Here is a 113,181-nt window from a genome sequence, read left to right as displayed (position 1 = left end):
CGTCAGCCATATCCCCGGTCCTTTCAGCATCCTGGCACTTTCCATGGGCGGTATGGTGGCCCTGGATTGGGCCCAGCAGGCTGCGGATGGTCAGATCCAGAACCTGGTCCTGATCAATACCAGTTCCGGCTTCAGCCCGCCCTGGCAACGCATGCGGCCTGGGGTCTGGCCGCGAATTCTGCGGCTGCTGGCCCGTCAGGAGTTGTTTGACCGGGAGCGGGATATTCTCCGGCTCACGTCTAACCGTGAGGTGCCTCTGTCACTGGCAAAACAGTGGTACAGCATACAACGACAACGCCCCGTCAGTACCCGCAATGCGATCAACCAGTTGGCGGCTGCCGCCCGCTACAAACCCGGTGAAAAGCGTCCTGTGCCAGATGCGCTGATTCTCGCCAGTCGCGGCGATCGCATCGTTCACTGGCGCTGCAGTTCCACGCTGGAGCAGCGCTGGCAATGGACCATGAAACTGCACCCGGATGCTGGCCATGACCTTCCACTGGACGATCCGGAGTGGATTGTCCAGCAGATCCGCAACTGGCTGCCCCGGTAACGCCGGTTGCTTGACGCAACTCTTCTTTCCGGTCAGTCTTCTCGTTTTGAACCGTCAAAGCCGCCATTGATCAGGAACGGAGCCGATAATAATGAAAATCTTCGAAACCAAAACCGCCCCTAACCCCCGCCGCGTGCGCATGTTCATGGCCGAGAAAGGCCTGTTGGACAAGGCCGAATTCATCGAGATTGATCTTCAGAAGGGTGAAAACCTGACACCTGAATTTGTCGCCCGAAATCCGATGAAGAAAGTGCCTGTGATGGAACTGGATGACGGCACCTGTATTGCCGAGACCATGGCAATCTGCCGCTATTTCGAAGAGAGCTACCCGGACACGCCGACCCTGATGGGCGACACCCCGCTTGAAAAAGCCCAGCTTGAGCAGTGGCTCCGGTGGATCGAGCTGTTCTTCTTCATGCCCACTGGCATGTGTTTCCAACACACCACCGGCTACTTCAAGGACCGGATGAACCCGATCAAGGAGTGGGGTGAGGAATGCGGCAAGAGCGTTGAGAAGTTCATGCACTTCCTCGACAAGCAGCTCGAAGGCAAGGAATACATCTGCTGCGACCGCTTTACGGCCGCTGATATCAACGCCTTCACAACAGTGGCATTCGCGCGGGTGGTGGGCATCCGGATCAAACCTGAGCAGGCCAATCTGCAGGCCTGGTACGACCGCATCAAGGAACGCCCCTCTGCCCAGGTCTGAGCCACAGGCCAGTCAGAAACCAGAAGAGAGATCTTAATGACCACAACGGATTCAAGACTCCAGTGCGCGCTGGCGTCTATTGACGCAGCCAATAAGGCCGATCCCAATCAGGAGTCTTTCGACAACGAACGCCTCCCGAAGGAATACGCCTACAGCCTTCATATGACCCGCTGGCTGTTCGAGCTTGAATCCGACCCTTTCGAACGCATGCAGATCGCCTGCCGCGCCCAGCACATTGAGCGGTGGACGATGCCGCGGAAGGACTATCCGGAAGGTCGTAAAGCCTATTACCAGTGGCGTCAGGCCTGTGGCCGTATGCATGGCCGGCGTGCTGCAGAAATCATGGCGGATTGTGGCTACCCGAAGGAGGAGTGCGATCGGGTGGAGACCATCCTGACCAAGCGCGAACTGAGGCAGGATGCCGACACTCAACTGCTGGAGGACGTGGCCTGCATGGTCTTCCTGGAACGATATTTCGCAGATTTCTATGAGGAAAAAGCGGACTACGATCGGGAGAAGTGGCTACGCATAGTGCGCCGGACCTGGGGCAAGATGTCGCCCCGTGGGCACGAGGCGGCACTCAAGCTGGCAGAGGGGATGCCGGCGCACCTTCTGGAACTTTTGCAGGAGGCTTTGGCCGACGCCTAGCATCAAATGCCTGTTGCGAACTTTTGTGCACAGTCCAGCGGGTACGACCTGCCAAAATACGCTGTGAATACCTCCCTGTACGCTCGGCTCCGCCATCCATGGCTCCGCACGATTTTGGCAGGTCGTACCCGCCGAACTGTTTAAACTTGTGAGTTAGCCTTTTGGAAAGAACAGTTCTTGAAGTTTCTGGCCAGGCTCTTCCGCCCGCATAAACGATTCCCCCACAAGGAAACCGTAAATCCCGCGAGCAGTCATCGCTTCTACGTCGCTGCGGGTCATGATGCCACTTTCCGTAATGGTCAGCCGGTCCTGGGAGATCCGCTCATGCAGGTCAAACGTGGTGTCCAGCGAAACATCGAAGGTATGCAGATTGCGGTTGTTGATGCCGACCAGAGGCGTCGTCAGCGTCAACGCATCATCCAGTTCCTCGCCATCGTGCACTTCGACCAACACATCCAGCCCGATCTCATGGGCAATACCTTCCAGCTCTTGCATCTGGTCTTTGGTCAGGCAGGCGGCGATCAGAAGGATGCAGTCGGCGCCAATGGCCCGGCTCTCGTAGACCTGATAGGGCGCGACCATGAAGTCCTTGCGGATCACGGGCAGACTGCAGGCATTGCGGGCGGCGACCAGATAGTCCTCGTCGCCCTGGAAGAAGTCGCGGTCGGTCAGTACCGAAAGACAAGCGGCGCCTCCGTTCTCGTAGCTTTCGGCAATGACCGCTGGCTCGAAGGGGTCTCGCAGAATGCCCTTGCTCGGCGAGGCTTTTTTGATCTCGGCGATAACAGCGGGAGTCTGCTTTTCAATTCGGCTGCGCAGAGCGTTGGCGAAGCCTCTGGCTGCTGGTTGGTCCCCAGCCATGGCTTTCAGGTCGGCAACCGAAACCCTTGGTTTCCGCTCGTCAATTTCTTCCCACTTGCGGTCCACGATCTTGCGAAGAATGGTGGGAGTCTTTTCCAAATGTCGTTCAGTCATTAGCGGCCTGCAAGTAGTTAGCGAGAGCCGGTGGGGCAGGGCTTGCCAAAACTGTCGTCAGCCATGGATGGCTGACGCCAAGCCCTACAGGGACGTATTCACGGGCGTGTTTTGGTAAGCCCTGCCCCACCGGGTCGTCCTGCCGAAATCCGGCAGGCTTGGTCGATCAAAAGCACTGAGAAAAATCAGCCAGCTCCGACATCTTGCCGGCAGCGAGGCCAGAGCCCATGGCGTCGAGGGCCATATCCACACCTTCTTTCGGCGTCTTGGCCAAACCAGCGACATAGATCGCTGCGCCAGCATTGAGGGCAATCAGGTCCCGGGCTTTCTCGGCCATTTCATCGTGGCCACGACCGAAGGCTGCCTTGATCAGCTTTAAGGAATCGTCGGCGGTGTCCACGGTCAGGCCCACCAGAGCCTGGCTCTTGATGCCGAGATCCTCGGGGGTGATGTCGTACTCGGTGACTTCGCCGTTCTTCAGTTCGGCTACATGGGTCGCGCTGGCAAGACTGATTTCGTCCAGGCCGTCTTTGGAGCAAACGACCATGATGTGCTCGGCCCCAAGGCGATGCAGCACCTCCGCCATCGGGCGACACAGCTCCCGGTTGAACACGCCCACCAATTGGCGTTTAACGCCCGCCGGGTTGGTCATCGGGCCCAGGATGTTGAAAATGGTCCGGCAGCCCAGCTCCTTGCGGGGGCCGATGGCATGTTTCATGGCACCGTGGTGGGCCGGAGCGAACATGAAGCCGACACCAATTTCCTCGACGCAGCGGGCCACCTCTTCCGGTTTCATGCTCAGATTGATGCCCAGCTTTTCCAACAGGTCGGCACTGCCGCTCTTTGAGGAAACTGCCCGGTTGCCGTGCTTGGCCACAAAGCCGCCGGCTGCTGCCACCACGAAGGAGGCGGCGGAAGACACGTTGAACAGGTTGGCGCCATCGCCGCCGGTGCCGACGATGTCCACCAGGGGTTCGGCCTTGACCGTAACCTTGGTGGCCAGTTCGCGCATAACCTCGGTGGCGCCGGTGATTTCGTCAATGGTTTCGCTCTTCAGACGCAACCCCATGAGAAAAGCGCCGATCTGGGCGTCTGTGGCCTCGCCGTTCATGACGATACGCATCACGTCCTTCATTTCCTCCCGGGAAAGGTCCAGGTTGGAGGCAATGCGGTTGAGAGCTTCTTTCATGTCCATGTGTCGGCCTCTTATTGTGTTCTCAGAAAGTTGCGCAGCAGCTCGTGGCCCTGTTCCGTCATAATAGACTCCGGATGGAACTGCACGCCTTCGATGGGCAGGGTCTTGTGGCGAACCCCCATGATTTCCTCGATGGAACCGTCGTCGTTGCGGGTCCAGGCGGTCACTTCCAGGCAGTCGGGCAGGGTGGCCTTGTCGATCACCAGGCTGTGGTAGCGGGTCGCCTGCAGCGGGTTGCTCAGGCCCCGGAACACGCCAGTGTCCTTGTGGAATACCGGGGACACCTTGCCATGCATGACCCGGCCGGCGCGGATGACGTCACCACCGTAGACCTGGCCAATTGCTTGATGGCCCAGGCAAATGCCCAGGATCGGAACCTTGCCGGCGAAATGCCGGATGGCCGCCATGGAGATGCCAGCCTCGTTCGGGGTGCAGGGGCCGGGGGAAATCACCAGCCGCTCCGGGTTCAGGGCTTCAATCTGTTCGATGGTAATTTCATCGTTGCGGTGCACCTGCACGTCGGCACCCAGTTCGGCCAGATACTGCACCACGTTGTAGGTGAAGGAATCGTAGTTATCGATCATCAGCAACATAATCTGTTCCTCCGCCTCAGTGGTCGAAATCGTTGTAGGTCATGGCCACCGCGCGGAAAATGGCGCGGCCCTTGTTCATGGTTTCCTTCCACTCGAGGCGGGGCACCGAATCGGCCACCACGCCGGCGCCTGCCTGGATATGCAGGGTGTTGTCCTTGATCACGGCGGTACGGATGGCAATGGCTGTGTCCATGTTGCCGTTGAACGACAGATAGCCAACGGCGCCTCCGTAGACCCCACGCTTGACCGGCTCCAGTTCGTCGATAATCTCCATGGCCCGGATCTTGGGCGCACCGCTAAGGGTGCCGGCGGGCAGGGTGGCGCGCAGCACGTCCAGGCAGCTGGTGTTGTCTTTCAGCCGGCCGGTCACGTTGGAGACGATATGCATCACGTGGGAGTAGCGCTCCACGATCATCTTGTCGGTCAGCCGGACCGTGCCGGTTTCCGACACCCGGCCGGCATCGTTACGGCCCAGGTCGATCAGCATCAGATGCTCGGCAATTTCTTTCGGATCAGCCAGCAGTTCTGCTTCCAGCGCCTTGTCCTCGGCATCGGTGGCGCCGCGCTTGCGGGTGCCGGCGATCGGCCGAACCGTCACTTCCTCGTCTTCCACCCGGGCCAGGATTTCCGGGGAGGAGCCCACGATGTGGAAGTCACCCAAATCCAGGAAATACATGTAAGGGGAAGGATTCAGTACCCTGAGCGAGCGATACAGGTTCAGCGGTGGCGCCTCGAAGGGAATCGACATGCGCTGTGATATCACCGTCTGCATGACATCGCCGTCGAGCACGTAGCCCTTGATCTTGTCTACCGCGGCTTCGAATTTGTCCTGGGTAAAGCCGGAAATAAAGTCGCTCTCGTCCACGGCTTTTCCGCGCAGGTGTTCTGGGGTGCGGGGCGCGTCAGCGGTCTGCCTGTGCAGATGGTTTTCCAGCTGATCAATGCGGCTCTGCGCCTTTTCGAAGGCGCCCTCAATGGCCGGATCGGCATGGACAATCAGATGCAGCTTGCCCCGCAGGTTGTCGAATACCACGATCTCGTTGGACACCATCAGCAGGATGTCCGGCGTGCCGATTTTGTCCGGCGGACAGCTCTTGCGCAGCCGTTTTTCGATGTAGCGCACGGTGTCGTAGCCGAAGTAGCCCACCAGGCCGCCATTAAAGCGGGGCAGCTCATCCAGATCCGGTGCATGGAAGCGTTTCTGATAGGCTTCGACAAAGGTGAGCGGATCGTCCACTTCCTCGGTCTCAACAACCTCGCCGCCGCGGCTGATCTCCACCCGGTGGTCGAAGACCTTCAGTACTTCGTGACTGGGCAGGCCGATGATCGAATACCGGCCCCATTTCTCTCCGCCCTGAACGGATTCGAACAGGTAGGAATAGGGTCCGCTGGCGAGTTTGAGGTAGGTGCTCAGGGGCGTGTCGAGGTCGGCCAGTACCTCACGATACACAGGGATACGGTTAAAGCCGGCGTCGGCGAGCTCGGTGAATTGCTCGGGTGTCATGGTACGGTTTCCTGAAATCTGATCTGCATTGTGGATGAAAGCCTGTGCTTCCATCAGGTGCTGCGGGCTCGACCAGCAGACGCCAGTCAGCCTCCGGGCTTGCTCAGCCGGTGCGCCATCGCCACCATCGTGTTGCGCGGGTTGTCAGGATGCCTCGCGCTGCAGTCAGATTCAGTCCCTGCACGGCAGGAATCTCCCGTAAAGAAGTGCTCAATGTAAGTTCCTTGTGAGATTACAAAAGCTCGGCCAGCGAATCAACAACCGCGTCGGCGCCCAGAGTATCCACCGCAGGCCCGTAGTTATACCCGTACCGCACCGCCACACAGGGAATGCCCGCGGCCAGCGCCGCGTTAATATCCGCTGCGGAGTCGCCTACCATGACTGTGGTTCCGCGGGTGCCCCCCAGGGTTTCCATGGCATGAAGCAGGGGAGCGGGGTCCGGTTTCTTGACCGGCAGGGTGTCACCACCCACGGTCAGGTCGAACCAGTGATCCAGTCCCATTTGCTCAAGCAGCGGTGCCACAAACTGTTCCGGCTTGTTGGTGACGATGCCCAGCCGGCAGCCCTGGTTCTTCAGGTGCGTGAGACAGGCCTCGACTCCGGCGTAGACTACCGAATGCTGTCCGTTGAGCGTGCCGTAGGCGTGATAGAAAATCGCCAGGGCATCCTTGAACAGGGCCTCGTCTTTTGGTCGCGCCGGTTCCCAGTCCACCTGGCCGGCCAGGGCCCGGCGCACCAGAACGCTGGCGCCATTGCCTACCCAGTTCCGTACCCGGTCAATGCCTGCTGGTGAGCGCCCAAGATGCGCCAGCATCTGGTCCACGGCGGCCGCCAGATCCGGTGCACTGTCCACCAGGGTGCCGTCGAGATCAAACAGGGCAACCCCCGGCCAGCGTGGATTGAACAGCCCTGCCAGGCTCATTGGCTGATCACCCTGCGGGCCTGCTCCAGTTCTTCGCGCATGGCATCAATGGTGGTTTTATAGTCGTCGGTGTTAAAGATGGCAGATCCCGCCACGAAGGTGTCGGCACCGGCCTCGGCGATTTCCCGGATGTTCTCGGTCTTCACGCCACCGTCGATTTCCAGGCGGATATTGTAGTTACTGGCATCGATGCGCTTGCGGGCCTCCCGGAGTTTGTCGAGCGTGCCGGGAATGAACTTCTGGCCACCGAAGCCGGGGTTTACCGACATCATCAGCACCATGTCCAGTTTGTCCATCACATGATCCATATAATGCAGCGGCGTGGCCGGGTTGAACACCAGGCCCGCCTGGCAGCCACCGTCGCGGATCAGCTGCAGTGAGCGATCAATGTGGTTGGTCGCTTCCGGGTGGAAGGTAATGTAACTGGCCCCGGCGTCGATAAACATACGGATGAGGTCGTCCACCGGCGACACCATCAGGTGCACATCGATGGGGGCGGTCACGCCGTGCTTGCGCAGCGCCTCGCAGACCATGGGGCCAATGGTGAGGTTGGGTACGTAGTGATTGTCCATCACATCGAAGTGCACCACGTCGGCGCCGGCGGCCAGCACGTTATCGACTTCCTCGCCAAGACGGGCAAAATCGGCGGACAGGATGGATGGGGCAATCAGGTAAGGGTTCATGACGGCTCTCTCACAACAATGGATAATGGCTTGGTCAGCGGTCCCTGCCGCACATTCAGGATGGCTGCTAGTCTAACAGCTCAGTGGCGTTTTTTCGCAGTCAAAGGATCAGTATCTGTGCAGAGATTCGAGATTTACCGGCCCGGCGTGTTCTGGTTTTTTGTCCTGGCGCTGATGTGTGTCGCACCGTCCATCACCCTCGGGCAGGAAGAGAGCGGGACGGCCGGTGAGGCCGAAGGCGTCGAGGCGTCAGAGTCTGCGAGTCGGGCCCTGATCTGGACAGGCACCGGCGAACGCTCCCTGATCCAGCGTTTTCCCGAATCAGCGGTATGGCTGGAGCTTGAGGAGGGTGATAGGGCGCTGGGCCTGTTCTACCCGGAAGCCAGGTTGCCGGCTCGCGGTGCGGTGCTGGTTCTGTCGGAAGAAGGTGAAACTGCCGCTTCCGGGGTAACCGGCTCACTGGCAGCGGGGCTGGCTTCCAGGGGCTGGGCCGTGCTCACCCTTGGCCTGGAGTCGCCCTCACCGGTTCTGAGTGAAATCCTGATGCGGCCGGTGGTAGAAGAACCATCGGCGGAAACGGAGGCGGGTGAGCAGGAAGCACCGGAATCGGTCATGATCGATATCATGGCTTCAGAGAGTGCCGATGATCTTGAGGCGCGCTACCGAAGCCGGATCAGCCAGACGCTCCAGGCAGGGCTGGCCCAGTTGGCTGAGCGGGGCTATGAAACACCGGCTGTTCTGGGAGTCGGGCGAGCCAGCATACACGTGACCAACCAGGTACTGGAGGGGGCTGATGCCGCTGCGCTTATCTGGGTGGCTTCCCAGTTTTACCCCGTTGACCGTCCAGATCTGCCCGAACGTCTGGAGTCGCTGAGCACGAAATTGCTGGAGCTTTATCCGTCCGGAGCCGCTGATGATCAAACGAAATGGAGTATGGGAATGAGGTTGCGCCGGGCCGGGATGAGTGGCTTTGAGCGACAACCGATTCCCTGGCTCACGCCAGCGCCCGGAACCCTGGGCGATGGGATTGCCAGCCGCGTTGCTGCATGGCTGGAGTCCCGCCAGGACTAGCGGACGGTGTTGTGGCGCTTGATCAGTTCCCAGGCCTGCTGATAGTGAAGCAGACGATCCTTGGCCAGTGCATGCTCGCGGGGGCTGACCTGCTGTTGGGCCAGCTTGTCCGGATGGCACTCGGATACCTTCTTGCGGTAGGCCCGCTTGATCACCTCCAGTGAATCCCGCCGGGTGACCCCCAACAGCTCGCAGGCCTGCTGATAACTGGTGGGTCTTGAGAGATTCTCGCTATGCCGGGTCCATACCTTGCTGGCATAGCTGTCGAAGATGTCCTCGCTGATGCTAACCGGTAGGCCAATCTGGTCAATGGCATCCTCGCAGCGATAGCGCCTGGGTTTGGCGGGCCGGCCGTTCAGTTGACTGGCGTGGCACAGACAGATGGCGGTTTTCAGGGCCGGGGAAGGCCATAGCCGGCGGGACAGGCGCATGGCCAACCCGCGGATGAAAGGCAGTTGCCCGGCTGACTTGCCGTCCTGGAACCAGCCAATGGCGCGCCGTCGCTGACGCTTCGACAGCCTCATGGCCTTGATCAGGGATTCTGCATAGCCAATGTCGGCTTCGGTCACTCGCCCCTCTGCTTTGGCGATATAACCGAGGAAGAAGAACAGGGGGCGCCTGCACCAGCGGGGCAGATGGGCGCGCTCGATAAGCGCGGGTGCCTGATGGCCGCAGGCTGAGAGTTCCCGCATCAGGCTGGAAAACTCGGCGTCCATCCGTGCCGGCAGCACCGGTTGTCGTTTACTCCCTGCCATGGCTTTCAGATTCCCTGTTGCCCAGTTGCCTGTCCAGCGCCTGGAGGCGTTCCGGGGTGCCGACGTCCACCCATTGTCCCCGGTGATAAAGGCCTTTCACGCGGCCTTCGCCCATGGCGTTGCGCAGCACAGGCCCGAGCTTTCCGGACCGGTCGGTCAGCCCCTCGAACAGGCGCCGGTGTAACAGGCTAATGCCGGTGAAGGTCAGCTTGTCCGGGCCATCACTATGGAGTACTCCCTGGTCAGTGAGGTGAAAGTCACCTTCGGGATGGTGTGGCGGATTGCTGGTGACCACCAGCAGGGCGTCTGCGTCAGGCGGCGGTGTCAGTCCAGAAAGGTCGAAATCGCTCCAGATATCGCCGTTGATCGCCAGAAACCAGTCAGATTTGTCACCGGCAAGCAGAGGCAGAGCGCGCACGATGCCACCGGCGGTTTCCAGCGGCTCGCCTTCACGGGAATATTGAATGGATAGCCCGAACCCTTCGCCGTTTCCCAGGGTTTCCTCAATTTGGTCGCCCAGCCAGGCATGATTGATCACCACCTCACGGATTCCCGCCCGCCGCAGGTGCTCCAGATGATAGGTGATCAGAGGTTTGCCAGCGGCCCTTAACAGGGGCTTTGGTGTGGCCAGCGTCAGTGGCCGCATGCGTTCACCTTTGCCGGCTGCGAGAATCATAGCCTTCACTGGGGCAAGCGCTCCTGACCCGGGGCCGGGCCGATCCTCGTCTCGATCCGGGGCATAACCGTATCGCTCAGCCATTCGTGGAAGTGTCGCAGGGCTGGCTGTCGACCGCTGGCAACGATCAGGTACTGAACGGTTCGGGGAATGTCCTTGAGATAGCCGTGCTTGCCATCGCGGATCGATAGCCGGGCAAAAATGCCGGCAGCTTTCAGGTGCCGCTGCATGCCCATCAGTTCAAACCACTGGCGGAAGGTCTCCGGGTCCGCACGGTGCAGGCCAGCCTCGAGGCTGCTCTGGCGGTAGTCTTCCAGCCATTTGCAGATGCGCTTCTCTGGCCATTGGATGTAGCAGTCTTTCAGCAGCGAGACCACATCGTAAGTGACGGGCCCAGTAACCGCATCCTGGAAATCGATGACACCCGGGCGAGGTTGGTCTTGGCGAACCAGCAGGTTTCGGGAATGGTAGTCCCGGTGGACCGTCACTTCCGGTTGCGCCAGGGCGCTTTCCCGCAGCATGGAAAAGGTCGTGTCCAGCAGGGCCCGCTCGCTGTTTTCCAGGTTCATGCCCAGATGCCTCTCCAGAAGCCAGTCCGGGAACAGCGCCATTTCCCGCTCAAGCAGGGTGGCATCGTAAGGCGGTAGCGGGTAATCACTGGGGGAAGTCTGGCTCGCGATCAGGGTCAGCTCTTGCAGGGCGTTCCTGTAGAGCTGGTCTGCGGACTCGGTGTTCAGTCGGCCAAGCATCAGCTGGTCGCCAAAATCCTCCAGTAGCAGGAAGCCCTGCTTCAGATCAGCCTGCACAATGTCCGGCACCGCAATACCTTGGCGGTGCCAGTGCCGGGCGATGGCCACGAAGGGCTCGCAGTCTTCATGTTCCGGGGGCGCATCCATCACGATAAACGGTGCACCGTCCCCGGTAGCGGTCGTCGGATTTGCGTGCTGCCAGACCCGGAAATAACGGCGAAAACTGGCATCGCCGGAAACCGGTTCGGCTTCGCACTGTTCGAAGCCGGGAAATTGTCTGACCCAGTTGGTCAGCAACTGCAGGCGGGTATCCATAGTTCGGGTTGCGATCCTGAAAAAAGTTGTCGCTGACAGCGAAAGTTAGCAGACGAGTATAAAGAGGGTAAATCGGTTTTGCAGCGGAGTTTCCGTTAACAACCCGTCAGGGCACGTGTAAACTAGGCGGCGTTTATTATTGCCCGTCCTCCAATTCACCCGGAACAGGATCCAGCCACCGTGCCATGTCCCGAACGCCCACTGCAATCGCCGGAAACCCGGTGGCAGAGCCGGTATGGCCGTTTGTTGCTGGCCGCGTTTCTAGGATTGGGGGGTGCCACCGGTTATGCCCAGACACCGCCGTCAGCGGCGGAAATTGACTGGCGCCCCAGGGCAGAACTGCCTTCCGAGGTGCGGTCATCTTTGCCCCTGTTCTGTGATGGTGGCTATTTGCCTTCCGGCAGTCACGACGGCGTTGGCAGTGCCTTTGCCGGTGGTAGCGATGCCGAACAGCCATTGGAGGCCAGCGGCCTGAATGCCCGGTATGAAATTGACCGCGAGCTGTTTCTCCAGGGCGATGTCCGGATCCGCCAGGGGGGCTTCCAGGTAACCGGTTCAGAAGCCCGCTACAGCCAGCAACAGGGCGCGGTATCGGTTCAGGGGCCACTGGTCAGTCGAGGTGATGGCTTCCTTCTGACCGGTGAGAACGCGAACTACGATGTGGATACCGGGCGGCTGGACATCAACACGGCGACGTTTCTGCTGCACGGGCCCGAAATGCGCGGTCGTGCAGGCCGTCTGGCGCGGATCAGTGAAGAGCAGGTGGTCATTGAAGATGGCTTTCTGACCACCTGTGGCCCGAAGCAGAACGACTGGGCCATTGTTGCCTCGGATATCCAGCTGGACCGGGCCGAGGGTTTTGGTACCGCAAAGCATGTTCGGCTGGAGATTCTGGATGTGCCGGTGTTCTACTGGCCCTGGGCCAGCTTTCCCATTGATGACCGACGCAAGTCCGGTTTCCTGTATCCCCAGTTCGGTTCTTCCACTGCCGGTAGCGGAGGCTTTCTCGCGCTACCTTATTATCTGAATCTTGCCCCCCATTATGACGCCACGCTCACGCCTCAGTACATGAATGGCCGGGGCCTGTTCAACGAGGCCGAGGGCCGCTATCTCAGTTCGCTGGGCGAGACGACGCTGCAGTTGGGCTACATCGGCAGCGATTCGGAGTTCGCGGCCGAGAATCCCGGCGAATCGGGCGAGCGCTGGGCTCTGGATGCCACCACGAGGGCGGTGTTCGGCGGTGGCTGGTCCGGCTACGGTGATTTTTCCGTAGTGAGTGACGAGGACTATTTCAGCGACCTGAACCGTAACCTGGAGATTAACCAGGCAACCCACCTGCAAAGAAAGGGTGGGGTCACTTACCGGAGCGACCAGCAGTATTTTGATGCCTACCTTAACGATTACCAGACCATCAGTGAAAGTATTGCCAATGAGGATAAGCCCTATGCCCAGCTGCCTGAAATAATCTACGCGGGACAGGCAGGCGCGGGTATTCTGGAAGCGAATCTGGAGAGTCAGTACACCGTTTTTTACCGTGATAACGAAGGACTGACTGGTCTGGACCAGGCCAACGGTCAGCGGTTCCGGGCCCGGCCGGAACTGGCTCTGCCACTGCGGGCGTTGTGGGGCTTCAGTCGCCCCTCGGTGAGTGTGGATTACACCCGCTACGATCTCGATGATTACGATCTCGGTGATGGCGCGTTTGATCGCACGGTGCCGGTTGCCGAGTGGGATAACGGGCTTTATTTCGACCGTCAGGGCAGTCTGTTTGATGTGCCCTACAACCAGACCCTTGAGCCCCGGCTGTACTATGTATGGGCCAATGCGGACGCGGATCAGAATGACATTCCTGACTTTGACACCGACCTCCAGACGTTCCGGTTTGACCAGCTGTTTCAGCCGGATCGCTTTACCGGCGGTGATCGGGTAGGTGACGCCAACCAGTTGACCGTGGCCCTGACCAGCCGTTTCAATGACCTGCTCACCGGTGCCGAGCGGGCCAGGTTCAGTATCGGCCAGGTGCAGTACTTTGACGACCGTGAGGTAACTCTGTTTGGTGAGGGTGGCGGAACCCGGAGCCGCTCTCCGCTGGCGGGTGAGGTGGTGCTCAACCCGCTTGATACTCTGGAGATCCGGTCGTCTGGCCTGTGGGATCCCGACACCGGTGATACCGAGGAAGGTCGAAGTCAGCTGACTTTCCATTCCAGTGATTACCGCTACCTGGCCAGTCTGGGGCACACCTATAGCCGGGATGAACTGGAACAGTCAGACATTGCGACGGTTTTCCCGGTGACGGACCGTGTTAGTCTGATCGGCCGCTGGGTCTACGACTCAAGCCTTGACCGTACGGTGGGGTCCCTGGCCGGCCTTGAATACAACAACTGCTGCTGGAGCATTCAGGTGGTTCACCAGAATTACCTGACTTACGACCGGGAGCTTCAGGGGCGCATACTGTTTCAGATTCAGCTGAAAGGACTGGGTGGCAGTGGTGGTGCCTCATCGAGTATTTCCGAGGCCATTTACGGTTTTGATGAAAGGGAGAGTCGTCGTTTTGGAACTCCCTGACTGGATCCCGGACTAAGGCCCCCAAAACGCCAGAAAAGCTCAAATTCTATTTGTAGAGGTGATTATGAAGGCGACCCTTCGCCATGGTGTACAAGCGTTACTGGTTCTTCTAGCCGTCCTGGCCCCGTTGTCTGTTCAGGCCGAGCGTAAGTTGCTGGACCAGGTAGTGGCCATCGTCGATGAGGATGTCATCCTTCAGACCGAGTTGGAGGCCCGAATCAACACCATCACCAGTCGCCTTAGTGCACAGGGCACGGCGCTGCCGCCAAGGCAGGTCCTCGAAGAGCGTGTGCTTGACCAGCTGATCACCGAATCGATCCAGATGCAGATGGCAGATCGGGCCGGTATGCGCATCAGCGATAACGAGTTGAACGAAACCATGGCCAACATTGCCGAACGCAATGGCATGAGCCTGCCGCAGTTTGAAATCCAGCTCGAAGCCGAAGGCGTGACTTACAACCAGGCCCGCGAACAGATCCGCAAGGAAATGCTGACCAGCCGGGTTCAGCAGCGCCAGGTCGGCAACCGGGTTCGGGTGACTGATCGGGAAGTTGAAAACTATCTGGAAAGTCTGGAGGCCCGTGGAGGGAATAACGCTCAGTACCGGCTGGCGTACATCTTTGTGAGCGTAGACGACCCCTCTGATGAGGCGGAGGTGGATGCCGCAAGGGAGAAAGCCGAGCGGCTGCGCAGTGAGATCGCCAATGGCCGTGATTTCCGCGAAGTGGCTGTTGCCGAGTCTGATGCCAGTAATGCCCTGGAAGGTGGCGATATGGGCTGGCGTGCCGAGGGTCAGCTGCCGTCTCTGGTTGCTCCGGTCGTGCCGGAGCTGCCGGTGGGTGAGCCCTCAGACGTCCTGGAAAACAACAGCGGCTTCCACCTGGTAATGGTGATGGACAAGCGCGGCGGCGAGCAGCAGCAGATGATCCAGCAGCACCGTGTTCGTCACATTCTGGTTCGGCCTTCCGAAGCCACGACGGACAGCCAGGCTGAAACCGTGATTCGGGATCTGTACCAGCAGCTTCAGAATGGAGCCAGCTTCAGTGCGCTGGCCAGAGAGTACTCCGATGATCCGGTGTCTGGCTCCGATGGCGGTAATCTGGGCTGGGTAAGCCCGGGCCAGATGGTGCCGGCGTTTGAGCAGGCCATGCTCGATGCTGATATTGGCGAGTTGCGCGGGCCGTTCCGTTCCCAGTTTGGCTGGCACATTCTGCAGGTTCAGGAGCGCCGCCAGAAAGACATCAGCGGTGATGTGCGCGACGCCGAGGCCCGCCAGGCCATCTATCGCCGCAAGTTTGAGACCGAACTGCAGAACTGGCTTCAGGAGATCCGCGATGAGGCCTTTGTCGAGTTCAAGGGCGAGTACGCCAAGGACGAACCGGCGGAAGAAGAGCCAGTCTCCTGATGAGTAATCCCGTGGTGCTGGCACTGACGGCCGGCGAACCTGCCGGCATTGGTCCGGAGTTGTGCCTGCAACTGGCTCTTGAGGCCCGGAGTGCAGGTGTGGTGGTGGTTGCCAGCGGGCCATTGCTGGAGGCCCGGGCGAAGCAAATGAACCTGGCGGTTGAACTGCGTGCCTGGCAGCCCGGAGAGTCGCCGGAAATGGAGGCAGGCCTGCTGTCGGTTCTGCATGTGGACGGTTGTGCCAATCATGAACCGGGCACACTGGATACCGGCAGCGGTGCTTATGTGCTCAGAACGCTGGAAGTCGCCGCTAACGGCTGCCTCAGCGGCGATTTTGACGGCATGGTGACGGCGCCTGTCCATAAGGGCGTTATCAACGATGCCGGCATCGCGTTCAGCGGCCATACCGAGTTCCTGCAGGAGCTCTGCGGTGTGGATCGTGTGGTCATGATGCTGGCGACCGAAGAGTTGCGGGTTGCGCTTGTTACTACCCACTTACCGCTCAAGGACGTATCCGCCGCCATTACCCCGGAGCGCCTGACTCAGGTAACGCGAATTCTCGATGCTGATCTGAAAAAGTTCTTCGGTGTTGCCCGGCCCAGGATACTGGTGGCCGGCCTGAATCCTCATGCCGGCGAAGGTGGTCACCTTGGTCGGGAGGAAATCGACACCATCGAGCCAACCCTGGAGGCTCTGCGTGCCGAAGGCATTTCTCTGACCGGACCTTTACCTGCGGATACCCTGTTTACCCCGCACTGGCTCGACCAGGCCGATGCGGTTCTGGCCATGTATCATGATCAGGGGCTGCCGGTGCTGAAGTTTCAGGGCTTTGGGCGTGCGGTGAACATTACCCTGGGGCTGCCGATTGTGCGCACGTCCGTGGATCATGGCACGGCTCTGGATCTGGCGGGAACCGGTCGAGCCGATGCCGGCAGTCTGCATACGGCCCTGAAGATAGGCGAGCAAATGGCTCGTTGTCGAAAATCTGCAATTGAAGAGACCCGTTCGTGAGCAACAAAGCCGGCCACCAGGCCAGAAAACGGTTTGGCCAGAATTTCCTCCATGATCCGGGAGTCATAGAGCAGATCATCCGCGCCATTAACCCGAAACCCGATGACGCCATCGTGGAAATTGGCCCTGGACTGGGCGCACTGACCGAGGAAATACTGGCGGTGAACCCGAAGCTCCAGGTTGTGGAACTGGATCGGGATCTGATTCCGGTGCTGCGCACCAAGTTCTTCAACTATCCCGAATTCCGGATTCACGAGGCGGACGCACTCAAGTTTGATTTCAGCCAGCTCATGGTGGATCGCCCCCTGCGGATCATCGGTAATTTGCCGTACAACATTTCCACACCGCTGATTTTCCACCTGCTGTCCCAGGCCGGTGTTGTGCAGGATATGCACTTCATGCTGCAGAAAGAGGTGGTTCAACGAATGGCAGCGGTGCCGGGTGACAACAATTACGGGCGTCTTGGGATTATGACCCAGTATTTCTGCCGGGTTCAGCCGCTGTTTGAAGTTGGGCCCGGCGCTTTTCGACCGGCGCCCAAGGTGGATTCGGCGATTGTCCGATTGGTGCCTCACAAGACCCTGCCACACCCGGCGAAGGATTTGACGACACTTCAGGCCGTGGTCCGCACAGCCTTTAACGCCCGGCGGAAAACTCTCCGCAAGGCACTGGGCGGCATGGTGTCGGCCGAACAGCTCCGGAGCCTTGGCATCAATGACGGTCTGCGACCGGAGAACCTCGCACTGGCCGATTTCGTGGCGATTGCCGACCTGCTTTTTACCGAGAAGGGTGCAGCCAATCCGGCAAACGAGGTAAGTGATGACTGACTACGCGATCGGCGATATTCAGGGCTGTTACGAGCGTCTCAGGGATGTCCTGGAGAAAGTGGATTTCTCTCCCTCCCGTGACCGTCTATGGGTGGCCGGCGATCTGATCAACCGCGGCCCGTCCTCGCTGGAAACCCTGAGATACATCGAGAGCCTTGGGGATTCGGCGGTCGTCGTGCTTGGCAATCACGACCTGCATCTGCTGGCGGTGTCCCTGGGCGGTCATCAGACGCGTCGCAAAGACACCCTGTCGGATATCCTTGACGCTCCGGATTACGAGCCGCTGGTTAACTGGCTCCGGCAGCAGAATCTCTGTGTTCACGACCCGGCCCGGAATCTGGTGATGACCCACGCCGGTTTGCCCCATATCTGGACGGTCAGCCAGGCAATGGAGTGTGCCAGGGAAGTTGAAGCCGTGATCCGGGGCGAAACCGCCGAGGAATACTTTGCCCATATGTACGGCAATCAGCCCGAGCGCTGGGACGAGTCCCTGCAGGGAATGGACCGCTGGCGGGTCATTACCAACTATTTCACCCGCATGCGCTTTATTGCCGAGGATGGCTCTCTGGAACTGGCGGCCAAGGAAAGCGTCGACAGCGCGCCGGAAGGTTACCAGCCGTGGTTTCATTTTCCCCGCAATGACGATGTGCGGGTGGTGTTTGGGCACTGGGCAGCCCTGGAAGGAAAAACCGGCAGTGACCGTTTTGTCGGCCTGGACACCGGGTGTGTCTGGGGTGGCGCACTGACCATGATGAACCTGGATTCGGGAGAAAAGATCCACTGTGACTGCTGAATCCGTACGACCGGCCAGGAGAGGGATTCTTCGGTTACCGCTGTTGGCAGGTGCTTTTCTGGCCCTGGTGGCAGTGATGGCCGGCGCTTTCGGTGCACACGGGCTGCGCAATCTGGTCAGTGAGCGGGGCCTTGAAGTTTTCCAGACCGCCGTCACATATCAAATGTATCATTCCATTGCGCTGGTTCTGCTGGCATTGCTGGCTGCACAGGGCCTGTCCAGAAAGCTACTGGCCTGGTCGGCCGGGTTTTTCCTGGCCGGCATTCTGTTATTCAGTGGCAGTCTTTACCTTCTGGTGCTGACAGACATCCGCTGGATCGGTCCGATCACGCCCCTTGGTGGGTTGTGTTTCATGGTGGGCTGGGCGCTGTTAATAACCTCCGGTCTCCGCCGGAACAAGTGAAGAATACAGAGGTTCAAGAGTCACGATGCAGGTTCAGGTAAATGGCGATCAAATGGAGCTGCCGAGTGGCGCTACCATTGCCACGCTGATTGAAAAGATGGCGCTGGCCGGCAAGCGGCTTGCGGTAGAGGTCAACGAGGACATAGTGCCACGAAGCCGGCACCCGGAATTTACCTTGAGCGATGGCGACCGTGTAGAAGTCGTTCACGCCATTGGCGGCGGCTGAACAGTCTGCCCAGCCCACCCATGACGGCGGTTCCCATCCTCCCGTAACAAACGATTCAGGAACACTATGACAGAGACATCCGAACTCCAGCTTCCAGAAGACAGACCGCTCGAAATTGCCGGACGGGTCTACCAGTCCCGTTTGCTCGTCGGGACCGGCAAATACCGTGACATGATGGAAACCGGCCATGCCATCGAATCCAGCGGTGCCGAAATTGTTACCGTTGCGGTGCGCCGGACCAACCTTGGCCAGAACCCGGATGAGCCGAACTTGCTGGATGTGATTTCCCCAAGCAGCTATACCATTTTGCCCAACACGGCGGGCTGCTATACCGCGAAAGACGCCGTCCGCACCTGCAAGCTGGCCCGCGAGCTTCTGGATGGCCACGACCTGGTGAAGCTGGAAGTTCTTGGTGAGGAGAAAACCCTTTACCCGAACATGACCGAGACCCTGGTTGCCGCCGAAGAGCTCATCAAGGACGGCTTCAAGGTCATGGTCTACTGTTCGGACGACCCGCTGCTGGCCAAGCGTCTGGAAGAGATGGGCTGTGTGGCCATCATGCCCCTTGGTGCCCCGATCGGTTCCGGCCTGGGTATCCAGAACCGGTATAACATCCGTCTGATCGTAGAGAATGCGAATGTTCCGGTGCTGGTGGATGCCGGTGTTGGCACCGCGTCGGATGCCACCATCGCCATGGAGCTGGGCTGCGACGGCGTACTGATGAATACCGCCATTGCCCAGGCCAAAGACCCGATCCGAATGGCCAATGCCATGCGCCTGGCCATTGAGTCTGGTCGTGAAGCCTATCTGGCGGGCCGGATGCCCAAGAAGCTCTATGCCAGCGCATCCTCGCCCATTGATGGCACCTTCTTCTGATCTCGGGCACAATCCTGACTAACGATAACCGAGGGCCGGCGCTGAACGACCGGCCCCGACAACGATAAATCAGAGCGCTGCTGTCCTGCCATGACTGACCAGAAACCCAGTCGCCGCGAGGCGATTCTCCATGCTCTTGTGGAACTCCTGGAGACTGATCCGGGCGCCCGTATCACCACCGCCGGTCTCGCCAAATCCGTGGGCGTTACCGAGGCGGCTTTGTATCGGCACTTTCCCAGCAAGCGGAAAATGTTCGAGGCGCTTATCGAGTTTGCTGAAGAGGCCGTGTTCTCTCGCTGTCAGGTGATCCTGCAGGAGCAGGAGGACGTGCGGGTTCGTCTCCAGCAATTGGTGCACCTGGTGCTGGTCTTTGCTGAACGCAATCCGGGGCTGTGTTGTGTGCTGACCGGTGATGCTTTGATGGGCGAGAACGACACCCTGCGCAAGCGTGCCTCCCAGTTCTTCGAGCGCCTGGAAACCCAGGTACGGCAAACCCTCAAAGAAGGCGAAATCCGCCAGGGCCTGCGGCCCCGGACGACCTCTGCTCGCGGCGCGGACTTTGTACTGGTTTTTGTTGAAGGGCGGATCCAGCGGTTTATCCGCTCCTCGTTCTCGCGGTTGCCTTCTACTGACTTCGACGAGAGTTGGGGGTTGGTTGCAGAAGGTGTTTGGGGCTGAGCTTGGAGTTGGCCTCCTCCTGGTAGCCTGATAGATCCGGTGGTGAGGCGAAGGCAGGAAGGGCTTTCCCGAAACCGCTACGAGCACATGAATGTGCTCGTAGCGGTTTCGGGGAGCAGGTTCCCATCCTGTGCCCGCCCCGAAGTTAACAGGCTAGTGACAACCCCCGAAGGCAATCACAAGCACAATCAGTCGTACCCAGAGGCAGACCGCAGGATAGACCGAACAGGCTCCCAAAGAGCCGGGGCCGAAATCAGGATATCGCGGCCCCAGAGGTCGGCAGGATAACCGTCGGGCACTTCACTGAAATGGCCAGCGGTGGCGCCTGCTTCCAGGGCGATCAGGCGGGCGGCGGCGAAGTCCCATGGGCTGACGTTTTCATAGTAGATATCCAGTCGGCCACAGGCCACCCAGCAGATATCCAGTGCCGCGGAACCGATGCGCCGCAGGTCGCGGCATTGGTGAATCATTGCATCCAGGCGTTTGACCAGCGGTTCCAGGGCGTCCTTGGTGTAGGGGAAGCCGGTTGCAAACAGGGCATCCCGGGGCACGGTGGCGCCGCTGTGGCGGATCGGATGGTTGTTCAGCGTGGCGCCCTCTGAGCGGGTCGCCCGGAAGGTTTCGCCGGGGAAGGGCGCATGCACCACACCGGCCTGAACCCGACCTTTTTCGGCATAGGCAATGGAGACGGCTACCTGGGGATGGCCATAGGCATAGTTCACGGTGCCATCGATGGGGTCGACGATCCAGAGGGGGGTATCCAGCTCCTCGGCCTGGCTAAGGTCCGGCATGGTCTCTTCCGAGAGAATCCGGTGACCGGGGAAGCGTTTGCGGATGGCGCCTGTGATGAATTCGTCCGCCATCACGTCGGCGTGGGTTACCAGCTCGGTTTGATGCTTGTAATCGGTGCGCAGGGCGTTGTTGTCCCGCTCGCGGCGAATCAGTTCGCCGGCCTCGCGGGCCAGGTTTTCGGCAAAGTCGGTAATCTCGAGCAGAGAAACTGAATCAGACATGGCGCCCCCGTTGATATCCCGTTAGAGAATGAGGGCGCCAGTCTAACACGGCAGGATCAGAGGCTGTTCAGCCACTGCTCCATCTTGTCCATGGCGGTGACCAGCCGCGGGCAAGCCTGTTTCACGAAGTCGTCGCCCAGTTCCTGTTCGGCATAGTCGCCGCCGGCGAGCTCCAGGGATTCGGCGCCGTCGAAGTCGACGAAGGCCAGGCGCGCCGCCAGATGATCCGGCACGAAGCCAAAATCGCTGGCCGGCAGGATGGCCACGCCGGTGTTTTCCAGCAGGGCCTGGCAGAAGGCCTGGCTGGTCTTGATGTCTTTACTGGCCAGTTGTTCGCGGAAGCCGGAGAAGTCCGGGAACAGGTAGAACGCGCCTTCCGGTTTCTGGACCACCGCGCCCATGTCGCTCAGTCGACGGTGCATGTACTCGCCAACAACCTTCAGTACCCGACGGGACTGTTTGAGGTATTCGTCGATGTCGTCACCACCGTTAAACGCTGCAATGGCCGCGTGCTGGATCGGTGCGCTCGTCGCTGTGTAGGTTTCACTGGCGATGATGGCCATGGCGTCCTGCAGGGGCCTCAGTTCCCGGGGGAAAATGAATGTGCCAAGGCGCCAGCCGCCGGCACCGGCCCATTTACTGAGGCCGGTACTGATGATGGTGCCTTCCGGGTAATACCGGGCAATGGATTTGTGCCTGCCCTCGAAATGCACCTCACCGTAGATCTCATCGGAGAGCAGGATCAGCCGGTATTTTCGGGCCACATTGGCAATGGCCAGTAGCTGGTCGTCGGTGTAGGTGCAGCCGGTGGGGTTGGACGGGTAGTTCAGGATCAAAATCCGGGGCCGCGAGGGATCATCCCGACAGATGATATCCAGCTCTTCGGCGGTAAGCTGCCAGTTGTTCTCGGCATGGGTTGGCAGCCAGTGAACCGAGCGGCCGATGATCCGGGCTTGCGGGGCATAGGAAACCCAGCTCGGACGCGGGATCAGCAGATCACCATAGTAGGCCAGCTGCAGCATGAACAGCAGTTCCTTGGAGCCCGGGCCAATCAGCACGTCTTCCCAGGTGCAGTGCATGCGCTCACTACGGCGAATGTAGCCGGCGATTGCCTCGCGTAAGCCTTTGAGCCCTTTTACCGGCAAATAGTCCTTTTCGTGGGCGTGCTCCTTGAGCGCCTCCACCACGCGATCGGGAACCGGGAAAGGGGACTGCCCCAGCCCGAGTTTGATAATGTCCTTGCCCTCGGATTTGAGGTGATTGCTCAGCTCATTGATTCGAAGGGTGGCCGAGGGCTGAATACCCCGGACGTTCAGGTTGATCGCGTAACGGTGGTCGTTTTGGATGTCCATTGTCCCTGTCTGTTGGTTGGAAATGACCCCGTCAGTATAGGAAACCCCAACATATCTGTGATGTCGTGGCGGATAGGTGATTGCCGCAGTTTTTCCTCAGACTTTGGTCTCGGCTATCGGGATTTGATCCAGACTTCCACCCGACCATTGCGCGGGCTGCCGCTGCCGCCCACCGGCATGTACTGGCCATAACCCGTGTAGGCAACATCCGGCACGTTCACTTCCTGCAGGGCCTTGCGGACCGACAGGGCCCGGAGCTCGGAAATCATCTGGGCACGTAATTCATGGCTCTGGGTGTCGGCGAACCCGATGAGTAACAGGTCGTCAGCGGATCGGCCGTTCTGGTTCAGATACTGCTGAACTCGCTGCAGGTCCCGGCGGGCCTTGTTGTCGAGCTTGGTCCGGCCTTCGGAGAAACGGAAATTGACCGTCAGGCGATGGTAGTTGCCGGTCAGGCGGCGAAAACTCTCGGGCGTCGATTCGTCGAATTCCGGCTTGACCGCGATGGGGTTCTGGGAGATGAATCCGGATTCTGCAACCAGTGCCTGGCCTTGCTGGCCGAGGGCAAAGCCAATCAGACCTGCGGAAAGTGGCGGGACGTCACTCCCGGGCGTGTACATGAACAGGCGTCGTGATAGCGGATAATCCTCGCTGGCAACGGTGAGCTGGTTGGGGTGAAGCGCCGGGGCATTGCCTTCCGAGATCGCCAGGAGTTTGCTGTTACGCACTGAGGCGAGGCCCGAGAAACCAATACCCGAGGGATCCTTGCTTACGTCATCCGACAGCTGGTCGTTGGATTCGTAGCGCCTGGCGTTGCTGTCCAGTTCGAACTGTTTTCCAAGAACCAGGGATTTGAAGGTGTCCCAGGTTCCGGAACGGTCATCCCGGGCGTAGAGATGAATCGGGCGGTCCGGGCCGCCCAGCTCAGACCAGTTCCGGATCTGCCCGGAGAATACGCGGCCCAGGGTTTCGATGCTCATTTTGCTTACGGGGTTGGACGGGTGCACCAGAATGGCCAGGCCATCAATGGCAATAACGTGCTCGCTCTCGGGCGCAGTGAGGTCCGCCCGGGCGCGAAATTGCTCTGCTTCCTGCGGTTTTACCGGGCGGGAAGAGGCCCAGATGTCGGCCTTGCCTGCGGCCATCGCCTTGAAGCCGGTGCTTGATCCGTGCGCTGCAACCAGCACCTCGGCCGCCCGATTGTTCACAGGCGCTCGCAGGATTTTTTCGTTTTCCACGCCGGTACCCCTGGCTGCAACCTGTCCGCCGCCATGCTCTTCCAGATAGCCGGTAACCAGCATTGGCGCCAGGGTAGCGCCGACGGTATTGGAACCGTGAATTTCCAGGTCATAGGCCTGGGCCTGAAAGGCCATAAGAGCGGGCAGTAGCAGTCCCGGGAGTGTTGCAGTCATCCGTGTGAATCGCGGCATCTTTCGAAAAACCCTTACCAGACAGTTGGTTGAGAAGCTGGAAGGATGCTTCAGAAATATGACATTTGTGTTTCACTGCCTACACATTGGGACGCAAGGCCGCAGGTCCCTGTAAAAAAATGTTAAGCAGTGCGCGGAGCGCAGCGTTCGGCTGGCCTATAGTGACGCATCCGCCGTAACAAAAATAAACACAGCGGGCAGAGGCACATCCATGGATGCCATAACATCGAAAGCCGGGCAGGCCCCTGCTGCGGGCGCACGACCAGTTCCCATGAAGAAGGTGTTGCTGGTCGATGACCATGCCCTTTTTTCCCAGGGGTTGGCGGGCCTGATCCGTCAGGAAGGCTTGGCCGAATCCGTTGTGATCGCCAGCACCGTTGAGGGCGCCTCGGATTTGTTGGTCCGTCAGGACGATTTTCAGCTGATCCTGCTCGATATCGCTTTGCAGGGCGAAACAGGATTGGCGTTGTTACCCAGGCTGGCAAGCCACAGGGAGCCACCTCCGGTGGTGATCATTTCCAGCAGTGAAGACGAAGCTACGGTAAGAGCTGCGCAGGCAGCCGGTGCCAGTGGCTTTCTGGCGAAATCTGCCGGGCGGTCGGCGCTGGTGAGCATGGTCCGCTCTGTAAGCCGCGGTGAGAGGTATTTCCCTGGCGGTAACGATCCTGTGGCACCGGGGCTGTCGTTGACCCCGAGGCAAATGGACGTGCTCCTGTTGTTGGCCCAGGGCTTTCCCAATAAACGGATTTGCCAGAGCCTGAATTTGACGGAGCACACGGTGAAAACCCATCTCAAGGCGATTTTTACCCAGCTTGGTGTTCACAACCGGACAGAATGCGTGAATCTGGCGCGGGCTCGTGGGTGGTTGTGACGGCCGCGGGAAGCCGGACCCAGAACACAGACCCCCCGCCAGACCTCGACTCGGCGCCGCACTCTCCCCGCATCAGCGCAACAAATTCCTGAACAATGGTCAGGCCAAGTCCCAGACCCGGATACTCACTGGGGCCTGCGCCCCTCACGTAGGGTGAGAACAGGTTATCCACCAGCCCGGGTGGCAGGCCGATGCCGTCATCCGCGACCTCCAGCAACACATGTGAGCCCATGGCTTTTGCTGACAGGGTAACGGCCGTGCCGCTGCTGTGTTGCACCGCATTGAATATCAGGTTCTGGAGGATCCGCGACAACAGTGATGGATCCGCCATAACCTGAAGATCACTACCCGGGTGGTCAATCCGAACCTCTATCTTGTTATTGCCAAGCGAGTCCGCCAGCAAATCGTTGAGATCCCGGAATACCGGTGCCAGTGTGGTTGGTCGGACAACGGCTTGCACCATGCCCTCGTTGAGCCGTGCGCTGTCGAATACGGTGCCCAGCAGGCGCCGGAGATGACGAATCATGTCCCGCAACTGTTGGGTGGCCGGGTGCGCTGCGGGGCCGTCTTTGCTTGGCGACAGGCTTTCCAGCGTTATGTCGATCACGTTCAGAGGCTGGCGCAGGTCGTGGCTGGCTGCGGTGATCAGTTCCGTTTTTCGCCGGCTCTCGTCGCGGGCCGCCTGATGCATGTGATCCAGCAGCTTGCGGTCCAGAAAGTGCGCTCGGTGGCGGTATTCACTGGTCCACGCGCCAACCATGCCGATAAGGTTGGCCGTGGTCAGGAAAAACAGGTTGGTCGCTATGTCGGAGCCGGACATACCGCTCCAGAGTTCGGTCAGAAGGTAGCCGACGATCAGAACAAGCGAGACCATGGACGCGCTTAAGAACGGCAGCCCCATGGCAAAGTATCCGAACATGAGCATCAGGATCATGCCCTCGTAGGGCAGCGGAAAGGCAACCTGTCGCGCGGCGGCAATGATTGCGACCACGCTCAGGCCACCTACGAGGTAGGCCAGGGTATAGATGCGCTCGAAGAGCCTGTCCGAGGGAGACGCGCGGTAGGCGAGCCAGACAACTGATGCAATCACCGGGCAGGTGACGGCGAGCCGGATGGAGACCGTGACCTGAGCCAGTTCTGGCGGCAGGGTCAGTGCATCCATAACCGCGTAGATCAAAAAAAGGAACAGGCCGGCCACTGAAACGGGCCGGGCTCGCTGTCGGATCAGTCCGGACCGGGTTCGCCGGTAAGCTTCCTCCAGATCGGGCGCAAAGCGCAGGTTCCGAAATCCGGCGGCCTGTTGTTGTCTGATCTGCTCGGTTGTCATGGCCATTTCCAGTGTCGGGCAGGTTTCTGGATTGTATCCGCCCCGGCCGACTGGCTTCGCGAACCCGAGCACATTCCGGTCAGCCGTTACCGAGCATCTTCAGCCGTGCCCAGGTTCTGTCCTGCTCATCCGGGAAATGCTGTTCCAGCAGAGCTTCTTGCTGTTCCTGGATGTCGGCCTCGGTCAGACCCGAGGATTCCTCCCGTTCCATCGCGTCCCGGAACGCATCGGAGCGCTGGTCGAAGCGCTTACGCTGCTTGAGATACTTTACGACGCTCTCGACACCGTCCGGACCCACGCCAAGCTCTTCCAGTTGCCTGCCGGCGGCTTCCGGAGACGAGGCAGATTCAATGGCTGCTGTCCGGGCCTGTTGTTGTCGGCTGCTCGCGTGAAGGTGTTTTTCGGTTGTCCTCAATTCCTCGGGCAACTGATTGCGGTGCCACTGTACGAGTGCCTGTTTGCCCTGTTCGCTCAGGTCTGTGCGCTGCTGAATGGCCAGTGTCGCCAGTGTGTATTCGCTGTAAGCCTCCTCAAGCCCGAAGAAAGCCCGGTGGGCATCAGGGCTGAAGGTGCTGGCGCGCAGTTCTTTCAGCTGTGCCAGGGCATCGCCCAGCGCCGTCAGCTGATAGCCCGGATCCTCCGTTCGGGCTGGGTCGAGTCGGGTTTGCAGGACTTGCAGTGACGCCTGCTTATAGGCGAGATACTCATCGAGGAGCGCCAGCGCCTGGGTGGAAGCGGGCTCAGGCAAGTGGTTCCTGGCCATGGTTTCGATCTGTTGAATGGCTGTTTCCGGAGTCACCTCGCCGACCGTGCTGAGGAAGTAATCGAAAAAGTCACGCACCCGGAGATTGATAACCAGCTCGCCGTTGTCATCGGCTGTCAGGGCGCCGTCAATTTGTGTCCCTGATAGCGACGCCGCAAACGGGGTCGGCCCGAGGGAATCAGGAGTTCGGGATTGCTCCTGTCCAGAAGAAGGCTCTTCCGGGACCGCTTTGGCGCTGTGCTCGGATGCTGGCGTTGGCGACTTCGCCGGGGCCGCGGATGATGGTGGCATTGAAGCCGAAATTTCGGCGTTTGTCTGGGCTGTTCCGGCAAGGCCATACCAGAGAGCACCGGCGACCAGGACGGCCGCCAGTGCACCCGGGAACAGCCACCGACGCGCTTCGATGGATGTCCGCTTCATGGTCACCTCACAGACCGCGGTTTTTAAGCCGGTTGGCCTGGGTGCGGTAAAGGGTGACAGGGTTGGTCCACAGAGAACGGGCTCCGAGAAGGTGGTTGATGGCGTCCACGTGGTTCATGTCGTAGTGGGTGCCGATCACCCGGCCCATCATGGTTGAGCAGACGCCTACCAGCCCGTCATTGGGCTCGCTGCCAAAGGCCAGTGAAGTGATACCCAGGAACGGGTCGGTAATGTCGAACGCATTGGTCCACACGCCCCGGCCGGTCCAGGAAAAGAACTTGATGCGATTGCCGTCTATCCAGACATCCTCGCTGGTTCCGGCGCAGCTATTCCGGTTCACGCCTTTCCAGCCAAGGGCATCGTTCAGGCTGGTTGTACCAGGTGTGGTGAGGGTCTCCAGCGCCGCCAGCCCGTTCTGAGGGTTGTCTGCTCCGGACAAGGCATTGATCAGATCGCCCAGGGCGTTGGCGATGGCGTTGGCGCCGCCTTCGACATAGCTACCCGGCGGAAGGATTCCCCGGACCACATCGGCCACTTTGGAGCCCTTGTTAACGCCGTCGATGGAGGTGATTGAGGCAATACGGTGAGGAATCAGGGCTGCAGTCACCCGGGAGGTAGGCGCGCCCTGGCTGTGGGCCATCAGGTTGACTTTGGAATGGCCGAGGCTGTTGACGTAGTTCGCCAGTTGCTGGCCCCGCTGCTCACTGCTGTTGACGAAGGACACGCTGGCGGAATAGACCTGTGCGCCACTGCGCTCAAGATTCCAGGGAATGGTATGGAAGTAGTTCACCAGGCCGCCGATGGTGTTGAACCCGGTGACGCCGTGAACCAGGACAATCGGGTGGCGGGTCTGGGTGTAGCCGGCGTGGCTTGAAAATGAGGCGGACAGCAAGGCCAGCCCCAGCACAACTGCTGTGGTAAATCGAATACGCATGTGTGACTCCTGTTGTTTTTGTTGACGGCTGCATCAGGCAGCCGACGGTCGTCGATGCGTTGTCGATTATTGGTATGTCAGGAGCGATCAGGAATCGCCCAAATGGGTGAGGACAGGAAGGCTGCGTATTCAGGAAAACCGGTGGGGTTCCAGCTCCATATGCTGGATGCGCTGGCCCAGCATGATGATACGGCCGGTGTAGCGCTCCTCACCGGTGGATGTGAAATCGAACAGGAAGCGGCGCCAGACTCGGATCCGCCCCTGATCGTCGCGTTTGAACCATAGACCACGGAGGAATACCGCATCATCCAGCAGCATCACGTCCATGCTTTTGCAATAGCGACGCGCTGCCTGGAGCACGAAATCCTTGATGGCTTTGGCGCGCCACCAGTACCAGACAGCGAATCCGGCCACGAATAGCCAGAACAGGGTTCCAAGAGTCACGGTCTCAGCGATCTTCCACGGTTGCTCAAAGGGATGATCGCCAGCCTACCCTATTGCGTCGGCTCGGGGAATCGCTGACGCTTCCCGGATTCCGGCGCCGGCAACAGTCGGTCACACAGCATCTGCAGGAAATGGCTGGTCAGCAACTGGGCCTGATCCACGTTATTGCCGAGGTGTTCCGACTCTTCCCGGGCGTTTTCGCTGCTCTCGACAGAGCGGTTACCGAGTTCCAGGAGTCGTGCTGCCTGACGTTCCACCTGAACGCTCAAGGCCGCCTGTTGTTCGGTAGCGCCGGCTACCTCATGGGTGCAGGAAGTAATGAGATCCACATCTCTGAGGGTCGCTTCCAGCGTCTCGCTGGCCTCATTGGCGATGCCTGCCGTTTGCTGACAGCAGTGGGTGCCGTTGTTGATCACCTCGACCACCTCACGGGTTTCGCTTTGCAGGGCAGCAATCATCTCATCGATCTTGCGGGTGGATTCGTGGGTTCGCTGGGCCAGTCCCCGAACCTCATCGGCAACCACGGCGAAGCCGCGACCTGATTCGCCGGCTCGCGCCGCTTCGATGGCGGCATTGAGAGCCAGCAAATTGGTCTGCTCGGCGATGTCGGAGATCACATCCAGAACCATGCCAATGGCATCGCTTTTTTCGGACAGCGCCTGCATGCGGTCATTGGCCACAGAGAGCTGCCCGCCAAGCTCGGACAGCGACTGATTCATGGATGTCATCTGCCCGCGACACTGGTTGGCTGACTGGCGCGCGTCGTCCGTTGCGTCGTGGGTCCGTGCGGTCAGTTCGCTGACCCGCCGCACGCTTTCCGCCAGCTCCTCAAAAGCACGGGTTATGTCCTGGATATCGCCCTGCTGGCTGCGGATGCTGGCCACAGAGTTTGCGACCCACTCGACGGTCCGCTGTTTCCGGCCGTGGAGCTTGCCCACATTGGCGTGCATGCGGGCGGAAACGGCCCGAAGAACGGCATCCCGTTTCTGGCGATCAAATTCGATCCAGGCACCTTCATCCCTGCGCCCGGTATAGATCCAGGGCATGGCCGGGTGGGTCTCGGTACAGGCCGATCTGGCGCTGCGCATCACAGGAAGGGTAAGCCAGACCAGTACCGCGAATACTGCCAGCAGCAGCCCTTGCAATGTCACTAGATGGGACAGGGCGAGCTCTGAAAGGCCGAACCAGAGCAGGGCAACCGCCAGCAGTCCATACAGGCAGCCCAGTTTCAATGCCAGGGGCGGACTGACTGCAAGGTATCTGCGGGGGACTTTGCCTTGTTTCCAGACCGAATAGAGTTTCTCCGCCCTGGCAACCTGATCTGGTCGGGGGCGTGTGCGAACAGACTGGAACTCAACAATCTCGCCGTCTTTGCGAATTGGCGTAACAAAAGCGTCCACCCAGTAATGATCGCCGTTCTTGCAGCGGTTCTTCACCATACCCCGCCAGGATTCGCCGGATTTAATGGTTTGCCAGAGATTTTCGAATGCCCCCGGCGGCATGTCCGGATGCCGTATCAGGTTGTGGGGCTGGCCGACCAGTTCGTCAATTGTATAGCCAGCGACTTCGGCAAACTCTTCGTTTGCGGCGGTGATCTTGCCGCGAAGGTCGGTGGTGGTGATCAGGTGGTAGTGGTCCGGGTAAACCTTTTCTTTCTGAGTGACCGGTTCGTTGACTCGCATGGCGTTTCCTTGCACGGGTCAGTGTTTTTCTCGTTGTTGGCCTACTATCAACCCGTTCTTTTGTCCTGAATATCCGGTTATTGCAATAAATGAAAATATGTTCATCTATTTGCTGTTTCCCCTGGTGGTTTCTCGTCTTTTGCAATATGTGGCTAGGTTGGCGACAGATACTGCTTATGCTGGTGGGTGGAACTGATCGGACATGATTCAGGGGCTGCTAAAAAGGAGTGAGCAGTGCATGCAGGCATTACAACAACAAGATTTCAGGGCTCTCGTCGACAACCACCCAAAAGCCATCATGCTGGCAACCAGGGAGCCAAGAATTCTTTACGTGAACGAGAAATTCCGTTCAGTCACCGGCTACCGGTCGGACGAGGTGCTTGGCCAACCCCCTTCTGTGCTCAGCTCGGGATTTCACTCCCGCGAGTTCTATCAATCCATGTGGAGGGCCATTGGTCATAAGGGGCGCTGGGAGGGACTGGTCTGGAATCGGCGCAAGAACGGCGAGACCTATCCACAGTGGTTGATGATCTATCCGGTTGAGCATGAAAACCATCGGTTTTACGCCGGCGTTTTCATGGATGTCGGTGATATGACGGCTGACGATGAGCGCCTCGCCTCGCTGGCCTATTACGACCCGTTGACCGAGCTGCCCAATCGCGCGCTGTTTCAGGAGTTCCTCAAGGCGCGTGTCTCACAGAGGGTAAAGGACGGTCAGGCGTTTGCGGTGCTCTATATCGACCTGGATTTCTTCAAGTCCGTAAACGATTTGCATGGACATGATTGTGGTGACCGGGTTTTGCAGCAGGCAGCTCTATGTATCCAGAGTGTGCTTCGCCGCGGGGATGTCGTGGCCCGCCTGTCGGGTGACGAATTCGCCGCTATCATCGAGCTGCGGAATGATGATGACCTTGAGAGCGTGTGTCAGCGGATGGTTCAGAGCTTCAGGGCGCCAGTGATTGTCGATCATCGCGAGTATTTTTTGTCGTCATCTGTTGGCGCCGCCGTCTATCCGGACCATGGCAGTCAGGCATCCGAGCTTCTGCAGAACGCGGATCGGGCCATGTACGCAGCAAAGCTTGCGGGGCGGGCCTGTTTCCGGATTTACGATGCGGTCGACACCGAACAGGGTCGGCAGGCCGAGCTGCTATCCGAGGCGTTAATTGTTTCACTGAAAACGGCACCGGAGGAGTTCACGGTTGTTTACCAGCCACAGTACCACCTCGATACCGGCAAGATGGCCGGGCTGGAGGCACTTCTACGCTGGACCCACCCCGAATTCGGTGCCGTGTCACCCGCTGATTTTGTGCCGATCGCCGAACAACGAGGCCATATCCACGAGCTCACAGAGCATTTGGTCCGTTGCATTGAGTCGGATCTCTCCGAATTCCCCGCCTCATTTCTCCGTGGTCTGCGGCTTGCTCTCAATATTTCGGCCCGGCAGATCACGGACTCCCGTCTTGAAGCCCTCTTGAATCCACTGTTCGAGAGAATTCGAGCAGTGGGGTGGCGCCCTGAAATCGAGATTACCGAAACCCATTTAATGAATCTTTCACGTCAATGTCTCGACAGGCTGGCGGAATTCTGTGAGCAGGGGGTTGTCGTCGCCATTGATGATTTTGGCACAGGTTACTCTTCGCTTGCCTACCTTCACACGTTGCCAGTTCAGGTGCTGAAAATTGATCGTCAGTTTACTCAAAGACTGGGTGGGGAATCGCGAGATTCACGCATCGTCTCCGCGATTTTGGCAATTGCAGATGCCCTTGAACTGGAGGTGGTCGCTGAGGGAATCGAGAACGCGGAGCAGCACGCAAAACTGAGAGAATTGAAATGCCAGAGAGGACAGGGATATTTGATGGCGCGGCCGGCTCCCTGGAGAGTATGGAGCGCCAATCTGATTGACCACAGTCAAGAGAAGAGCAAATAACCCTAAAATTCACAGGGTTTTGCAAGATATGGCTAGTGGGAAAGTGTTGCCTCCTATAGAAGTAGCCCAATATTTTGTTTCAGGGCTCAAATGAGAAAGACATCTCCAAAACCGGATCTGGACGCGTATTTGAGGCTGAATAACGCCTCATTTGAGGAGTGGATCACCGCTCTCCGCGTGCTGTCTGGCTGCGACGATATAAAATGCCGCCCGCATTCGGGCGGCGGCAGTATTGGTTCTCTCTCTGCTCTTGATAGTGCGCGCGGTCGGGTTATTTCGCTCAAAGCCAGCAAAGGGATAGACGTGTCGGGTTTTCGTTCAACCGAATCTGTCCTGTTGTTACCCCGGGAAGGGGTGCCGGAAATCGCCATTCGGGGAGGCCTCTGGCGGCCTCTGGACCGACTGCTTGTACTTGTTCCACAAGACAGGTTCGAACTTCGTCTGGCACCTGGAACAAAGGTTATGATCCTGAGGCCAGATGTTGGTGCTCTGGGTGACTGGATCGCGCAATCATCTGATCAATGTCTTACCGTTCTTGAAGCAATAATTGACTGTTACCTGGAACGTTTGCCATTTGTTCGGGGGGATGAACAGGCCAGGCAGTTGACGAACCGCTTTTTCGATACGTTGGCGACGCCCTGGACACCCCGGAAGGCAGCTGTGTGTTCGGAACGCAACCTTGACCGCCGTTTGCAGCGAGTGGTCGAAAAAATCATGCAGGATCCTGCCTGGGAGTTCGACCTCAAGGAACTGGCAAGTTACGCCGGGGTCAGCGAGCGGAATCTCTACTACCTGATGAAGCGGGAAACGGGTATTACGCCTTATCGGTTCTATCAGAGGGCTCGATTGACCCGGGTTCGGGAACGGTTGGTTGACTGTCAGTGTGAGGTGCCACACATCTCCTGGTACGCCGCGGATGAGGGGTTTTCCCACCTTGGCCGATTTGCCGCCATGTACCGTGAGCATTTTGGGGAGCTGCCCAGCGAAACCGTCCAATGGCGCCGTAACCTGCTGCGACGCAGCGTTGCGTCCGCGGAGGAACTTGTAGAGACGTGATTGTCTCACGCAAAAAAAGGCCCGGCGCACGTTGCCGTGGCCGGGCCTGATACCTTGCTTCTTATCAGTGGGCCGGAGCTGACTTTTCCTCAGGTCCGGAGCCGTTACCGTATTCCTCGGAGGCTGAGCCGTGATGATCACGGCCCAGCAGGATATAGAACGCCGGTAAGACAAAGATAGTGAACAGGGTGCCGATACCAAGACCTGCGCTGATGGTCAGGCCGATGGCAAAGCGGCTTTCTGCACCCGGGCCGATGGCAATCAGCAGAGGCACCATGGCAAAGATCAGCGCCAGTGATGTCATGATGATTGGCCGCAGACGAATGGCGGCAGCCTCGATGACCGCGTCCACTTTGTTAAGCCCACGCTCCTTCTGCAACTGGTTGGCGAACTCGACAATCAGGATACCGTTCTTGGACACCACCCCGATCAGCGTGATCAGACCCACCTGGGTATAGATGTTCATGGTGGCAAATCCGAGCACGATGAACGCCATTGCCCCGGCTACCGACATGGGTACCGAAACCAGGATGATGAACGGGTCCCGCCAGCTTTCGAACTGGGCTGCCAGAACCAGGTAGATGACCAGCAGCGACAGGAAGAAGGTCACCATCAATGCGCTGCCCTGGGTGGCCAACTGTCTTGTCTGGCCGGTGTAGTCGTAGGTGTAACCCTGCGGGAACACTTCGGCGGCGGTCTGCTCCATGAAATCCATGGCAGTGCCAGCGGCCACCCCGGGCATAACCACACCCTGAAGGGTCAGCGAGTTCTGCTGGTTGAACTGGGTCCGGTTGGATGGCTCAACGTCCTGGGTGAAGCTGACGACGCTGCCCAGCGGCACCAGTTCGCCGTTGTCTGCCCGAATGTAGTACTCATTGAGGGCCTGGGCGTCCAGCCGGAACTGCTGATCTACCTGCGGAATGACCTGGTAGGAACGGCCCTCCATGCTGAACCGGTTGATGTAGCCGCCTCCGAGCATGCTCGACAGGCTCTGGCCGACGTCCTGCATGGACAGGCCAAGGTCCGCCACCCGGTCCCGATCAACGTTGATACGCGTGATCGGACGATCAAAGTTGATGGACTTCTGCAGGAACATGAAGTTACCGCTGCCCATGGCTTTGCCGAGCAGTTCGTCAGCCACCTGGTCCAGCTGTTCATAGTTGTTGCCGGTGGTGATTACGAACTGGAACGGCAAACCGCCGCCGGAGCCCGGCAGTGAGGGGCGCGGGAAGACTGCGGTTTGCAGCCCGGTGACGTTTTTGAGCTCGGCATCAAGTTTGGGCTGGGCCTCAAACTGGCTGATTTCCCGCTCGCTCCAGGGCGCCATCTTGAAACCACCGAATACGGCATTCGGGCCGGTGATCCCGATGATCATGAAGTCTTCGTTGTAGCCCGGAACCGTCGACATACGCTCCTGGATTTCATCGCCGTGCTCCAGCAGGTAATCCAGTGTCGACGTCTGTGGGCCAAGCCCCTGATAGAACAGAATGCCCTGGTCCTCGGTGGGAGCCAGCTCGTTCTGGCTCATGGAGACCATGAAATAGATTGAGCCCAGCACCACGACGGCGAAGAAAACCACGACCGACTTGGTTTGCATCAGTGAGCTCAGGGCCGACTTGTAGGTGGCGGCGAGGCCGTTGAACGTTTTCTCTACCAGGTTTTCGAATTTACCCGGGTTGCCGTGGGGTTTGAGAACCTTGCCCGACAGCATCGGAGAAAGCGTCAGGGCAACAATGCCGGAAATAACCACGGTACCGGCCAGCGTGAAGGCGAACTCCGTAAACAGGGAGCCAACAAGCCCGCCCATGAAGCCGATCGGGGCGTACACCGCCACCAGGGTAGTGGTCATGGCAATGATGGGAACCGCCATTTCCCGCGCACCATTGATTGCGGCGTCAAAACGGGATTCTCCCTGCTCAATGTGCCGGTGAACGTTCTCTACCATGATAATGGCGTCATCCACAACGAGACCGATGGCGAGAACCATCGACAGCAGGGTAAGCAGGTTCAGCGAGAAACCGAACATCAACATGATGAAGGCGCCGCCAATCAGTGACAGCGGCACCGCAACCGACGGAACAATCGAAGCCCGAACCGAGCCGAGGCAGAGGAACACCACCACCAGAACGATGATCATGGCTTCCAGCAGTGTCTGGATAACCTCGTTGATGGAATCTTCGATAAAGTCTGAGGCGTCGTAAGCCAGGCGAACATCCAGGCCCGAAGGTAGTTGGCTTTCGATGTCCGGCAGCTCGCCCTTCACCAGGCCGGCGACGGTCAGCGGGTTGGCTCCGGGGGCCAGTTCAATCGCCACGTAAGTGGCAGGCTGTCCCTTGTAAAGAGCCAGTTGATCGTAGGTCTCCGAGCCCAGTTCGACTCGGGCGATGTCCTGCAGTCGGATCTGGGTGCCTTCGGACTGTTTGACGACCAGGTTGCGGAACGCATCCGGATCAGCGACGTCGGTGTCGCTGGTCATGCTGATTTCGGTGTAGGTGCCCTTGGTGTTACCTACGGCAGCCTGATAGTTGTTGGCGCGGAGCTTTGCGACTACCTCCTGCGGTGTCATGTCGACGGCCGCCAGGCGCTCCGGATCCAGCCAAACCCGAAGGGCAAATTTACGCCCCAGCAGTTCGGCCTTGCCAACACCGGAAAGCGCCTGCAGTCGGGGCTGGACAACGCGGGTCAGGTAGTCGGTGATCTCGGGCACCGCCAGCTCGTTACTGTAGAAGGCGATATACATCAGGGCGGTTGAGTCACCGGTGGTGGAGGTGATGACCGGGTCCTGGGCCTCCGCCGGCAGCACGTTGCGCTGGCTCGCCACCTTCGCCTGGATTTCAGCAAGGGCTGCGTTGGCGTCATAGTTCAGCACCATTTTGGCTTCAATGGTGGAAGTGCCCTGCGAGCTTGTGGATGTGAGATAGTCAATGCCACTCGCCTCGGCAATGGCCTGCTGCAGCGGCGTGGTAATAAAGCCTTTGATCAGGTCGGAGCTGGCACCGGGGTAGGCCGTTGTCACGGTCACCGTGGTGCTTTCAAGCTCAGGGTACTGCCGGATTTCCATTTCCATGGCCGCGCGGGCGCCCAGGAGCAGTATCAGCAGGCTGACCACCGTCGCCAGCACGGGACGGTGGATAAAAATGTCGGTGAAGCGCATTACTCAGACGCCCCCTGCTTCTGCTCTTCGTCCTGAATGGCAACTTTCTGACCTGCGCGCAGGCGCAGCAACCCCTTCTCTACAACGGTTTCACCGGCTTCCAGCCCGGACAGAACGGCTACGCGGGTGTTGCGGGTTTCGCCGGTGGTTACCGTGCGACGATTAACCACCAGATTCCCGTCGTCATTCTCTTCAACGACAAACACAAAGTCGCCGTAAGTGTTGTAGGAGATGGCGGTGCGCGGCACCGTGACTACCTCGTTGTCTTCCGGTTGCTGCGTCAATACGGTGGCAAACATGCCAGGGCGTAAGAGGTTGTCCGGGTTAGACAGCGTGGCGCGAACCCGGACAGTCCGGGTCTCCGGGTTAACCGAGGTGTTGATTGCGCTGACGGAACCCTCGAAATCCTGCTCCGGAACAGCTGCGACGGTGGCGACCACCGGATAGCCTGTTGCTACGTTCGGCAGGTTTTTCTCGGACAGGGTATAGTCGACATAAATCGGATCCAGCATGTTGATCTCGACAATTGGGGTGCCGGTGGCAATGTATTCGCCCTGGTCGACCATCCGGATACCGAGCGTGCCATCGAAGGGCGCGCGGATAATTTTCTTGCTCAACTGGGCCTCGGCTTCATTGACCCGCGCGCGGGCGGCGTCGAAATTGGCCTTGGCTTCATCGTATTGGGACTGCGACACTGCGCGCTTGGGTAACAGGTCGGATACCCGTTTGAATTCCTGCTCGGCCAGTTGCGCCTCGGCACGGCGAGTGCGAAGGGCAGCCTCATCAATGGCGGCGTCAATGCGGATCAATACATCGCCCTGTTTGACCACGTCGCCGGATTCGAAATTGATGGCCTCAATCACACCGGGTACCTCATTGGCCACCCGGATGCCGTTAATGGCTTCAACACTGCCCACGGCCTTGATGGCCGGTGTCCAGGCTTCGTTCTGAGCCTCAACGGCGGAAATCTGCGCCGGCGGTTGGGGCTGGGACATCTGCTCTTGCATCTGGCCAAACTGGTAGAATTTGTAGCCGAAGATGCCTCCGAGCACTACGCCGAGAAATATAATGACGATCAGAAAGCGGGAAGCATTGCGCATGATTCGGGTCCTGAGGATCTGTGTCAGATTTTGGGAAGCATAGCATCCTACAAAACAGGGTCGCTAATGTCACCGGGTTGTAAGTATTTCTATCTAGACTTCGGATTGGTCAGATTTGACAGATATCATGGTCGTTTTCTTGGCGGGGGGTTTTCCGCGCAGGGCACTGGTAATGTAACAGGCGACAGTGACAGAATTACGACGGTATTCAGGGTGAGGATCAACAATGCAGTGGATTCTGGGAATCGCGTTGGCAGCCGCCGTGTTTGTGATTCTGAAACAATGGGGTGCGTTGTCCGCCGAAAAGAAGAAGGCGGCCACCTGGAAAGTTATCCTGGTCGTGGGCGGCGCACTGCTGGTGTTTATGGTGCTAACGGGCCGGATCCATGTGCTTACAGCGGCGGTGGCGGCCGTTATTCCGCTGTTGCGCAAACTCCCCGCCTTGTTGAAGTTTGCCCCTGAAATCAACCGGTTCATGGGGTCGAAACAGCGGGAAGACGGGCATGCGCAGGGGAACGATCACGCTGGTCCGGGCGCTGATCTGGTCGGCCAGATGTCAGAGCGCGAAGCCTGCGATATCCTCGGCGTGAAAGCCGGTTGTGCCGAGGAGGACATCGTGATGGCCCACCGCCGGCTCATGCAGAAACTGCACCCGGATCGCGGCGGGAACGACTACCTGGCGGCCAAACTGAACGAAGCCAAGCAGGTCCTGCTGGGCAAGCGCCACGCCTGATATCAGGGCAAAACGTCGACCCGCACTTCAAAACTCCGGTTCTCGGACCGACTGCTGTTCACCTGATAGGTAATGCCACTGCGCTCCTGGGTTGATCGGGTTGCGGTGCTTCCCAGTGTTACCCACTGTCCCGGCTCCACACGCCGGATGGTGACTACAGCCTCCGTTTCGTAGCCGTTCAGGTTTGCCGGTTCTTCCTCGAAGGAAACAATGCTCAGTTCGACCGCCTGATCAGAAATAACCTGGGGGCTGACCAGAAAGCCACTTCGCGTTTCGACCTGTTGTAGAAAGGCAGCAGGATTTCGGCCACCACGAACAGCGACGGGGATTGTCCGTACCTGGCCCGAGGTGATGTGCGCCGACTGGCCATCCTGCATGATCACTGATCGTTCCTGAGCGCTGCCGGTACTGGTAACGCGACGCTCTGCGGATATTCCTGCCTGCCCGTTGGACGCGGAGATGCCGGCACCTGAGCGCTTGCCGCCGCTGTCGGTTCTGGAGCGAACGGTGATCCGAACCTGGACTGGCGCTACATCCAGCGTTTCGACAAGCCGTCCGATTTCCTCCAGCAAGGGCGGTTCGCCGCGCACCACCAGTTGTTGCCCCCTTGCAGTCACGGTTACCGGCGAGCCCTGATAGAGCTCGCGGATCTGCACCGCCACATCGTCGCCCGGCCTGTTGTTGAGCTGGTAGGTGCGGGACTCGGCCTGGGCCAGAACCTGGCTGGAGATCAGCCCGAGCAAGAACGCCAGGGCCAGCTGCAGAGGATATCGTCGGACAAAATAGACCATTGATTGCTCCCAACCCTGATGTCGGTGGCGAAAAAACTCCGGCATGCGGGTTGCCAAGGTGAAAACCGCGGGTATATATTGAAAAGCATGAAGACGACACACGCGACCTGTCAATTGAATGTTTTGCAAGCTTTCGGCGCCAAGCCGGCGGCTGCAGTCGCTGCTGTGTTTTTCTGGTGGTTTGGTTATGGCTTTTATTTTAGCCAGAGCCGGGGCCGCCCATAGGATCTTCATCGAACGAATAACGAGGAAGGCAGCCCGGCAGAAAACCCAGGCTGCCACCGGACTCGAAAAGCCCCGACTGGTAGCCCACCAGCCGGGGCTTTTTTGATTCTGACGCAGGGAAACGGAAGCACTGACATGAATATGTCCTTGAACACTGAACTGACACACCAGGTAGTCGGATCACCGGCCACCCACCGGGAAGAAGTGGTTCTGCCAACGCCGGCGGAGCTCAAACTTCAGATGCCGGCCAGCGACGACATTGTCCGGCAGGTCGACAAACACCGGCAGGCAATCCGGCGGATTCTGCAGGGCAGCGACACGAGAACGTTGATCGTCATGGGGCCCTGCTCCATCCACGATGAGGTGGCGGCACTGGAATACGGGGAAAAGCTGAAAGCGCTGGCGGATGAAGTCAGTGACCGCTTCCTTGTCGTTATGCGGGCCTACCTGGAAAAGCCGCGGACCACGGTGGGTTGGAAAGGGCTGTTGTACGATCCGGAGCGCACCGGATCAGGCGATCTGAATGAGGGGCTGCTTCGTTCCCGTCGCTTGTTGCTGAACCTGGCGGCCATGGGGCTGCCGCTGGCCACCGAAGCCCTGAGCCCGTTCGCAATGGATTACTTGGGCGATCTGGTGAGCTGGACGGCTATTGGTGCCCGAACTACCGAGTCGCAGGTGCATCGGGAGATGGTCAGTGGGCTACCCATGCCGACCGGCTTCAAGAATGGCACCGATGGTGGTGTCGCCGTCGCCACCAATGCCATGAAATCGGCTTCCCATCCCCATCATCATCTTGGGGTTTCGGCAACAGGCGCGCCGGTCATGATTACTACTCGGGGCAATCCCGACACCCATCTGGTGTTGCGCGGTGGCCGCGGTATCACCAATTACGATGCGTCCAGCATTGAGCAGGCTGTGGGCGCCCTGGCAGAGGCAGGATTGTCCACAGCCGTCATGGTGGACTGCAGTCACGACAACGCCTGCAAGGAGTCAGAGCGACAGCTGGATATTGCCCAGGACGTGATGGCGCAGCGCCGCGCCGGCAACCACCATATCCGGGGTCTGATGCTGGAAAGCTTTCTGGAGCCGGGGCGTCAGGACGACGGCGAAGATCTGCGCTACGGCTGTTCGATCACCGATCCGTGTCTGGGATGGGCGCAGACGGAGGCTCTGATCCGCTCACTGTAGACAGCAGTAGCTGTCCGGCGAGCAACAGGAGAACGCCGCCCATCAGCCGGTCGAGCCAGTGCCCGAACCGGTTAAACCCGCGGCGGACACGGGGCAGGGTAAAGAAAATGGCAACCATGGCGAACCAGAGTGCCGTGGCCAGGGCCATGTAAATGCCATAGCCGGCCTGGAGCACAATGGGTGTGCCTGGGCTGATCACAACAGAGAAAAGGGACACAAAGAACAGCGTTGCCTTGGGGTTCAACGCGTTGGTCAGAAAGCCCAATCGCAGGGCTGCAATACCGGACTGTCCACCCGTCGGATCCTGTTCCACATGAATGCCGCCGGCCCTTGCCTGCAGGCACTGGACGGCAATCCAGGCAAGGTAAAGTGCCCCCAGCACCTTGAGAACATTGAAGAGCATGATCGATTGCTGGATCAGCAGGCCAATGCCCAGCAGTGAATAACAGACATGCACCAGAATGCCCCCGCCGATACCAATGGCGCTTAGCAGCGCGTTTCGTCGGGTCTGGCACAGAGCCTGTCTGAGCATCACGGCAAAGTCCGGCCCGGGACTGGCCACTGCCAGCAGGTGGACAAAGGCTACCGTCAGAAATTCCGGCCAGTAACTCTGCATCTTCCCAATTCCTCCGTTGAGACGTCCGTTGCCTGAAAAGTCTGACAGCATAGGCGGAATCGGTGCGTTTTTCATCGTGTGGGTGAAACTTGTCACGGCTTCTATACTGGGGGCACAGCCGTCCCAATCTTCCCTGTTCCCGATTCCGGGAATGCCTGTCAGGAGACCCTTGTATGGAAAAGCGAACCGTAGACGTTGCCATTATCGGAGCTGGAACCGCCGGTATGGTGGCTTACCAGCGCGTGCGCAAACTAACCGACAAGGTTGTGCTGATCGAAGGCGGCCATTATGGAACCACCTGCGCCAGAGTCGGGTGTATGCCGAGCAAGTTGTTGATCGCGGCCGCTGATAACGCTCATCAGATGCAGCTTGGTGAGCTTTTCGGCGTGTCTGCCGGGGATATCAGGATCGACGGAAAGCGGGTGATGGAAAGGGTGCGAAGCGAACGGGACCGCTTTGTTGCTTCGGTGATTGATTCGGTCGAGAAGTTTCCGGATGCGCATCGAATGGAAGGCCACGCCCGGTTTGCCAGCCCGAATCGTCTGGTCGTCGACGGCAATGTCGAGGTTGAGGCGGGGCGTATCATCATCGCCACTGGCTCCCGACCCAATGTTCCCGGGTTCCTGAAAGATGCCAAGGATCGGCTGGTTGTAAACGACGATATCTTCGAATGGCAGGATCTTCCCGATTCGGTGGCAGTCTTTGGCCCGGGGGTGATTGGTCTGGAGTTGGGCCAGGCCCTGAGCAGGCTGGGTGTGCGTGTCCGTATGTTCGGGGTTGGCGGTTCGGTTGGTCCTATCCAGGATGAAACCATCCGGAATTACGCGCTGAAAACGTTTAATGAAGAATTTCCTCTGGATCCGGATTCGGATGTAAAGAAGGTTGAACGTGTTGAAGAGGGCGTTGCCATTACCTTTGAGAGTGGCAACGCCGGTGCAACGACGGAAACCTTCGATTACCTGCTGGCGGCTACCGGGCGTCGTCCTAACGTCGACGGGCTGGATATCCAGAACGCCGGTATTGAGCTGGATAAAAAGGGAGGGCCCCTGTTTGATCCCCATACCCTGCGCTGTGGCCAGAGCCACATATTTATCGCAGGCGATGCCAATAACAGTCTGCCGCTGTTGCATGAGGCAGCCGACGAGGGCCGGATCGCGGGCGATAACGCCGGGTCATACCCGGATGTGCGAACCGGGCTTCGCCGCACGCCGTTGGCCGTGGTCTTCACCGATCCGCAGATTGCGACGGTGGGGCTGACGATTCACCAGGTTGATGAGCGCTGCCGCGGCTGTTTTGCCGTTGGAGAGGTGTCCTTCGAGGATCAGGGCCGCAGTCGGGTTATCGGCAAGAACCGGGGCCTACTCAGAGTTTATGGAGAGCATGGAAGCGGCCTGTTCATGGGCGCAGAGATGTTTGGCCCGGCCGCGGAGCATATTGCCCACCTGCTCGCATGGTCTGCCCAGCGAAGGCTGACCGTCACCGAGATGCTGGAAATGCCCTTTTATCATCCGGTTATCGAAGAAGGTCTGAGGACCGCACTCAAGGACCTGAACCGCAACCTCAGCATCGGACCGGCGCCAGAGGAGGGTTGCACCGATTGCGGGCCGGGTGTCTGAACCGGCCCTTAAAAGGAATCAACAGATATGAGGCCTCGCCTCGCTCAGCGTTCCCTCTGGAACCCTTGTATTTCGCTGGCGCCGCGCCCAGATCTTTTCGTGGAAGAAATAGGCAACCGTGTTGATGGCCGGTTCCACCATGGCTATGAGGCTTCCGATGAGCAGGTCACCAGTGAGCAGGTAAGCCACGGTAAAAGCGACGGTAAAATGGGTGAGGGCGAACGTTACCGTCTTTATCAGCGACTGGTCGCCATTCGTGCCATGGTTGTGTACGAATAGTTTTAACGCGCTCATGGTTGTCTCCGGTGTCGTTCTTTAATGTGATCATTAGACGCCGGGTGAGAATGATTGTTAAATGAAATGTATTGAGATGATTGATAGGTTAGAGCTATCTGAATTTCTTCTTCTATAGGGTCATGCATCGCTCCTATTATCGAGATTAGCAAACTAAACTTCCTGACGACCGCCGATCAGGCGTATATTCAGATATAAACCTGTTATATAACCGCGAAGGAGAAGCGTTATGGGTAAGAATTTCATTGGTCTTGATACCGAGAAAACGGCAAAGCTTGCTGATTCCCTGAATGATCTGCTGTCCAACTATCAGATCTTTTATATGAATGTTCGCGGCTACCACTGGAACATCAAAGGCGACAACTTCTTTGAGCTGCATGTAAAGTTCGAGGAGCTCTACGACGATCTGCTACTCAAGATCGACGAGATCGCAGAGCGGGTTCTGACGCTCGGCCATCGCCCGGCTCATGCCTACAGTACCTACATAGAGCGTTCGGAAGTGCCGGAGCGAAAAGATGTTTCCGACGGCAAGGAAGCGATGGACAACATTGTCGAAAGTTTTGCCAAGCTGATCGGCAAACAGCGGACACTGCTCAGTCTGGCCGGTGAAGCGGACGACGAGGGTACCGTTGCCCTGATGAGCGACTATATCTCCCAGCAAGAGAAGACGGTGTGGATGTATCGCAGCTACCTCGGTCACTGAGCCGAGTGCGCTGAATGAATGGCGACCCTGCGGGGTCGCCATTTTTTTGTCGCTGCAATGCGTTTGTCATCAGATTGTCTTCTGTCTGACGCAGTTATGTCACCTTGCCTCAATAACGTGTGTCGTGAACCAACACACTTTAAAAGACGAGGCGAATATGGAACTGCGTAAATCCCTCCTTGGTACCGCCATACTGGCAACAGTTCTCGGCCTTGCCGGCTGTGACGGCGACGACGGCACAGACGGTGCACCTGGCACCAGTCAGACGCTCATTGAGCTGAATGTGGTGGGCTCCTATCAGGCGGAAGGAGAGGTTTTTGACGAGAGTGCTGCCGAGATTGTCGCCCACGACCCCTCGAATCAGCGACTATTCGTAGTGAATGCCCTCGCCAGTACGATCGATGTGCTCGATATCAATGATCCAGCGATGCCTGTGAAACTGAGCACGATTGACGCCACAGCTGAGGGTGCTGCTGCAAATAGCGTCGCGGTTTATGGTGATCTTGTCGCCGTAGCCATTGAAGCCGAGAACAAGCAGGCAAATGGCAAGGTTGTGTTCTACAACAGCACGGACCTCAACAAAGTTGGTGAAGTTGTGGTTGGCGCGCTGCCCGACATGGTGACCTTCACGCGGGATGGCATGAAAGTGCTGGTTGCCAACGAAGGCGAGCCGAGTGACGACTATAGCGTCGATCCTGAAGGCTCAGTCAGCATTATTGATCTGTCCAACGGCGTAGCGTCTGCCACCGTGACCACCGCCGATTTCACCGGTTTCAATGCTGACCAGGCGGACCTGGTAACCGCGGGCCTGCGGGTCTTCGGCCCAGGCGCCACACTGGCCCAGGACATGGAGCCGGAATACATAGCCGTATCTATCGACAACACCAAAGCCTGGGTAGCCCTGCAGGAAAATAACGCCGTGGCCGAACTGGACATCGCTGCCGGTGAAATCACGGCCATCGTGCCGCTTGGCTTCAAGGACCACGGCATCATCGGCAACGAACTGGACGCCAGCAACCGTGACAGCGGTATCAACATTCGCAACTGGCCAGTGAAAGGCATGTACATGCCCGACGCCATCGCAAGCTACGGCTACAACGGTAAAACCTACTACATCACCGCCAACGAGGGCGATTCGCGGGATTACGATGGCTGGACCGAAGAATTCCGCATGGGCGACCTGACCTTGAACCCAGCCGGTGAGCTGGCGGCCATAACCAATCTGTTGGAAGACGAAAACCTGGGTCGTCTCAACACCACTTCCACCATGGGCATCAGCAACGGCTGCGACCCATCACAGCTGCCCGCTGAACTCGGCGACCTGAACGGTGACACCAATGTGGACGTGGACGACGTCAAGTTCTACGTGGAAAACAGCTGCGAATACGACACCCTGTACAGCTATGGGGCACGCTCATTCAGTATCTGGAGCGCTGAAGGCCAGCGTGTTTTCGACAGCGGCAGCGAATTCGAACGAGTCACCGCTAGCCTGATCCCCGACAACTTCAACGGCAACAATGACGAAAATTCCTTCGACAATCGATCGGACGACAAGGGCCCTGAGCCGGAGGCGGTGGCCGTAGGCATAATCAATGGCCAGACTTTCGCGTTTATTGGATTGGAGCGAGTTGGCGGCATCATGGTCTACAACGTTACTAATCCCCAGAATCCGGAGTTTGTCCAATATCTGAATAATCGAGATTTTTCGGTATCCCAGGCGGATCTGGAGGCGGGTATGGCCGGTGATCTTGGACCGGAAGGCCTGGCGTTCATTTCTGCGAATGACAGCCCCAGCGGTAAGCCAATGCTGGCGGTTGGCAACGAAGTGAGCGGCACCACGACGCTGTACAGCATCGACGTAATTGAACTGACTGCAAACTGAGTTCTGACCCTGAAATAAACCCGGAAGCATCATGATAGGTGCTCCCGGGTTTTGCTTTTCGCCTCAGACAGCAACTTTCAACGGTGGCACCTCCTGGTGCAGGAACCACTTCTCTGTAACCACCTTGCGGGTAAACCAGTGGGAGCGCATCAGGCTGCTGGCCAGAGGCATCTTGACCCAGTCAGGAACCTGCCAGCCCTGGTCTGGCTCGGAGGCGCGAGTGCCGAAGCGTTCGGCAATGGCATCACCGTAAATCTGCAGGGAGGAGGCTGAGTAGTCGGTGGCCTCGCCGATCACATCGGCTGCCAGAAGGGCGGATTCGATCGCCGGCCGTATACCCTCGCCACTCTGGGTGTAGGCAAGGCCAGCGGCGTCGCCAATCAGCATCACACCGTCGTCCACCAGGGGTCTGTCGGCATGGGCGTAGAGCAGATAGGCGTGGCCCTTGAAGCGTCCGGGCAGGTCTTGTGGAATCCGGCCGGTGGATTTCATTTCCTCGACAAACGCTTCCAGATGCCCTGTCAGCTTGTGGTTGTCTTCCCGGCCCAGGCCAATATTCAGGAAATTGCCCTTACGGAACACCCAGGCATAGCCCTTCAGGTCCCGACAGAACCAGAGTTCGGGCGTATCGCCCCGGGCCAGGCAGGCTGAAGCCTGGTCCGGTGTCATTTCAAATTCAACCTCTTTGGCCGCCACAACGGTTTCATGGCCACCGGGGCCATCCCCCAACAATCGCGCAACCGGGCAGAAGTGACCGCCGGCACCGACAATAAGAGGCGCTTCCCAGGTGTCATTGACGACCCAGTTGCCGTCTTTACGAACGATGGATTTGACCGGCGTGGCCAGCTGTTTCGGAGCGTTGACGCGGCTGAGCAGGTAGTCGTCAAATTCACACCGGCGAATACCATAGCTGACTACGTCGCCGTGATCGTTCTCCACGGCCGGCTGGCCCATCATCCCGATGCGAAACCGCCGGATGGGTTGCAGGGTTCGCCCGCGGGAGTATTCCTCCGGGTCAATGCTCAGGGTCTCCATCACGGCAGGCGTAACCCAGCCTGCGCAGGTTTTGTCCCTGGGGAAATTCTGTTTATCAATGATCAGCACTTTTTTGCCGCTGTTTTCGAGGGCGCTGGCCAGGGTGGATCCGGCAGGGCCGGCCCCAACGATGATCAGGTCGTAGTAGTCCATCAGGCCTCCTCGGGTGCCGCAGGAAAGTCGTAAAGATCCCGTCTGTTCCGGGGAAGTTGGTTATTGTCGCCATGGCTGAAGACCACCTGGAACAGCTGCAGAGAACCTGCCCGGAAGGCGGCGATGGAACCGGCCAGATACATGCGCCAGGCCCGGGTGAAGTGGCCGTCGTACATGGCAGTGACCTTGTCCTCGTTCTGGTTGAAGCGCTCCATCCAGTGACTCAGGGTCTGGGCGTAATGCAGGCGCAGGTTCTCGACGTCCAGGACTGAAAAATCGCCGTGCTCACAGATTTGCATGAATTCGCCGATGCTCGGCGGATAGGCACCCGGGAAGATGCGTTTCTCGATCCATGCGTTCATCAGCATCGGGCGGTTGCGGCCAATGCTATGCAGCAGGGCAATGCCGTCAGGCTTGAGGCTGCGTTTGATCAACTCGGACAGGGCCTCGTAATTCTCCTTGCCCACATGTTCGAGCATGCCGATGGATACGAAGGCGTCGTATTGCCCCCTGATGTTCCGGTAATCGTCCTCGATATACTCCACCAGATGATCGAGTTCCTGCTTGCGAGCTTCTTCTCGGGCAAATGCGAGTTGTTCCCTGGAGATGTTGTAGGAGTGGACCTTCACGCCGTAATTGCGGGCCATGTAGCGGGCCAGGCCACCCCAGCCGCAGCCGGCCTCGACCACCGTCATGCCGGGCTTTAACCGGAGTTTGCGGCAAACGTGCTCGAGTTTGGCTAGCTGGGCCTGTTCAAGGCTCAGATCCGGCGTCTCGTAGTAGGCGCAGGTGTACTGCATTTCGGCGCTGTCCAGCCAGAGCTGATAGAACTCGTTGCCCAGATCATAGTGATGGTGAATGTTTTCCTTGGCTTCCGGGATGCCGGTGGATCGGGGGTTGTGGTTGCGCCACAGGGCCTCCAGCCATTTCGGCCACTTCTGACGCGCCTGGTGAACGGACCGGTAGAGGGTTTCCATCAGGTCCGGCAGGTCACCTTCCACCTCCAGGCGACCGGCGCTGTAGAGGTCTCCGAACGCCAGGTTGGGATTGGTTACCAGCGCGTAAAGGGCTTTGGGGTCGGTCAGATGCAGGGTGAACTGCGCGTGTTGACCCTCCGGTTCGATCACATCGCCGTTCCAGAGCCGGAAGCGCAGCGGCGGTGATCCCGCCATCCGCATGAGCTTGGCGATCAGCCAGCGCTCGTAAGTGTGCGGTGACCGGTCCACGTGGGTATTTTCCAGTGGCAGGGTCAGAACATGGCTTTTGGATTCTTGCCCGTTGTCACGGGTTTTCTGGGCAGTGCTCTGGTTCATGGACTCCGCTCTCCCTTGATAACCTCAACATCAATGTTTTTGTCGATGCGCGCGCGCCAGGGTTCCCGAATACCAGTCTGAGAATCGCCGGTTGTCCGTTCAGTATAGAAAACAGTGAGATTTTGTCAGGTTGGCTGAAAATAGAGGAAAACTATTGGAAGGATAGCGAAGAGCGAAAATAGGCGGATAAAAAAATGCCGGGCCCAGGGGCCCGGCATTATTCGGGTCAGTATGAGGAGCTCATACCAAACCACTCAGGGAAAATCACAATCAGCGCCAACACGAACATCTGTATCAGGATGAAGGGCAGTACGCCTTTATAAATATCGGTCGTTCGCACTCCCGGCGGTGCGACGCCTTTGAGGTAGAACAACGAGAACCCGAACGGTGGCGTCAGGAAGCTCGTTTGCAGGTTCATGGCAATCAGGATGGCGAACCAGAGCATGTTGATGCCCATAGCTTCCGCCACCGGGGCAAGGATCGGCACGATGATGAAAGAGATTTCAACGAAGTCGATGAAGAAACCCAGTACCAGAATGACCACCATGGCCAGAATGATGAAGCCCCACTTTTCGCCGGGCAGCTGGAGCAGCCACTCTTCCAGCAGATAGTCGCCGCCGGTGTAGCTGAACACCATGGAGAAGGCTGTTGCACCGATCAGGATCGCGAAGACCATGGCGGTCACCTTCACAGTATCCTTGGATGCATCCCATACCATCTTGAAGGAAAACTGGCGGTAGATGATGGCCAGAACCACGGCGCCAACCCCGCCAAGAGCGGATGACTCGGTTGGCGTGGCAATGCCGGTGAAGATCGAGCCCAGAACCACCACAATCAGTGCCAGCGGCGGGATGATCGCCAACAGCGCATTGAAGACTTCCTTTTTACGGGACACGCCTGGCTCATCCGGCATGGCCGGCGCGGTTTCAGGTTTCAGTCTGGTCAGCACCAGGATGTAGATGATGTAAAGCCCCACCAACACAACGCCGGGCCAGACCGCGGCCTTGAACAGATCCCCAACCGGAAGGCCAAGGACATCGCCCAGAATAATAAGGATGATGGATGGCGGCACGATCTGACCGAGGGTGCCGGACGCACAGATGGTACCGGTGGCCAGTCTCTTGTCGTATTTATGCGCCAGCATGACCGGCAGCGAGATCAGACCCATGGCAACCACGCTGGCGCCTACAACACCGGTAGAGGCGGCCAGCAGTGCACCGACCAGAATCGTCGAGATAGCCAGGCCACCGGGCAGGCCACCGAACAGACGGCCCATGGAGGTCAGAAGTTGTTCCGCCAGCCTGGTGCGTTGGAGCACCACGCCCATGAAGATAAACAGCGGTACTGCCATCAGAACGGTGTTCTGCATCACGCTCATGATGCGATAGGGCATGAAGGCAAAGAGATCCATGCCCTCGGCGAAAATTCCGAAAAACAGCGCAACGCCACCGAAGGTGAATGCAACCGGGAAGCCCAGCATCAGCATCAGCAGGGCCACACCGAACATAATCATACCGATCATGCGAGGCCTCCTCCGCTGTGTTCACCTTCATACTCCTTGTCCCCCGCCATCACTCGTACGGCGTAAGTCGCCATATTGAGGCCGGCAATACCGATGAAGACGGCACTGACAGGGATGACGGATTTGATAATCCAGCGGTGCGGCAGCCCGCCCGGATCACCGCTACCTTCACCCATGCTGTAAGAGTCGAGGGCGAAATCGTAGCCGTAAATGCCGATCAGGTAAGCGAAGGGAATGACGAAAATGAAGGCGCCAACAAGGTTGACCCAGGCCTTGGCCTTGTTGCTCCATTTGGTATAGAAAACGTCGACCCGAACATGACCATCCGTGCGCAATGCGTAGGGAATACCCAGCAGGAACACCACAGAATAGAGGTGCCACTCCATTTCCTGCATGCCGATTGAAACGTTGTTAAAAGCGTATCGGGCCACTACGTCGTAAAAGACGTTGGCTGCCATCAGTATCATCGCGACACAGGCAACCCAGCCACAGAAGATGGACAGCCGGGCAAGCCCGTCGTCCAGTTTGATAATCCACCGCATTGATGATCCCCCGCCAGACGGACTGGCGCTTTTATCCGTTGCTATAAACGACAAAACCGGGATCACTCAGAGAGCGATCCCGGCTCCGTTAAAGCCTATATCTTACTCGACTTCAGCCATAGTGTTGAGGTAGGCGCGCTCAGAAATGTTGGTGTAAGCGCGGCTCTGCTCAAGATAGTTCTGCTGGGAGTCGATAATCTTGGCAGCCATATCGCTTTCAGCAGCTGCTTCTTTCAGCAGCTTGTTGTTGGCTTCGTACATGGCGTCAAAGATTTCGTCTGGGAAACGCTTGATCTGGACATTCGGGTACTCTTCGCGAATATTAGCCCAAGCTTCTGCGTTGGCGTGCTGGGAGTGAACCAGCATGTCGTAGGACGCAGTGCGCATGGCAACACGCATGATCTCCTGCAGGTCCGCTGGCAGCTTGTCCCAAACCCGCTTGTTCACAAGGAACTGGAGTTCGGTCGCAGGCTCGTGCCAGCCGGTATAGTAGTAGTCGGCGATCTGCTGGAAGCCGAGACGCAAGTCCAGGGCAGGACCTACCCACTCAACAGCATCGATGGTGTTGCGTTCCAGAGCAGTGTAAAGCTCGCCCGGGGCGATGTTGGTCGGGTTAACGCCAACTTCTGCGAACACTTCACCAGCGAAGCCAGGGATGCGCATTTTCAGACCCTGAAGGTCTTCCAGCGAGTTAATTTCCTTGCGAAACCAGCCGCCCATCTGAACGCCGGTGTTACCGCCCGGGAACGACAGCATGTTGTGCGGCTCGTAGACTTCCTGCATCAGCTCCATGCCACCGCCGTGGTAGAACCAGGCGTACTGTTCCATGGCGTTCATGCCAAACGGCATACTGGTGAAGAACAGGGTCTCTGGAACCTTGCCTTTCCAGTAGTAGGATGCGGAATGGCCCATGTCGTACTGACCAGCCTTGACCATATCAAACACGCCCAGCGGGGCTTTGTGCTTGTTGGCGGAATCGATGCGGACTTTCAGGCGTCCGTCAGACATTTTCTCGACGGTTTCGGCAAAACGCTTGGTGGTGTCACCGAAAATCGGGAAGTTTGGCCCCCAGGTTTCTGCAAGGCGGAGTGTGAAGGTATCTTGGGCGAGCGCCTGCGAGGAGGCAAAGGTTGTTGCCACAGCCAGCACAGCCGCGGAAAGAACAGAACGGATCTTCATTGCTCTTCTATCCTCTTATCTTTTTTGTGGGTCGAGCGTCTCCCCTTTTGGGGAAAATCACTCTTAATGCTAGTTCACGTTAGCAATTATCGTTAACAAACGAAATCAAAAACCGCTTGGTGTACGACCTTGGTCGTACGGCGGATCAGATGTCGTCCATGCGGCTGATCTGGCTCGACAGTCGCATGGCCTCGTGCTCTTCGAGGGAAAGCAGATCCTCAAGCAAGGCCTTGGCCTCGGGAATCTCTGCCTTGCCAATCAGGGAATCGTAGAGATCCATCACCTGGTCGTGGAACTGGAAGATTTCCCTGGCAATATCCTGAAAGCTCATTGACGCGTAGTGCGTGTAGGAGTCAGCACTGGCCCTAATTGGTTTGTGGTTCAGGTAGTCGTACATGCGGGTATTGAGAGCCTTCGGATCAGCCTGTTTCTCGAATTCCCGTACGGCTTTCTCGAGAATGGTTTCGTGGCTGGACAGGTAGTCGAGGAGGGCGCTGGCTCGCTCGTCGTTGTTGAGCTTGGCGGACTCTTTCAGGCACCTTGCAAGATGCGCGTGCAGTTGCCTCGTCCATTCGATGAGATCCTCGAACGTTTTTATTTCCATTGAGTTGCTCCTTGTCGGGCAGTTCGGTTGTAGTTGGCTTTACCGGTAAGTCTAGTCAAACTTGGAGATTACAGGGTACCTGAACCGGGCCCGGGAACCAGCGGAGCGGAAATCGGCCATGGCAACGACACTCGGCATCATTGAAGGATTTTACGGCCCCATGTGGACCTGGCAGGAGCGGCGGCAACTGGTTCGCACCCTGGCGCCCCATGGTTACGGATTTTATCTCTATGCCCCGAAGGCGGATGTTTTTCTGCGTCGGAAGTGGCAGCAGCCGCACCCGCCGGCGATGGCCGCGGAGCTGGCCGATTTCTCGCGCTTTTGCCGTAACGAAGGCGTTCGTTTTGGTGTCGGCCTGAGTCCGTTCGAGGTGTTCAACCGGTTTGACGACGAAGCCAGGGCGTCGCTGGCAGAAAAACTCGCCCTGCTGGAGCGCATCGGGATAGATGAGCTGGCGATTCTGTTCGATGACATGCGGTCAGACACTCCGGACCTTGCCGGTACCCAGACGGACATTGTGCACTGGGTCCGTGACCGTACTTCAATCAAACAGCTGAGTGTCTGTCCCAGCTATTATTCCGATGATCCGGTTCTCGACCGCGTGTTCGGGGAGCGTCCGGCGGATTATCTGGAGACGCTCGGGCGCAAGCTGGACCACTCGGTGAACGTGTTCTGGACCGGAGAGGAAGTGTGTTCCCGGGAAGTGTCACCCGGCCATCTGAAACGTGTCGGAGACCTGCTTGGCCGCAAGCCGGTGCTCTGGGACAACTACCCGGTCAACGACGGCGACCGGATGTCGCAACATCTGCACCTGCGAGCCTTCACCGGGCGACCGGCGGCCAACGCGGCGCACCTTGCCGGCCATGGTATCAATCCGGCCCTGCAGCCAACGCTGACGGCCATCCCGGCTATCACGCTGGCGGAGTCCTACCGCCTGGGACCCTCCTATCAATACGGCCAGGCATTCCGCCATGTCGCCCGCGAGGTGCTGGGCAGGGAGTTGGCAGCGCAGCTGCATGCGGATTTACTGGTGCTGCAAGACGCTGGCCTGGGCCGGATCAGTGATGAAAAGCGCCAGAGCCTTCAGCATACCTACGATGCCTTTGACCACCCTGCAGCCAACGAGATTCTGCGCTGGCTGGCGGGTGAATATCAGGTGACCGATGAGATGGTGGCCACGCAGTAGGCGGTTGGGCTAGCGAAGGTAATATTCGACGGTTGAGACTACCCGGACGGTTTTTACCGGCTGTTGCTGTTCCATGATGCCCGGCGCCTGATCCCGGGCCAGAATCTGGAAAACGCCCTGATTGGCACGTCGCAGCCCCCCGAGTTCCGCTTTTGCATCCTGGGCGAACTGGTCGGCAGCTTCCCGGGCCGATGCCGTGGCCTCGGCAATCATCTCCGGCTTGATGTCGTTGAGCCCGTTAAATACGTACGTCGGGCCGGACGGGCCGTAGTCCGAAGACAGCACCACTCCGGAGTCCACCAGTTCACTGACACCCTGGGCTGCCTGCCGGATTCGGTCGATGTCAGTACTGCGTACCATCAGCGTCTGGCTGATGATGAACTTCTGCTCTCCGTTGTTGGCCTGGTAAGGGTTGGCCCGGGTATCGGTGACATCCAGGCGCTGGAGTTCGACCGCATTCTGGTCAATGGCCTGCAGTTTGAGGAACGCCATGATCGCGTCCCGGCTGCTTCTGGCCCTTTCCTGGGCTTCACTCAGGGACGCACCGGTGGCGAGAAAGCGGATCGGCCACAGGGCCAGATCGGCATTCACTTCCCGTTCAGCCACACCTTTAACGGTCACGTAGCGGTCGCCTGTGCGCAGATCGGTCAGGCCATTGCCAATCAGGGCGGCAGAAATGATGGCACTGACGCCGAGAATCACTGAGGCAAAAAGTTTCATGGGGTGTCCCTGTATTACGTCACCGGAATGTTCCGGAAAGCGTCCGGTGTCTGGCTGCTATCCTGAGGTCATGGTCAAGATTAGCGTTTCACGCCCCAAGCGAAAAGGAAGGAAACATGACGGTTGTGAAAGTTGAGTGCATCAGAGGAAACATTGCTGAACAGCAGGATATGGATGTGATCGTCAATGCCGCCAACGCCGAACTTTTGCCAGGGAGTGGCGTGGCAGGCGCCATACACAGCGCCGCCGGACCGGGGCTGGCAGAGGAGTGCCGGGCTCTGGCGCCGATCAGGCCGGGGCAGGCAGTCATCAGCTCGGCTCACGAGCTGCCAAACCAACACGTAATCCACTGTCTGGGGCCGGTTTACGGGGTCGACGAGCCATCCGACCGTTTGCTGGCTGAGTGTTTCAGAAATGCCCTGTTGCTGGCAGATCGGCATAAGCTGACGTCCATCGCTTTTCCTGCCATCTCCACCGGGGTTTTCGGCTATCCACTGCAGGATGCGGCGGCAGTGGCCATGAAGGCGGTGTCTGACACGCTGGCGGAGCTCAACTCTGTTCGCCTTGTCCGGTTTGTGCTGTTCAGCGACGAGGACCGGAAGGTGTTTGAACAGGCACTTGAGTTGGAATCGGGCCTGTCAGGCCGGTAGCCGGCCGTTTCAGTCACAGCTTTTGTCGGTCGAGCGGCGAAAGCGGGCTGTCATCGCCTCACGTTCCCGCTGGGCGTCCCGGAATTCGTCGGGCAGAGGCTGGATAAAGTAGATGAAATCACCCTTGGCGCGATTATTCTCCAGGGGCGCTTCGTTGACGTCCCAAGGCCAGAAAGCCGGGCTTACGATGGCGACCGAGATTTCAGGCGCGCGCTGTTTCAGAAGCGCCACGGTGCCCAGGCCATTTTCACTGTGAAAGGTGCCAGTCACGTGCAGTACCTGGTGCTCCGGGTGCTCTGTCCGCGCCTGAAGAATACGTGTTGCCATGGCGTTGTCCCTGAGCAACTGGGCCTTGTAGGTGTTGTCCATCCGCTCGCTCATGGTGTCGTCTGCCTGGTGGCTTGCACCGATGGCCGCCATGAACTTTTCCCGGTATTCCGGGGTGTCCATGAAGGGTTTGGCGGGTAATTTCTGTCTCAAGGTGTCTGAAATACGGTCGAGATAGCCCGGGCCCTTGCGGCCAACGCAGCGGACCACGTCGGCCGGCGCATTGGACGCGATCACCGGAAGGTCGTGCCGGCGTGCAAACTCCACCAATGGACGATAGGAGGCACGGTAATTGTCCCAGGCTTCGGCGTCTTCGATCATTTCGGTTTCGCCCGTCTCTCCCCGCAGATAACGGTTCAGTTCGTCCTGACGATCCAGGTTGAACTGCTCCATGCTGAGAATCTGCTCCGGCCGCAGCCGAAACAGGGCGCTCTGAAGCCGGGATTGCAGAAGGTGTGAGCCATGGTGCCCGTGGTATTCCCCGACAACCACAACATCGACGTCGGCTAGTTGCTGCGCCAGTTCTTCCGGAGTCAGCGCGGTCTTGTTTGCCGGGTTTACGAGCAGGGCATCGTACTGGGTTTGCGGTGCCGAATTCAGCGTGTCGGGGGCTTTCAATGAAGGCATGGCAGTGCATCCGTTCATAACAGACAAAGTGGCAAACAGCAGGATTGGCGCGATAGGTTTCATCATAGTCTTTACGTAATGAACCCCGTCAGGATTTCTTTTTACGATCTTCGCGCCAGTCCGATCCCAGTCTTTCTTCCACGTATTCCCGAATGAACTGGCGCACTTTCTGGGATGGCGTCACATCTTCCTGCTTGCACAGTTCTTCAAAGGCGGCCTTTTTCTCGGGATCGATCAGCAACGTCAGGCGGGCAGTGCGGTTTTCCATTGGGTTTTTCTTTACCTCGGGTGGCTTTCGATGATGTTAACCGTATTAACATTGAATGTAGATATAATGAGCATATAATTAGTCGTTAAAAGTTGCAATTAACGAGTCACCCATGCCGCATCGAGCCCACCTTTTTTCTCTCCGGATGGCCCACGCATTCCGGGAAGCGTGTATTGATGAGCCCTACCGGGGCCGCCGTTTCCTGCGCGATGTGATGGCGGGTTTGACGGTGGGCATTATTGCCATACCCCTGGCCATGGCATTGGCGATCGCCAGTGGTGTTGCACCCCAGTACGGCCTCTACACCGCCATTATTGCCGGGTTTGTGATCGCATTGACCGGTGGCAGCCGGTTCAGCATCTCCGGCCCCACCGCTGCTTTCGTTGTCATTCTGTACCCCATCGCCCAGAGCTATGGGCTGGGCGGTCTGCTTTTGGCCACCTTGATGTCGGGCGTTTTGCTGATTCTGATGGCTCTGATGCGACTGGGTCGTTTTATCGAATACATTCCAGAATCGGTAACCCTCGGGTTTACCGGGGGGATCGCCGTGGTGATTGCCACCCTGCAGATCCGGGATTTTCTGGGCCTTCAGGTTGGCGATATGCCCGAGCATTATTGGGACAAGCTGGCCCTGCTGACCGGTGCGCTGCCGGAATTTGATGGTATGAGTACCCTGGTGGCCGGTGTCACCCTTGCCTGCATGTTGCTCTGGCCACGCCTGAAAACCCCGGTGCCCCCGCATCTGCCAGCGGTGGTGATCGGAAGCCTGCTTGCGCTCTGGTTGAATGCCCAGGGTGCTGCTATCGATACCATTGGTTCAAGGTTCAGTTATCTCCTGCCGGACGGCACCGAGGGAGCGGGTATTCCGCCGTTCTTGCCGGAATTCGCCTGGCCGTGGCAGCAGGCAGGGGCATCGGGCGAGCCCGTCGGGCTGTCATGGTCGCTGGTCCGGGATCTGCTGCCGGCAGCTTTTGCCATTGCCATGCTTGGGGCCATCGAGTCTCTCCTGTGCGCCGTGGTGCTTGATGGCATGACTGGCAAACGCCACAGCGCCAACAGCGAGCTCATGGGGCAGGGCCTTGGCAACATCATCACGCCGTTTTTCGGCGGCATTACCGCCACGGCCGCCATCGCCCGCTCGGCGGCCAACTACCGGGCCGGCGCCGAGTCGCCGGTCTCCGCAATGGTGCATTCGCTGGTCGTTCTGCTGGCGCTGGTTTCGCTGGCGGGCCTGCTGGCGTATCTTCCCATGCCGGCCATGGCCGCCCTGCTGGTGATGGTGGCCTGGAATATGAGTGAGGCCCCCAAGTCCCTGCATCTTCTGAAAACCGCGCCGCGCAGCGACATCCTGGTTTTTCTCACCTGCTTTTCACTGACGGTATTGCTCGACATGGTCATTGCCATCACCACCGGCGTCCTGTTGGCGGCGGTCCTGTTCATGCGGGAAATGGCCCAGATGACCCGGGTTACAGATATCACCCAGAGCAAACGGATTGCAGAATCCCGGCTGCCCGATGGCTGGCAGGTGTTCAAGATAAACGGCCCCCTGTTTTTTGCCGCTGCGGACCGGATTTTCGGGGAACTGGCAGTGCTCGCCCGGAACGCCCGCGGATTCATTCTGTACATGGACGGCGTGACGATTCTCGATGCCGGCGGGCTGTCCGCCCTGAACAAGCTTATTGCCACCTGTGAACGGGACGGTTCCCAGATTGTGATTGCCGACCTTCAGTTTCAGCCTTTGCGCACCCTCGCTCGTGCCGGCGTTGCGCCGATCGCTGGCGTTAGCCGCTATACTTCCTCCCTGGATGAAGCTTTGCGTCTGATCAGTTGCCCTGCGTCTGAAACTGATCGGGTTTCCGGATAAAAACCTGATTTCATCCGGTTCCGGATGGTCTACCCTGACGCGACGAAAATACTCTCTTCAAGAGGACTGCCATGCTGCCTTTCCGGCTGATCGACCGAGTCAAATTCATACTGGAACGCCAGCTCGTCAAAGGCGCGGGATTTCAGCTTCTCGTGGTCGGTGTTTTCATTGGCCTGATCTCGTTAATCGGTGGCCTGCTTGTGGTTCCCCAGGGCGGCGACTTCGAGGATCCGGGCTCGGCAATCTGGTGGGCGTTTCTTCGGTTGACCGATCCAGGTTACCTGGGTGACGACGTTGGCACCTGGCAGCGCTTTGTCTCGACCCTGCTGACTATCAGCGGCTATGTGGTTTTCATGGGCACTCTGGTGGCGATCCTGACACGGTGGTTGATCGCTAAAATGGCGGATCTTGAGAGAGGCCTTACGCCGGTTACGCTGAAGAATCATGTGGTGGTGCTGGGCTGGACCAGCCAGACCCTCCCGTTGCTCTCCGAGCTGTTGGGCTCCAGTGGCCGGGTGCGCCGTTTTCTGGAAAAGCACGATGCCCAGAAGCTCAACCTCGTGGTGTTGTCTGAGGAGGCGTCTGCAGCCCAGGTTCATGAGTTGCGCACCGAGCCTGGTATCGGGCGCCGGGCCCGCCAGATCATCCTGCGATCGGGATCCGCAATCCAGCCGGATGCCCTGCACCGGGTGGCTTGCCTGGATGCAGCGGCGGTTATCGTGCCCAGCGCGGCCCACGAAGCTGGCAGCCTGGTCACATCGGACGTGGAGACGGTCAAGGCGCTGCTGTCCATAGCCGCGCAGGCAAGGCATTTTCAGTCCTCGTTGCCGTTTGTGGTGGCCGAGATCCAGGACGTCCGCAAACTCCCGGTGATAGAGCGGGCCTACCCCGGGGCCGTGGAGGTCGTGGCAGGCGATGCCACCATCAGTCGCCTGATGGTGCAGAACATCCTTCATCCTGGCCTGTCTGAAGTGTTCAACGAGCTGCTGACAGCCGGTGAGGGTAACGAGATCTATATCCGCGGAGGCGAGTCGCTGGCAGGCATGACGCTGGGCGAGCTGGCGGCCGCCCGGCCCGAAGTCATCGTGCTGGGGCTGTTGAAACCCAGCGGTTCAGGATGGGACGTCCAGTTGCTGGCGTCCTCAGACTCACCCATTGCATCGGCTGATCGGGTGGTCATCATGGCCCGGGATTACTCCGAGACCGAGCCGAATCCCAAAAAGGCGCCCTTGCCTGCCTTGGTGAGAGGGCAGGCGGTGCGGGTTGAGCGGCCCGTGGACCAGATGAATCACCGGGTTCTGGTCTTAGGCTGGAACCGACGCGTGCCCAGCCTGATCGCGGAGTTCCTCAGCTATGGCCACCGTCATTTTGAGGTGGATCTGGTCTCCGTGGTTCCCAAAGCCGAACGGGAACAGGCCATTGCACGCTATGTCGACAATTCGGGCCGCCTGACCTGTCGGCATATCGAGGCGGACTACATGGTGGAGGGGGAGCTCCGCCGGATAGGGCCGGCGGGCTACGATACCGTGATCCTGCTGAGCAGTGACCGGCTGGCTTCTGGTGAAGAGGCCGATGCCCGGGCGATGGTGGGGTACCTGCAGCTTGAGGACATCCTGGCCGATTTTGCCCGGAGGCCTCAACTGATCATGGAGTTGAGCGACCCCGACAACCGGCACCTGCTGGATGGGCATCAGAGCGAGATGATGATCAGCCCCATGATTCTCAGTCATGTTCTGGCGCAGGTGGCGTTGCGGCGCGAGCTTCGCATCGTGCTGGATGAACTGTTCACCGTTGGCGGTGCCGAGATCCAGTTCCGGGATCCGGCGGATTACCCTTTGCCCGCCAGTGCGACGTTTCAGGTGCTGGAAAAAACGGTGGCGGCCGAAGGTGAACTGGCACTCGGGATATTTCGGCACCGTGCCAATGAAAGCGGGCGCCACCTGCAGCTGAACCCGCCCCGCAAGGACTACCTTGAGTTACAGCCGGGTGACCGGTTGGTGGTGCTTTGCATGACCTGAATGCCGGTCAGTCGATGCTGTCGAGCAGGGCCGCCATGATGTCGTCCATGACCACAAAGCCTTTGAGATCATTGTCGGCCAGCACCAGAAGGCGCTTTACCCGGTATTTGCTCATCAGGCTGGCAGCGTGTCGGACGTTCAGATTCTCGCCAACGCTGATGACAGGCTTGGCGCAGGCGTCGTAAACGTTCAGAAGGTCGATGTCGCCGTCTTCGGCAATAACCGTTTTCAGCACGTTGGTATAGGTGATCAGACCCCAGGCATCGTGCTCGCTCTGTTTCTCCACCACCAGTGATTTCACCGAGTGCCTCTTCATCAGAGAGAGCGCCTCACGGATGGTGGCAAACGGAGTAATGGTGATAATGTCCCGGACCATCACATCTTTAACCAGTTTCATCGTTGTTCTCCGGATACAGTGAACATTTCAGGTGTTGTTCGAATTTCTCGACCTGTGACATATCGATCCCTCCCAGGTGTTCCAGGGGCAGGGTGAACACAAGTCCCTGTGAATCGGTGTGGTCGGGCATGAGAATTTTCTGGATGGCTTTCAGAATATCAAGTGAAAGGCCCTTCTCCAGTACCATCAGCAAAACGCTCTGGCTGCCGTCGTAGGTCAGCCCGAAGAAGGTCTTCCGGGCGGCGTTACTGATGCCCCGGCCCGACAGCACCGTTATGCCCCCGGCGCCCAGGTCTCTTGCCGCATCCACACAGTCCTGCTCCCGATCCTCGGGAACAATGGCAACCAGTACGGAAAATTTCATGGCTCTGTTTTCCTCTGCTTAGCAAGCATTTCAACAATGATGGCATAGCCCATCACCGTGACAATCGGAAAGATCGACGCGAAGGCAATCAGGCCAAAACCGTCGATCAGTACGTTACGGCCCTCTATGTTGCTAGCCAGGCCAATGCCCAGTGCGGTCACCAGGGGCACGGTGACCTCGGAGGTGGTGACGCCACCGAGATCGTAGGCCAGGGGAATGATGTACCTGGGTGCCAGCGCGGTCAGAAAGATGACCAGAATATAGCCGCCGATGATGTACTGGTGTATCGAATCGCCACTGATAATCCGGTGTACTCCGAGGGTTATGCCCACGGCCACCCCGACCGCCACGATGATCCTGATGGCGTTGCCATTGATGGTTCCGGCCGCCGCCTGTTCTGCCTGGTGCCCGATAGCGATCAGCGCAGGTTCGGCCATGGTGGTGGCAAAACCGATCATGAACGCAAAGAGGTAGACGAAGGCGAAACCCTCCATGCTCATCAACTGCTCGGCCATGCTGGTGCCAATGGGAAACAGGCCCAGTTTCAGGCCGACAACGAAGGCATAGAGCCCCAGGACAACCAGTGCAAATCCGGACAGAATCCTGCGGGGATTGGTCAGCCCCCGGCGCAGGACCAGGTACTGGAAGAACAGGATGGTGATAATGATCGGGAGCACATCACGGACCATTTCAGCCAGGTCCAGCAACATCGCGAGCACAAGCGGGGCGTCCTCCACATTTGCATTGGCAACCAGAGCCGGCAAAACGGACGGATCCGCGGTTTCCCCGGAATAGACAACAATCCCGTACAGCTGAACGGTGATCATGGGCACCATGACTGCAAGCGCGACCAGTCCGAACCCGTCCATTAGCGGATTACGCCCGCGGATGGAGGCAGCAAGACCAATGCCCAGGGCTGCAATCAGGGGAACGGTGACGATATTGGTGGTCACACCGCCGGAATCGTAGGCGAGTCCGACAATCTCCGGCGGCGCAAACCCAGTGATGATGACAACCACGATATAGCCGATGATCATGAACCAGTGCAGCGGGTAACCGAAGATGGTCCGGAACACGCCCAGGGCAACCACCAGCCCGACAGAGACGGCTACCAGTATCCTGAGCGTCAGGGCTTTGATCCTGCCTTCGCTGATTTCCTCGGCCTGCTGGGCTACGGCAATCAGCGCGGGTTCTGCCACCACCGCCGAGAAACCCATGGCAAAGCCGAACGAAAGCAGAATGGGCACTGAACCCCGTCGGGCAAACTGATTGGAGAGACTCTTGCCGACCGGAAAAATGCTTAATTCAAGGCCCTGGAGGAACAGGGCAACCCCCACGGCCACGATCAGTAAGCCAATGGCCATCGCCAATGTGTTCTCCGGCACTTGCTGGAGAATGACGAGCTGAAAGAAGGCCACGACAGCGATGATTGGAAACAGGTTCTTCAGGGCGTGCAGAAGGGAATGACTGAAAGCTCGCATATAGAACACTGTTCACGCCTGATGGGTTCTGATGGGAAATGATCATTGTTCACAATAACAATAGCTACTGTTTCAGCGTTGATCCATCTCAAAAGCCGATCCTGTTCTTCATTCACCAAAAAAATGCCGAAAATAGATTATATAAATTTCAATTATAAATTTGAAACCACTAAAGTAACCATCAATGTCAGCGCTTCGCTCAAAAAGTGAGCAGGTTGTTGGCTTCGGAAGTTGCTGTACGCTTCTCCGCATCGACTTAGAAAACCAACGTAGAAAGGATTGAGACAATGCCCTACGCACAAGACGTTGACCAGATTGCTTCCCTGTTGAAGCAGCACCCGACCTGGAATGCTATCAACCCGAAGCACGCCGCTCGCATGCGCGCCCAGAACAAGTTCAAGACTGGTCTGGATATCGCGAAGTACACCGCCAGGATCATGCGCGAAGACATGGCGAACTACGATCAGGACACCGCCCAGTACACCCAGTCCCTGGGCTGCTGGCACGGCTTTATCGGTCAGCAGAAGATGCTGTCCATCAAGAAGCACTTCGGCACCACCAAGCGTCGCTACCTGTACCTGTCTGGCTGGATGGTTGCTGCCCTGCGTTCCGAGTTCGGTCCGCTGCCTGACCAGTCCATGCACGAGAAGACTGCCGTATCCGGCCTGATCGAAGAGCTGTACACCTTCCTGCGTCAGGCAGATGCCTGGGAACTGAACCACCTGTTCCGTGCCCTGGAAGAAGCCGAGAACGCCGGCGACAACGCCAAGGCTGACGAGCTGATCAGGCAGATCGATAACCACGAAACTCATGTTGTGCCGATCATTGCCGACATCGACGCCGGTTTCGGTAACGCCGAAGCGACCTACCTGCTGGCCAAGCAGATGATCGAAGCCGGTGCCTGCTGCATCCAGATCGAGAACCAGGTGTCTGACGAGAAGCAGTGTGGTCACCAGGACGGCAAGGTAACTGTTCCCCACGCCGACTTCCTGTCCAAGATTAACGCCGTTCGTCTGGCGTTCCTGGAGCTGGGTGTGGACGACGGTGTTATCGTTGCCCGTACCGACTCCCTGGGCGCTGGCCTGACCCAGAAGATCGCCGTAACCGAAGAGCCGGGCGATCTGGGTGACCAGTACAACAGCTTCATCGACGGTGAAGTGATCGAGAAGGCTGAAGACATCAACAACGGCGACGTTGTCATCAAGCAGAAGGGCCAGCTGGTTCGTCCGAAGCGTCTGGCTTCTGGCCTGTTCCAGTTCAAGCCGGGCACTGGCGAAGACCGTGTTGTGCTGGACTGCATCACCAGCCTGCAGAATGGTGCCGACCTGCTGTGGATCGAAACCGAGAAGCCGCACGTTGGTCAGATCGCTGCCATGGTTAACCGCATCAAGGAAGTGGTGCCCGACGCCAAGCTGGTCTACAACAACAGCCCGTCCTTCAACTGGACCCTGAACTTCCGTCAGCAGGTATTCGACGCATGGAAGGAAGAAGGCAAGGACGTTTCTGCCTACGACCGCGACAAGCTGATGAGCGAAGAGTACGACAACACCGAGCTGGGTCAGCTGGCCGACGAGTGGTGCCGTAACTTCCAGCGTGACGGTTCACGCGAAGCGGGTATCTTCCACCACCTGATCACGCTGCCGACTTACCACACCGCGGCCCTGTCTACCGACAACCTGGCCAAGGGTTACTTCGGTGACGAAGGCATGCTGGCCTACGTGGCTGGTGTACAGCGCAAGGAAATCCGTCAGGGTATCGCTACCGTTAAGCACCAGGACATGGCTGGTTCCAACATCGGTGACGACCACAAGGAATTCTTCGCTGGTGAAGCGGCCCTGAAGGCCGGTGGTAAAGACAACACCATGAACCAGTTCGGTTAATAGAACAGTTCAGTTGTCTCTTCCGGAGTAATCCGGAAGCCACAAAAACCCCGCCTCGGCGGGGTTTTTTCGTTGAGGCGAGGATATTTGGTGTATCGCTCGTGATGTGTTCGATACTGTAACCTGAAGAGAAACAAGCTCGGTGCCAACCGGAGGGAAGGTGTTGAACACGGATCAGGCCATTGTTTTTTCGATACTGGGTATCGCCCTGGTGCTGTTCGTCTGGAACCGAATCCGGTTCGATCTGGTCGCCCTGCTGGCGCTTCTCGCCGTTGCCGTCGCCGGGATCGTGCCGGCGGATCAGCTATTCGATGGCTTTGGCCACCCGGCGGTTGTGACTGTGGCGGCGGTTCTGGTGATCAGTCAGGGACTGGTCAATGGCGGTGTGGTTGACCGCCTGGCCCGCCTGCTGGGCAAGGTCGGACACCGGCCGACTCTGCAGGTGTTGATGCTGACCTCGGTGGTGGCTCTCTGCTCGGGCTTTATCAATAACGTCGGTGCGCTTGCACTTCTGATGCCGGTGGCAATCTGGATGTCCAGGGAAGCCGGTCGGTCGCCCTCGCTGCTGCTGATGCCCCTGGCGTTTGGCTCCCTGCTGGGTGGGACCATGACCCTGATCGGCACGCCTCCGAATATCATCATTGCCAGTTACCGGGAAACGGGTTCCTTTGGCATGTTTGATTTCGCGCCGGTGGGCCTGGCGATAACCCTGGCTGGCATCGCCTTTATCACTCTGGCGGGGTGGCGTCTGACGCCCAGACGGGGGAAACCCGATGACGGCGGCAAGCTGTTCAGCGTGGGGGATTATGTTACTGAGCTTCGGGTTCCGGACGATTCCTCGCATATTGGCGCAACACTGCATAGCCTGCTGACACAGGCTGACGCCGAGAAGGATGTGGTGGTGCTCGCGCTGATCCGGGATGACAAGCGGTCACTGGCACCATCGACGTTTTCCGTGCTGCGCGGCGATGATCTGCTCCTGGTGGAAGCGGATACCGATGCCTTGCAGGACTTTCTGGACAGCACCGGGCTCGAGTTGGCGAGAGTGGAGGAAGCCTCTTCAGAAGCGTCCGATCAGGAAGAACCAGAGTCGGGAAAGCCGGGCGAAAAGTCCCTGTCTGAGGGCGACGTGCGTTTGATCGAAGCGGTCATCACGCCGGAATCGGGGCTGATCGGAAAAACCGCCAACAGGCTCAATCTTCGCGAGCAGAACGGTCTCAACATCGTTGCGATTGCGCGTCAGGGTCAGCGGTTGCAGCGACGTCTGGGTGATATTCGTTTTCAGGCTGGCGACATCCTTCTGGTCCAGGGCGAGGAGGAAACCTTGAGTGTCACGCTTCAGGGGCTCGGCTGCCTGCCCCTGGCCGAGCGGGGTCTCCGGTTTGGCAGGGAGCGCAACTCCCTTCTGGCTGGCGGCCTTTTTATCGCCGCCATTGCGTTGATTGTGGTTGGCTGGTTATCTCCCCCGGTCGCGCTGGTCGCCTGCGCCGTGGTCATGGTTCTCAGCAAGGTTCTCAGCAACCAGGAAGCCTACCGGGCGATTGACTGGCCCGTTATCGTTCTGCTGGCCGCCATGATTCCTGTGGGGCAGGCCCTCGAGACTACCGGTGGGGCAGAATTGATCGCGTCCTGGATGCTGATGCTGGGCTCCGGAGGCGATGCCTGGGTGGTTGTTACGATTATCCTTACGGGCACAATGCTGCTGTCGAACGTTGTGAACAACGCGGCAGCGGCCATCCTGGTTGCGCCGATTGCCTTGAGTCTTTCCGGGCAGCTTGGCATTGCCGCCGATGCCATGTTGATGGCGGTGGCGGTTGGCGCCTCCTGCGCCTTTCTGACCCCGGTAGGGCATCAATCCAATGCTCTGGTTATGGAGCCCGGAGGTTATCGCTTTGGGGACTACTGGCGGCTGGGGCTGCCGCTGTCTCTCCTCGTAACCGTGGTAGCTGTGCCAGTCATTCTGGCGGTCTGGGCGTGACGCCGTTTAACCGGTGTCTGTACTCTCTGTTATGCTGTTACTCATCTGTTTTGATGGGTGACTGGCACGATGGCAGTGATTGAGCAAATCGATCTGGCAAAGTCGGAATTGCTGGAGCAGCTTGAATGGACAAGGAAGCGAACCGAGACCCTCGTGTGTTCTCTTCCCGAGACCGCGCTGGACGTTCCCTACCATCCGGGCGTCAATCCACCGCTCTGGGAAATGGGGCATGCGGCCTTCTTTTACGAAGTCTTCGTCTTCAACCTGCTGGATGGCACACCGAGCCATGATCCTGCCATGGACGACCTGTGGGATTCGTTCCACATCGAACACCGGGATCGATGGAACCGCGAGTTGTTTCCGGGGCGGCAGAAAACCCTCGACTACTTCAATCTCATCTATGATCGAGTGGCCGAGCGGATCGAGAAGCAACCGTTAACCGACCAGGCCCGTTACCTCTACCGCTACGCAATCTACCACCAGAACATGCACATCGAGTCTATGATCTGGTGCCGTCAGACCGTCGGCTACCCGGCTCCGCCGGGTACTGATTTTTACCGACCGGCGCCAGGTGACTCGCATCAGGGAGACGCCTGTGTTCCGGCAGGAGAGTGGCTGATCGGGATGCCGGGTGAGTCCGGGCAGTACGCCAGTGACGATTTTGCCTTCGACAATGAAAAGCCATGGTTTACCGTGAAGCTGGAATCGTTCGCGATTTCAAAATGCCTGGTCAGCAACCGGGAGTTTATGCAGTTTGTGGAAGACGGTGGCTACCGGCGGCCAGAGCTCTGGTCTTTTGGCGGGCGGAAATGGCTTCAGACCGAAACCGATGTTGCCCTGGTTCACGGCAGTGACGAGCCTTTTATACGGACGCCCCGCCACCCGCTTTACTGGCGCTGGCATGATGAGCAGTGGCAGGAGCGGGTGTTCGATCGCTGGCAGCCGCTCAATCCGGATGCACCGGTCACTCACGTGACATTCTGGGAGGCGGAGGCCTGGTGCCGTTGGGCGGGGCGTCGGCTGCCGACGGAATACGAGTGGGAAGTCGCGGCTCTGGGCAATCGCCCGGGCGAGCCCTTCCGGCGCTTTCCCTGGGGCAACTCGGCGCCGACCGAACAGCTGGCGGATCTCAACGGGCGCGCCATGGCGCAGAGCCCGGTGTTCGACTTTCCTGCGGGTGACAGTCCGTTCGGCTGCCGGCAGATGACTGGCACGGTCTGGGAGTGGACCGGCGATCAGTTCCTGCCCTACGACGGTTTCAAAGTGGATATGTACCCTTTCATGTCCACCCTGCAGTTCGGTGATCACAAAGTCACCAAGGGGGGCAGTTGTGCAACGTCATCCTGCCTTATCCGGGGTACCTATCGGCAGGCCTATCTTCCGCTTCGGAACGACGTATACACTGGTTTTCGAACCTGCGCGCTCGAAAAGCCCTGAACGTCGACTGTAATCGCCGATACAGTTAATCAGGTTTGCCGACAACCAGGGATGGTTTGGCGGGCTTTTTATCGATCAGATGACTGGCAAGGGCCACGCCGGTTTCACTCATGGTCAGGTAGGCTTCATCGGCCCCGGCTTCCCGGATCTGTTTTGCCTCATCTTCATACATGGTGTGGGCCACGATAAAACCCTTGAAACCCAGTTTGCGCAGCATTCGGGCGGCGATCAGTTTGCCTTCTATGTCACCCATTGCCAGGATCACCGACTGCACTGCAGGCATGTGCAACCCGTTCCAGAAGGACGCATCCTCGGCATCAGCAAAAACCACGTTGCGGCCTTCTTTCTGGTGTTGACTGGCTTTTGCAGGGTCGGAATCCAGCCCCATCAGTTTGGGCTGATCCTCGCAGAGCCAGTCGTAGGCTGCGGTCCCTGTCCGCCCCATGCCCATGATCAGGACGCGGGTATCCCCGAGGGAAATCGGTTGTTCATCGGGATGATGTTTGCTGCCTTCAAAGCGGCTGAGATCCTGGGAGTAACGTTCATAAAGGCCGTGCGCAAACCGGTTGATCGGGGCAGAAACCAGGAACGACAGCGACACCGAAATTGCCAGAGGGACCAACCACTCCGGCAAGGCAACGCTTGCCACAATCAGGCCGAATTCGCTGTAGTTGGTCAGTGCCAGGGCGCTCAGGAAGCCGCTGCGGGCCCGTAAACGGAAGGCCAGCAGCAGGAAGAAGAACAGGATGCCTTTCAGTGGCAGCACCAGCCCCGCAATGATTGCGAAAATGAGCGCATCCCCGTCGGGCAGACCGCCAATGCCAATCTGTAGGAAGAAACCCACCAGGAACACTTCCTTGACGCTCCAGAGCGACTTGGAGAGTTCCTGCGACCGGGGGTGATTGGCCAGCATGGCACCGAAAACCAGCGCGCCGAGCTCCGAGCTGAGGCCGACGGCCTCAAAGCCAAGCCCGCCGACAACGAGTGCCAGAAGCAGTCCCAGGAGCACCAGCAGTTCGTCGTGGCCGCTGGCATCGAGCAACCGGAACAGCAGAGGGCGAAGCAGGGGAAGTCCGAATACAATCAGGGCCCATTCGGAGGGCGTTTTACCAGCGGCCAGGCTCATGACAACCAGGGCGATCAGATCCTGCATGATCAGGATGCCGATGGCGACCCGGCCATGGAACGCCCGCAGTTCCCGTTTGGATTCAAGAACCTTGGCGGCCAGCACCGTGCTCGAGAATGACAAGGCGATGGCCAGCATCAGCGCGGTCGACCAATCGAGGTCCATCAACAGGTAGACACCGGGGGTAAATACCGCGCAGGTGATGCCAAAGTGCAGAAGGCTGCCGCCAATCACTTCCGGACTGACGATGGATCGGAGCTTCAGCTTCAGCCCCACGGTAAACAGCAACAGGAGTACGCCAAGATGCGCAATGTGCTGGAGAACGTCGGTCTCCTCGATCACCACACCGGTGGCTTCGGCGATGCCACTGAGCACAAAGCCGGCAGCCAGGTAGCCAACAAGAGGGGGGAGGCCAACAAGCTTGACCAGCAGGCCAAGGCCGAAGGCAAAGGTAATCCAGATCGCTTCAGGCATGGGATATCAGTTCGGACGTCAAAAGCACAATGGTTGTTAGGCTACCCTGTTTTGCGGTGCCCTTGTAGTCGCTGAAGGTGGAATGCGGAAACTATTGCTCAAATGAGCCTCACTCGACCGGCTGCCCGATAAAGGTCCGGAACAGTTCTGCGGATTCCGCCGGGGCCTCCACCATCGGTGCGTGGCCGATACCGTCCATCAGTTCCAGCCTGGCATTCGGGATTGCTGCTGCGAACACCTCGCCGTTTCGGTAGTTGATCACCCGGTCTTCCTTGCCCCAGATGATCAGGACCGGGGCCTGAATCCTGGTGATGGCATTGCGGAAGTCCGACTCGAAACCGGCATCACGAATCGCCGCAAAAATGACCTCGTTGATGTCTCGATTGGCGATGGCCCGCTCTTCCATCACGCCCATGATCGGCCAGGGCACAAAGGGCTCTTTCTCGAGAGCGAACTCCATGAGCCGCTCGAAGTCACCGGGCTTTTTGGGGATCAGGGGGTTGTCCCCCTCCATCACAAGATCCACCAGTTCGCTTTCATACTCGAGAATGCCCGCGGGGTCGAACAGCACCGCTGATTTCACTTTGCCGGGATAGTTGGCTGCATAGAGTGCGGTAATCGCACCTCCCATGGAATTTCCCATGATGTGGGCATCCTCGACCGACAGTGCCTCCAGAATCTTTGCGACGTAGCCTGCCTGATCTTCCAGGCGGTAGCCGATGTCGAGGGGCTTGCTGCTGTCACCATGCCCCGGCAGATCGATCGCATAGACATTGAAGTCGTCGGTCAGGTGGCCGGCCAGACGGGTCCAGTTGTCCTTGTTGGCCCCGAAGCCATGGATCATGACGATGGTGTCGCCTGCGCTCATTTCCTGGTTCCTGAGATAGGCGATGTCAAGGTTGCCCACTGCCACGCTCGCCGCCTCCAGACCCGCCGATGATCGTTCAAAATCAATCGCGGTCTGGTAGATGTCCTGACGAGAGCAGGCACTGAACAGCAGGGAAGCGGCCAGTATGATCAGCAGGTATACCGGTGACGGGCGGCGCATCGAAGGGACTCCTTTGGGCGATGTGGTCGGAACTTTGTGTCCGCAGTCTACCTTACTCTCGGGCCGGAGAATGGGAATTGCTTCCCCTGCCCGGCATAAAAAAAGACCCGGCCAACGGGCCGGGTCTCATCAGTGGGCCATTCACAGCGGGTTCGCCCGGAAACCAGGCCAACCCGGTCATTCGTCAGAAATTAACGCTTAACCCCAGTGAAGCGGTGCGCGGCAGGTTCGCCATGGCGCCATCGGGCAAACGTGAGACAATTTGCTGTTCATCGAACAGGTTGTCCACTTTCAGGAAGACATCGGCACTGGCGGTCAGTGCGTAGCGGCTGATGAAATCGACCAGGAACAGGGACTCGGTCTCGTCCAGTTTCGTGGCGGTGTTGTTGCATCCCGCGCTGACACACATCTCATCGACGTAGGTGGCCACAAGGTAGTTGTCCCAGCCACTCGGGTGTTCCATGCCTGTCCGGAAGCTCATCTGGTTTTCAGGTACGTCCTTGAGCTGCTCGCCTTTTTTCAGGCCCGAAGCGGCATTGTCCTTGCTGATTTCCGCCTGGGTAAAGGTGTAGGTAAGGCTGACCGGAAGGTAGAACTCGCCTGCCCGGGTGCCGGTCTGGAGCTGGAACTCAACACCGGAAATTTCAGCCTCGCCGGTTACAAAACTGCCAGAGGTGGCGCCATTGCTGCACGGCGAGCCCACGGAACAGTTTTCGGCCTTGTTGGAGAAGTCGCTGTAGAAGCCGATCATTTCCGCGAAGAACGCATTGCCAAAGTACCGGAGGCCGGCCTCCCAGTTCTTGCTGGTTTCCGGATCTTCGTTTGCCTTGGCACCACCTCCGAGAGGGGAGAAACCCCGGTGCACGCCACCCAGAACCTGCCAGCTTTGGGACAGGTCATAGGTAAAGGAAGCGCCGGGCAGGAGTTCAGCACTGTCATTGGCGCGGGTGCTGTCGACGGTTGTGCGGCCGGGATCCGCGTATTGGGTGCGGCTGGTCTGTACATCCTCGTAGCGCAGGGCGAGGTTAACGCTGAGCTTGTCCGTCGCCTGCCAGGTGTCGAGCGCCCAGAAGCTCAGGGCTTCGCCGGTCTCAAAGCGATTATTGCTGCCCGTGGGGGCGACAGTGTTCTGGAACACCAGAGAGCCGTTGACCTGGTCATAAACATCGACCGGCTGGAAACGATCCATTTCATCTTCGTGGTAGCGGGCGCCGAAATCAAACTGGTGGCTGCCCATGTCGACATCAAAGTTTACCTGCACGCCCTCGGACAGGTAGTCCCTGGCGTTGTTTTTGTAATCCAGGCCGCTGGCGTCAACTGTGCCGTCCAGAATACCCTGGGCATTGGCGTCGCCGCCGTTTGCCGAGTCGATGATGCTTCCGCCGCCGCTGAGCTTGAACCAGTTCCGCTTGAAGTCGTTGCGATAGAGGGTGGCCGTGCTGCTTACGGTATTACTCCAGTCGAACTGATGGGTCAGGCTGATACCGGAGTGGGTATTGTTCATCTGGTCGATGCTGGACAACCCGTAACGCCGGTTCGGATCCTGGCTGAAGTCCGCATCGGTCAGGCCGAGGTAACTGGAGTTGGAGGTTTCCTCGGAGTATTGCAGCTTGGCGGTCACGCTCTGGCGCTCTCCCTGCCAGCGCAGCTTGCCGACATAGTCTTCGATATCAAAGCCGGTATCGCGGTTACTGCGGTCAATCTCCTTGAAGCCTTTCGCGGAGCGCTGGACGGTCTCAAGCAGGTAGCCCCAGTCGCCGGCCGTGTCACCATAGGTTACATGAACGTCGGTGGAGCCGCGGTCGTTGGTGACTGTCTCAACATAGCCCTGCCGCTGATCGGGAATGGGTGTGGAAATCAGGTTGATGACACCACCGGTGGTTTGCGGGCCATAGCGCAGCAGCGGGGCACCCTTGAGTACTTCCAGCGAGGACATGCGCTTCAGTGTCGGAAAATAATAGGCGGCCGGATTGGAGTAGGGCGCCGGTGCGATCAGAATGCCATCTTCCATCAGGGTAATATTACTGCTGCGCTCGGCCGTGGCGCCGCGGATGCCGATATTGGGGCGCAGGCCCAGGCCTTCTTCTTCCCGCACATAGACGCCCGGGACGGTTTTCAGCACCTGGTTGATGTCGGTCTCAACCTCGGTTTTCAACTGCGCCTCACCAACGACGTAGCCTGACCCTGGCAAGGTCTGGGCTGCGGACGCATCGCCAATGATTTCCATGGGTTCAAGCATCTGGGGCTGATCATCGCCGACTGCCCAACTGGCGCCCGGGGCAAGGCTGACAGCCACGGCCAGTGATAAGCGGGAAGGTTTAAACATGTGGTTAATCTCCATTACCATTTGTTTTTCGAAATGTAAGTGACAATCATTACTATTACGTTCGGGCGAAACTTTACGGTTCCGTAACTATAAAGTCAATAGTCAGTGCTTATGACGCAGGCAGGTGTCAGGTCAGGCGAAGAAATCCCCGGTCGGCCGGGGATTGAGAATAGGATCGGATCGGTCGGCCAGGCTCAGTGGGTCTCGCGGCCGATGGCGCGGTGGCCGATGTCCTTGCGATAAAACACGCCATCCCACCGGATCCGGGAGGCCAGCTCATACGCACGCTTCTGTGCTTCGGTGACGGTATTGCCCAGAGCCGTGGCGCAGAGCACCCGACCGCCGTTGGTAACCACCTGGTCTCCGTTGAGACGGGTGCCGGCGTGAAACACTTTCTCGCCTTCGGTCTCGGTGTCCGGCAGGCCGGAAATGGCGTCGCCCTTGTTATAGCTGCCCGGGTAACCCCCGGCTGCCAGCACGATACCGACGGAGGCGCGGTCATCCCATTCGGAATCGCACTGGTCGAGCTTGCCGTCGATGGCCGCGTCGCAGAGTTCCACAAGGTCCGACTTCATCCGCAGCATGATCGGCTGGGTTTCCGGGTCGCCAAAACGGCAGTTGAACTCGATCACCTTGGGGGTGCCGCTGTTGTCAATCATCAGGCCGGCGTAGAGGAACCCCTTATAGGGATGGCCCTCGGCCGCCATGCCGCGCACGGTCGGATAGATCACTTCATCCATGATGCGCTGATGAACATCCGCGGTCACCACCGGGGCCGGCGAGTAGGCGCCCATGCCACCGGTATTGAGACCGGTGTCGCCGTCGCCCACGCGTTTGTGATCCTGGGAGGTGGCCATGGCCAGAACGTGCTCGCCATCCACCATCACGATAAAGCTGGCTTCTTCGCCTTCCAGAAACTCTTCGATGACGACACGGCTACCGGCATCACCAAACGCGTTCCCGGCCAGCATGTCGCGGATGGCATCTTCGGCTTCTTCCAGGGTCATCGCAACGATCACGCCTTTGCCGGCAGCCAGGCCATCGGCTTTGACGACGATTGGAGCGCCCTGCTGGCGAACATAGGCCAGGGCTTCGTCCACATCAGTGAAGTTGCCGTAGCCGGCTGTCGGGATTTTGTGGCGCGCCAGAAAATCCTTGGTGAAAGCCTTGGAGCCCTCAAGCTGGGCGGCGCCTGCGCTCGGGCCGAAGACCCTGAGGCCCCGCTGTTCGAATTTATCCACGATACCCGCTACCAGGGGAGCTTCAGGGCCGACAATGGTGAGCCCTACATTGTTGGTCGCCGCGAAGTTGGCCAGGCCGTCCAGATCCATCACGTCGATGTCGACGTTTTCCAGGCCGGCCTCCCGGGCGGTGCCGGCGTTACCGGGCGCCACGAACACGCGATCCGCTTTTGGGGACTGGGCGGCTTTCCAGGCCAGGGCGTGTTCACGCCCGCCGTTGCCGATCACAAGAATATTCATGAGTTTCCTACCTTGAAGCCGGTTAACCCGGGGTCAGAACTGTGGTTCTGACCCCACATTCACGTATTAATGCCTGAAATGGCGCATACCGGTGAAGACCATGGCGATGCCGTGCTCGTTTGCCGCATTGATCACTTCCTGATCGCGCATGGAGCCACCAGGCTGGATGACAGCGGTGATACCAGCCGCCGCAGCAGCGTCAATGCCGTCGCGGAACGGGAAGAAGGCATCGGACGCCATGACCGACCCTTTCACTTCCAGGCCCTCGTCGGCGGCCTTGATACCGGCAATCTTCGCGCTGTAAACACGGCTCATCTGGCCAGCGCCGACGCCGATGGTGCGACCCGCCTTGGCATAGACAATGGCGTTGGATTTGACGTATTTAGCCACTTCCCAGGCAAACAACAGGTCGTTGAGTTCCTGCTCGGAGGGCTGGCGCTCAGTGACCACCTTGACGTCCTCCATGGCCACCATGCCCAGGTCCCGGTCCTGAACGAGCAGACCACCGGTTACACGCTTGTAATCCATGGAACGGGCACGGTCGCCGTCAAACTCGCCGCACGCAAGCAGACGCACGTTCTTCTTTGCGGCTACCAGTTCCACTGCTTCCGGAGCAACGGTCGGCGCGATGATCACTTCCACAAACTGGCGATCAATGATGGCTTTGGCAGTTTCCGCATCCAGCTCACGGTTGAAGGCGATGATGCCACCAAAAGCCGATGTGGGGTCCGTGGCGAACGCCAGGTCGTAGGCCTGACGGATATCGGCGCCGATCGCCACACCACAGGGATTGGCATGTTTGACGATCACGCAGGCCGGATCCGCGAAAGGCTTCACGCATTCCAGGGCGGCATCGGTATCGGCCACGTTGTTGTAGCTGAGCTCCTTGCCCTGAAGCTGTTTGGCCGTGGCCACGCAGGCTTCCTTGGGGTTGCGCTCGGCGTAGAATGCGGCGCGCTGATGCGGGTTTTCGCCATAACGCATGTCCTGGACCTTCACGTACTGGGCGTTGAAGGTGCGGGGGAAATCAGCGTTGTCGTTATCCGGCGTGCGGCCGCCCAGATAGTTGGCGATGGCGCCATCGTAGCCAGCGGTGTGCTCAAACGCTTTTACGGCCAGATCGAACCGGGTGCTGTAGGTCAGTTGGCCATCGTTGGCCTCCAGTTCCTTGAGGACCCGGCTGTAATCACTGGCGTTGACCACGATGGCGACGTCGTTGTGGTTCTTGGCAGCAGCGCGAACCATGGTCGGACCGCCGATATCAATGTTCTCGATAGCGGTCGCCAGATCACAGTCCGGCTTTGCAACGGTCTCCTCGAAGGGGTAGAGATTGACCACAACCATATCGATAGGGCTAATGCCATGCTCGGACATCACCGCATCGTCAGTGCCCCGGCGCCCGAGAATCCCGCCATGAATCTTCGGGTGCAGGGTTTTTACACGGCCATCCATCATCTCGGGAAAGCCGGTGTAGTCGGAGACTTCGGTTACCGGGATGCTGTTTTCTTTCAGGAGCCGGTAAGTGCCACCGGTGGAGAGCAGCTCAACGCCGCGTTCGGTCAGGGCACGGCCGAAATCGACGATGCCGGTTTTATCACTCACGCTGATCAAAGCGCGACGGACGGAGGTGTTAGCCTGGTTTGCCATGGGTCACTTTCTTCGCTGGAGATGAACGAATAAGGGCCTCGCGAATGGTGTCCGGGAGGCCCTCTTCAAATCAGGGTGTCTGGATTATAGCAGACCGTACTGCTTCAGCTTTTTGCGCAGGGTCCCGCGGTTCAGGCCCAGCATGGTGGAGGCCTTGGTCTGGTTGTTGCGGGTGTATTTCATCACCTGTTCAAGCAGCGGGGCTTCCACTTCGGAAAGCACCAGCTGGTAGACCTCGGTCACCGGAGCGCCGTCCAGTTGGGCGAAGTAGTTTTTCAGGGCGACCTCAACGCTGTCGCGCAGGGTGACGGTGTTGCCGCTGCTGTTCACCGTCTGCAACTGATGGATATCATCGTTGGCCGGGGTGCTCAGGTTGTCGTTTGCCAAAGTCTCAGCGCTCATGCTGCGAATACCTCTCCATTTCGTAAGCCTGCAAAATACCGTTGAATCGTGTCTCTCTGCTCCAGCGCATCGTCGATCGCGTTGAAGCGTTTGCGGAACTGTTTACCCGGATCGTGGGACTGCAGGTACCAGCTCACGTGTTTTCTGGCAATACGCACGCCCATGGTCTCACCATAGAAAGCATGCAACGCCTGGAGATGCTCGGTCAGAATTTCCTCGACCTCATCAAGCTCCGGTGCGGCCATGTGGCTACCGGTTTCCAGGAAATGCCGGATTTCCCGGAAAATCCAGGGGCTGCCCTGGGCAGCGCGGCCAATCAGCAGGCCGTCGGCGCCGGTATGGCGAAGGACGTCCCGGGCTTTCTCAGGCGATGTAACATCCCCGTTGGCAAACACCGGAATGCTGATGCGGGATTTCACATCGGCGATGGTGTCGTACTCGGCATTGCCCTCGTATTTGTCCGCACGGGTCCGACCGTGAATGGCCACTGCCTGAATGCCGGCATCCTCCGCCATTCGGGCAATAACCAGTGCATTGCGGTTTTCCCGGTCCCATCCGGTTCGCATCTTGAGGGTGACTGGGACATCAACCGCCTGAACCACCGACTCCAGAATGTCGCGAACCAGGGCTTCATCTTTCATCAGGGCGGAACCGGCGGCCTTGTTACAGACCTTCTTGGCCGGGCAGCCCATATTAATGTCGATGATCTGGGCGCCGAATTCCGCATTCTGACGGGCGGCATCGGCCAGCATTTGCGGATCGCCGCCGGCAATCTGCACCGAGCGGGGCTCAGGCTCGCCTTCATGGTTCAGGCGGGTCTGTGATTTGCGCGTATGCCAGAGTTTGCTGTCCGCTATGACCATCTCCGACACCGCCAGACCCGCGCCCAACCTCCGGCACAAAAGACGGAAAGGGCGGTCTGTCACGCCAGCCATGGGCGCAACAATCAAGGGGTTGGGCAAAGTGTACGGCCCGATTTTTGCCGTTGGCAGCATGATCTGAGTCCGTGTCACAGCGGGTTAAGCAAAGGTCGGGCTGAGCGGTTGTTCAATAAGTAACCGATCCAGCATCCGAAGGGCGGTAATGATACCGCCGGGTGGACCATGATTGAAGGGGCTGGGCGGTGAAAAAACTGATTATTTTTCGCCCTTTCTGGTTGACTTTTGTTCTGTACGATGACCGTCGGGAATGGCTGTCGAGTGAATACTTGCTTACGGCATCAGGGTGCGTGGGGGCGGAAGAGGATGTTGTAATTCACCGCGTCACGGCCCGGATCCCGAATGTTGATGGCAATGCGAACGGGAGTATCCGTGGGCATGGCGTCCAGCTCCCGACCTTCGCCGGCCAGGTACTCCTCAGGCGTGAACAGACTCTGTGCCACCACATCGCCATTCAGGTTGGAAAAGGTGAGGGCAATGGCGGGAAAGGGTTGCTCGAAGTCGGCCCGGTTAATGATCACGGCATCGACCACCAGTTGCGAGCGATTATCCGGATCGGTCCGCACCACCAGTTTCCGGCTCTGGATGGCTTCCACATTGATCAGCGGTTTGAGTTCGCAGCCGGCCAGTTCACAGCCTTTCTCATAGAAGGGGCGCAGCTCGGGGATGGCCGACAGTCGATCGAACTGGAACCAGGTTACCTGGGCGATCAGAACACCGATCAGACCCAGTACAATCACGCTCCACACGATCGTACGGACGCCACTTCCACCGGAATCGACAGCAACCGGCTCCCGGCGTAGATCCCGGAAGGGCGGGTCGGCATGGAACGCGTCGGCCGGTCGCTCCGGCTCATCAAAATCGAAACCGGATTCGTCCACAAAGTCATCGAACGGATCAGAATCTTTGGCCGGCCCGGTCGCCGCGGAGGAGGGTGTTCCGGTCTGCTCAAACACCGGTTCTTCCTCCAGGCTCAGCTCAGGGCGAGGTGCTGGCCTCGGCTCCGGTTCGGGAGAGGTGTCTTCAGGTTCCGGTTCGGGGGCAGGCTCGGGGCGCTGGGGGGCAGAAGGTTTTCGGGATGCTGGCTCGTCATCCTGAAGAATGGCTTCGGCCCAGCTCTCATCGACTTGCTCATCGGGGCCGTCGGTGTCAGCGTCTTTGTAATCTGTTTCGTCGCGCTCATCAAAGCTGCGGAAACTATCGCTTAACTCGTCATCGGAGAAGGTCAGCTTGGTGCCGGCGTAAGGCCCTTCCGCCGCATCTTCTTCCGGGTTATCGGCGAAGACAAAATCCTCCTCGCTGACGCCGGAGCCGGAGATAGAGCCGGCAGGCGATGATGCACCTGCGGGTTGTGCCGGGGTGGCGGGGGTTCGTGGTTTCTCGCCACCGCCTGGGATAACCTGGTGCTCAATGGCATTGAACACCTTCATGCAGTTCCCGCAGCGCACTTTGCCCTTGGCAATGCCAAGCTGTTCTTCGGTTACCCGGAAGCGGGTCTGGCAATTCGGGCACTGTGTCTGCAGGCTGCTCTGGGTCATGCTTCTTCCTGAAAGCGACTAGGCTACGAGTTTCGGAGTTTAGTCGTTAAGACCGGTTTCGTCATCTGTCGTGGCGCCGTCCTGTGAGGCGTATCCACTCTTCCCGCTGCTCGGGCTCGTCCATGACGAACCATGGCTCATAGGCGGCCATTACTTCCCGGGCCTGGTTAGACAGGATGCCGGACAGCACCAGATCGCCGCCGGGCCTGGTCCGCGAGGCAAGATGGGGAGCAAGGCCGATCAGGGGCTGGGCCAGGATGTTGGCAAGCATGATGTCGGCTTTGGTCTCGGGCTCGTTGTCTGGCAGGAACAGGTCCAGCTTGCTGTCTTCGACACCGTTGCGGCGGGCGTTTTCCCGGCTGGCTTCGAGGGCCTGCGGGTCGGTATCGACACCAATCACATGGTCTGCGCCAAGGAGCAGGGCCGCAAGGCCGAGAATGCCGGAGCCACAGCCGTAATCGATCACCTGCTTGCCATGGGGATCCTGGCCATCAAGCCATTCGAGGCAGAGGGCCGTGGTTGGATGGGTGCCGGTACCGAAGGCCAGACCGGGGTCCAGCATCAGATTCGCCGCATCCGGGTCAGGTGCGTCATGCCAGCTCGGGACGATCCAGAGCCGCTCGCCGAATTTCAGGGGCTGGAAATCGTCCATCCAGGCCCGTTCCCAATCCTTGTCCTCAACCAGAGTGACGTCGATTTCCGGAAGGGCCTGCTGGGTTTGCTGGTGCCAGGCATCCCGGATATCGGCGCAGAGCTGCTCGATATCCCGGCCGGAATCGAACAGCCCGGTCACCGTTGTCTGGCTCCATAAAGGGGTGGTGCCGGGGTCCGGCTCATAGAGGGGCTGGTCGGCGGCATCTTCCATGGAGACGGCGTCAGAGCCCATCTCCATGAGCAGATCCTCCAGCTGATCCGCGTTGTCCGGATCAGCCGGGATCTGGAGTTGTATCCAGGGCATGATTAATCCCGCATCAGTTTCTCAAGGTAGTGGATGGTGAAGTCTACCTGTTTAAAGCCACCATCGCGTACCAGTTTCCGATGCAGCGGTTGATTGGTCTTGATGCCCTCGACCACCAGTTCGTCCAGCGCGTTCTTCATCCGGCGCCGGGCAATGTCCCTGTCGTCGCCCCAGGTGATCAGTTTGGCCGCCAGGGAATCGTAGTAGGGGGGAACCGTGTAACCGCTGTACAGGTGAGAATCCACCCGCACACCATTACCGCCCGGGGCATGGAAGTGTTTAACCTTGCCGGGGCTGGGGATAAAGGTTTTCGGATCCTCGGCGTTGATCCGGCACTCCATGGCGTGGCCGGAAATCCGGATGTCGTCCTGGGTGTATTGCAGCGGAAGGCCGCTGGCAATGCGGAGCTGTTCGCGGACGATATCAACACCGGTGACCATCTCGGAGACCGGATGTTCTACCTGGACACGGGTGTTCATTTCGATGAAATAGAACTCGCCGTCCTGATACAGGAACTCGAACGTACCGGCGCCCACATAACCGATTTCCTTACAGGCATCGGTACAGGCTTTCAGGGTGCGTTCCCGGGATTCCGGATTGATGTTCGGAGCCGGTGCTTCCTCTATTACCTTCTGGTTCCGGCGCTGCATGGAGCAGTCGCGATCGCCCAGGTGAATGCAGTTGCCATGCATGTCGGCAAGTACCTGCACTTCCACGTGACGCGGGGCTTCCAGGAACTTCTCGAGGTAAACCGTCGGGTCGCCGAAGGCATTTTTGGCCTCGCTCTGGGTGATCTGGACACCCTTGAGCAGGGCCGCTTCAGAATGGACCACCTGCATCCCGCGGCCGCCGCCACCGGAAGCCGCCTTGATCATGACGGGGTAGCCAATTTCCTTGGCAATCCTCAGGGTCCGCTCTTCATCGTCGTCCAGCGGGCCATCGGAGCCCGGCACGGTCGGAACGCCGGCCTTGATCATGGCGTTGATGGCGGACACCTTGTTGCCCATCAGCCGGATAGTCTCGGCCTTGGGGCCGATGAAGCGGAACCCGCTCTTTTCCACCTGTTCGGCAAAATCGGCGTTCTCGGCAAGGAAGCCGTAGCCGGGGTGAATACCCACGGAATCGGTTACCTCGGCGGCGCTGATGATGGTAGGGATGTTCAGGTAGCTGTCGGTCGCGCTGTTCGGGCCAATACAGACAGACTCGTCGGCAAGCCGTACGTGCATCAGGTCGCGATCGACCTGGGAATGCACTGCCACTGTCTTGATGCCCAGCTCCTTGCAGGCGCGCAGAATCCGGAGGGCAATTTCACCCCGGTTTGCGATCAGAACTTTTTCTAACATGGCCATGAGTAGCTATCACCGCGTTCAGGAAATGACGACCAGGGGCTGGTCAAACTCAACCGGCTGGCCATTCTCGACCAGGATGTCCTGGATGGTGCCGCTCTTGTCGGCCTCAATCTGGTTCATCATCTTCATGGCTTCCACGATGCAGATGACATCACCCACATTGACGGTCTGGCCAACTTCCACAAACGCCTTGGCGGTGGGCGAGGGTGAGCGATAGAAAGTGCCTACCATGGGAGACTTCACGCTGTGTCCGGCCGGGGCCGCTGGCGCAGAGGACTCTTCCGAAGCCGGAGCGGACGCTGCCGGCGCCGGAGCTGGCTGCTGGGCAGGCGCTGGCGCAGGGTAGTGGCTCACGTACTGGGTGCCGGCAGCCGGTTCACGCCGGCGGGAGATGCGTACCGAATCGTCGGCCTCGTGAATCTCCAGCTCCTCGACGTCAGATTCCTCGAGCAGCTCAATCAGTTTCTTGATTTTACGAATATCCATAGTCAGTCCAGTCCCGTTTTGTCAGGTCTATCGGTGAATGCGTTTCAGGGCTGCCTGGAGTGCGAGGTCGTACCCCTGGCTACCCAGCCCACAGATAACGCCTTCGGCGATATCCGAGAAATAGGAGTGATGCCGGAACGGTTCCCGGGCATGCACGTTCGAAAGATGCACTTCTATAAATGGAATTCCCGAGGCCAGCATGGCGTCGCGCAGGGCAACGCTGGTATGGGTGAAGGCGGCGGGGTTGATGATGATGAAGTCCACGCCTTCCGCCCGGGCCTCGTGAACCCGCTCAATCAGTTCGTATTCGGCATTTGATTGCAGGTGCAGCAGATGATGCCCATGCTCTGCTGCCAGTGAGCGCAACCGGTCGTCGATGTCTGCCAGTGTCTCGTAACCATAGACCTCCGGCTCGCGGGTACCGAGCATGTTGAGGTTGGGTCCGTGGAGCACGAGAATTGTCGACATGGTTCTGTCTGCCTTGATGTCTTTTTACAGGATCGCCGATTTTAACGGCATGTTCCCCCAATGGTGCGTGCTTGTTTTGTTCAGATCAACACTTTTTGACAATCGTTCCTGTTGTCCATTGGTCGTAAAAAGACGGCAAATGAATCGAAACGGGATCTTTCCGCTGATGACAATCATTGTCGTGAACGGCGGAACGAACTTCCATACGACGTTGGTTTCATAAAAGGTAGCAGCCGGGCAGTGACTGAGCCATGCCCGACCGAAAATTGTCTGAAAAGTCTGGGGGGAGGGATTCGGGCCGCGGCACGGCCCGGATTCAGGAATCGGCCAGGGTTACGCAGTTGCGGCCAAGCTCCTTGGAGCTGTAGAGCGCACGGTCGGCCCGCTCGCACAGTGCCTGGGAGGTGTTGTCGTCCCAGGCTGCGATGCCACAACTGAAGGTGACATTGAATTCCCGGTCGCCGGCCGGTTGCTGCAACTCGGAGAACCGCTCCCGGATTTCATTGAGAACGTTTCGGGCATCGCTCGGGCGGGTGTTGGGCAGGATGATGGCAAATTCCTCACCACCGTAGCGGCCGATGTGGTCGGTCTTGCGCAGGCGTTGTTTGAGGAACATCGACAGGCTGCGCAGCACCCGGTCGCCGATCGGGTGGCCAAAGGTGTCGTTCACCTTCTTGAAATAGTCGATGTCGATCATCGCAAAGCATAGCGGCTGTTGTTTCTGGCGCGCCCGCACGATCTCCTGGTCCAGCAGGTGGAGGGTGTGGGTGTGGTTGAACAGGCCCGTCAGGCTGTCGCGAATCATCAGGGCCAGCAACGAGCGGGCACGTCGCCCGCGATTGTGGATCGTGGCAATCAGGTGTTTCGGGTCGATCGGTTTGGTCAGGAAGTCGTCGCCGCCCAGGCTCATGGCATGGAGCTGTTTCGTTACATCTTCCTCGGCCGAGAGATAAATGATGGGCACGCTGTGAAAACGGTCCTGCTGGCGGATCACCCGGGCGATTTCCATGCCCGTACAGCCCGGCATATACATGTCCAGGATGATGATCTCCGGCGAGAACTCCTCCAGGGCGTGGATGATCTGCATCGGGTCGGTGATGATGTGGGCGGTCATACCCGCTTTCTTCAACACCGTTTCCATATATTTTGCCTGGGCCCGGGAATCATCCAGACCCAGGACCTTGTAGGGATCCACGGTGTTGCCGTGGGTGTAGGTCTCAATCTTTTCGATCAGCTGCCCCGGGTCGACAGCAGGGTAGAAGAACTCTTCCCCGCCGCAGCGGGAAGCCTGCAGACGGGTCTCGATAGAACCGTCCTCGTCACTCATGAAAATAATCGGAATCGGCGTATCGTGTCGTTCCTGCAGGCGTTCGATGGTGGTAATGCCGGCATTGGGCGAGCCGCCAAAATTGACGTCTACCAGGATGGTTTCCGGCTTGTGCAGTGCGCAGGCTTCGGTCAGTTCATCAGCATTGGCAAAAGCGGATGCCCGGAAGCCGAAGAATTCCAGCTGCCGGATCAGGCGGGCTGCCATTTCCTGGTTGGCCAGGGCAATGTAAACCGGTGTTCGACGAAATTGGTGGGGCGCTTCAGAACTGTTGAGGTCGGTCCTGCGCAGAGTGCTCTGGGACAAGGTCTCGATGGCATCCTGCAGTTGTCGCTCGAGGCTCTCGTTCAGGGCAGATCCGGGTTCCCACTGGTTGATCAGCGCCAGCGTGGTTTGACCGGCCCGGGCGTGGCTGTCCATTTCAAACCGCTGGGCGTAGCGCACCAGTTTGTCCGTAGCCGCCGCGAACTCGTTGCGGTGCGCCGAAGCCTTGTCCCGGTCCTCGTGAATTTTCTGCCAGGTATCCAGAACAACCCGGGCCTGGGTTGTCACACGGCGTGCGAAATGCTGCCTGAGTTTTTCTTTCTGGCTTTCGTCGTTCATGTTGCTCGGGCCTGTCTCTTTTTCGTTATTGGTCGTCCTTTCCCGGTGTGGACGATTTTTCAACCTTAGTCCTTTTGCAGAGTCTATAGTGTTTAATGTTGTCGGCGTAGGTTGCGCTATGTAAATGTTTGTCAACTCTGCGGTGCAGGTCACAAACACCTGGCCGGCTGGCTCACAGCCAATGCGGAGAAACTCCCCATGGCACGGAAGCACATCCCCCTGGAGCAGACGCAACAGGGTGCGGTCACATTGCGAACCCTGCTTCTGGTGTTGACCGGAAGTCTGCTGGTTACCCTGTTGGTTGCGGTGTTTATCACCAGCTACGGTTATTTCCGGGACTATGTCTCGGATCAGCTGGCAGGTCATGCCCGTGACGGGGCCACGGCCATCGGGTTGTCCCTGTCCAATGCCATCGACGGCCGCGATCCGGTCGCCTCCGCCTCCCTCATTGATGCGGTGTTTGATAGTGGCCGCTATCTGTCCGTCAGCTATCTGAATCATCAGGGCGAGCAGGTTGCCGGTCGGGCCATGACGCTCAATAAAGTGGCTGTCCCCGCCTGGTTCCGCGACCTCGCAGATCTTCCGCTGCCGGTTGCCGAGGCAGAAGTCGTCCGTGGCTGGAGCCGTCTGGGAACCGTGCAGGTAATCAGCCATCCCGGTCGCGCCTATGAGGACCTCTGGCGAATCACCATCGGGTTGACTGCCAGTACTGCCGTCATCGGGGGGATTGGACTGTTTGCGGTTTTCCTTCTGCTTCGTCGTACCCTGCGCCCGCTTCATGCTCTCGAGGATCAGGCAAAGGCCCTCGGGCAGCGGGATTTCAGGAGGCGGGTCTCTATCAAGTCGACCCGCGAGATCAATCAGGTGACCGACGCCATGAACCGGATGGCGGATGACCTCGGCCAGCTCTTCGAAGGCCAGGCGAAACTCATTCAGCACCTGCGCCGGGTAAACAACGAGGACTCGGTCACCGGGCTGGCCAGCCGAAGCGCCTTCGACCAGCGCCTGAAGGTGGAGGTGGAGTCCGAGGAAAAGGCGGCACCCGGAATTCTCATGCTGATTCAACTGGCCGACTTTTCGGGATATAACCAGGCCTATGGCCGGAGCGAGGCCGACCGCCTGCTGCTGCGGGTGGCAACCTGGATTGGCGAATTCGTCATGCAGCATGCCGGGTCGTTTGCCGGGCGCCGAACGGGCGCCGAATTTGCCATTTTTCTGCCCGGTGCGATGCCGGCTGATGCCGGTGTCTGGTGTCGTCAGCTGGTCACGGACCTCGATGGGGTCTATGCAGATCTTGCTTCGCCGATGGATACCGCTGTTCATGCCGGGCTGGCGAGAACGCTGGACGGCCGTGGTGCCCGGGATCTGATGGCGGCCGCGGACGAAGCATTGCGCGCTGCCCAGAGCAGGGCCGAGAGTGGCTGCCATCTGGCTGACCCTGAGAAAGACGGCCATCACAACCTCGAAACCTGGCGGGTGATTATCAGTCAGGCGATCCGCCGGCAGGCCCTGTCGCTATGGCTCCAGCCCATGGTGAACGAGGGCCGGCTCATGCCGGTCTATCATCAGGTGTTTTCCCGGATCGATTCCGCCGAAGGGGCCTTGAAGGCAGGCACCTTTGTACCAATGGCTGAGCGTTTCGGGCTGATCTCGGAACTTGATCGTCTGCTGGTCCAGCGGGTGCTCGATCGCCTGAAACAGAGCCCGGATCAGCCGCTGGCGGTCTCGCTTGGTAATGCCTCCGTGGCCAGCGAGGCATTTCGCACGGATTTGCTGGACCAGCTGCGGCAGGCAGGTTCGCCGGCAAGGAATCTCTGGATCGGTATTTCAGAACAGGCAATCCATCACCACCGGACCGCGGTGGGCCTACTGGTCCGGGCGTTGGGGCGACTCGGTGTTCCGGTACTGGTCGACCGCTTCGGGGTGGGAGGCGTACCGTTCAGTTACCTGAGAAATCTGAGGTTTCAGGCCCTGCGTATCGACAACAGCTTCATCCACAATATCGACACCCATGAAGATAACCGCTTCTACCTTGAGTCTGTGGTGGCCATCGCTCACAGTCGTGGCGTGAAAGTCTTCGCCACAGGAGTGGAAACTGCCGCGGAATACTCGGTACTCTGTAAACTGGGTATCGACGGGGCCATGGGTTACCATCTGGGCAGGCCGTTTGCCGCTGACAATCAACAGACAGGGGATTAAAAGTCATATGCCAGGCAAAATCAGACAGTACTTCAAGGACAAGAAAGACGATGTTCAGGATTATGCCGGCGGCAGCGGCGTAATTGGCAAACTGATTCTGGCGTTGGTTGTGGTCTACCTACTGGTGGCGCTGGTGCTCGGCATGATCTGGAGCAGCGAGCCGGACACCTTCTCGGTGCGCGAGCACACGAGGTCGGTGGCCAACACGATGGAAAGGGAGCCCATTACCGGCTTTGCCACCACGGTCACCATGATTCGTATCGCAGAAACCCTGTTAGACAAGCCTGGTGGCTATATTTCCAACGACATTTTCCCGCCTGGACTCTGGCTGGATAACATGCCGAACTGGGAGTACGGCGTTCTGGTTCAGCTTCGGGATCTTTCGCGCGCCATGCGCAAAGACATCAGCCGCTCGCAAAGTCAGTCCGCGGAAGATCGGGATCTGACGATCGCCGAGCCCCAGTTCCATTTCGACAGCGAGAGCTGGGCAATCCCGTCTACCGAGGCCGAGTACCGTCGGGGTATTACCGCTCTGAAGCGTTACCTTGACCGGCTGTCGAGCCCGGAACAGGCCGACGCCCAGTTTTTCGCCCGAGCGGATAACCTGAGCAACTGGTTGGCGGACCTGGAGACTCGCCTGGGAAGTCTGTCCCGTACACTTGGTGAGAGTGTCGGCAAGGCATCGGTATCAGACTCGGTGATCACCATGAACTCCGGTGATCCTCTTGCTGAGGAAGCGACCGGAGAAGACGTGAAGACACCCTGGACCAAAATTGATGACGTTTTCTATGAGGCCCGCGGCAGCTCCTGGGCGCTTCTGCACATCTTCCGGGCAATTGAAGTGGATTTCCGGAAAGTGCTGCAGGACAAGAACGCCATGGCCAGCGTACGGCAGGTGATCATCGAGCTTGAGGGCGCTCAGGGCGAAATGTGGAGCCCGGTGATTCTCAATGGCAGCGGCTTTGGCGTACTGGCCAACCACTCGCTGACCATGGCCGCCTACCTTTCCCGCGCCAACTCGGCGATCAGTGACATGCGGGACCTGCTGTCCCGGGGCTGATGACAGGAGAGTTCGATCCAGAAACAAAAAAACCGGGCGCTAAGCCCGGTTTTTTTATGCCATCAAACCAAGAAGAGTCCGGCTTAGCCTTTGTAGGCGTTAACGGAATCCACGATGGCTTTCCTGGCGGCGTCGGCGTTGTCCCAGCCTTGCACTTTTACCCACTTGCCGGGCTCGAGCGTCTTGTAGTTCTCGAAGAAATGCTTGATCTGGTCGCGCAGCAGCTCGGGCAGATCGTCAATTTCCTTCACGTCATGGTAAGTGGTGGTCAGCTTGTCATGGGGAACTGCAACCAGCTTGGCGTCGCCACCGGCTTCGTCTTCCATGTTCAGCACACCCACGGGGCGGCAGCGAATCACGGAACCGGCCTGGATCGGGTAGGGGGTTACAACCAGTACGTCCAGGGGGTCACCGTCGTCGGCCAGGGTGTGCGGGATGAAACCGTAGTTGGCCGGGTAGAACATGGGGGTCGCCATGAAGCGGTCTACCAGCAGGGCGCCCATGTCTTTGTCCAGTTCGTACTTCACCGGGGAGCTGTTGGCCGGGATTTCGATAGCAACGTAGATGTCTTCAGGCGGGTTCTTGCCTGCGGGGATGTTGTCGAATTGCATGTGCGATCCTTCCTGGTACGTTAAAGGTACGTTTAACTGCGGTTAAAAAGTGGGCGCAATTATACGGGAGTATCCTGCAGTTCGAAACTAAACCTTGGTCGTTGAGTTGGGTGCACGCGGCTATCTGGCGGGGCTTTCCGAAAAACGCCCGTGAATACGTCCCTGTAGGGCTCGGTCGCGCCATCCCTGGCGCTCCACGTTTTCGGAAAGCCCCGCCAGATACCCGCCCGAACCTTTGAGGAAAACCGTTGAAGTAAACCCGAAACAAAGAACGCAATATTCAACACGAGGATTGCAAAGTGTTCGAACGGGGCGTGTCAGTGGCTGTTCCAAAACTGTAGAGGGCCATGGATGGCCCGAAACAAGCGCACATGGATGTGCTCGTAGCGTGTTTTGGAACAGCCACTGACATGCCCCGCCACCAAAACCCAGCAAGCTGGGTCAGGACAAGAGGGCGAACGCGGAACCCACAGCTCAGAGCTTGATCTGCTTGGCAATGAGTTCCTTCATGATCTCGGTGGTGCCGCCGCCGATGGAGAGAATCTTGGCATCCCGATAGAGGCGCTCGACGACGGTTTCCCGCATATACCCCATGCCACCGAACAGCTGCACCGCTTCCCGGGTGACCTTTTCGCAGACATCCACCGAGAAGTTCTTGGCCATCGCCACTTCCTTGATGGGGTTTTTGCCCGCCTGCATCAGGGCGGCGCAGCGGTAGGTGTATTCCCGGGCTACGTCGATCTGGGTCGCCATATCCACAAGCTTGTGGCGGGTCACCTGGAAGCCCGTGATATTGCGGCCGAACGCCGTGCGTTGTTGGGTGTATTCCAGCGCCGCTTCGTAGGCCAGTTGGGCGGTCATGTAGGCCATGATGGCCAAGCTGAGACGCTCGAACAGGAAATTGCTCATGATGGCGATGAAGCCGGCGTTTTCGGCGCCGATCAGGCGGTCGGCCGGCACGCGGCAGTCCTCGAAAAACAGCTCGGCGGTATCGCTGGCCCACCAGCCCATTTTTCGCAGTTTCTTGCCGGTGGAGAATCCGGGCATGTCCCGGTCGATCAACAACAGGCTGATACCGCCGTGGCCTTCTCCACCGGTGCGTACAGCAACCGTATAGTGGTCGGCGCGGATGCCGCTGGTGATGAAGGTTTTGCTGCCGTTTACAATGTAATGGTCGCCATCGCGGACGGCCCGGGTTTTGAGGTTGGCGACATCGGAACCTCCGCCGGGTTCGGTCACTGCCAGGGCGGCAATTTTTTCGCCCCGCAGCACCGGCGGCACGATCTGTTCACGGATGTCCTTTTTTGCCCATCTGGCGACTGGCGGCAGCCCGATATCCAGAGACCCCAGGCCAGCGACGAGACCGCCTGATGTGGAGCGCATAAGCTCTTCAGAAACGGCTACTTTCAGGAAAATGTCGCCCTCTCCGATGCCCCCCAATGCTTCCGGAAAGCCAATGCCCAACAAACCTGCATCCCCGGCTTTTTTGTAGAGATCCCGGGGAAATTCACCCGCTTCTTCCCAGTCGTCGATGTGCGGCAACACGTGGGTTTCGATGAACTTGCGGGCGGTCGCGCGGACCTGCTGATGGGTTTCGTTGAAGTATTCGGACACGGTCTGGCTCTCCCTGATCGGAATCAATGGGAAGCAGTGTCGCCTAAATATTATTACCAAGCAAGCGCTTGGTTGTTCGTTCATTCAGGCAATAAAAAAGCTGGCCCGAAAGGCCAGCTTCGACATCGAGGAGCGACAGAAGTCGGTCAGGCGCCTTCGCTGGAGATGCTTTTCACGCCGTCCTTTGTTCCCAGCAGCAGGAGATCAGCGCGGCGGCGGGCGAACAGGCCATTGGTGACCACGCCGACGATGTTGTTAAGCTTTTCTTCGACTCGGATCGGTTGGGAAATGTCCATGTTGTGGACGTCGATGATAATGTTGCCGTTGTCGGTCACTACCCCTTCCCGATAGACCGGATCACCGCCCAGTTTCACGATTTCCCGGCCAACATGGCTCCGGGCCATGGGAATGACTTCGACCGGAAGCGGGAATTTGCCCAATACGCCGACCATCTTGGAGTCATCGGCAATGCAGATGAAGGTCTTGGCAACCGCGGCCACGATTTTTTCCCGGGTCAGCGCGGCACCGCCGCCTTTGATCAGTTCCAGGCGGTCGTTGGTTTCGTCAGCGCCGTCCACATAGAACTCCAGTTCTCCGGCACTGTTAAGGTCGTAAACCGGGATGCCGTGGCTTTTCAGACGCTCGGCGGTGGCCTCCGAGCTGGCAACGGCGCCGTCAAACTCGGTCTTGAGTTCCGCGAGCATGTCGATGAAGAAATTGGCCGTGCTACCAGTGCCCACACCGATCACGCTCTCGCTATCAAGACGAGGAGCAATGTAATCAATGGCGGCTTTGGCGACGGCTTTTTTCAGTTCGTCCTGGTTCATCATTGGCTCCGGCTGTAAATCAGGTTGGCTTTGCCGGCATTATAGCGCTTAAGAGCCCTCTGCTTATAGACGGCTGCCGTGCAAACTTTCTACACTGTGGGTTTTTCTCAGCCAGTCATCACTCACACATCGACCAAAAGCCGGAACTGCTATGCCGCAACGCTACATCAAGAAGATTCTCGATGCGCGCGTCTATGACGTGGCCATCGAAACACCCCTGACTGAAGCCCGCAGTCTGTCCAAGCGCTTTGGCAACAATATTCTGCTCAAGCGTGAAGACCTTCAGCCGGTGTTTTCCTTCAAGATTCGTGGTGCCTATAACCGGATTGCGCAGCTTTCCGAGGAGCAGAAGGCCAAGGGTGTCATTTGTGCGTCGGCCGGAAATCATGCCCAGGGTGTGGCGCTGGCTGCCAAGAATCTCGGGATCAAGGCGGTAATTGTGATGCCGCAGACCACGCCGGAGATCAAGGTGCGTTCGGTACGGGATCACGGTGCCAAGGTGGTTCTCAAGGGCGATGCCTTCGACGAGGCGGCGGCCCACGCTCAGGAGTTGATCGCAAAGCACGGCTACACCTACATTCCGCCGTACGATGATCCCGATGTGATCGCCGGCCAGGGCACGGTGGCCATGGAAATCATGTGGCAGTTCAGCAAGCCGATCCACGCCATCTTCATCTGTGTTGGTGGCGGCGGGCTGATTGCCGGCATGGCCGCTTACATCAAGTATCTGCGCCCCGAGATCAAGGTGATTGGTGTCGAACCGGAGGACTCCAACTGCCTCCAGGCCGCCATGAAAGCGGGCAAACGCGTGGTGCTCGATGAAGTGGGCATCTTTGCTGATGGTGTGGCAGTCAAGCAGATTGGTAAGTACCCCTGGGAGATCTGCAAGGACCACGTGGACGAGGTGATCACCGTATCCACCGACGAAATCTGCGCGGCCATCAAGGATGTGTTCGAGGATACCCGCTCCATTGCCGAGCCGGCCGGTGCCCTGGGTGTGGCCGGCATCAAGAAATACATCGAGCGCGAGAAAGTCGAGGGCGAGAACCTGATTGCCACCCTGAGCGGTGCCAACATGAACTTCGACCGTCTGCGCTACATCTCCGAACGCACGGAAGTGGGCGAGAAACGCGAGGCCATCCTGGCGGTGACCATTCCGGAGAAACCGGGCGCGTTCAAGACCTTCATCAACGCCCTGCACAAGCGCAGCATCACCGAGTTCAATTACCGCTACGCCGATGCTACCAATGCCACGATTTTCGTTGGCATCCAGATTGCCGCGGGTGGTCACGGCCGCGAGGATCTGGTTCAGGATCTTCGGGAGAGCGGATACTCGGTGGTCGATTTAACCGACAGCGATCTGGCCAAGCAGCACATCCGTCACATGGTGGGCGGCCACGCGCCGACCATCACCAACGAAAAGGTGTTCCAGTTCGAGTTCCCGGAGCGTCCGGGGGCGTTGCTGAAGTTCCTGATGTCTCTTGGTACCCGCTGGAATATCTCCATGTTCCACTACCGCAACCACGGTGCAGCCTACAGCCGTGTTCTGCTGGGCGCCCAGGTGGACGACGATGAAGTGCAGGATTTCGAGAAAATGCTGGATAAGGTTGGCTTCCGCTATGACAACATGACGGACAACGAGGCCTATCAGCTGTTTCTTGGGCAGGGCAACGCGCGTTCAAGTTAACTCTGGGTAGGGCAGGGTCTGGCAGGGCTTTCCAAAACTGTGCGGAGCCATGGATGGCGGAGCCAAGCGTACAGGGATGTATCCGCAGCGTGTTTTGGAAAGCCCTGCCAGACCCTGGCCGGTCCCCGAATGCAAAGCTTACTGAATTTTAATCTGTGAAAAATTGTAAAAGTACAGATAGGTGTTAGTCTTTCTTCTGATTCTTGAAGTCAAGAATAGCTATCTGATTTCCCGACACTTTTAAAACCGCATTTTGAGGAACTGAAGCCATGGGCGGCAAGCCTGACATCATCAAAGCCATTGTGCTGATTTTTGCCATCGGCCTTGTGATTACTGGTTTCACATCCATCCACGCCTCCGAAGATAAAGACGCACGAGCGGCCAATCTGGTTGGCTCCGTTCAAGTCATGAATCAGCCGCTGAACCGGTAACAGCGCTTGTCGGTCACCACGCTGTGGAGGGGCACGTCCCAGGGCTCAATTGGCAGCTTCTTCACCTTCTGGAAATCATGGGCCAGGCCAATCAGTTTCGGGGCCAGCCTTGGCCGTATCCGGCTGAAGGCAAAGGTCCTGTCGTAGAATCCGCCTCCCATTCCCAGTCTTCCGCCCTGCTCGTCAAAGCCTACTAACGGAAACAGTACCGCATCCAGGGCCCAGGCCGGGCGCCGCAGGCCTTTGCTGAACCCTGGCTCGGGAATGCCAAACCGGTTGGCGGTGAGTTCCACGCCATCGTAGTAGGGGCTGAACACCAGCCTGCCTTCATGAATCGGATGGAGTACCGGCAGGTAGAAGCGGATGCCCTTGCGCCGGGCGATGTCCAGGTATACGTGGGGGTCAATTTCGCCGTCGTTGGGCAGATAAATGGCAATGTGCCGGGCCCGGTGCAGGTCTGGATTCTTCAGCAGATTGAGGGCCAGGTGCTCGGCGGCCTGTTGCTGTTTTTCAGCGCTCAGGTCGCGACGATTCTGCCGCAGGCGTTTGCGAAGTTCACTGCGCGACAGGGTATCAGGGTGGGACTGGAACGGTTGAGGCTCGATAAACTGGCTCAAAATAAAGCTTCCCGGGCTGCCGTTATCGGATGTGGCCCTTGAACCCAAAGTTCAAGGTCGGTGGCCGCTGTGACATATTAGGCTTTCCCCTGTCGGGGACGTGCTCACAATGCCCTGAAGTAGCCACCTGGGTAGTGCGCATCGGCTCGAGGACGTATCCGACTATCCCGAACAGCCCAGGAAGTTGTTCTCATTATACGGGCAGTGTCGGGGCCGATTGCAACACCTGTCTGAGATTCTCCGGGGATTTAACGACCGGAGCCATCACCCAGCGCTCCGTCCAGTTTGTTGTCCATGGCTCGCAGCAAGGTGCTGGTGGCATCGGACATGGTGTCGCGCTCGAGCAGTTCGTGGGTTATGTTGAGAGCGGCCATTACAGCAATGCGCTCGGTACCAAAAACCTTGCCGCCGGCGCGGATTTCCCGCATTTTGTTGTCCAGATGCCGGGCGGCACGCAGCAGTGCCTCCTGTTCTTCCTCGGGGCAGGCGACCAGGTATTCCTTGTCGAGGATTTTCACCTCAACCGTGGTGGATTGCTGTGCCATCAGTGATGCTCCAGGGCCCTAAGGCGGCTGATCATGGCTTCGATCTTGTGCTTCGCGTGATCGTTCTTCTGCACCAGCTGGGCCCGTTCCCGGTTCCAGTCGTCCTGCAGTTCCCGCAATGTGGCGTTGTCCCGCTCAAGTTTCTGACAGCGTTCAATCAGCCTGTCCAGCTTGTCCGCTAATGCCTGTACTTCGGACTGTTCCATGACGTGCCCAGCAGTGGTTTTATGATATTAAGCTCAACTATAAGTGTGGACGCTAAGTCGGTCAATTTACAGGCTTGTCATTGCGTTCCCTGCGTGATGCCCATCACTGATCTGCTGCCTCGCCAAAGCCCAGCCGGCGGCTCTGGCGCCATGTGTTGAAGGCGGGTATCAGCGCCACGGTGAAGGCGGCAACCGGAACCAGGGCCATTAACGTCCATTCCTCGGGCGTTAATGGGCGAAGCTCAATCTGCAGGCCATAGTTGGCCAGTAACCATGGGCTCGCCAGTGCAAGGCCCGCCATGCCAAGGGCCAAAGCCATCACGCAGGCGGCAAGGGCAAGAGCCACGCACTCGAGGATGTAAAGTGAGGCAATCAGCGCCGGAGAGGCACCGGTTGCCCGCAGCACCGCAATTTCATGGGCCCGCTGGCTCTGGAGGGTCAGAAGTACGGCAATCAGTCCGATCAGGCTGGTTACCACGACAAAACCGGTTATGCCCAGTAGTGCTCGCTCAAACTGGCCCATCAGCCGCCAGAGTTCACTGAGGGCGACTCCCGGAAGTATGGCCGAGAGCGGCTCGCCGGCAAACTGGTTGATTTCCCGCTGTATGCGGAAGGTCAGGATTTGCCGGTCGATACCAACGAACACGGCGGTAATGGCATCGGGTGTGAAATCTCGGCCCTTTGCCTGCTCCGGTGTGATTGTCCGTCCGGGGATGGCGACCCCGGATTCCCAGCCTACGTGCATGGCCTCCATGCCATCCAGGCTGATATACACGGCCTGGTCCACCGGCGTGCCAGTGGGCGCCAGTATGCCGGTGACGGTAAACGGCGTGTCTTCGTGGTTGGAGAAACTGGTGCGTCCACCGCCATGGGATAGCACGATCTGCTCGCCCACCTGATGCGCCAGCGAGCGGGCAACGCCGGCACCCAACACTACATCAAAGACGCCTTCAAACCACTGGCCTTCATCCAGTTCGAGGGGCAGGTCGCGGCCGTAGCGGAAGTGCTTGAAAAAGTTCTCATCTGTGGCGACCACACGATTACCCCGGTAGCTGTCTCCCAGGGAAATCGGAATCAGCCAGGCCAGGCGGTTATCCTGTTTCAGGCCCTGATAGGTCGACCAGCGAATGTTGTTGGTGGCATCGCCAATATGAAACACGGTGTACAACAGCAGGTTCAACTGGCCACTTCGGGCGCCGATGATCAGGTCTGTACCGCTGATGGTGCTGGTGAAGGACTGCTTGACCTCCGTGCGGAGGTACTGGATGCCCAGCAACAGGGAAACGCTCAGGGTCAGGGTCAGGCACACCAGGGCCAGTACTTTTTTCCGGTGCCAGAGGCTGGCCAGGGCGAGTGTCAGGGCCAGGCGTGCTTTCATGTCCGGTCACCCTGCAGTTCCAGCTGATTATCGAAATGGCGGGCCAGGGACTGGTCGTGACTGACGAACAGAACCGAGGTGTTGTGCCGGTGCGCAAGAGTTAGAAGCAGCTCCAGGAACCGGTCCCGGTTGTCGGCATCCAGTGCGGAAGTCGGCTCGTCCGCGAGAATCAGGCCGGGCGCGCCAATCAGCGCCCGGGCGGCTGCGATACGTTGCTGCTGGCCAATACTCAGCCTGGTGACTTTCCTCTGCCAGTGGTCCGCGGGGATGGACAGGGCGGCAAGCAATCTCTCAGCCTCGTCTTCGACGGTCGGTTCGGTGCGCTCTCTGCGCAGTTCAGAAAGTCCGCAGGGCAGGCTGACGTTGGCTCGTGTGCTCAGGTAGGGCACCAGATTGAACTGCTGGAAGATCACGCCCATGTGGTCGGCCCGGAACTGGTCGCGGGCGCCGGCACCGAGCCGGTGGATATCGGTTCCGAGTACGCGGACAGTGCCAGAGGCCGGCCGAAGCATGCCTGCCAACAGGCTGAGCAGCGTGCTTTTGCCACTGCCGCTCGGGCCGTGCAGGAAAAGGTGTTCGCCGCGTTTCAGTATGATGTCCGGAAAGCTGAGGCGGGGCTGGACAGGATCCCAGGAAAAGGCGAGCCCGCTGACTTCCATCGCAGTTTCTGTGCTTCGGGAACTGTGGCTGGCTGAGTCTGTCTTGCTGGTCATGTTGGTTGCCGTCGGCCCGGTGTATGATGGCGGTTTCCGGATAGTAATCTCAGGAGTCTTTGGTCCAATGATGTCTGCCCCGGCACGTTCGCGCTTTGCGCTGCCTTTTTTCATCGCGCTTACCCTGGTGTGTGTACTTCCATCAACAGGCCGGACTGAAACCCGGGAGATCGACTGGCTTGAACTGATGCCCGCCGAGGATCTGGCGCTGCTGGAGAATATGCCAGAGATTGAGCACGAGGGCGATGGCCCGCCGCTGCTGCCGGATGAGATCATGACCGGTCGGGTTGTGCCGGAAATGGGCAATGTTGAAGGCCGCATTCCCGGCTTCGTGGTGCCCCTCAAGACAACCGAGGACATGCGCATCCTGGAGTTCTTCCTGGTGCCCTACTACGGCGCCTGTATTCATGTGCCGCCACCGCCCCCCAATCAGATCATTCACGTCAAGTACAAGGAAGGTTTCACGCTCGAAGCCCTGTACGATCCGGTGTGGATCGAAGGCAAGCTGGTCATTGACCGCACCGAAAACGACATCGGAACGTCTTCCTATTCTATGGTCGCAACCGGGGTTGAGCCGTACGAAGAATAGACGCTGTCATCGGCTGCGGAGTTCAAACCTGCTTTCTCCGTGGCCCAGACGGGCTGATCCCTGACCTTGTGGCCTTACCCACTGAACGCCGAGATGCTCTATTCCGGAAAACCGGGTTGTAATGGGTGTTGCAAGCGCCTGGGATGAGCCCAGGCCCGGACAGCTCAGGGTCTGGGTGACTTCGAAATCCGAGTGGGATGATTCGTCCGGATGATCATGGTCATGCCCATGGCTGTGTCCGTGATCATCGCCACCTGCCTGATGATGCACTACCGCATTCATGACGGTGCAGCCCCCCTCACTGGTGTCCGCAAGGGGAGTCTGTCCAAGCCAGTTGGTTACTTCGTTAACCAGTGCTTTCTGGTCGTCCGAACGGGCACGATGCTCGAACCCCACCAGGTTGTAGGCCGGCGATGTGAACAGGAGATCAATCTGCTCTCCCTCGATGGCGAGTTGTAGTTCGGCATGACCGTGCTGGTGCGCACCTGGATTGTCGCTGGCAAGCACAGGGCCAGCGCTTGCGATCGCGGCGCCAGCCAGGAAGAAGCAGGTTTTGGCTCGTAAGGACATGGCTATATCTCTCGGTAGAAATGATACGTTATAACATATTGTTCGCTTGCCGGATAAAAATCAACAGGCAGTGCCTTGGCACCGCCTGAATGCTAGGATAGACCTCTAATCCATTAACACAGGATCCGCCTGTTTCATGTCAGAAACCGACACTTCCGGTGCTGCCCGCGCCGCAGAATTCGAGCGCTGGGCCAACGTTTTTACAGCTCACAAGGCATTCACCCACCCATCCGAATTGCACGGCGCGCTCTGTGGTCGCCTGGCGGCCGGATCGCGTATCGAAGAGCCGGAGTGGCTGGCCATGGTGTGCGAACACATGGGGCTGGCCGAGAACGCGGCCGAAGAGTCCGATGATCTCGCTCCGTTCATGAACAAAGCCTATGAACAGACCCTCGAGCTCTTGAAATCAGCAGACATGAGTTTCCATCCTTTACTGCCGGATGACGACTATGCCATTGAGCAGCGGCTGGAAGCCCTGGTTTCCTGGGTGCGGGGATTTCTCGAGGGTATGGCACTTTCGGCCGGCGAGTCACTCGGCCAGGCGCCGGACGAGATCCGGGAGCTGATCGAGGATATGGTGGCCATCAGCCAGCTATCCGAAGAGGAAGAAGCGGACGACGAAAGCGAGCAGCAGTTGCTGGAGATTACCGAATACATCCGGCTGGGGGCGCTCGCCGTGTTCACTGAATTCAACGCCCCTGAACCACCGAAGTCTGATTCGCCGACCCTGCACTGAGCCGGGTCCTGATTGCAGGAGAGACTATGAACTCCATGATTCCCGTAAAGGAGTTTGCCGAGCGCCGTCGCAAGCTGATGGAGCGTATGGCGCCAGACAGCATTGCGATTATTCCGGCCGCCCCGGAGCGCGTTCGTAATCGGGACGTGCTGCATCCGTTCCGCCAGGACAGCGATTTTCATTACCTGTCCGGTTTTGGTGAGCCGGAGGCCGTCCTGGCGCTGATTCCGGGCCGTGAACACGGGGAATCGGTACTGTTCTGCAAAGAGCGCAATCCGCAGAAGGAGCTCTGGGACGGTTTCCTGGTTGGCCCGGAAGGCGCCATCGAACGCTACGGCCTGGACGATGCGTTTCCGATTGCAGACATCGACGATATCCTGCCGGGCATGATCGAGGGTCGCAGCCGGGTGTATTATCCCCTCGGCAAGGATGATCATTTTGACGCCCGTGTCATGGACTGGGTGAAGATGATTCGCAGCAAGGTTCGCAATGGCGCCCACCCGCCGGGCGAGTTCGTAGCCCTCGAGCACCTGCTTCATGACCTGCGGCTATATAAGAGCGCCAATGAGATCAAGATCATGGCCAAGGCCGGCCAGATCAGTGCCGAGGCCCATTGCCGGGCCATGAAACGGGCCCGCAAGGGCGGCTTCGAATACAACCTCGAGGCCGAGCTTATCCACACCTTCATGGAGCATGGCGCACGGTCTACGGCCTATCCCTCCATCGTGGGCGGGGGCGCCAATGGCTGCATCCTGCATTACATCGAGAACAGTGCGCCGCTGAAGGACGGCGATCTGGTGCTGATCGATGCCGGCTGTGAATACCAGTGCTACGCCTCCGACATCACGCGCACCTTCCCGGTCAGTGGAAAGTTCAGTAATGAACAGCGGGCCCTCTACGAGGTGGTGCTGGCGGCGCAGTATCGGGCCATCGAGGCGGTCTCGCCTCAAAATCACTGGAACCGGCCCCATGAGGCTGCGCTGGAAGTACTGACCCAGGGCCTGATTGATCTGGGGCTGTTGTCCGGCACCCTGGAAGATGCCATTGCCAACGAAACCTACAAGCCCTTTTTCATGCACCGAACCGGCCACTGGCTGGGGCTGGATGTACACGACGTCGGCGATTACAAGGTCGGTGACGCCTGGCGCCAGCTGGAACCCGGCATGGCCCTGACCGTCGAGCCAGGCCTGTACATTGCGCCGGATAACACCGACGTGGATGAGAAATGGCGCGGCATTGGCATACGCATCGAAGACGATGTGGTGGTGACCAAAGACGGCTGCCGGGTCCTGACCGAAGCAGTGCCGAAAACCATTGCCGAAATCGAAGCCCTGATGGCGGACTGACAGCCTGTGACCAAGCCTGATACCGATCTGATCATTGCCGGCGGTGGCCTCGCCGGAGCGACCCTGGCTCTGGCGCTGGCACGGATGGTGCCGTCACTGCGCGTGACCGTGGTCGAGGCCTTCCCGCTCTCGCCCGACGCCCTGCCGGAGAGTTACCAGCCGAGTTACGATGCCCGTTCAACCGCACTGGCGTGGGGCTCCCGGTTAATCTTTGAGGAGCTGGGGCTGTGGCAAAGGCTGGCCGAACATGCCACACCCATCGAACATATCCATGTTTCAGATCGGGGCCATTTCGGCGCCACACGGTTGCATGCTGCCGAGCATGGCCAGGCGGCGCTCGGGTACGTGACTGACAATCGCTGGATGGGGCTGTGTCTGATGCGTGAGCTTCTGGATACCAACGTCCAGTGGCGGGCGCCGGCAGAAGTAACGGACATGACGCCCATTCCCGGCGGCGTCCGTGTTCAGCTCTCAGAAGAAGGTGAAGAGACCGCGGAACTGAAGGCCCGTTGCCTCGTCGTTGCAGATGGCGGTCGTTCCGGTCTGCGGGAAAGGCTCGGGTTCCGGCCGGATCGTCACAGCTACGGCCAGAACGCACTGATCGCTAATGTCTCTACCAGTGACAGCCACGGATTCACTGCCTTTGAACGATTTACCGATGCCGGTCCCATGGCTCTCTTGCCCCATGGATCAGCGACCAGAGCCGGACATCAGTCGGCACTGGTCTGGACGCTATCCGATGAGGTTCTGCAGCAGGTTCTGGCGCTGCCCGACGACGAGAAATGTCGTTGGCTTCAGGACCGGTTTGGCTGGCGTCTGGGCCGGTTTACCCGCATCGGCACCTGTCACCATTACCCGCTGACCCTGACGACGGTAGACGAGCCGGTGCGCCCCGGGGTTGCACTTGTGGGCAATGCGGCCCATGCCCTGCATCCGGTCGCCGGGCAGGGCTTCAATCTCGCGCTGAGAGGGCTCATGACGCTGGTCGAACAGTTTCGCCTGGCTGAAGAGCAGGGCAGGTCGATTGGCGATCTCGAGGTCCTGAAGGGCTACCAGGCACTGCATCGGGAAGACTGGCAACAGACGGTGCGCTTCTCCGATTCGCTTGTGCGTTTGTTCGGGCATTCCATGCTGCCGGTTGCGGCGGCCCGCGATGCCGGCCTGGTGGGTCTTGATCTGTTGCCTGGGGCAAAACGCTGGTTTGCCCGCAAGGCCATGGGCCTGGGCGGCCGCCGGGCCGTGATTGAGCGGCCGGGTAAGCTGAAGCGGGAGGCGCCGGCTGATGAGTGAGGCGCAAACGTTCGATATTCTTGTGGCTGGCGGTGGCATGATCGGTTCCGCCCTGGCTCTCGGGCTGTCACGACAGGGTTGGCATGTGGGGCTGGTGGAAGGTTCCGGCCATGAGTCTCTGGTTGAGGCGCCGGACTCCGCCACCACCGTTGCCGATTTTGAACCACGGGTCAGTGCCATTTCGGTGGCGAGCCAGCAATTGCTGGAGCAACTCGGAGTCTGGTCCGAGGTGACCGCCGGTCGGCACTGTCCTTACCAGACCATGACGGTCTGGGATGGCGACGGCACGGGGCGAATACAGTTTGAGGCAGCCGAGCTGCAGGCGAGAGCCCTCGGAACGATTGTCGAGAACCGCAGCATCGTCCGATCACTGTTCAGGGCTTTGGAACAAAGTCCGGTCGAACTGATTGATGGCGCGAGGATTACTGGCTGTAAACAGTTGTCTGGAACTTATACGGTTGAGCTGGAGGATGGTCGATCTTTGTCGGCGGGGCTATTGGTCGGTTGTGACGGTGCCAATTCCCGTCTGCGCCACTGGGTTGGCCTGCCAACGCGTGAGTGGGACTACGACCAGCAGGCAATCGTATGCACGGTGAAGACCAGCCAGAGCCACCGTTTCACCGCGTGGCAGCGATTTTCGACGACCGGGCCGCTGGCGTTTTTGCCCTTGCTGCCAGAGTCCGGAGATGAGCATTACTGTTCCATTGTCTGGTCCCAGGATACCGGGGAAGCGCGGCGTCTGATGGCTTTGGACGACACCGACTTTGCCGCTGAACTTGAGCGTGCGATTGAGCGCGAGCTGGGATCGGTGGAGTCCATTTCCGGCCGCTTCGCCTTTCCGCTTCGACAGCGGCACGCGAAGGACTACATTGCCCCCGGCTTTGCCCTCGTCGGCGATGCGGCCCATACCATCCATCCGCTGGCGGGACAGGGTGCCAACCTTGGCTACGGCGATGTACGGGCTCTGCTCGATGAGCTTTCGCGAGCTAAAAAGGCGGGCCTGAGTCCAGCCAATGAGCTGGTTCTGGCGCGCTATCAGCGCCGCCGGAAAGGCGAGAATCTCGCCATGATGGCCGCCATGGAGGGCTTCAAGCAGCTGTTCGGCCGTGATGAGCTGCCGGTCCGCTGGCTGCGAAATACCGGACTGCGCTGGCTCAACCAGATGGGGCCGGTGAAAAATCGTATAGCTGCCGAGGCCATGGGTCTTAACGGCTGAATACAAAAAGGAATTGTCCAATGGCAGGAAGCAGCCTTCTGGTTCTGATCGATGACATCGCCACTGTGCTGGACGATGTTGCCCTGATGACAAAAGCCGCCACCAAGAAAACCGCAGGTGTTCTGGGGGATGATCTGGCGCTTAACGCCCAGCAGGTGACCGGTGTAAAGCCTGCCCGGGAACTGCCAGTGGTCCTCGCGGTTGCCCGCGGCTCCATGATCAACAAGGCCATCCTGGTGCCGGCGGCCCTTGCGATCAGTTTTTTCATGCCCTGGCTGGTAACGCCTCTGCTGATGCTCGGCGGTGCCTTTCTGTGTTTTGAGGGCTTTGAGAAACTGGTGCACAAGTTTTTGCACCAGGAGCAGGACCAGAAGCGCAAGGGCGAGCTGCGTGAAGCCCTCAAGAGCCCGGACGTCGACTTGCGGGCGATCGAGAAAGACAAGATCAAGGGCGCCATCCGCACCGACTTCATTCTGTCTGCCGAAATCATTGCCATTACCCTCGGAACGGTAACGACCCAGACCATCGGCATGCAGTTCATGGTGCTGGCGGTGGTGGCGATTATGATCACAGTCTTTGTTTACGGCCTGGTGGCTGGGATCGTAAAGCTGGACGACGGCGGCCTCTACCTCAGTCAGCAAGAGAACCCGGTGCTCCAGCAATTGGGTTCAGGCATTCTCTGGCTGGCCCCCTATCTGATGAAGACACTCTCCATCCTGGGCACTCTGGCGATGTTTCTGGTGGGTGGTGGCATTCTTACCCACGGACTGACGCCGGTATACGACGCTATTCATCACTTTGCCGAGGGTTTCAGTGGTGTGGCTGGTGTGCTCGTGCCAACGGTGGCCAATGGCCTGTTCGGTGTGCTGGCAGGTGCGCTACTGGTGGCCATTATCACGCCACTGACGCGATGGTGGCAGGCGAGGAACGGCTGAGAAGACCGGGGCTCTAGAGGCAGGCGTCGAACAGCCGGCTCACCAGTACCGGTACCGCGGTTTCGACCCGCAGAATACGGGGGCCGAGATGCACGCTCTGGCAGCCGGCTTCTTCCAGTTTTCCCACTTCGTAAGCCGTGAAGCCACCTTCCGGGCCAATGCAAAGCACGGTCGGCTGGTTAAGGTGCACAGGGCAGGGGGTGGTTGTGCCGGGATGCGCTACCAGGGCTCGTTTATCCGCCAACAGCGCCGGCAACTCATCTTCCACGAAGGGTTTGAACAGCTTGCGGATCTGCACACGGGGCATCAGGGTATCTTTTGCCTGTTCCAGCCCCAGCGTGAGGTTCTCCCGAAGCTGTTCGTCTGAGAGCCACGGTGTCTGCCAGAAGCTTTTCTCCACCTTGTAGCTGTTGATCAGCCAGAGGTCCTTGACGCCCAGGGCAGCGCAGGTTTGCAGGATGCGACGGAACATCTTGGGCCGGGGCATGGCCAGAATCAGGGTGAGCGGCAGAGGAGCCGGCGGAGCCTGATCCAGCGTCACTCGCAGTTCTGCCTCGCTATCGGTAAGTCGGACGACTTCGCCGGTTCCAAGCCGGCCATCCGAACGGCCTACGGGAATGGTGTCGCCAGCAACGACCTTGATAACGGACTGCAGGTGGGCCAAGCGCCGACCGCGTAGAACGGCACGGTCAGTTGCCACGAAATCCTCGTCAAACAGTAACGCCAGATTCATTCGCCGGCGGGCTCATCGCTTTCCGGGTCTGCGACTTCCCGTTTTGCCAGCCGCCCGAACAGTATACCGACCTCGAACAGGATCCACATGGGAACCGCGAGAAGGGTCTGGGAAATAATATCCGGCGGCGTCAGCAGCATGCCGATGATGAAACAGCCCACCACCACGTAGGGGCGCTTGGCTGCAAGATCGGCGGGCGTGGTGGCGCCGGTGAGGATCAACAGCACCGTGGCGATCGGAATTTCGAAGGCCACACCGAAGGCGAAGAACATCTTGAGTACAAAATTGAGGTAGCTGGTGATGTCCGGAAGTTCGACGATGCCTTCGGGGCCTATCGCAGTAAAAAAGCCGAACACCAGCGGGAAAACCACGTAATAGGCAAACGCAGCGCCCGCGTAAAACAGGATGACCGAGGTAAACAGCAGCGGAAAGGCCAGACGTTTTTCGTGGGCGTAGAGGCCCGGGGCAATAAAGCTCCAGAGCTGGTAGAGAATGATCGGAATGGCAGCGAACACAGCCAGAACCAGGGCCAGCTTCAGCGGTGCGAAGAAGGGCGACGTAACATCCGTTGCGATCATGGTCTGGCCAACGGGCAACAGGGAACGGATGGGCTCCGACAGCCACAGGTAAAGTTCGTTGGCAAACGGATAAATGGCAGCGAAGCAGACCAGCACCGCAAGAACCATTTTCAGAAGGCGATTACGCAGTTCGAGCAGGTGCTCGATCAGTGGCATTTCCTGCTGCTCCGGAGGCAGCTGGTTGCCGTCGGGTTTTGCATTCATGAACGATTATCCGGCGGACTTTGCGGGGTTTCGCGTTTGGGTTGTTCGTTTCCGTCAGAGCCGGAATCTGGCGTCTGCGAGGAGCTACCAGCATCGGGCTGATCCTGCGCTGGAGCCTCAGAGGCCTTTGGCTGGCCGGATACCCGCCGTGTCGCAGGTGCAGGCCTTGGCTTCTGGGTCTCGTTCTCGGGCAGGATCATGTGCTCGTATTTCCTGGCTTCGTCCAGGGCGCCACGCACGGTTTTCTGAACGTCGTCGAGGCCAACATCTCCTGCCTTGCGAAGCTCGTCGCGGAGTTCGCCGGCTTTTAGCTCCCGGTCCAGTTCCGAGGTGAACTGGCCAACCATGCGCCGTGCACCACCCACCCAGCGGCCAGCCGCACGGGCGGCCGCAGGCAGGCGCTCGGGGCCGAGTACCAATAGCGCTATGACGCCGCAGATCAGCAGCTCAAGAAAGCCGATATCGAACATTCAGCCTGGTCTCAGCTGTGGGACTTGTCCCGGGGCTTGTCTTCGGCCGCCGCTTGTTGCTGTGGCTGCTCCCCTTCCTTGCCTTCCAGGGATTCCTGGTTCTCGGCCTTGGAGTCCTCATCGCTCATGGACTTCTTGAAGCCGCGAATGGCACCACCGAGGTCGCTGCCGATGTTGCGAAGCTTCTTGGTTCCGAACAACAGAATGACAATGCCGAGTACGATAAGTAATTGCCAGATGCTGATACCCATTACGGGGTCCTCATTTTAATGTTTCTGTTCAATGACATTGTACGTTACCAGAACCGTTACGCGGAAACCCCTTTAGAGGTATTACCGCTCACTTGTTCCTCGACGCTTTTTCTTCCAGGCCTGACAGATCGAACCGGCTGGCCAGTTCGTCCAGGATGTCCTTCGGGCCAAGGCCCAGTCTCGACAGCATGACCATGCTGTGGAACCAGAGGTCGGCGGTTTCATAAACCACGTCCCGGGTTTCCCCGGAATGCTCTGCGTCCTTGGCTGCCAGCAGGGTTTCCGTGCACTCTTCCCCCACTTTTTCCAGGATCTTGTTCAGGCCCTTGGCGTGGAGGCTGGCTACATAGGAGGTTTCCGGGTCTGCCTCTTTCCTGGCCTCCAGAACCCTCGCCAGGTTTTCCAATACATCGCTCACAGTCCGTGCTCCTCAGTTGCTGCCGTAAATAGTGCCGGGGTCCTTGATCACCGGGTCAACGCTGACCCACTGACCGTTTTTCAAAGTCCGGTAGAAGCAGCTGCGTCTGCCAGTATGGCAGGCGATGCCGCCTTTTTGTTCTACTTTCAGCAGGATGACGTCCTCGTCGCAGTCCAGTCGAATGTCCCGGATGACCTGTTGGTGCCCCGAGGTTTCCCCTTTGCGCCAGAGCTTGCCCCGGGAGCGCGACCAGTATACGGCGTGGCCTTCTTCGGCGGTCAGCCTGAGCGACTCGCGGTTCATCCAGGCCATCATCAGGATGTCGCCGGTGTCGGCGTCCTGGGCGATGGCCGGAACCAGGCCGTCCTCTGTCCAGCGAATGGCATCCAGCCAGTCAGGGGTCTCGACGTTATCCGAGCTATTTTGCATTTTTGTGAATCCTGAAATCTTTATCGGTTATCGGCTGCCCCGGAGCATGAGCCCGCCGGCGACGGCAAACAGGGCCCAGCTCCAGGCAGGCACGCTTTCAATCCACTGCCGGCTCTCGGGCTGAGTGCCCAGAAAGCCGCCGGCAATGAGCAGTACCGCCAATGTCGCCCGCCGCCAACGCCGCTCGGTACGGATCTGCTGCTCCCGGAGCAACGCCAGTGTTGCCCGGTTCTGGGGCTCGGTGGGCCCCGCCTGCCGCAGTTGCAAGAGCGCATCGTGCACCAGCTGGGGCATTTCCGGCGACTGTTCCAGCCAGGAGGGAAGGTGCGACTGCAGCGACTTGATCAGCCCCGAAGGGCCAATGCGTTTGCGCATCCAGGTCTCGAGGTAGGGTTGCGCGGTGCTCCACAAATCCAGATCCGGATACAGCTGTCGGCCCAGACCTTCAACGTTCAGGAGGGTTTTCTGCAGCAGAACGAGCTGGGGCTGCACTTCCATATTGAACCGCCGTGCCGTCTGGAACAGGCGCAACAGGAAGTGGCCGAACGAGATATCCTTCAACGGCTTCTCGAAGATGGGCTCGCAAACAGTACGTATGGCCGCCTCAAACTGGTTCACTGGCGTGTCGGGCGGTACCCAGCCGGACTGAATATGCAGCTGCGCAACCTGCCGATAATCCCGGCGGAAAAAGGCCAGAAGGTTTCGGGCAAGATAGCTCTGGTCATCCGGTGCCAGGGTGCCAACGATGCCGAAATCGATCGCGATATACCGGGGATCCGCCGGGTTCGAGGTGTCCACGAAGATGTTGCCCGGATGCATGTCGGCGTGGAAGAAGCTGTCCCGGAATACCTGCGTAAAGAAAATCTCCACGCCTTTCTCGGCCAGTACCTTCATGTCGACGCCGGCGGCCTTCAGAGCCGCAGTATCGGCAATGGGGATGCCGTGAATCCGCTCCATCACCAGCACGGATTTGCGGGTGTAGTCCCAGTCGATAAAGGGAATGTAGATCAGCGAGGAGTTTTCGAAATTCCGGCGCAGCTGGCTGGCGTTGGCGGCCTCGCGCTGGAGATCCAGCTCATCGTGAATGGTGGAATCGTAGTCGGCTACCACTTCCACCGGGCGCAGGCGCTTGCCTTCGGACCAGTATTTTTCCAGCAGGCCAGCCATCAGGTACATCAGGGCCAGATCCTGACGGATTACCTTCTCTATGCCCGGTCGCAGAACTTTCACGACTACCTTCTGGCCGTTGCGCAGGGTGGCTGCATGCACCTGGGCAACCGATGCCGAGGCAAGCGGGTCCGGACTGAATTCGGCAAACAGGTCCGAAACCGGGGCACCGAGGGAGGTTTCGATAATGCTCCGGGCTTCATTGCTCGGGAACGGCGGTACCCGGTCCTGGAGATTCTTCAGGGATTCCGCCATGTCGTCCGGCAGAAGATCCCTTCGGGTAGAGAGGATCTGGCCGAACTTTACGAACACGGGGCCCAGTTCCTCCAGCGCCAGCCGAAGGCGGTCGCCACGATCGAGCTTCGGTTGCGGGAACAGGTGCCAGGGCGCCAGCAGGAAAAACACCTTCAGGGGCGCGGGCAGCTCTGCGATAGGCAGGAACGTGTCCAGCCGGTAACGGCAGAATACCCAGGCAATTCGGAACAGGCGTTGCAGGCGGGTCACAGGTTCTCCGATTCGTCAGTCTTGCCGCGGTTTTCAATCAGATTAAGCCGCGCTTCCAGTCTTTCCGTGCGCAGGTTCAGTTCGTCGATATCCTCGAACGTAGCTTCCAGCTCCCGCCGACCGGGCAGGGCGCGACTTTCCTCGTGCACATACTCCTCGATGTTGGCATTCAGGGACTGAAAGGCCTGTCGACTCCATCGGATAGCGCCGCGAACCCGTTGGCCGAGGAAGTGTGCGGGCACATCGCCGATGTGCCGGGCCATGGCGGCTTCCCAATCCGGTTCAAGCTGGTTCAGGGCTCGTTGCAGCTGATGGGCCAGCGCTGTGTCGCCGGTCACGTCAAGACGGCCGTCGGCAAAGACCCGGTCATCGCCGGTGGCCAGCGCTGCAAAGGCGATGGGTTTGCCGGTGATCTCGAGCGCTGGCTGTTCGACCGGCTGACTGCCGACGCGGACGCGGTTTCCGGCCCGGTCCAGGGTGTAGGTCAGGGCAATCGGGTCGGTGATATTGAACTGAACCGGCCCCGCCAACGCTTCCATCAGGGCACTATGCCCCGCCTGATCCAGTTCCAGTGCCCGGTTCAGGGCACTTTCCAGGATAGCGGAGACAGCGGAAAGCAGGGTGGGGCCGGGAAACATCAGGGCTTGATTCCCACGTGCAGGGCGACGATACCGCCGGTCATGTTGTAGTACTTGCAGTTCACCAGGCCGGCGTTCTCCATCATGCCCTTGAGGGTGTCCTGGTCGGGATGCATGCGGATGGATTCGGCCAGGTACTTGTAGCTTTCACTGTCGCCGGCGATGAGCTGGCCCATCAGGGGCAGGGCGGAAAAGGAATAGGTGTCGTAGGCCTTGCTCAGCAATGGATTGGTCGGCTTGGAGAATTCCAGGATCATCAGCTTGCCGCCGGGCTTGAGAACCCGGGTCATGTCGCGCAGGGCCTGGTCTTTATCGGTGACATTGCGCAGACCGAAGGCGATGGATACCGCATTGAAGTTGTTGTCCGGAAACGGCAGATGCTCGGCATCCGCCTGTACGTATTCAATGTTGCCCGCATAGCCGCGATCGGTCAGCCGGCTGCGGCCCACCTGCAGCATGGAGGCATTGATGTCGGCCAGCACCACCTTGCCGGACGGACCCACAAGGTCTGAAAACTTCATGGTGAGATCGCCAGTGCCGCCGGCAATGTCCAGCACCTGGTGGCCGGGACGCACGCCCGAAAGCTCAATGGTGAAACGTTTCCAGAGCCGGTGAATTCCCATGGACATCAGGTCATTCATGAGGTCGTACTTGCCCGCCACACTGTGGAACACCTCGGCCACCTGGCTCGCTTTCTGGCTCTTGGGCACATTGCGAAACCCGAAATGGGTTACGTCGTCCTGGCCGTTGCTGTTTGCGGCCTGGTTGGCTGGCGTTTGCTGCTCGCTCATGGGGCATGTCCTGTCAGAATCTGAACCCCGTATTCTAACCGCTGACGGGGTTGCTACAAGGGTGGCGGTGAGTTAAATAGCGCCCTAAACTGTAAATCTATCCAAATCCGAGAGAAAACCGCTTCATGTCTGTAATTGATGTACATCGCCCGCACACCCTGGATCAAGAACACGCAAGGCAGGCCGCAGAATCCCTTGCCAAAGACCTGTCCAGTCAGTTTGACGTGCATTATGAGTGGGAAGGCGACCACCTGAAGTTCAAGCGCAGTGGCGTCAAGGGGCACCTGAACATCACGCCGACAGACCTGCACATTCACCTGGAGCTGGGCATGATGCTGCGGCCCTTCAAATCGCGGATCGAGCAGGAAATCCACTCCCAGCTGGACCAGATCATCAAGGCCTGAGCCAGCCAACTATCCCCGGCTCAGAGGTTTTCCGGCAGGCTGAACGGGTCCGGGTGATGGTCGAGAATGTTGCGCATTACCCGCTGCTCCCGGGAAACCAGCCGGTCGATCAGTAGCTCCACATCGTCCATCTTCCGGAAGGCGGAATAGCCCCGGTGCAGGAAGCTGTGCAGATCCGTCAGATCGGCCATCTCTGCCGGGCCCCGGGTCATCGATAGCAGCCATCCAAGGGTGCGGTTGCGGACATAGCGATCAAGTTGCTGGCCAACGTCTGCCACCAGGGTAATCTGTTTCTCTCTCTGCGCCAGCCGTCGGCTCTCCCGGTAGGCTGCACAATAGGCGTCCGTGGTGATTGCCCGCGCAGACACACCTTGCTGATGGAACAGTTCGGCGAGCTCCAGGTCCAGCTGTTGGGTGATCAGGTTCAGTTCCACGAGGCCGGCGAAGGTGTCCAGCAGATTATCTGGCAACCACTTCACCATTTTGGGAAACACCCGATCAATATTGTCGTCCCGGCGGGTCATGCCGGCCGGGGCGTAGAGGTCGGTCAGCAGAAATTCGAGGCCGTGGTGATATCCGGGATGGCGATAAAGATCCTCATGGGTCGACTTCAGCCGCTCCGCCTGCCAGTCGGCGACGGAGACGGCGTGTTCCATCAGCGGATGCTCGGCTTTCAGGCGCCGGAAATCATGGTAGTCCAGAAGCAGTTGCTGCAGCCGGCGAGCGCTTTCGGAGCGGGCTTCGGTAGCGACGAGGCGCTCACGGTACATGGGCGATGGCTCCACTAAACCTGAGGAAAAGAGCGTAGTTTAGCGGAGCTACGGCGGTCTTGCAGTAGGGCAATGCCCGGGCATTAGCCCTGTGCGGCGGCGGGCAGCGTTTCGAACCCCGGGACCCATTCCTTGCTGTCGAGGGTGATGAAGTGGCTCGGCGCCTCGGTTTCGACGATTCGCATGGTGGTCGGGCTCTGGCGCGCACTGGCCAGCATGGAGGAACGATCGAGAATGCGGTCGACCGCCGGAATCAGGAAGGTGCCGTGGCGTACATGGCTGTAAACGCTGGTGTCTGTCCGTGCCATCCAGTCCATGATGTTCTCGATGTTACGAACAATGGTCAGATGATCCTTGGTGGCGGAAAACAGTTTGCTCAGCAGTTGCTTCTTGCGCGGGTTCATCTTGCCAAAGAAGGTCTGTCCGTAGGCGGACGACGGAGCGCTGTTGATCAGGCGTATCAGCCAGGGCCACATACCGTGGCTTACAGGTTCCAGAATGGTGGTCACCAGCGCCGACAGCCTGCCGTTGGGGAGCACGGGTGCTTCCAGTACCACTTCCACGTCGTCATACAGCTCTGGCCATTGCTTGATGGCCTCCAGGATCACCGCCCCGCCACGGGAATGACCATGAACCCGAATGTTGTCAGTGGTTGGCAGGCTGGAAAGCGCCTGATTGAGAATGCAGGCGTCGTATTCGATGGTGCCTTCCAGGTGCTTGATCGGCACTTCCCAGTCCGGGGTCTCCGGGGTCACGCCGTTCACCGGGATGTGGTAATTGCTGCAGGTGAGCAGGATCAATTCGGTGGTGGGCGCTTCATAGGCCTGGGTGAAGTAGCAGTGGTTCTCCAGAAAGCCGTGCACGCCGACAACGGTCTGCTCGGCCTTGCCGCTGTGGTTGCGAACGGACACAGCGCCTTTGCCAACGCGATACACCCGCCCGGAGAACATTTCCGAGTAGGCGCTCTCAATCGGTTTTATCAGTTTGCGAACGTGGCTCGCTTTCATAACTGCTCTCCCGTCCAGCAAGGCAATGACCTGTTATTGGAATTAGGGTGTGCTGGTAAGCCTTTTGTACCCTGATCATCTCGCTGTGTTACTGGCCCTGAATAAAGAATTTTTGATCCCTCAGGGCCAATCGATCGCGGATCGACAGCGCGTAATAACCATTGCACTACGGCTTATAACCAGTATAGGACTGAACAGTTACTCACGTGTAATTTTTTGTAACAGCGTACGCTGGTGCCGCATATGGAGCCGGAAGGGCTTGTCTGGCACAATGCGGAGTTCGGTTTTTACTTACCTTCACCACTTTTCCAGGGACGTTCGGGTTTGAGTCACGAACAATCGCATCTCCTGCTACCTGCGGATTCGGCCTGGCTGGCCCTGGAACGCCCGGAAAACCCCATGACCATCACCGTGATGTTGCGGGTTGATGGGCTTACTGCGCCCCGTTTCAGGGAGTTTCTGCGGGTGTACTGGATGGCCTGGGAGCGTTTCCGGTACATGCCCGTCAAGCGCTCACCTGCCTGGTGGTGGGAGCAGGATCCGACGTTTGATGTTAGCCACCACCTTGATGTGGTTGTGGATCGTTTCACGCCCGACAGCCTTCAGGAATGGGTGTCCGCGCGTCTGAACCAGCCTCTGCCCATGTATCGCCCGCGCTGGAAATTCTGGCTTGCGCCCAATGCCGAGGGTGGGGCGGTGCTACTGCTGCGCATTCACCACTGTTACGCCGATGGCCTGTCTCTGCTGGGCATCTTTGACCGACTGTGCCCGCCCTCTCCCCAGCAGCATCCCGCCATTTACGGCGCCCCCGAAATCGCGGAGCTGTCACGCTGGACGGCTGCGGCAAAGGCCTGGTTCGGGCAACTGATGGCATCCGAAGAGCCTTCTGAAGAATCCCACGGTGCTGGCAATGCAGACCGGTCCGCCGGTAATCAATGGCAGGACGCGGGTCGCTTGCTGGAGCGGGTCGCCCAGAAGAGCCTGAAGCTGGTCAATGAATTTTCGGAGTTCCTGGTGGAGCCGGAAGACACGGCGACGGATCTCAGGCAGCCGTTGCTGGGGAGGCGACATTGTCGCTGGTCCGAGCCAGTGCCCCTCGACCGCTTCAGAAACATTGCCCGAGCTACCAATGTAACCATCAACGATGTGTTGCTGAGCTGTGTGGCGGCGGCTGTGCGCACCCGCCTGGGCATTGAAGGCGAGGACCTCGATGAAGCCGTGCTGCATGCCGCCGTACCGGTGGATATTCGCAGTCGCCTGCCCGAGGAGCTCAAGCCGGCACCCGGCGCGCTGGGCAATTATTTTGGCACCGTGTTTGTACCTTTGCCGGTGGATGGTGAAAGTCCCCTCGAGCGACTTTTCCGCATCAAGCACGAAACCCGCCGTCTTAAGAAAAGCTGGCAGCCCGGCATTGCCTGGGGTCTCGCGGCCAGCGCCACGATTGTTCCAGAGCCTTGGCGGGAGCCGTTGGCCGAGGTGTTCTACCGCAAGGCCAGTGCCGTGGTGTCCAACGTGCCCGGCACTCCGGAGGCCCGGTATATTGCCGGCTGCCGGATAACCGAACAGATGTTCTGGGTGCCCCAGGCCGGGGATATCGGTTTGGGTATCAGCATTGTCAGCTACGCCGACCAGGTGCAGTTTGGCGTCGTTGCCGATGAGGCGGTGATGGCCGACCCCGAAGACTTCCTCAACGACTGCCTGCAGGAACTGGCTCAGTTCCCCGGCGACTGATCCGCCGGGTCGTACTCCCAAAGTTTCAATTCAAGTGCCTCCCAAATGAGCAGAAAACCTGCTCCGTCGAAGCATTTTCCCCCTCCCTTGCATCACCGACCATGGAATTCAGGCGACAGACCGCGCCTGGGGCGTCCGGATGATCCGGGCCTCCGATCCCAGATTTCCAAAAACAACCGGGGGAACTATGAAAAACAATAACGTCAGAAAGTCAGGGTTAGCGATTGCCATGGCAGCGGCCATGGGCGCCAGCGCAGGAGCCAATGCCGCTGTTGAGCTGTATAACCAGGACGGCACCAGCTTTTCCGTGGATGGCTACTTCAATGCATTCTACGTAAACCGTGACGACAAGCAGAACGACGTTCGGGATTCCCGCATCAAGATGGGCTTCCTGCCGAACACCATCGGCTTCAATTTCAGCAAGGATATGGGTGATCTGACCCTGGGCGGACGTTCTTCGTTCTGGACCACCATCAATGACAGTCTTGATTCACCCACAGACACCGCCATCGACGTGCGTCAGTTCTATGCCACGGTAGACGGCGATTTTGGTCAGGTGCTGATTGGTAAGGACTTCGGCCTGTATGCCCGCTCCAACATTTTCCTCGACGAAATCCTGATGGGATTCGGTTCCCCGGGCGTCGCCGGTGGCGTTTCCTTCGGCAATATCCGCGCAGGCTATCCGTACCCGACACCTTCCGCCCAGATTACCTATCGCTCGCCGGATATGGGCGGCCTCAAGGTCGCGGCCGGTGTTCTGGATCCCGCCGATACGGTGACCGGTGCCAATGACGAAAATGCCGCACCCCGCTTCGAGTCCGAGGTAACCTACAACGCCAACCTGAACGATGTGGCCCTGACCGGCTGGGTGAACGGGCGCTATCAGTCTGCTGAAAATGGCAGCACGACCGTCGACAGCACAGGCCTCGGCTACGGTATCAAGGCGTCGGTCGCGGGACTGACCCTGGCTGCTTCCGGTTTTACTTCCAAGGGTGACAACCCGGTTCTGATCGGCAACGGTGCGGTGACCGAAGACGATGCCGACGGCTTCCTGGTTCAGGGCTCCTATGCCTTCGGTGCCAATCGCGTTGTGCTTTCCTACGGCGAGACGGACGCTGAAATCCTGAATCTGGAAACCGAGAGCACAACGC

Annotated in this window: 108 protein-coding genes and 1 other RNA gene (2 of these 109 only partly in view); 41 read left to right on the top strand and 68 right to left on the bottom strand. The window is 58.8% G+C overall.

Translation table 11 applies throughout. The annotated features are described in order from the left end of the window. The 3 genes from ACGK9W_RS14520 to ACGK9W_RS14510 form a co-directional block, all read left to right on the top strand. On the top strand, positions 1-550 hold the 3' portion of the coding sequence (locus ACGK9W_RS14520) for an alpha/beta fold hydrolase (protein ID WP_405417264.1). The gene continues 185 nt to the left of window position 1, outside the view; 550 of the gene's 735 nt are visible here — the last part of the coding sequence; the start codon falls outside the window, past its left edge; its stop codon occupies positions 548-550. Positions 551-641: 91 nt separating this feature from the next. Then, entirely contained in the window at positions 642-1,259 is a 618-nt protein-coding gene (locus ACGK9W_RS14515; protein WP_008173402.1) for a glutathione S-transferase family protein, read from the top strand. A 36-nt stretch (positions 1,260-1,295) separates the two neighbouring features. Beyond that, positions 1,296-1,907: a DUF4202 domain-containing protein gene (locus ACGK9W_RS14510; protein ID WP_273096587.1), complete on the top strand. Its 612-nt coding sequence runs from the start codon at positions 1,296-1,298 to the stop codon at positions 1,905-1,907. Between the two features lie 153 nt (positions 1,908-2,060). On the opposite strand, the gene trpC is transcribed toward ACGK9W_RS14510, so the two are convergent. The 6 genes from trpC to rpe form a co-directional block, all read right to left on the bottom strand. Continuing rightward, complete coding sequence (gene trpC, locus ACGK9W_RS14505) at positions 2,061-2,882, bottom strand: indole-3-glycerol phosphate synthase TrpC (RefSeq protein WP_405417262.1); 822 nt, start codon at positions 2,880-2,882, stop codon at positions 2,061-2,063. A 166-nt stretch (positions 2,883-3,048) separates the two neighbouring features. Beyond that, positions 3,049-4,077, bottom strand: coding sequence for an anthranilate phosphoribosyltransferase (trpD, locus tag ACGK9W_RS14500; RefSeq protein WP_008173396.1), 1,029 nt, complete (start codon positions 4,075-4,077; stop codon positions 3,049-3,051). Positions 4,078-4,088: 11 nt separating this feature from the next. After that, positions 4,089-4,670, bottom strand: coding sequence for an aminodeoxychorismate/anthranilate synthase component II (locus ACGK9W_RS14495; protein WP_008173393.1), 582 nt, complete (start codon positions 4,668-4,670; stop codon positions 4,089-4,091). 16 nt (positions 4,671-4,686) lie between these two features. Beyond that, positions 4,687-6,174, bottom strand: coding sequence for an anthranilate synthase component I (gene trpE / locus ACGK9W_RS14490; RefSeq protein WP_039882005.1), 1,488 nt, complete (start codon positions 6,172-6,174; stop codon positions 4,687-4,689). Between the two features lie 232 nt (positions 6,175-6,406). After that, a complete protein-coding gene (locus tag ACGK9W_RS14485; protein WP_014578485.1) occupies positions 6,407-7,096 on the bottom strand; it encodes a phosphoglycolate phosphatase in 690 nt (229 codons plus the stop codon). After that, a complete protein-coding gene (gene rpe / locus ACGK9W_RS14480; RefSeq protein WP_008173385.1) occupies positions 7,093-7,779 on the bottom strand; it encodes a ribulose-phosphate 3-epimerase in 687 nt (228 codons plus the stop codon). The genes ACGK9W_RS14485 and rpe overlap by 4 nt, the downstream gene beginning before the upstream one ends. A gap of 117 nt (positions 7,780-7,896) precedes the next feature. On the opposite strand from rpe, the gene ACGK9W_RS14475 reads away from it, so the two are divergent. Continuing rightward, complete coding sequence (locus ACGK9W_RS14475; protein ID WP_008173383.1) at positions 7,897-8,850, top strand: DUF3530 family protein; 954 nt, start codon at positions 7,897-7,899, stop codon at positions 8,848-8,850. Here ACGK9W_RS14475 and ACGK9W_RS14470 read toward each other — a convergent pair. From ACGK9W_RS14470 to ACGK9W_RS14460, 3 genes are read right to left on the bottom strand one after another with little or no spacing between them, the layout of a single operon-like run. Further along, the gene (locus tag ACGK9W_RS14470) at positions 8,847-9,605 is read right to left on the bottom strand and encodes a DnaJ domain-containing protein (protein WP_039881998.1); all 759 of its coding nucleotides are present in this window, start codon (positions 9,603-9,605) and stop codon (positions 8,847-8,849) included. The genes ACGK9W_RS14475 and ACGK9W_RS14470 overlap by 4 nt on opposite strands. Further along, complete coding sequence (gene murU / locus ACGK9W_RS14465) at positions 9,592-10,290, bottom strand: N-acetylmuramate alpha-1-phosphate uridylyltransferase MurU (protein WP_405417258.1); 699 nt, start codon at positions 10,288-10,290, stop codon at positions 9,592-9,594. Before murU ends, ACGK9W_RS14470 begins: the two co-directional genes overlap by 14 nt. Next, positions 10,287-11,345, bottom strand: a complete 1,059-nt coding sequence (locus ACGK9W_RS14460) for an aminoglycoside phosphotransferase family protein (RefSeq protein WP_405417256.1) — start codon at positions 11,343-11,345, stop codon at positions 10,287-10,289. The genes murU and ACGK9W_RS14460 overlap by 4 nt, the downstream gene beginning before the upstream one ends. Before the next feature lie 243 nt (positions 11,346-11,588). Between ACGK9W_RS14460 and ACGK9W_RS14455 the strand changes: the two genes are divergently transcribed. From ACGK9W_RS14455 to slmA, 9 genes are all read left to right on the top strand, one after another. Continuing rightward, positions 11,589-13,910 (top strand): LPS-assembly protein LptD, encoded by a 2,322-nt coding sequence (locus ACGK9W_RS14455; RefSeq protein WP_100169491.1) that lies wholly within the window; start codon positions 11,589-11,591, stop codon positions 13,908-13,910. A 64-nt stretch (positions 13,911-13,974) separates the two neighbouring features. Further along, positions 13,975-15,315 carry a peptidylprolyl isomerase gene (locus tag ACGK9W_RS14450; RefSeq protein WP_008173372.1) on the top strand — a complete coding sequence of 447 codons (1,341 nt, stop codon included), beginning with the start codon at positions 13,975-13,977 and terminating at the stop codon, positions 15,313-15,315. Then, entirely contained in the window at positions 15,315-16,325 is a 1,011-nt protein-coding gene (gene pdxA / locus ACGK9W_RS14445) for a 4-hydroxythreonine-4-phosphate dehydrogenase PdxA (protein WP_405417254.1), read from the top strand. The genes ACGK9W_RS14450 and pdxA overlap by 1 nt, the downstream gene beginning before the upstream one ends. Further along, positions 16,322-17,152 carry a 16S rRNA (adenine(1518)-N(6)/adenine(1519)-N(6))-dimethyltransferase RsmA gene (gene rsmA, locus ACGK9W_RS14440; protein WP_008173367.1) on the top strand — a complete coding sequence of 277 codons (831 nt, stop codon included), beginning with the start codon at positions 16,322-16,324 and terminating at the stop codon, positions 17,150-17,152. Before pdxA ends, rsmA begins: the two co-directional genes overlap by 4 nt. Then, a complete protein-coding gene (locus ACGK9W_RS14435) occupies positions 17,145-17,945 on the top strand; it encodes a symmetrical bis(5'-nucleosyl)-tetraphosphatase (protein ID WP_008173365.1) in 801 nt (266 codons plus the stop codon). The genes rsmA and ACGK9W_RS14435 overlap by 8 nt, the downstream gene beginning before the upstream one ends. A 43-nt stretch (positions 17,946-17,988) precedes the next feature. Next, the gene (locus ACGK9W_RS14430; protein WP_008173363.1) at positions 17,989-18,348 is read left to right on the top strand and encodes a DUF423 domain-containing protein; all 360 of its coding nucleotides are present in this window, start codon (positions 17,989-17,991) and stop codon (positions 18,346-18,348) included. 25 nt (positions 18,349-18,373) lie between these two features. Continuing rightward, positions 18,374-18,574 (top strand): sulfur carrier protein ThiS, encoded by a 201-nt coding sequence (thiS, locus tag ACGK9W_RS14425; protein WP_008173362.1) that lies wholly within the window; start codon positions 18,374-18,376, stop codon positions 18,572-18,574. 66 nt (positions 18,575-18,640) lie between these two features. Next, positions 18,641-19,450 carry a thiazole synthase gene (locus tag ACGK9W_RS14420; RefSeq protein ID WP_008173361.1) on the top strand — a complete coding sequence of 270 codons (810 nt, stop codon included), beginning with the start codon at positions 18,641-18,643 and terminating at the stop codon, positions 19,448-19,450. A gap of 90 nt (positions 19,451-19,540) precedes the next feature. Further along, positions 19,541-20,128 carry a nucleoid occlusion factor SlmA gene (gene slmA / locus ACGK9W_RS14415; RefSeq protein ID WP_008173360.1) on the top strand — a complete coding sequence of 196 codons (588 nt, stop codon included), beginning with the start codon at positions 19,541-19,543 and terminating at the stop codon, positions 20,126-20,128. A 188-nt stretch (positions 20,129-20,316) separates the two neighbouring features. Here slmA and ACGK9W_RS14410 read toward each other — a convergent pair whose 3' ends face one another. From ACGK9W_RS14410 to ACGK9W_RS14400, 3 genes are all read right to left on the bottom strand, one after another. Then, a complete protein-coding gene (locus ACGK9W_RS14410) occupies positions 20,317-21,141 on the bottom strand; it encodes an inositol monophosphatase family protein (RefSeq protein WP_008173359.1) in 825 nt (274 codons plus the stop codon). Positions 21,142-21,197: 56 nt separating this feature from the next. Further along, the gene (locus ACGK9W_RS14405; protein ID WP_014578472.1) at positions 21,198-22,493 is read right to left on the bottom strand and encodes a pyridoxal phosphate-dependent aminotransferase; all 1,296 of its coding nucleotides are present in this window, start codon (positions 22,491-22,493) and stop codon (positions 21,198-21,200) included. 113 nt (positions 22,494-22,606) lie between these two features. Then, on the bottom strand, positions 22,607-23,905 hold the full coding sequence (locus ACGK9W_RS14400) for a substrate-binding domain-containing protein (RefSeq protein WP_227507831.1): 1,299 nt from the start codon (positions 23,903-23,905) through the stop codon (positions 22,607-22,609). Between the two features lie 229 nt (positions 23,906-24,134). On the opposite strand from ACGK9W_RS14400, the gene ACGK9W_RS14395 reads away from it, so the two are divergent. Continuing rightward, complete coding sequence (locus ACGK9W_RS14395; protein WP_008173353.1) at positions 24,135-24,794, top strand: response regulator; 660 nt, start codon at positions 24,135-24,137, stop codon at positions 24,792-24,794. Here the strand turns inward: ACGK9W_RS14395 and ACGK9W_RS14390 are convergent. The 5 genes from ACGK9W_RS14390 to ACGK9W_RS14370 all read right to left on the bottom strand — a co-directional run bounded on the left by ACGK9W_RS14390 (position 24,727) and on the right by ACGK9W_RS14370 (position 30,364). Next, positions 24,727-26,121: a sensor histidine kinase KdpD gene (locus tag ACGK9W_RS14390; protein ID WP_008173352.1), complete on the bottom strand. Its 1,395-nt coding sequence runs from the start codon at positions 26,119-26,121 to the stop codon at positions 24,727-24,729. The two genes, ACGK9W_RS14395 and ACGK9W_RS14390, sit on opposite strands and share 68 nt — an antisense overlap. A 79-nt stretch (positions 26,122-26,200) precedes the next feature. Next, the gene (locus ACGK9W_RS14385; protein ID WP_008173349.1) at positions 26,201-27,304 is read right to left on the bottom strand and encodes a lipase secretion chaperone; all 1,104 of its coding nucleotides are present in this window, start codon (positions 27,302-27,304) and stop codon (positions 26,201-26,203) included. Positions 27,305-27,311: 7 nt separating this feature from the next. After that, positions 27,312-28,238, bottom strand: a complete 927-nt coding sequence (locus ACGK9W_RS14380; protein ID WP_008173346.1) for a triacylglycerol lipase — start codon at positions 28,236-28,238, stop codon at positions 27,312-27,314. A 129-nt stretch (positions 28,239-28,367) separates the two neighbouring features. Further along, a complete protein-coding gene (locus ACGK9W_RS14375) occupies positions 28,368-28,682 on the bottom strand; it encodes a DUF3301 domain-containing protein (protein WP_008173344.1) in 315 nt (104 codons plus the stop codon). A 50-nt stretch (positions 28,683-28,732) separates the two neighbouring features. Beyond that, positions 28,733-30,364 (bottom strand): PAS domain-containing methyl-accepting chemotaxis protein, encoded by a 1,632-nt coding sequence (locus tag ACGK9W_RS14370; protein WP_273069947.1) that lies wholly within the window; start codon positions 30,362-30,364, stop codon positions 28,733-28,735. A gap of 238 nt (positions 30,365-30,602) precedes the next feature. Between ACGK9W_RS14370 and ACGK9W_RS14365 the strand changes: the two genes are divergently transcribed. After that, positions 30,603-32,291, top strand: a complete 1,689-nt coding sequence (locus ACGK9W_RS14365; RefSeq protein ID WP_008173342.1) for a bifunctional diguanylate cyclase/phosphodiesterase — start codon at positions 30,603-30,605, stop codon at positions 32,289-32,291. Positions 32,292-32,753: 462 nt separating this feature from the next. Next, the gene (locus ACGK9W_RS14360) at positions 32,754-33,347 is read left to right on the top strand and encodes a helix-turn-helix domain-containing protein (RefSeq protein ID WP_227497821.1); all 594 of its coding nucleotides are present in this window, start codon (positions 32,754-32,756) and stop codon (positions 33,345-33,347) included. Positions 33,348-33,411: 64 nt separating this feature from the next. Here ACGK9W_RS14360 and ACGK9W_RS14355 read toward each other — a convergent pair whose 3' ends face one another. Together ACGK9W_RS14355 and ACGK9W_RS14350 are read right to left on the bottom strand one after the other, a co-directional pair. Further along, positions 33,412-36,501, bottom strand: a complete 3,090-nt coding sequence (locus ACGK9W_RS14355) for an efflux RND transporter permease subunit (RefSeq protein WP_014578464.1) — start codon at positions 36,499-36,501, stop codon at positions 33,412-33,414. After that, positions 36,501-37,601, bottom strand: coding sequence for an efflux RND transporter periplasmic adaptor subunit (locus ACGK9W_RS14350; protein WP_288366924.1), 1,101 nt, complete (start codon positions 37,599-37,601; stop codon positions 36,501-36,503). The genes ACGK9W_RS14355 and ACGK9W_RS14350 overlap by 1 nt, the downstream gene beginning before the upstream one ends. 226 nt (positions 37,602-37,827) lie before the next feature. Between ACGK9W_RS14350 and ACGK9W_RS14345 the strand changes: the two genes are divergently transcribed. Continuing rightward, a complete protein-coding gene (locus ACGK9W_RS14345) occupies positions 37,828-38,334 on the top strand; it encodes a hypothetical protein (RefSeq protein ID WP_008173338.1) in 507 nt (168 codons plus the stop codon). Positions 38,335-38,336: 2 nt separating this feature from the next. Here the strand turns inward: ACGK9W_RS14345 and ACGK9W_RS14340 are convergent, their stop codons facing one another. Beyond that, on the bottom strand, positions 38,337-39,125 hold the full coding sequence (locus tag ACGK9W_RS14340) for a secretin N-terminal domain-containing protein (RefSeq protein ID WP_008173336.1): 789 nt from the start codon (positions 39,123-39,125) through the stop codon (positions 38,337-38,339). Positions 39,126-39,485: 360 nt separating this feature from the next. Here ACGK9W_RS14340 and ACGK9W_RS14335 point away from each other — a divergent pair, with 360 nt between their 5' ends. Beyond that, on the top strand, positions 39,486-40,538 hold the full coding sequence (locus ACGK9W_RS14335) for a 3-deoxy-7-phosphoheptulonate synthase (protein ID WP_405417247.1): 1,053 nt from the start codon (positions 39,486-39,488) through the stop codon (positions 40,536-40,538). Here ACGK9W_RS14335 and ACGK9W_RS14330 read toward each other — a convergent pair. Continuing rightward, positions 40,483-41,154 (bottom strand): LysE family translocator, encoded by a 672-nt coding sequence (locus ACGK9W_RS14330; protein WP_405417245.1) that lies wholly within the window; start codon positions 41,152-41,154, stop codon positions 40,483-40,485. The two genes, ACGK9W_RS14335 and ACGK9W_RS14330, sit on opposite strands and share 56 nt — an antisense overlap. Positions 41,155-41,327: 173 nt before the next feature. Here ACGK9W_RS14330 and ACGK9W_RS14325 point away from each other — a divergent pair, with 173 nt between their 5' ends. Continuing rightward, a complete protein-coding gene (locus tag ACGK9W_RS14325) occupies positions 41,328-42,770 on the top strand; it encodes a dihydrolipoyl dehydrogenase (RefSeq protein ID WP_008173330.1) in 1,443 nt (480 codons plus the stop codon). A gap of 18 nt (positions 42,771-42,788) precedes the next feature. On the opposite strand, the gene ACGK9W_RS14320 is transcribed toward ACGK9W_RS14325, so the two are convergent. Further along, complete coding sequence (locus ACGK9W_RS14320; RefSeq protein ID WP_202945859.1) at positions 42,789-43,064, bottom strand: DUF2061 domain-containing protein; 276 nt, start codon at positions 43,062-43,064, stop codon at positions 42,789-42,791. 229 nt (positions 43,065-43,293) lie between these two features. Here ACGK9W_RS14320 and ACGK9W_RS14315 point away from each other — a divergent pair, with 229 nt between their 5' ends. Then, entirely contained in the window at positions 43,294-43,767 is a 474-nt protein-coding gene (locus ACGK9W_RS14315; protein WP_014578457.1) for a Dps family protein, read from the top strand. Between the two features lie 157 nt (positions 43,768-43,924). Further along, positions 43,925-45,649, top strand: a complete 1,725-nt coding sequence (locus ACGK9W_RS14310; protein WP_008173325.1) for a choice-of-anchor I family protein — start codon at positions 43,925-43,927, stop codon at positions 45,647-45,649. A gap of 63 nt (positions 45,650-45,712) precedes the next feature. Here the strand turns inward: ACGK9W_RS14310 and ACGK9W_RS14305 are convergent, their stop codons facing one another. The 6 genes from ACGK9W_RS14305 to ACGK9W_RS14280 all read right to left on the bottom strand — a co-directional run bounded on the left by ACGK9W_RS14305 (position 45,713) and on the right by ACGK9W_RS14280 (position 51,997). After that, positions 45,713-46,837 (bottom strand): NAD(P)/FAD-dependent oxidoreductase, encoded by a 1,125-nt coding sequence (locus ACGK9W_RS14305; protein ID WP_053113146.1) that lies wholly within the window; start codon positions 46,835-46,837, stop codon positions 45,713-45,715. After that, a complete protein-coding gene (locus ACGK9W_RS14300) occupies positions 46,837-48,150 on the bottom strand; it encodes a cyclopropane-fatty-acyl-phospholipid synthase family protein (protein WP_053113145.1) in 1,314 nt (437 codons plus the stop codon). The genes ACGK9W_RS14305 and ACGK9W_RS14300 overlap by 1 nt, the downstream gene beginning before the upstream one ends. Before the next feature lie 226 nt (positions 48,151-48,376). Beyond that, positions 48,377-49,672, bottom strand: a complete 1,296-nt coding sequence (locus tag ACGK9W_RS14295) for a TRAP transporter large permease subunit (RefSeq protein WP_053113144.1) — start codon at positions 49,670-49,672, stop codon at positions 48,377-48,379. Next, positions 49,669-50,214 carry a TRAP transporter small permease subunit gene (locus tag ACGK9W_RS14290; protein ID WP_008173316.1) on the bottom strand — a complete coding sequence of 182 codons (546 nt, stop codon included), beginning with the start codon at positions 50,212-50,214 and terminating at the stop codon, positions 49,669-49,671. The genes ACGK9W_RS14295 and ACGK9W_RS14290 overlap by 4 nt, the downstream gene beginning before the upstream one ends. Positions 50,215-50,316: 102 nt before the next feature. Further along, positions 50,317-51,393: a TRAP transporter substrate-binding protein gene (locus tag ACGK9W_RS14285; RefSeq protein WP_008173314.1), complete on the bottom strand. Its 1,077-nt coding sequence runs from the start codon at positions 51,391-51,393 to the stop codon at positions 50,317-50,319. A 145-nt stretch (positions 51,394-51,538) separates the two neighbouring features. After that, positions 51,539-51,997 (bottom strand): hypothetical protein, encoded by a 459-nt coding sequence (locus ACGK9W_RS14280; protein ID WP_008173312.1) that lies wholly within the window; start codon positions 51,995-51,997, stop codon positions 51,539-51,541. A 118-nt stretch (positions 51,998-52,115) separates the two neighbouring features. Here ACGK9W_RS14280 and ACGK9W_RS14275 point away from each other — a divergent pair, with 118 nt between their 5' ends. Beyond that, positions 52,116-53,183, top strand: a complete 1,068-nt coding sequence (locus ACGK9W_RS14275; RefSeq protein ID WP_008173310.1) for a beta-N-acetylglucosaminidase domain-containing protein — start codon at positions 52,116-52,118, stop codon at positions 53,181-53,183. Between the two features lie 9 nt (positions 53,184-53,192). Here ACGK9W_RS14275 and ACGK9W_RS14270 read toward each other — a convergent pair whose 3' ends face one another. Continuing rightward, positions 53,193-53,903: an SIMPL domain-containing protein gene (locus ACGK9W_RS14270; RefSeq protein WP_053113143.1), complete on the bottom strand. Its 711-nt coding sequence runs from the start codon at positions 53,901-53,903 to the stop codon at positions 53,193-53,195. A 116-nt stretch (positions 53,904-54,019) separates the two neighbouring features. Here ACGK9W_RS14270 and ACGK9W_RS14265 point away from each other — a divergent pair, with 116 nt between their 5' ends. Continuing rightward, the gene (locus tag ACGK9W_RS14265) at positions 54,020-54,553 is read left to right on the top strand and encodes a macro domain-containing protein (RefSeq protein ID WP_008173304.1); all 534 of its coding nucleotides are present in this window, start codon (positions 54,020-54,022) and stop codon (positions 54,551-54,553) included. 9 nt (positions 54,554-54,562) lie between these two features. Here ACGK9W_RS14265 and ACGK9W_RS14260 read toward each other — a convergent pair whose 3' ends face one another. Beyond that, the gene (locus ACGK9W_RS14260) at positions 54,563-55,507 is read right to left on the bottom strand and encodes a ChaN family lipoprotein (RefSeq protein ID WP_405417239.1); all 945 of its coding nucleotides are present in this window, start codon (positions 55,505-55,507) and stop codon (positions 54,563-54,565) included. Between the two features lie 88 nt (positions 55,508-55,595). After that, positions 55,596-55,775: a hypothetical protein gene (locus ACGK9W_RS14255; RefSeq protein ID WP_008173301.1), complete on the bottom strand. Its 180-nt coding sequence runs from the start codon at positions 55,773-55,775 to the stop codon at positions 55,596-55,598. 112 nt (positions 55,776-55,887) lie between these two features. Here ACGK9W_RS14255 and dauA point away from each other — a divergent pair, with 112 nt between their 5' ends. Continuing rightward, positions 55,888-57,639, top strand: coding sequence for a C4-dicarboxylic acid transporter DauA (dauA, locus tag ACGK9W_RS14250; protein ID WP_405417237.1), 1,752 nt, complete (start codon positions 55,888-55,890; stop codon positions 57,637-57,639). A 71-nt stretch (positions 57,640-57,710) separates the two neighbouring features. Further along, the gene (locus ACGK9W_RS14245) at positions 57,711-59,657 is read left to right on the top strand and encodes a CASTOR/POLLUX-related putative ion channel (RefSeq protein WP_405417235.1); all 1,947 of its coding nucleotides are present in this window, start codon (positions 57,711-57,713) and stop codon (positions 59,655-59,657) included. 7 nt (positions 59,658-59,664) lie between these two features. Here ACGK9W_RS14245 and ACGK9W_RS14240 read toward each other — a convergent pair whose 3' ends face one another. From ACGK9W_RS14240 to ACGK9W_RS14230, 3 genes are read right to left on the bottom strand one after another with little or no spacing between them, the layout of a single operon-like run. Further along, entirely contained in the window at positions 59,665-60,054 is a 390-nt protein-coding gene (locus tag ACGK9W_RS14240; protein ID WP_008170919.1) for a CBS domain-containing protein, read from the bottom strand. Continuing rightward, positions 60,041-60,418 (bottom strand): hypothetical protein, encoded by a 378-nt coding sequence (locus ACGK9W_RS14235; protein WP_008170920.1) that lies wholly within the window; start codon positions 60,416-60,418, stop codon positions 60,041-60,043. The genes ACGK9W_RS14240 and ACGK9W_RS14235 overlap by 14 nt, the downstream gene beginning before the upstream one ends. Continuing rightward, on the bottom strand, positions 60,415-61,899 hold the full coding sequence (locus ACGK9W_RS14230) for a DUF1538 domain-containing protein (RefSeq protein WP_405421079.1): 1,485 nt from the start codon (positions 61,897-61,899) through the stop codon (positions 60,415-60,417). Before ACGK9W_RS14230 ends, ACGK9W_RS14235 begins: the two co-directional genes overlap by 4 nt. A 287-nt stretch (positions 61,900-62,186) precedes the next feature. Here ACGK9W_RS14230 and ACGK9W_RS14225 point away from each other — a divergent pair, with 287 nt between their 5' ends. The 3 genes from ACGK9W_RS14225 to senA all read left to right on the top strand — a co-directional run bounded on the left by ACGK9W_RS14225 (position 62,187) and on the right by senA (position 67,194). Then, entirely contained in the window at positions 62,187-63,779 is a 1,593-nt protein-coding gene (locus tag ACGK9W_RS14225; RefSeq protein WP_405417234.1) for an isocitrate lyase, read from the top strand. Between the two features lie 163 nt (positions 63,780-63,942). Next, on the top strand, positions 63,943-65,757 hold the full coding sequence (locus ACGK9W_RS14220; protein ID WP_405421076.1) for an SLC13 family permease: 1,815 nt from the start codon (positions 63,943-63,945) through the stop codon (positions 65,755-65,757). Positions 65,758-65,826: 69 nt separating this feature from the next. Further along, complete coding sequence (senA, locus tag ACGK9W_RS14215; protein ID WP_008170926.1) at positions 65,827-67,194, top strand: selenoneine synthase SenA; 1,368 nt, start codon at positions 65,827-65,829, stop codon at positions 67,192-67,194. Positions 67,195-67,219: 25 nt separating this feature from the next. On the opposite strand, the gene ACGK9W_RS14210 is transcribed toward senA, so the two are convergent. From ACGK9W_RS14210 to ACGK9W_RS14150, 13 genes are all read right to left on the bottom strand, one after another. Beyond that, on the bottom strand, positions 67,220-68,794 hold the full coding sequence (locus ACGK9W_RS14210) for a cation:proton antiporter family protein (RefSeq protein ID WP_008170927.1): 1,575 nt from the start codon (positions 68,792-68,794) through the stop codon (positions 67,220-67,222). A 109-nt stretch (positions 68,795-68,903) separates the two neighbouring features. Next, positions 68,904-69,842, bottom strand: coding sequence for an alpha/beta fold hydrolase (locus ACGK9W_RS14205; protein ID WP_008170928.1), 939 nt, complete (start codon positions 69,840-69,842; stop codon positions 68,904-68,906). Between the two features lie 184 nt (positions 69,843-70,026). After that, a complete protein-coding gene (locus ACGK9W_RS14200) occupies positions 70,027-72,168 on the bottom strand; it encodes a TonB-dependent receptor domain-containing protein (protein ID WP_053113137.1) in 2,142 nt (713 codons plus the stop codon). Between the two features lie 194 nt (positions 72,169-72,362). After that, a complete protein-coding gene (gene purD, locus ACGK9W_RS14195; RefSeq protein ID WP_273158148.1) occupies positions 72,363-73,649 on the bottom strand; it encodes a phosphoribosylamine--glycine ligase in 1,287 nt (428 codons plus the stop codon). Between the two features lie 66 nt (positions 73,650-73,715). Further along, the gene (gene purH, locus ACGK9W_RS14190; protein WP_405417230.1) at positions 73,716-75,296 is read right to left on the bottom strand and encodes a bifunctional phosphoribosylaminoimidazolecarboxamide formyltransferase/IMP cyclohydrolase; all 1,581 of its coding nucleotides are present in this window, start codon (positions 75,294-75,296) and stop codon (positions 73,716-73,718) included. A gap of 84 nt (positions 75,297-75,380) precedes the next feature. Continuing rightward, positions 75,381-75,698 carry a DNA-binding transcriptional regulator Fis gene (fis, locus tag ACGK9W_RS14185; protein ID WP_008170934.1) on the bottom strand — a complete coding sequence of 106 codons (318 nt, stop codon included), beginning with the start codon at positions 75,696-75,698 and terminating at the stop codon, positions 75,381-75,383. Continuing rightward, entirely contained in the window at positions 75,695-76,693 is a 999-nt protein-coding gene (gene dusB / locus ACGK9W_RS14180; protein ID WP_405417228.1) for a tRNA dihydrouridine synthase DusB, read from the bottom strand. The genes fis and dusB overlap by 4 nt, the downstream gene beginning before the upstream one ends. A gap of 224 nt (positions 76,694-76,917) precedes the next feature. Beyond that, a complete protein-coding gene (locus ACGK9W_RS14175) occupies positions 76,918-78,174 on the bottom strand; it encodes a DUF3426 domain-containing protein (protein ID WP_008170936.1) in 1,257 nt (418 codons plus the stop codon). 61 nt (positions 78,175-78,235) lie between these two features. Next, positions 78,236-79,132, bottom strand: a complete 897-nt coding sequence (gene prmA, locus ACGK9W_RS14170; protein WP_008170937.1) for a 50S ribosomal protein L11 methyltransferase — start codon at positions 79,130-79,132, stop codon at positions 78,236-78,238. 2 nt (positions 79,133-79,134) lie between these two features. Then, positions 79,135-80,481 carry an acetyl-CoA carboxylase biotin carboxylase subunit gene (gene accC, locus ACGK9W_RS14165; RefSeq protein ID WP_273158153.1) on the bottom strand — a complete coding sequence of 449 codons (1,347 nt, stop codon included), beginning with the start codon at positions 80,479-80,481 and terminating at the stop codon, positions 79,135-79,137. Between the two features lie 18 nt (positions 80,482-80,499). Further along, complete coding sequence (gene accB, locus ACGK9W_RS14160) at positions 80,500-80,967, bottom strand: acetyl-CoA carboxylase biotin carboxyl carrier protein (protein ID WP_008170940.1); 468 nt, start codon at positions 80,965-80,967, stop codon at positions 80,500-80,502. 27 nt (positions 80,968-80,994) lie between these two features. Then, a complete protein-coding gene (gene aroQ / locus ACGK9W_RS14155) occupies positions 80,995-81,435 on the bottom strand; it encodes a type II 3-dehydroquinate dehydratase (protein WP_008170941.1) in 441 nt (146 codons plus the stop codon). 316 nt (positions 81,436-81,751) lie between these two features. Then, the gene (locus ACGK9W_RS14150) at positions 81,752-83,365 is read right to left on the bottom strand and encodes a diguanylate cyclase (protein WP_288366959.1); all 1,614 of its coding nucleotides are present in this window, start codon (positions 83,363-83,365) and stop codon (positions 81,752-81,754) included. A gap of 198 nt (positions 83,366-83,563) precedes the next feature. Here ACGK9W_RS14150 and ACGK9W_RS14145 point away from each other — a divergent pair, with 198 nt between their 5' ends. Next, positions 83,564-85,564 carry an EAL domain-containing protein gene (locus tag ACGK9W_RS14145; protein WP_405417224.1) on the top strand — a complete coding sequence of 667 codons (2,001 nt, stop codon included), beginning with the start codon at positions 83,564-83,566 and terminating at the stop codon, positions 85,562-85,564. A 7-nt stretch (positions 85,565-85,571) separates the two neighbouring features. Further along, the gene (locus ACGK9W_RS14140) at positions 85,572-86,624 is read left to right on the top strand and encodes a DUF2333 family protein (RefSeq protein ID WP_014578424.1); all 1,053 of its coding nucleotides are present in this window, start codon (positions 85,572-85,574) and stop codon (positions 86,622-86,624) included. Between the two features lie 83 nt (positions 86,625-86,707). On the opposite strand, the gene ppa is transcribed toward ACGK9W_RS14140, so the two are convergent. The 3 genes from ppa to rpiA form a co-directional block, all read right to left on the bottom strand. Further along, a complete protein-coding gene (gene ppa / locus ACGK9W_RS14135; protein ID WP_008170949.1) occupies positions 86,708-87,235 on the bottom strand; it encodes an inorganic diphosphatase in 528 nt (175 codons plus the stop codon). Positions 87,236-87,709: 474 nt separating this feature from the next. Further along, positions 87,710-88,849 (bottom strand): acyl-CoA dehydrogenase family protein, encoded by a 1,140-nt coding sequence (locus ACGK9W_RS14130; RefSeq protein ID WP_053113132.1) that lies wholly within the window; start codon positions 88,847-88,849, stop codon positions 87,710-87,712. 146 nt (positions 88,850-88,995) lie between these two features. Further along, positions 88,996-89,676 (bottom strand): ribose-5-phosphate isomerase RpiA, encoded by a 681-nt coding sequence (rpiA, locus tag ACGK9W_RS14125; RefSeq protein ID WP_053113131.1) that lies wholly within the window; start codon positions 89,674-89,676, stop codon positions 88,996-88,998. A 151-nt stretch (positions 89,677-89,827) separates the two neighbouring features. On the opposite strand from rpiA, the gene ilvA reads away from it, so the two are divergent. Continuing rightward, positions 89,828-91,363, top strand: coding sequence for a threonine ammonia-lyase, biosynthetic (gene ilvA, locus ACGK9W_RS14120; protein WP_008170952.1), 1,536 nt, complete (start codon positions 89,828-89,830; stop codon positions 91,361-91,363). Between the two features lie 269 nt (positions 91,364-91,632). Further along, complete coding sequence (locus ACGK9W_RS14115) at positions 91,633-91,794, top strand: hypothetical protein (protein ID WP_008170953.1); 162 nt, start codon at positions 91,633-91,635, stop codon at positions 91,792-91,794. On the opposite strand, the gene ACGK9W_RS14110 is transcribed toward ACGK9W_RS14115, so the two are convergent. The 6 genes from ACGK9W_RS14110 to ACGK9W_RS14085 form a co-directional block, all read right to left on the bottom strand. Continuing rightward, positions 91,776-92,411 carry a 5-formyltetrahydrofolate cyclo-ligase gene (locus ACGK9W_RS14110; protein WP_273157261.1) on the bottom strand — a complete coding sequence of 212 codons (636 nt, stop codon included), beginning with the start codon at positions 92,409-92,411 and terminating at the stop codon, positions 91,776-91,778. The two genes, ACGK9W_RS14115 and ACGK9W_RS14110, sit on opposite strands and share 19 nt — an antisense overlap. A 4-nt stretch (positions 92,412-92,415) precedes the next feature. Continuing rightward, positions 92,416-92,597: non-coding RNA, 6S RNA (gene ssrS, locus ACGK9W_RS14105), on the bottom strand. A gap of 62 nt (positions 92,598-92,659) precedes the next feature. Continuing rightward, positions 92,660-92,956: a cell division protein ZapA gene (locus ACGK9W_RS14100; RefSeq protein WP_008170962.1), complete on the bottom strand. Its 297-nt coding sequence runs from the start codon at positions 92,954-92,956 to the stop codon at positions 92,660-92,662. Continuing rightward, the gene (locus tag ACGK9W_RS14095) at positions 92,956-93,162 is read right to left on the bottom strand and encodes a TIGR02449 family protein (RefSeq protein WP_008170964.1); all 207 of its coding nucleotides are present in this window, start codon (positions 93,160-93,162) and stop codon (positions 92,956-92,958) included. The genes ACGK9W_RS14100 and ACGK9W_RS14095 overlap by 1 nt, the downstream gene beginning before the upstream one ends. Before the next feature lie 103 nt (positions 93,163-93,265). After that, a complete protein-coding gene (locus ACGK9W_RS14090; RefSeq protein ID WP_273157258.1) occupies positions 93,266-94,540 on the bottom strand; it encodes an ABC transporter permease in 1,275 nt (424 codons plus the stop codon). Then, complete coding sequence (locus ACGK9W_RS14085) at positions 94,537-95,253, bottom strand: ABC transporter ATP-binding protein (protein WP_288366967.1); 717 nt, start codon at positions 95,251-95,253, stop codon at positions 94,537-94,539. The genes ACGK9W_RS14090 and ACGK9W_RS14085 overlap by 4 nt, the downstream gene beginning before the upstream one ends. 67 nt (positions 95,254-95,320) lie before the next feature. On the opposite strand from ACGK9W_RS14085, the gene ACGK9W_RS14080 reads away from it, so the two are divergent. Then, positions 95,321-95,842: a DUF3299 domain-containing protein gene (locus tag ACGK9W_RS14080; protein ID WP_219120781.1), complete on the top strand. Its 522-nt coding sequence runs from the start codon at positions 95,321-95,323 to the stop codon at positions 95,840-95,842. Between the two features lie 6 nt (positions 95,843-95,848). Here ACGK9W_RS14080 and ACGK9W_RS14075 read toward each other — a convergent pair whose 3' ends face one another. Continuing rightward, positions 95,849-96,412 carry a DUF2796 domain-containing protein gene (locus tag ACGK9W_RS14075; protein WP_405417219.1) on the bottom strand — a complete coding sequence of 188 codons (564 nt, stop codon included), beginning with the start codon at positions 96,410-96,412 and terminating at the stop codon, positions 95,849-95,851. A 136-nt stretch (positions 96,413-96,548) separates the two neighbouring features. On the opposite strand from ACGK9W_RS14075, the gene ACGK9W_RS14070 reads away from it, so the two are divergent. Genes ACGK9W_RS14070 through ACGK9W_RS14050 form a run of 5 tightly spaced genes read left to right on the top strand, consistent with a single transcriptional unit; the run spans position 96,549 to position 101,935 of the window. Further along, a complete protein-coding gene (locus ACGK9W_RS14070; RefSeq protein WP_405417217.1) occupies positions 96,549-97,148 on the top strand; it encodes a UPF0149 family protein in 600 nt (199 codons plus the stop codon). A gap of 26 nt (positions 97,149-97,174) precedes the next feature. Next, positions 97,175-98,494 carry a Xaa-Pro aminopeptidase gene (gene pepP / locus ACGK9W_RS14065; protein WP_288366971.1) on the top strand — a complete coding sequence of 440 codons (1,320 nt, stop codon included), beginning with the start codon at positions 97,175-97,177 and terminating at the stop codon, positions 98,492-98,494. A 6-nt stretch (positions 98,495-98,500) separates the two neighbouring features. Further along, positions 98,501-99,784 carry a 2-octaprenyl-6-methoxyphenyl hydroxylase gene (gene ubiH, locus ACGK9W_RS14060; protein ID WP_288366972.1) on the top strand — a complete coding sequence of 428 codons (1,284 nt, stop codon included), beginning with the start codon at positions 98,501-98,503 and terminating at the stop codon, positions 99,782-99,784. Continuing rightward, on the top strand, positions 99,777-101,000 hold the full coding sequence (locus ACGK9W_RS14055) for an FAD-dependent monooxygenase (protein ID WP_273093909.1): 1,224 nt from the start codon (positions 99,777-99,779) through the stop codon (positions 100,998-101,000). Before ubiH ends, ACGK9W_RS14055 begins: the two co-directional genes overlap by 8 nt. 20 nt (positions 101,001-101,020) lie before the next feature. Continuing rightward, on the top strand, positions 101,021-101,935 hold the full coding sequence (locus tag ACGK9W_RS14050) for a DUF808 domain-containing protein (protein ID WP_104270847.1): 915 nt from the start codon (positions 101,021-101,023) through the stop codon (positions 101,933-101,935). A 13-nt stretch (positions 101,936-101,948) separates the two neighbouring features. On the opposite strand, the gene ACGK9W_RS14045 is transcribed toward ACGK9W_RS14050, so the two are convergent. From ACGK9W_RS14045 to ubiE, 9 genes are all read right to left on the bottom strand, one after another. Further along, positions 101,949-102,668 carry a 16S rRNA (uracil(1498)-N(3))-methyltransferase gene (locus tag ACGK9W_RS14045; protein WP_405417214.1) on the bottom strand — a complete coding sequence of 240 codons (720 nt, stop codon included), beginning with the start codon at positions 102,666-102,668 and terminating at the stop codon, positions 101,949-101,951. After that, positions 102,665-103,450, bottom strand: coding sequence for a twin-arginine translocase subunit TatC (gene tatC / locus ACGK9W_RS14040; protein WP_014578407.1), 786 nt, complete (start codon positions 103,448-103,450; stop codon positions 102,665-102,667). The genes ACGK9W_RS14045 and tatC overlap by 4 nt, the downstream gene beginning before the upstream one ends. Further along, on the bottom strand, positions 103,447-103,920 hold the full coding sequence (tatB, locus tag ACGK9W_RS14035; protein WP_014578406.1) for a Sec-independent protein translocase protein TatB: 474 nt from the start codon (positions 103,918-103,920) through the stop codon (positions 103,447-103,449). The genes tatC and tatB overlap by 4 nt, the downstream gene beginning before the upstream one ends. An 11-nt stretch (positions 103,921-103,931) precedes the next feature. Beyond that, positions 103,932-104,171 carry a Sec-independent protein translocase subunit TatA gene (gene tatA, locus ACGK9W_RS14030; protein WP_014578405.1) on the bottom strand — a complete coding sequence of 80 codons (240 nt, stop codon included), beginning with the start codon at positions 104,169-104,171 and terminating at the stop codon, positions 103,932-103,934. Between the two features lie 88 nt (positions 104,172-104,259). Beyond that, entirely contained in the window at positions 104,260-104,589 is a 330-nt protein-coding gene (locus ACGK9W_RS14025; protein ID WP_014578404.1) for a phosphoribosyl-ATP diphosphatase, read from the bottom strand. Between the two features lie 12 nt (positions 104,590-104,601). Next, entirely contained in the window at positions 104,602-105,018 is a 417-nt protein-coding gene (hisI, locus tag ACGK9W_RS14020; RefSeq protein WP_405417211.1) for a phosphoribosyl-AMP cyclohydrolase, read from the bottom strand. Positions 105,019-105,045: 27 nt separating this feature from the next. Beyond that, positions 105,046-106,689, bottom strand: a complete 1,644-nt coding sequence (gene ubiB, locus ACGK9W_RS14015; protein ID WP_405417209.1) for a ubiquinone biosynthesis regulatory protein kinase UbiB — start codon at positions 106,687-106,689, stop codon at positions 105,046-105,048. After that, positions 106,686-107,327 carry an SCP2 domain-containing protein gene (locus tag ACGK9W_RS14010; protein WP_104270851.1) on the bottom strand — a complete coding sequence of 214 codons (642 nt, stop codon included), beginning with the start codon at positions 107,325-107,327 and terminating at the stop codon, positions 106,686-106,688. Before ACGK9W_RS14010 ends, ubiB begins: the two co-directional genes overlap by 4 nt. Further along, positions 107,327-108,118, bottom strand: coding sequence for a bifunctional demethylmenaquinone methyltransferase/2-methoxy-6-polyprenyl-1,4-benzoquinol methylase UbiE (gene ubiE / locus ACGK9W_RS14005; protein WP_014578401.1), 792 nt, complete (start codon positions 108,116-108,118; stop codon positions 107,327-107,329). The genes ACGK9W_RS14010 and ubiE overlap by 1 nt, the downstream gene beginning before the upstream one ends. Before the next feature lie 125 nt (positions 108,119-108,243). Between ubiE and ACGK9W_RS14000 the strand changes: the two genes are divergently transcribed. Continuing rightward, on the top strand, positions 108,244-108,522 hold the full coding sequence (locus ACGK9W_RS14000; RefSeq protein WP_014578400.1) for a polyhydroxyalkanoic acid system family protein: 279 nt from the start codon (positions 108,244-108,246) through the stop codon (positions 108,520-108,522). A gap of 20 nt (positions 108,523-108,542) precedes the next feature. Here ACGK9W_RS14000 and ACGK9W_RS13995 read toward each other — a convergent pair whose 3' ends face one another. Both ACGK9W_RS13995 and ACGK9W_RS13990 read right to left on the bottom strand, forming a co-directional pair. After that, entirely contained in the window at positions 108,543-109,292 is a 750-nt protein-coding gene (locus tag ACGK9W_RS13995) for an FFLEELY motif protein (RefSeq protein WP_053113119.1), read from the bottom strand. Between the two features lie 83 nt (positions 109,293-109,375). Beyond that, entirely contained in the window at positions 109,376-110,299 is a 924-nt protein-coding gene (locus tag ACGK9W_RS13990; protein WP_008170999.1) for an alpha/beta hydrolase, read from the bottom strand. Between the two features lie 324 nt (positions 110,300-110,623). On the opposite strand from ACGK9W_RS13990, the gene ACGK9W_RS13985 reads away from it, so the two are divergent. Together ACGK9W_RS13985 and ACGK9W_RS13980 are read left to right on the top strand one after the other, a co-directional pair. After that, positions 110,624-112,030: a WS/DGAT domain-containing protein gene (locus tag ACGK9W_RS13985; RefSeq protein WP_092030609.1), complete on the top strand. Its 1,407-nt coding sequence runs from the start codon at positions 110,624-110,626 to the stop codon at positions 112,028-112,030. A gap of 187 nt (positions 112,031-112,217) precedes the next feature. Next, positions 112,218-113,181, top strand: partial view of a porin gene (locus ACGK9W_RS13980; protein ID WP_053113117.1) — the 5' portion only. It continues 137 nt past the right edge of the window; the window shows 964 of its 1,101 coding nt (coding positions 1-964); its start codon is at positions 112,218-112,220; its stop codon lies beyond the right edge, outside the window.

The organism is Marinobacter flavimaris, from assembly GCF_045057155.1.
GTDB lineage: Bacteria > Pseudomonadota > Gammaproteobacteria > Pseudomonadales > Oleiphilaceae > Marinobacter > Marinobacter manganoxydans.
Note: the sequence above shows the minus strand (reverse complement) of the source record. Positions and strands in the feature narration are given on the sequence as shown.

Bases quoted from the DNA above. Each gene is read 5' to 3' on its own strand.
- ACGK9W_RS14515 (WP_008173402.1), top strand. From the start codon at position 642: ATGAAAATCTTCGAAACCAAAACCGCCCCTAACCCCCGCCGCGTGCGC.
- ACGK9W_RS14510 (WP_273096587.1), top strand. From the start codon at position 1,296: ATGACCACAACGGATTCAAGACTCCAGTGCGCGCTGGCGTCTATTGAC.
- trpC (WP_405417262.1), bottom strand. From the start codon at position 2,882: ATGACTGAACGACATTTGGAAAAGACTCCCACCATTCTTCGCAAGATC.
- trpD (WP_008173396.1), bottom strand. From the start codon at position 4,077: ATGGACATGAAAGAAGCTCTCAACCGCATTGCCTCCAACCTGGACCTT.
- ACGK9W_RS14495 (WP_008173393.1), bottom strand. From the start codon at position 4,670: ATGTTGCTGATGATCGATAACTACGATTCCTTCACCTACAACGTGGTG.
- trpE (WP_039882005.1), bottom strand. From the start codon at position 6,174: ATGACACCCGAGCAATTCACCGAGCTCGCCGACGCCGGCTTTAACCGT.
- ACGK9W_RS14485 (WP_014578485.1), bottom strand. From the start codon at position 7,096: ATGAGCCTGGCAGGGCTGTTCAATCCACGCTGGCCGGGGGTTGCCCTG.
- rpe (WP_008173385.1), bottom strand. From the start codon at position 7,779: ATGAACCCTTACCTGATTGCCCCATCCATCCTGTCCGCCGATTTTGCC.
- ACGK9W_RS14470 (WP_039881998.1), bottom strand. From the start codon at position 9,605: ATGGCAGGGAGTAAACGACAACCGGTGCTGCCGGCACGGATGGACGCC.
- ACGK9W_RS14460 (WP_405417256.1), bottom strand. From the start codon at position 11,345: ATGGATACCCGCCTGCAGTTGCTGACCAACTGGGTCAGACAATTTCCC.
- ACGK9W_RS14450 (WP_008173372.1), top strand. From the start codon at position 13,975: ATGAAGGCGACCCTTCGCCATGGTGTACAAGCGTTACTGGTTCTTCTA.
- pdxA (WP_405417254.1), top strand. From the start codon at position 15,315: ATGAGTAATCCCGTGGTGCTGGCACTGACGGCCGGCGAACCTGCCGGC.
- ACGK9W_RS14435 (WP_008173365.1), top strand. From the start codon at position 17,145: ATGACTGACTACGCGATCGGCGATATTCAGGGCTGTTACGAGCGTCTC.
- thiS (WP_008173362.1), top strand. From the start codon at position 18,374: ATGCAGGTTCAGGTAAATGGCGATCAAATGGAGCTGCCGAGTGGCGCT.
- ACGK9W_RS14420 (WP_008173361.1), top strand. From the start codon at position 18,641: ATGACAGAGACATCCGAACTCCAGCTTCCAGAAGACAGACCGCTCGAA.
- slmA (WP_008173360.1), top strand. From the start codon at position 19,541: ATGACTGACCAGAAACCCAGTCGCCGCGAGGCGATTCTCCATGCTCTT.
- ACGK9W_RS14410 (WP_008173359.1), bottom strand. From the start codon at position 21,141: ATGTCTGATTCAGTTTCTCTGCTCGAGATTACCGACTTTGCCGAAAAC.
- ACGK9W_RS14405 (WP_014578472.1), bottom strand. From the start codon at position 22,493: ATGGACATCCAAAACGACCACCGTTACGCGATCAACCTGAACGTCCGG.
- ACGK9W_RS14400 (WP_227507831.1), bottom strand. From the start codon at position 23,905: ATGACTGCAACACTCCCGGGACTGCTACTGCCCGCTCTTATGGCCTTT.
- ACGK9W_RS14395 (WP_008173353.1), top strand. From the start codon at position 24,135: ATGGATGCCATAACATCGAAAGCCGGGCAGGCCCCTGCTGCGGGCGCA.
- ACGK9W_RS14390 (WP_008173352.1), bottom strand. From the start codon at position 26,121: ATGACAACCGAGCAGATCAGACAACAACAGGCCGCCGGATTTCGGAAC.
- ACGK9W_RS14385 (WP_008173349.1), bottom strand. From the start codon at position 27,304: ATGAAGCGGACATCCATCGAAGCGCGTCGGTGGCTGTTCCCGGGTGCA.
- ACGK9W_RS14380 (WP_008173346.1), bottom strand. From the start codon at position 28,238: ATGCGTATTCGATTTACCACAGCAGTTGTGCTGGGGCTGGCCTTGCTG.
- ACGK9W_RS14370 (WP_273069947.1), bottom strand. From the start codon at position 30,364: ATGCGAGTCAACGAACCGGTCACTCAGAAAGAAAAGGTTTACCCGGAC.
- ACGK9W_RS14365 (WP_008173342.1), top strand. From the start codon at position 30,603: ATGCAGGCATTACAACAACAAGATTTCAGGGCTCTCGTCGACAACCAC.
- ACGK9W_RS14360 (WP_227497821.1), top strand. From the start codon at position 32,754: ATGATCCTGAGGCCAGATGTTGGTGCTCTGGGTGACTGGATCGCGCAA.
- ACGK9W_RS14355 (WP_014578464.1), bottom strand. From the start codon at position 36,501: ATGCGCTTCACCGACATTTTTATCCACCGTCCCGTGCTGGCGACGGTG.
- ACGK9W_RS14350 (WP_288366924.1), bottom strand. From the start codon at position 37,601: ATGCGCAATGCTTCCCGCTTTCTGATCGTCATTATATTTCTCGGCGTA.
- ACGK9W_RS14345 (WP_008173338.1), top strand. From the start codon at position 37,828: ATGCAGTGGATTCTGGGAATCGCGTTGGCAGCCGCCGTGTTTGTGATT.
- ACGK9W_RS14340 (WP_008173336.1), bottom strand. From the start codon at position 39,125: ATGGTCTATTTTGTCCGACGATATCCTCTGCAGCTGGCCCTGGCGTTC.
- ACGK9W_RS14335 (WP_405417247.1), top strand. From the start codon at position 39,486: ATGAATATGTCCTTGAACACTGAACTGACACACCAGGTAGTCGGATCA.
- ACGK9W_RS14330 (WP_405417245.1), bottom strand. From the start codon at position 41,154: ATGCAGAGTTACTGGCCGGAATTTCTGACGGTAGCCTTTGTCCACCTG.
- ACGK9W_RS14325 (WP_008173330.1), top strand. From the start codon at position 41,328: ATGGAAAAGCGAACCGTAGACGTTGCCATTATCGGAGCTGGAACCGCC.
- ACGK9W_RS14320 (WP_202945859.1), bottom strand. From the start codon at position 43,064: ATGAGCGCGTTAAAACTATTCGTACACAACCATGGCACGAATGGCGAC.
- ACGK9W_RS14315 (WP_014578457.1), top strand. From the start codon at position 43,294: ATGGGTAAGAATTTCATTGGTCTTGATACCGAGAAAACGGCAAAGCTT.
- ACGK9W_RS14310 (WP_008173325.1), top strand. From the start codon at position 43,925: ATGGAACTGCGTAAATCCCTCCTTGGTACCGCCATACTGGCAACAGTT.
- ACGK9W_RS14305 (WP_053113146.1), bottom strand. From the start codon at position 46,837: ATGGACTACTACGACCTGATCATCGTTGGGGCCGGCCCTGCCGGATCC.
- ACGK9W_RS14300 (WP_053113145.1), bottom strand. From the start codon at position 48,150: ATGAACCAGAGCACTGCCCAGAAAACCCGTGACAACGGGCAAGAATCC.
- ACGK9W_RS14295 (WP_053113144.1), bottom strand. From the start codon at position 49,672: ATGATCGGTATGATTATGTTCGGTGTGGCCCTGCTGATGCTGATGCTG.
- ACGK9W_RS14290 (WP_008173316.1), bottom strand. From the start codon at position 50,214: ATGCGGTGGATTATCAAACTGGACGACGGGCTTGCCCGGCTGTCCATC.
- ACGK9W_RS14285 (WP_008173314.1), bottom strand. From the start codon at position 51,393: ATGAAGATCCGTTCTGTTCTTTCCGCGGCTGTGCTGGCTGTGGCAACA.
- ACGK9W_RS14280 (WP_008173312.1), bottom strand. From the start codon at position 51,997: ATGGAAATAAAAACGTTCGAGGATCTCATCGAATGGACGAGGCAACTG.
- ACGK9W_RS14275 (WP_008173310.1), top strand. From the start codon at position 52,116: ATGGCAACGACACTCGGCATCATTGAAGGATTTTACGGCCCCATGTGG.
- ACGK9W_RS14270 (WP_053113143.1), bottom strand. From the start codon at position 53,903: ATGAAACTTTTTGCCTCAGTGATTCTCGGCGTCAGTGCCATCATTTCT.
- ACGK9W_RS14265 (WP_008173304.1), top strand. From the start codon at position 54,020: ATGACGGTTGTGAAAGTTGAGTGCATCAGAGGAAACATTGCTGAACAG.
- ACGK9W_RS14260 (WP_405417239.1), bottom strand. From the start codon at position 55,507: ATGCCTTCATTGAAAGCCCCCGACACGCTGAATTCGGCACCGCAAACC.
- ACGK9W_RS14255 (WP_008173301.1), bottom strand. From the start codon at position 55,775: ATGGAAAACCGCACTGCCCGCCTGACGTTGCTGATCGATCCCGAGAAA.
- dauA (WP_405417237.1), top strand. From the start codon at position 55,888: ATGCCGCATCGAGCCCACCTTTTTTCTCTCCGGATGGCCCACGCATTC.
- ACGK9W_RS14245 (WP_405417235.1), top strand. From the start codon at position 57,711: ATGCTGCCTTTCCGGCTGATCGACCGAGTCAAATTCATACTGGAACGC.
- ACGK9W_RS14240 (WP_008170919.1), bottom strand. From the start codon at position 60,054: ATGAAACTGGTTAAAGATGTGATGGTCCGGGACATTATCACCATTACT.
- ACGK9W_RS14235 (WP_008170920.1), bottom strand. From the start codon at position 60,418: ATGAAATTTTCCGTACTGGTTGCCATTGTTCCCGAGGATCGGGAGCAG.
- ACGK9W_RS14230 (WP_405421079.1), bottom strand. From the start codon at position 61,899: ATGCGAGCTTTCAGTCATTCCCTTCTGCACGCCCTGAAGAACCTGTTT.
- ACGK9W_RS14225 (WP_405417234.1), top strand. From the start codon at position 62,187: ATGCCCTACGCACAAGACGTTGACCAGATTGCTTCCCTGTTGAAGCAG.
- senA (WP_008170926.1), top strand. From the start codon at position 65,827: ATGGCAGTGATTGAGCAAATCGATCTGGCAAAGTCGGAATTGCTGGAG.
- ACGK9W_RS14210 (WP_008170927.1), bottom strand. From the start codon at position 68,794: ATGCCTGAAGCGATCTGGATTACCTTTGCCTTCGGCCTTGGCCTGCTG.
- ACGK9W_RS14205 (WP_008170928.1), bottom strand. From the start codon at position 69,842: ATGCGCCGCCCGTCACCGGTATACCTGCTGATCATACTGGCCGCTTCC.
- ACGK9W_RS14200 (WP_053113137.1), bottom strand. From the start codon at position 72,168: ATGTTTAAACCTTCCCGCTTATCACTGGCCGTGGCTGTCAGCCTTGCC.
- purD (WP_273158148.1), bottom strand. From the start codon at position 73,649: ATGAATATTCTTGTGATCGGCAACGGCGGGCGTGAACACGCCCTGGCC.
- purH (WP_405417230.1), bottom strand. From the start codon at position 75,296: ATGGCAAACCAGGCTAACACCTCCGTCCGTCGCGCTTTGATCAGCGTG.
- fis (WP_008170934.1), bottom strand. From the start codon at position 75,698: ATGAGCGCTGAGACTTTGGCAAACGACAACCTGAGCACCCCGGCCAAC.
- dusB (WP_405417228.1), bottom strand. From the start codon at position 76,693: ATGCTGCCAACGGCAAAAATCGGGCCGTACACTTTGCCCAACCCCTTG.
- ACGK9W_RS14175 (WP_008170936.1), bottom strand. From the start codon at position 78,174: ATGACCCAGAGCAGCCTGCAGACACAGTGCCCGAATTGCCAGACCCGC.
- prmA (WP_008170937.1), bottom strand. From the start codon at position 79,132: ATGCCCTGGATACAACTCCAGATCCCGGCTGATCCGGACAACGCGGAT.
- accC (WP_273158153.1), bottom strand. From the start codon at position 80,481: ATGGCCATGTTAGAAAAAGTTCTGATCGCAAACCGGGGTGAAATTGCC.
- accB (WP_008170940.1), bottom strand. From the start codon at position 80,967: ATGGATATTCGTAAAATCAAGAAACTGATTGAGCTGCTCGAGGAATCT.
- aroQ (WP_008170941.1), bottom strand. From the start codon at position 81,435: ATGTCGACAATTCTCGTGCTCCACGGACCCAACCTCAACATGCTCGGT.
- ACGK9W_RS14150 (WP_288366959.1), bottom strand. From the start codon at position 83,365: ATGAACGACGAAAGCCAGAAAGAAAAACTCAGGCAGCATTTCGCACGC.
- ACGK9W_RS14145 (WP_405417224.1), top strand. From the start codon at position 83,564: ATGGCACGGAAGCACATCCCCCTGGAGCAGACGCAACAGGGTGCGGTC.
- ACGK9W_RS14140 (WP_014578424.1), top strand. From the start codon at position 85,572: ATGCCAGGCAAAATCAGACAGTACTTCAAGGACAAGAAAGACGATGTT.
- ppa (WP_008170949.1), bottom strand. From the start codon at position 87,235: ATGCAATTCGACAACATCCCCGCAGGCAAGAACCCGCCTGAAGACATC.
- rpiA (WP_053113131.1), bottom strand. From the start codon at position 89,676: ATGAACCAGGACGAACTGAAAAAAGCCGTCGCCAAAGCCGCCATTGAT.
- ilvA (WP_008170952.1), top strand. From the start codon at position 89,828: ATGCCGCAACGCTACATCAAGAAGATTCTCGATGCGCGCGTCTATGAC.
- ACGK9W_RS14115 (WP_008170953.1), top strand. From the start codon at position 91,633: ATGGGCGGCAAGCCTGACATCATCAAAGCCATTGTGCTGATTTTTGCC.
- ACGK9W_RS14100 (WP_008170962.1), bottom strand. From the start codon at position 92,956: ATGGCACAGCAATCCACCACGGTTGAGGTGAAAATCCTCGACAAGGAA.
- ACGK9W_RS14095 (WP_008170964.1), bottom strand. From the start codon at position 93,162: ATGGAACAGTCCGAAGTACAGGCATTAGCGGACAAGCTGGACAGGCTG.
- ACGK9W_RS14090 (WP_273157258.1), bottom strand. From the start codon at position 94,540: ATGAAAGCACGCCTGGCCCTGACACTCGCCCTGGCCAGCCTCTGGCAC.
- ACGK9W_RS14085 (WP_288366967.1), bottom strand. From the start codon at position 95,253: ATGACCAGCAAGACAGACTCAGCCAGCCACAGTTCCCGAAGCACAGAA.
- ACGK9W_RS14080 (WP_219120781.1), top strand. From the start codon at position 95,321: ATGATGTCTGCCCCGGCACGTTCGCGCTTTGCGCTGCCTTTTTTCATC.
- ACGK9W_RS14075 (WP_405417219.1), bottom strand. From the start codon at position 96,412: ATGTCCTTACGAGCCAAAACCTGCTTCTTCCTGGCTGGCGCCGCGATC.
- ACGK9W_RS14070 (WP_405417217.1), top strand. From the start codon at position 96,549: ATGTCAGAAACCGACACTTCCGGTGCTGCCCGCGCCGCAGAATTCGAG.
- pepP (WP_288366971.1), top strand. From the start codon at position 97,175: ATGAACTCCATGATTCCCGTAAAGGAGTTTGCCGAGCGCCGTCGCAAG.
- ACGK9W_RS14055 (WP_273093909.1), top strand. From the start codon at position 99,777: ATGAGTGAGGCGCAAACGTTCGATATTCTTGTGGCTGGCGGTGGCATG.
- ACGK9W_RS14050 (WP_104270847.1), top strand. From the start codon at position 101,021: ATGGCAGGAAGCAGCCTTCTGGTTCTGATCGATGACATCGCCACTGTG.
- ACGK9W_RS14045 (WP_405417214.1), bottom strand. From the start codon at position 102,668: ATGAATCTGGCGTTACTGTTTGACGAGGATTTCGTGGCAACTGACCGT.
- tatC (WP_014578407.1), bottom strand. From the start codon at position 103,450: ATGAATGCAAAACCCGACGGCAACCAGCTGCCTCCGGAGCAGCAGGAA.
- tatB (WP_014578406.1), bottom strand. From the start codon at position 103,920: ATGTTCGATATCGGCTTTCTTGAGCTGCTGATCTGCGGCGTCATAGCG.
- tatA (WP_014578405.1), bottom strand. From the start codon at position 104,171: ATGGGTATCAGCATCTGGCAATTACTTATCGTACTCGGCATTGTCATT.
- hisI (WP_405417211.1), bottom strand. From the start codon at position 105,018: ATGCAAAATAGCTCGGATAACGTCGAGACCCCTGACTGGCTGGATGCC.
- ACGK9W_RS14010 (WP_104270851.1), bottom strand. From the start codon at position 107,327: ATGTTTCCCGGCCCCACCCTGCTTTCCGCTGTCTCCGCTATCCTGGAA.
- ubiE (WP_014578401.1), bottom strand. From the start codon at position 108,118: ATGAGCGAGCAGCAAACGCCAGCCAACCAGGCCGCAAACAGCAACGGC.
- ACGK9W_RS14000 (WP_014578400.1), top strand. From the start codon at position 108,244: ATGTCTGTAATTGATGTACATCGCCCGCACACCCTGGATCAAGAACAC.
- ACGK9W_RS13995 (WP_053113119.1), bottom strand. From the start codon at position 109,292: ATGTACCGTGAGCGCCTCGTCGCTACCGAAGCCCGCTCCGAAAGCGCT.
- ACGK9W_RS13990 (WP_008170999.1), bottom strand. From the start codon at position 110,299: ATGAAAGCGAGCCACGTTCGCAAACTGATAAAACCGATTGAGAGCGCC.